Genomic DNA, 115,343 nt, shown 5'->3' with positions numbered 1-115,343 from the left:
CCTTGGCTTCCGTCGCCATGCCGAACTGGAAAATGATAACGGTGCACTGACGCTGTACACCTACAATCTGGATACTTACAACCACAAGCGGGCCTGGAACAATCCAGAGAACTGGGCCAATCCGGAAATGTGGGGCAAAGCATGGTGGTAGAAAGCGCAGAAGTGAGCAGTCCGTCTTCCCGAAAACTCAAACCCAGTACGATCCGGATCGGTACCCGTTACCGGGCCAACCGACTGAAAGGCCCTTACGACGCCATTGTAATCGGCTCCGGCATTGGCGGCCTGACAACGGCCGCTTGCCTGGCCAAGGCCGGCAAGAAGGTGCTGGTACTCGAACAGCATTACACCGCCGGCGGCTACACCCACAGCTACGCCCGCAACGGTTACGAATGGGACGTGGGTGTTCATTATATCGGCGATATGGGCTCACCCCATACCCTGGGCCGGCGACTGTTCGATTACATTACCGACGGCAAACTGGAATGGGCACCCATGGATGAGAATTACGACCGTTTCTTTCTGGGAGACAAGGTCGTCAATCTGCGTGCCGGCAAGGAGGGCCTTCGGCTCTCCTTGCTGGATGCCTTCCCGGATGAACAGGGAGCCATCGACCAGTATGTAAAACTGCTGGGGAAGGTAGCCGACGGCATGCAGTGGTATACGCTTTCCAAGCTCACGCCCGGACTTCTGAGCCCGCTCGTTCATAAAGGCCTGGATATGGCCTTACCGGATTACTTCAACAAGACCACCTGGGACGTTTTGAGCGAACTGACCGACAACCAGGAACTGATCGGTGCGATCACCGGCCAGTGGGGCGATTGCGGCGTCACACCGAAGCAATCCAGCTTTATGGTTCATGCGCTGATCGCCAAGCACTACCTTTACGGTGGCTTCTATCCGGTTGGCGGCGCGTCGGAGATCGCAAAAACCATCATCCCCGTCATCCAGCAGCCCGGTGGTGAGGTATTCACCTACGCCGATGTGACTGACATCCTGGTCGAGAAGGGCAAGGCAACCGGCGTGCGCATGGCCGACGGTGAGGAAATCCGGGCACCGATGGTCATCAGCAACGCCGGGGTGATCAACACCTTTGAAAAATTGCTGCCGGCCGAGGCCGCAGAAAAAATCGGCTACAAGCGCAAACGGCGACACATCATCCCCTCCATGCCCCATATCGGGCTCTACATCGGCCTGAAAGGCACTCCGGAAGCGCTCGGGCTACCACGCACCAATTTCTGGATCTATCCGAGCGCCGATCACGACAGCAACGTGCAACAGTTCCTGGATGATCCGGAAAACACCGAGTTTCCGGTGGTGTATATCTCCTTTCCGGCAGCCAAGGATCCGGACTACCAGAACCGCTGGCCTGGCACCTCCACCATAGAGATTGTCGCACCAACCACCTGGGAGATGTTCGAGCCCTGGCAGGACACTACCTGGGGCAAGCGCGGGGAAGACTATGAGGTCCTTAAGCAGAAAATTACCGACCAATTGCTGGAAGTGATGTACGAGAAACTCCCGCAGCTTCGGGGCAAAGTGGATTACGTGGAGACCTCCACGCCGCTGTCTACCGCCTGGTTCTGCCGCTATGGTCGGGGCGAGCTCTACGGTCTGGACCACAACCCTGAGCGCTTCGAACAGGACTGGCTGAAACCGAAAACCGACATTCCCGGGCTCTATCTCACCGGCCAGGACATCCTTACCTGCGGCGTGGTGGGCGCGATGATTGGTGGGCTGGTCAGCACCCTGGCCATCCAGGGCTGGCGCGGCGCCGGGTTGGCAAAACGTATTTTTGTGGGGTAACAGGCGTTGCCCAGGCCGATCTGTGCCGATTGCGGCATGCACCTGAATATCTGTGTCTGTGAAGCCTGTGCCCCGGTGCCGAACAGTACCCGGGTTTCGGTCCTTCAACACCCAACCGAGGTGGGTCACCCCAAGGGTACCGTGCGCATACTGGCCCAATGCCTCGCCAGAGTCGACGTTTTCCAGGGCGAGACGCCAGACGATTTTGACCAGGCCGGCTTCAATCCACACACAGAAGCCGGACATTCCGCGCTGCTGTTCCCCGGTCCCGGCAGCGACACGCTCGAATGCGCAAACCTCCATGACATCCATCACTGGATCATTCTGGACGGAACCTGGCGTAAGGCCGCAAAGATCCTGCATCAGAATCCTGCCCTGGCGGCGCTGCCCCGCTTCCATTTGGCGGAACCTCCGGCGTCTGCCTACGCCATCCGAAAGGCCCCGGGCAAGCAACACCTGGCCACAGCAGAGGCGGTTGCCTATCTGCTGAACGTGGTCGAGCCGGGCCTGGATACCCGGCCCATTTCCAGAGCCGTGCGCTCACTGGTGGACAAACAGCTCGCCCAGATCCCGGCCCGGCTGCACAAGCATTATCAATAAACCGATGCGGGTGAGACGAGCGGCCGATGCGGACGTAATCTCCGGAAACCTGAACAAAACCGAGAGCACCCCATGTCCGCGCAATTCGACTCTGCAGACCTCTCCCGCATTATCGAGATGGCCTGGGAAGATCGCACCCCCTTCGAGGCCATCGAAGCCCTCTATGGCCTTCAGGAGAAAGACGTCATCCGCCTGATGCGACGTGAGCTGAAGCCTTCAAGCTTCCGGCTCTGGCGCAAGCGGGTAACCGGACGCAGCACCAAACACCGCCAGTTGCGGCCCGAAGGGGTGAGTCGGGGCTATTGCCCGACCCAGTACAAGCATCGGTAAGCATCGCACCATTGGCATTGCAGGCATGGCTGCGCGATCATGAACACTCAGGTAACAAGCAAGGAACCTACGCAATGGCAGTGTTCAACCAGAAAGATGCCCGGGAACAACTCGATGCCGAGGCCAGCAAGGTACACCGGTCCGACCTTGAGACTCTGCTTGAACGGCAACGCGCGATCGAAGAAAAGGTGAAGGGTAGCGGCAAGCTGGCACGCTTCAGCGGCGACATCAAGCTGATGTTTTCCATGATCCGCGACTACTGGTACGGCAATTACCGGAGCGTACCCTGGAAGACAATCGCGGCAGTGGCAGGGGCACTCCTGTACGTGCTGAATCCGCTGGATGTCATTCCCGACCTTCTGTTCGGCTTCGGATTTATCGACGATGCCGGCGTCGTGGCCCTGTGTCTGAAACTGGTAGAATCCGATCTGCTCCGCTACGCTGCGTGGAAGGAACATCAGGAAGAATCTGAAAACCGGGTCAGTGCGAATTGATTAATTTCTGAACTGACGGTATTCTCCCGCCCCTGCTGTAGGAACACCTGAATCAAATCTGGAGTTGTCGTGGATTTAGCCACTCTCATCGGTCTTGCCGGCGCTATTCTGCTGATTGCATCCGCCGTTATTCTTGGTGTTTCACCTTCCGTATTTATCAACCCTGCTTCATTGCTGATTGTTGTGGGTGGCACCATGTTCGTGGTGTTGGCCAAGTTCAGCGTCGCCCAGTTTCTTGGCGCCTTCAAAGCGGCCGCTCGGGCCTTCAAGTTCAAGCTGCCCGAAACCCAGGCCAGCATTGAAGAGCTGGTGGATATCGCCAACGTGGCCCGCAAAGAGGGCGTTCTTGGGCTGGAGGATAGAGAGATCAGCAGCCCGTTCCTGGCCCAGGGTATACAGATGCTGGTGGACGGTCAGGACGGCAAGACCATCAAGGAGCTCCTGAACAAGGAGCGCCTGATGACCCTCGACCACAACCGTTCTGGCGCCAAGGTATTCACGGCCATGGCCGATGTGGCGCCGGCCATGGGCATGATCGGCACGCTGATTGGTCTGGTTCAGATGCTGTCGAACATGGAAGACCCGAAGTCCATCGGCCCTGCCATGGCGGTCGCACTGTTGACCACACTGTATGGCGCCATGATTGCCACCATGATCGCGACTCCGATTGCCGACAAGCTCTCCCTGCGGATGACCGAGGAAGCGCGCATGCAGTCGCTGTACATTGATGCCCTGGTGGCCATTCAGGAAGGCACCAATCCCCGGATCATCGAGCAGATGCTGTCGAGCTACCTGCCCCCCAAGGAACGCGAGAAAGCGGCAGCAGCTGAAGGCGCCTGACCATGGATGAATTGCCTGAAGAGGAAAAACCGGGGATTCCGGCGTGGGTAGTTACCTTCGCCGATCTCATGTCCCTGCTGATGTGCTTCTTCGTGTTGCTGCTGTCCTTCTCGGAGATTGATGCCCAGAAGTTCAAGCAGATCGCCGGTGAACTCTCCAAAGCCTTCGGCGTTCAGCGGGACGTGCCGGCCCTGGAAATACCCAAGGGTACCAGCCCCATTTTCGACAAGTTTTCTCCCGCACCGCCCGAGCCCACCGTGGTCAACGAGGTCAAACAGACCACCACAGAGGAAGCCCCCGAGCTGCAGACCCTGAAAAGCCCGACCGACATGGCCGTGGAGGCTGCCATGGAAGAGCAGCTGCAGGAAACCATGGACGAAATCCTCAAGGTGCTGGAGCCGGCGATCGCCGATGGGCGCATCAATGTGAGCGAGGATCAGCGGCGAATCGTGATCCGGGTGGAAGAAAAAGGTTCTTTTCCCTCAGGTTCGGCTCAGCTGACCTGGGAATTTGAGGGCCTGTTGCTGGACATGGCCGAGGTTATTGAGGGCATCCCCGGCGACCTGACCATTGAGGGGCACACCGACAACGTGCCTATCCGTACCGATCGCTTCTACAGCAACTGGGATCTGTCGGCTGCCCGGGCCGCTGCGGTGGCCAACGTGCTGGTCGCCCGGGACCAGGTTGAACCCACCCGGCTTTCCGTCACCGGACTGGCGGATACCGAACCCAGAGTTCCGAACAGCTCAGCAGAAAACCGGGCCAAGAACCGGCGCGTGGAAATCATCATCGATCTCTCCGGCCCGATGCAGGAACAGGAGGTTCGCCTCCGGGAACTGATCCAGTCCGAATCGGACGATGACCAGTCGGCACTCGGGATCGAATCCGACAGCTCGACATCAAACGAAATCAGCTGGTAAGCGCACTCTATTTTGGTGCGCCCGACACCAAAACGCACAATACTAGTGCACTTTGGCTCTAAAACACGTCTTTCACATCTTTCCAGAACCACCCAACTGCCCTTCCGCTCTTGAAACGCATTATTTTGGAACAGCTCTTGCTTTAGCTGCACCTCATCAATGCACAACTCAACGTAAAGCGGCCCGCTAGAGGCCGGACACACAACATCAGGAGCGAAAACCCGTGGACATCACGAGTGCAGTACACACCCTGACTGAAAGCGCCAACACGCTGTTCATCCTCATCGGCGCCATTATGGTGCTGGCCATGCATGCCGGCTTTGCTTTTCTGGAAGTAGGCACCGTTCGCCACAAGAACCAGGTCAACGCCCTGGTCAAGATCATGACCGACTTTGGCATCTCTGCCGTGGCGTATTTCTTCATCGGCTACTACATTGCCTACGGCAGCCATTTCATGAGCGGTGCCGCCGAGCTCACCGCCGCCAACGGCTATGATTTGGTGAAGTTTTTCTTCCTGATGACCTTCGCCGCAGCCATCCCCGCGATTGTCTCCGGTGGTATCGCTGAACGGGCAAAGTTCTATCCGATGCTGATTGCCTCGGGCCTGATTGTCGCCTTTATCTACCCCTTCTTTGAGGGGCTGATCTGGAACGGCAACTATGGCTTCCAGGGCTGGCTGGAGAACCAGTTTGGTGCGTCCTTTCACGACTTCGCCGGCTCCGTTGTAGTGCATGCAGTGGGCGGCTGGATCGCCCTGGCGGCCGTTCTGGTCCTCGGTGCACGAAATGGTCGCTACCGTAATGGCAAGGTGGTGGCTTTTGCCCCCTCCAACATTCCCTTCCTGGCCCTGGGCGCCTGGATCCTGACCGTCGGCTGGTTTGGCTTCAACGTCATGTCCGCCCAGACCCTGGACGGCATCAGCGGCCTGGTCGCCGTAAACAGCCTTATGGCGATGGTAGGCGGCATCCTGGTGTCCATGCTGCTGGGCCGCAAGGACCCGGGCTTTATCCACAACGGCCCACTGGCCGGGCTGGTGGCCGTGTGTGCCGGCTCAGACCTGATGCATCCTGTAGGCGCCCTGGTAACGGGCGGTGTCGCCGGCGCTATCTTCGTGTATCTGTTCGAGTGGGCCCAGGCCAAGATCGAGCGCCTGGACGATGTCCTGGGTGTCTGGCCCCTGCACGGTGTCTGTGGTGTCTGGGGCGCGATTGCCTGCGGCATCTTTGGCCAGGAGGCGCTTGGTGGTCTCGGCGGCGTCAGCCTGATGTCCCAGATCATCGGCTCGGTGGCCGGCGTGGTGGTGGCCTTTGTGGGCGGTCTGATTGTCTATGGGGTTATCAACGCCATTTCCGGACTGCGTCTGACCGAAGAAGAAGAGTTCAACGGGGCGGACCTGAGCATCCACCGGATCGGGGCAACCGCGGTCGAATAAGCACTGAGTGTTCAGTCGCCGTAGCCGGTCAATTCCATGTAGCCCTCGCCAGAGTGGCTGCCGGCGACGGTGACAGGGCTTTCCCAATAAGGGTAAAGCCCGTCATTCAGGTAGTTTCCAGGGGGAGCCGAAATTTCAAGGCTCACCCCATAATCCGGAACCTCCAGACGCCAAAGGCGGGGAAAGCCCCGGGCGTCTGGTTCCTCCGGGCGAATGCGAAGCTGACTGGGCTGAAGCGCTACGGGCTCGCCATCCTCCGGAATCCAGGTTCCGGAACGAAAACCTCCGCCTTCTTCCCGAAGCTGGAAAGCCATCAATTTGTCACCCGACTCCAGGTGCAGCGCAAACCAGTCCCAGCCCTGCTGGCCAGATTTGAGAAACTGACTGCTCCACTCCCGGTCGAACCAGCCCTTGCCCGCAACCTCAAGTGTCTCATTACCCAGCGTGACCGTACCCTCGATGTGCAGGTCCACCAGACTGAAATACATCGAACCCTCACCATCAGCGGATTTGGCACTGAAGCCGTTATCACCGTGCGCAACAGGCTTGCCATTGATCGAGAGGGACAAGTCGTAGGACCAGCCATCCGCCGCCAGCTGCAACCGCCATGACTCGCTTTCGGATGTTGCCTCAAGCTGCCAGTCGTCCAGCCAGACGGCCAGTGGCTGCGCCTGTGCGCCGGCATGGCCGACATCGCCCCGGGCCAGTTTCTCTGCAAAGTAGTGCCGGGCATCAAAGCTCACCGCGGCATGGGCCATCCAGGCCGCTTCCAGGGGCCAGTCGGCTGCCTCAGGAGGTTCAGCATCTGCCGGTCTGGGCGTAATGGCTTGGCGGAACTGGGTCCATTGCAGGCCCAACGGCTCACCTTCTTCAGTCCTCAAATTGGCGGTCAGATACCACCATTCGATCCGGTGTTGCGGGTGCGGGCCGAAATCATCGGGAAATATCAGGCGGTCGCCCGGCCCGGGCTGAAGGAAGGGCACTTCGGCGTCGTTTTCTGCGACACCCGCCAGTCCGGCGAACCCTGCTTCTTGTTGTGACTCCGAACAACCGGCCAGAGCCAAGATGAACAACATCAGTATCCAGCGTCTCATCGCTCACCTCCCGCCAGCGCGTTGGCGTTCACAGGGGCAACCGTCGGTGATTTCAACTGGCGCATCATCAGCAGGCCGATGCTGAGGCCAATCAGCAGACTCAACACCCCAAGCTCCAGCCAGAACCGGGGATAGACCGCCATGGGCAGGGACCAGCCAAACGCGATAGGATTAATGCGATGCACCAGAACCCACGTCAGCCAGATGCCAAGCGGCAGGGCCAGCAGGGTAATTGCAGCGGTCAACGTCACTGACAGCCGGATCAGTTGGGCCGACGCTTGTCGCACGGATAGTCCCCAGACGACCAAAAGCCGGAAATACCAGGCCCGGGTGGAGAAGAAGACCCAGCCCATCATCAACAGGGCAGTGGCCGCCAGTATCAGGGTCAGGGTAGTCATGGCCCGGGTCAGCAGGAAGGTCTGGTCAAAGATGGCCGTGGCGAGTTCTTCAATAGCCCGATTGTCCCGGACCGTCAGCTCATCCACCTGCCATACCCGCTTTAATCCACCGGTCACTTCCTCGATGTCGAGATTTCCGGGCGATACCGACAGGCTCTGGAAACCGGTTGCGAAGTCTTCAGGAAGCACCGAAGGATGAATCAGGATTTCGCCAGCGGGGCGACCGTAGTCCGGGTAGGTGGCCAGCACGGGAAACTCGAACGAACCGCTTCCGAGGGTTACCTCCAGGGACTGGCCGACCTGTACATTCTGCCTGCGCGCCAGCTGTTCATTCACCATCACGCCCTGGCCCTGCTGCAAGCGCTGCCAGGGCCGTGACGCTGACTCAAACAACTGCCAATCGGTCACCAAAGGGCCAACAGGGCCGATGGCAAAGACGTCCACCTCTGTGCCTGCCTCATCCCCGTTGCCCGGCAAAGTTGCACGGCCGCGAATCACCCGGTGCCACAGGCCAGACGCTGCGAGTTCCGGTTGCTCAGCGAGCCAGTCCACCGCGAGGGTCGCATCCGCTGATTCAGGGACTTCAATGTAATAATCCGCTTCCAGTCTCTGCGCGAGCCATCGATCAAATGTATTTTCAAAGGTCGTCACCAGAGCCTGAACCGCCAGAACCATGGCCATGGCGAACTGCAGAGCGACCAATGGCAGTGCCAGACGCCGCGCCAGCACTGATACCTCCCGATGGCGCCAGCGGGCCTGCAGATTCCGGTCGTGCCCGGACCGCCAATCCGCAAGCCAGGCAATCAGTCTCGGCGCAAGGATCCCGGCAGCCACAAACACCAGGGCCACGGCGATAAAAAGCCAGAGCAGATCCGTAACCCAGGCTGACAAGGCCAGGCCAGCGATAAGCACCAACACCACCAAAACGCCGGACCGGCGGCTACTTCCCGCAAACGCTCGGGCCCATGGACGGAGAAAATCGGCCAGGCAAGCCGCCAGAACCACCGCCAGCATGGTTGCAAGCGGGACCAGCCAGTTGCCACCCTGGCCCGCGTACAACGGCTGATCGAACAGCCCCTTGAGGGCCCGCCCGAATCCGCTACCCAACCCGGTCGCCAGCCAGCGCCCCAGCCAGATACCAGGCACAATACACAGCAGGGCCAACAACAGAACCTCCACGACCAGCAGCCGGTTGATTCGGGCTTGAGGGACGCCAAACCGGTGCAGCAAAGCGAAGCTGTCTCGACGTTGCGCCATCCCCAGTAGATACACGCTGCGAACCAGCAAGGCGGTAATCAGCAAAACCAGCACGCCCAGCGCGTCAAGATTCAGCAGAAAACTGTCGCCCAGCTCTCCGGTATCCGGGCCAACCCGAAACGGCGCCAATCGATACCCGCCAGGAAGTGCCCCGTCACTGTGGGCATCGGAGATCAGCAACGACAATCCACCTTCGTTCTTCCCGGCGAGTTCAGCCGTTTCACTGATATCAACAAAGGGACGACCATTCAGTTCACCCTGCCAGGGCGCCTCTTCGTTGTCGGGACTCTCAAAGCATCCGGCCGCCAACGGGTCGATACCCACCACCCGACCGCCTTGCGGCGAAGGCACTTCCCACCAGGGCATCACGCAGAGCCCTGCTCGGCGCAGCTCGACAAAATCTTCCACAGTCAGGGGCTTACCGTCCTGGCGGGCAATCTGCTGGCGTTCGGCCACCGCCGATTCGCTCTGATCAAGACTGGCCCGGGCCTGGCTGGTGAGATGGTGCACGCCCGTCCAGAGCATGGTGGCGAGCACAATCATGGCTGCCAGGGCCAGCAGCTGAAGCGGATGGCGGCGGTAATGACTGAACAGGGCGGCCAACAGGGTCATGGCGGGCTCAGGTTTGCGGCACGTGGCCAAGATCCAGATGCTGGCTGCAGCGGGCAGCCAGTTCCGGATCGTGGGTGGCGAGGATCAGTCCGCAGCCATGGCGGGCCTGCAATTCGAAAAGCTGCCCGATCACGGCCTCTGCCGTGTGCCGGTCCAGGCTGCCTGTGGGTTCGTCAGCAAGAATCAGGGCCGGCTTCATGGCAAACACCATGGCCAGTGCCGCGCGCTGGCGTTGTCCCCCAGACACCTGATCCGGGTATCGGTCGGCAAGCTCGCCGATCCCCAGGCGCTCGAGCCAGTCCTGACATCCATCCTCGGATTGGCCGGCAAGCCGGGCGCGAAAACGGACGTTGTCCAGCAAAGACAGGGCCGGCATCAGGTTGGCTTCCTGAAAGACTACCCCGATCTGCTGTCGGCGAAGCGTCCCCCAGCGACGTTCAGACTTGCTCTCGGCCTCCGTTGACCGGGCATCAAACGTCTCGCCAAGCACCTGAACCACCCCTGAATCCGGTTTCTCCAGACCACAGAGTATGTTCAGCAAGGTACTCTTGCCGGATCCGGATCGACCGGTCAGCGCCAGTGACTGACCCCGTTCCAGATCCAGAGAGAGGCCCCTGAGCACGGGCACCGGTTCATTACCGCTGCGGAATTGCTTGTTCAGGCCACGGGCCGAAAGCAGAGAGTCCACCATAGTTTCCTTGTCTGACGAGTTGAGGCGACGGCTTTGCCCGGGTCAATCAGAGCCAGGTGGTCAATCCGCCGCTCCGATAGGATCAGCATAGGTTCCGTGCCGGCGCGCACGCCACTCGCGGAACTGCTCCAGCCAGGACAGCAACGCCGGTATGACCAACAGGACCAGCAAAGTCGATAGCCCGAGGCCAAAGGCAATAGAGGTGGCCATGGGGATCAGGAACTGGGCCTGCAGGGACGTTTCGAACATCAACGGCAGCAGCCCGCCGATGGTGGTCAGGGAAGTCAACATAACCGCACGAACCCGCTGTACCGCGGCCTCGTTAAGCGCATCGGTGATTCCCAGACCCTTTTTCCGCTGCTGGTTGTAGAAAGCTACGAGGATGATGGCGTTATTGACCACAATCCCGGAAAGACCAAACAACCCGAAGAGGGAAAGAATGGTCAGTTGCAGCCCCATCAGCCAGTGCCCCAGCAACGCGCCCACGAGGGCGAACGGGATGATGGCCATAACGATCAGCGGCAGGCTCCAGGAGGCAAACACCCACGCAAGCACCACGTACATCAGCGCCAACCCGATAACCAGTCCGGTTTGCATGTCTCCCAGGGTCTCCCTCTGGTCGGCCGCACGGCCCTCGAAGCTGTAACGCACATTGTAGCGACTGGCGATATCCGGCAGTGCGTCTGCTTCAAGGCTGGTCAGAATCTGGTCGGTGGTGCTGACCCGGGTGTTCAGCCCAGAGGTGACTTCAACCGCCAACCGGCCCTCGGCGTGTCGCAGGGCCTGGAAGCCCTGACGGTGGTCCAGGTTCATGACCTGGGTCAGGGGTACAAAGCGACCGTCCGGCACCCGCACGGTGATACGGGAAAGCGTCGACAAGCGCTCCCGCTGATCCTTGGGCAGTTGCACGCGAACTTCGACTTCATCCCGGCCATCCTGGTAGATCTGGGCGATCCGGCCGTCGAAGGCAGCCCTTAGCTGGCGCCCGAGATCGGAGGTGGTCAATCCGAGTGCCTCGCCATAGGCGCTGACCTGGTAAAGCAGCTGTTCCCTGCCCCAGGGCATGTCATCCTCAACGTCCAGCACACCGGGCAGCGTCGAGAGCGCCTGCCCCAGTTCATCCGCGGCACGCTTCAGATTCTCCGCGTTGTCGCCGGTCAAACGCACATTCACATCCCGGCCCGGCGGCCCGGCCTGACGTTCGGAAATCGTCAGATTGTCCAGCCCGGCCGGTGTCTCCAGCCGGCTGCGCCACTCCGTGATGAATTCCGGGTTACGAACCGAGCGGCGGTCGGAGGGCACCAGTTCGATCATCATCGAACCCAGTTCATCGCCGCTACGGGAACTGCCCTCGGCACCCTGGGTTGCGCCCCGGGTGGTCACTGCATGCAAAATGAAATCACCGCCAAGCGCCTCTTCGGTCTCGTTGAGCGTTCGCTGCATCTGGGTCAGGAACTCCTCAACGGTGCCGCGATCCGTGCCGGCCACAAAGCTGGCATTGGCGTAGAAGACCGAAGGCTCCGGTGTTGGGAAAAAGTTGAATCCGAGCCGGCCACCGGCCAGCAGACCGACCGTTACGATCGCCAGGGCCACCGCGCTCGCCACGGTAGCGCCCCGGTGCTCCAGGCTATACCGTGAGAACCGGCGAAACCGGCCTTCCCGGAAACGGTCGAAACGCTGCTCGAAACCCCGCCGGAAGCGCTCCACGGGACCCGGTGCTTTTGGCTCGGGTTCTGTCTCTCCCGCTTTTTTCTTGCGTCTGGGCACGAAGGCATGACGCAAGTGCGCCGGCAATACGATGAAACACTCAAGCAGGGACGCGACCAGAACACATATCATCACCAGCGGAATATCGCCCAGGATATTGCCAATGACACCGCCCACCACGAGCAGGGGCATGAAGGCCGCAACCGTCGTGAGAGACGAGGCCAGCACGGGCCACACCATACGCTTGGCTGCCCCTTCCGAGGCGTAGATGGACTCCTCGCCCATGCGGGAGTGGGCGTCGGCATCCTCGCCCACCACAATGGCATCGTCGACGATCACCCCCAACGCCATGATCAGGGCGAACAGGGAAATCATGTTGATGGAACCCCCAATCAGCCAGAGAACCGCCATGGCCGCCAGGAACGCCGTCGGAATACCCACAGCCACCCACATGGCAACCCGACCGGGGAGAAACAGGTAAAGCAGGCACACCACCAGAACCAGGCCACCCAGCCCGTTGTTCACCAGCAGGGAAATACGATCGTCCAGAAGCTGCCAGGTCTCGTCGTACACCTCCAGCTTTACCGTTGGCGGCAGCACCGGCCGGGTATCGGCCAGCCAGGTTTCCAGTACCTGGGCCGCTGCCAGCGAATTGCCGTTCTCCGATCGCTGCAACTGCAGCTCAACCGCCGGCTTGCCGTCCTTCTCGAGGGTCACCTGGCTCTCGCGGGCTTCCTGCCGGATAATCGCCACATCGCCCAGATTGAGCTGGATCCGCTCACCACTGAGCACCGGAATGTTCTCGAACTCCTGGGGGCTTCGGCGCTGTTCCACGGCCCGCAGTTCCCGGGTGGCATCCTGCTGCGCCATCATGCCGGCAGGCAGGTCCCGGGAGATGGCGGCCACGCGCTCGGCAATCTGCTCCAGTGACAGCCCCAGTGCTTCCAGCCGCTCAACCGGCACATCAATGCTGATCTGCTGCTCCGGCAAGCCGCGGATCGAAACCCGGTCAATACCACGCTGGAGCAGTTCATCTTCAAAACGGTAGGCCATCTGCCGCAGCTCACTGCGGTCCACATCGCCGTACACAAGCAACCGGGCCACTGGCTCGTAGCGTTCAATGCGGGTTACCTGGGGTTCCTCCGCCTCCGCCGGGAAATTGGTGAATTCATCCACCTGCTGGCGTACGTCATCCAGGGCCTGGATCGGATTGGTGCCTTCTTCGAATTCGAGGGTTATGGAGGAAACCCCCTGGGCCGAGGTCGAGGTCATTTTTTTCAGGCCATCGACGCTGCGCAGGCGCTGCTCCAGAGGGTTGGTAATGCCCTGCTCCACGTCTTCGGCGGACGCACCACTCCAGACCACCCGGACACTGACCACGTCCAGGGCAAAGGTGGGGAAGAACTGGATGTTCATGCGAGTCAGAGCCAGCACACCACCGAGCAGCATCACCAGCATGACCAGGTTGGCAGCAACCCGGTGATGAACGAAAAAGCCGATGACGCCTTTTTTCCGCCTCATTGCGATGCCACTCCGGAATCTGCCACATCCACCTTGAGGCCGGTGACAGCGTTGGGCAGATGCGTCGTAATCAGTTGCGCGCCAGATACCAGGGCTTCACCGGATACCAGCAGACGGCGCTCACCATTGCTGCCCCGGGCCTCGCCAATACGTTCTATTCGGGCGCGCTGCATCCGGCCGTCTGAAGACACCAGGTAAACGCTGTCGGCGCCATAAAGAGCACTGAACGGAATCGACACGGTATTGCTCCGTGCCGCCCGTTCAAGCGTGACGGGCATTAAACCGCCCGGACGGATCCCACGGGGATCCCCCTGCAGTTCGAGAATGGCTTCGGTTCCGGACGGATCACTGGTTCCGGCAAAGCGGGCAAGCTGAAACCGGTGCTGATCTCCGGCACTGGTGGCAATCAGTGTTTCCCCCCGCTGCAGGGCATCCAGAAGTTCGTTCCGGAACATCTCCGGCACCCTGGCCCTGAGTTCCAGACCATCAACGGGGTACAGCGATAACAGAGGTTCATTACGACTGACCTGGTCACCTTCGGCCACCCGGATGTCGGTCACCATACCGTCAAAAGGCGCCGTCATCCGGGCCCGCTCGGCATCCCGTCGGGTGCTGAGCAGATTTGCCTCTGCCTGGGCGAGTTTCGCCTGAAGGCTCTGCAGCCGCGCCGGATGCTCTTCGATTGCCAGTTGCCTGGCATTTACCGTCAGCTCTGCTCTGGCCGCGGCGTCCGTGGCCGCTTCCAGCGCCTCGCGGGAAGCCAGGTTGCGATTCACCAACGACCGGGTACGCTCCAGCTGCCGCCGGGCGTTTTCCAGAATGGCCTGTTCGCTGGCCAGCGCCGTCTGATCATTCCGGTACCGGACCTGCTCCGACCGGATCTGGGCTTCAAGGTCTTTGACCTGTGCTTCGGCCTGGGCCAGCGCAGGCTGGATATCGGCATCGTCCAGTGCCACCAGAAGCTCGCCCTCCTTGACCCGCTGCCCCTCGGTCACGGGCCGCGTACCGATTCGACCGGCCAGGGTTGCTGTCACCGTCAGTTGCTCCGGGGCCAGTACTTCGCCATACAGGGGCAGCACCGGGGTATGCGTGCCCGGCTCAATTTCCTGAACCTGGACACGCCAACTGCGCTCGGTGGCACTGACCTCTGCAGGCTCCGGGCGGGTCATTTTGAGAATCATGAAACCGGCGATACCGACGGCGAGAATCAACAGGGGAATCAGTCTTTTGGACATTACTTGCAGGCCAGCTAAGGTAAATAAAGCCCATTGGGCTGTCGGGTTCAGACTACTATACAATCAGGGCTCGTTTTCGGATCGGACAAGCCGAATTCCTGCGTCAATTTTACGCAGTGTTTTTTCAGTCATGGCAACGGAGAGCATCATTGTTGGCAGCAGAACATCATGTCAATCTCCTCAACGCAACGCTCATTAACGGGCTGATCGTTGCCGTTGTGGTGCTGATCCATCACGAAGTGCTCCTGAATCTAAGCAGTCTTCTGTCGAGAATGCGCCAGAGTCACCGTTTCCGACTGATCGCTGCCGTCTTCGGCATTCTTGCCGCGCACACCCTCCAGGTGTGGATCTTTGCCAGTGCCTTCTATTTCATGCACCACGCCGAGGGCTGGGGCCATTTAACCGGTAATTTCAGCGGCAGCATCCTGGACTGCGCCTACTTTTCCTTCACCACCTTCACGACTCTTGGCTACGGCGATATCGAACCTTTCGGTATTCTGCGCTTTCTCACCGGCATAGAGGCGCTGGCCGGACTGGTTCTGATCACCTGGAGCGCCTCGTTCCTGTTCGTGGAAATGCAACGCTACTGGCCGACTCGTTGAGGAACCTCCACACCTTAGACTTTAGTAGAAGATGGGCGGCTATACTGCCGGATTTCTGATCTAATGGCCGGAGCTTGCAGCATGTGGAACCTCTTTATACATATCACTCCAGCGCGCCGGATGCCCAGACCGAACCCATGGAAAGCTATACGGAATCACAGAAGCACCTTGCCCGTCCGTACCGCAAGGCCGTGTTGAAAACGCTGCTGATTCTGACCGCCGTCAGTGGCCTGCTTTTCTTTACGCTTAACATGCAGAGAGGGAATTATCCCCTGGCCTTTGCCGAGATTGGCATGGCGTGCTACTCGGTTTTCATTTTCTGGGCAATCGGGAACACCAAACACCTGGAACGATGGATCCTGGCGTTTATCCTGCCCTTTTGCATCACCATGATGTTCGCGCTCACGTCTCCCCGGGCGACAACAACCGTATTCGCCTGGGTTCTGTTAATTCCCATCCTTTCTCACCTTCTGATGGGGCGGCGGCTGGGTCTTCTGGTATCCGCCGTGTTCATGGTTACGGCGGCAGTGATTTTCTTCTTCAAATTCCACGATGCGCCGGAGCTGATGCAGCCGCTTCCGATTGCCAACATGGGGCTGATGTCCCTGACCATTCTGGCCTTCTCCCATATTTACGAGATCACCCGGGAGCAATCCGAATCCCGCCTACTGAAAATGGCCCAGACCGATGCGCTGACGGGTCTCGCCAACCGGGCACGCCTGAGCGACGTTTTCGAGCAGGAGCGCAAGCGCAGCCTCCGCAACGGAACCCCGCTGTCCATGCTGGTGCTGGACCTGGACCACTTCAAACAGGTCAATGATCAACATGGTCACGAGGCGGGCGACCGGGCGCTCAGGCATGTTGCCGGCACACTGCGGGCATCGCTGAGAGCAACCGATCTTGCCACACGACTGGGCGGTGAAGAGTTCGCCATTCTGCTCACCAACACCACCGCAGACCAGGCTCATCGGGTGGCCGAAAAGATCCGGAATGAGATCGAGTCAAACCCCGTGTCCTATCAGGACCAAGCCATCAGGCTCACCATCAGCGGCGGCATTGCCCAGTTTGGTCCGGACGGCGCCGACCTTCGCAGCCTGATCGGCCGTGCCGACGAGTACCTCTATAACGCCAAGGACGCGGGGCGGAACCGGATCATCAGTTCCGACAGCGTCCTGGTGCCATGCCAGGCGTAAACACCCCGCGTCACACCCACTTGCAGCGCGCCAGGGTGTAATACAGCAGGGGCACCACCAGCACGGTCAGTAACGTGGACATGGCCAGACCGAACACCAGGGATATCGCCAGGCCGTTGAAAATCGGATCGTTCAGGATGAAGTAAGCCCCCACCATCGCCGAAATCGCCGTCAGGGCGATGGGCTTGATGCGCACCGCGCCGGCCAGGACCACCGCTTCGTCCAGTTCGACACCCTCCTCGATCAACTGCCGAATAAACACCACCAACAGGATGGAATTGCGCACGATGATGCCGGCCAGGGCAATCATGCCGATCATGCTGGTGGCGGTAAATTCCCGCCCCAGAAGGGCATGGCCGGGCATGATGCCGATCATCGTCAGGGGAATGGGCGCCATGATCACCAGCGGCAGAATATAGGAGCGGAACTGGGCCACCAGCAACACGAAGATCATGAACACGCCCACGCTGTAGGCGGCGCCCATATCCCGGAAGGTCTCGTAAGTAATCTGCCATTCACCGTCCCATTTCAGAGTGCCTTTTTCCGGCAACGGGGGCTGATCGATGAAATACTGCTCTGGCGCTCCCTCCTGCTGGTTCAGGCGCTCCACCATGGCAAACATGCCGTACAGCGGCGAATCGACCTCTCCTGCCATATCCGCCGTCACGTAGGTCACCGGCAGCAAATCCTTGTGGTAAATCGCGCCCATCCAGTCGGCCTCGCGAACGTCGGCAATACTCGCCAGCGGGACGAGGTTGCCATCACGACTTCGCACGTTCAGGGATAACAATACCGAGGGCTGGGCCTTGTCACCTTCGCTCAGAATCACACGAATTGGAACAGGGTACTTGGCATGGTCATCGTGCAGGAAGCTGACACTGGTACCGCCCAGGGCCGTCTGGAGGGCACCGACCACCTGGGCCTGGGACACGCCAAGCCTTGCCGCGCGGGCCCGATCCACAACCACTTCCCATTGTCGTGTGGGCGCTTCTAGCGTGGTATCGATATCCACCAGGCCATCCACCTCGCTCATGCCCTCGGCCACCTGGCGGGCCAGTTCCGCCCGGCGGGTTTCATCCACCGCGTAGATCTCCGCCACCACCGGTGACAACACCGGCGGACCGGGCGGCACCTCGACAATCTTGACGCTGGCGCCGTACTGCTTACCGATTTCGGTCAGCGGCCCCCGCAGGGACTGGGCAATGGCGTGGGACTGACGTTCCCGGCGCTCCTCATGAATAAGATTGACCTGGATATCGCCGTGGTAAGGGTCGCCACGCAGGTAGTATTGCCTGACCAGACCGTTGAAATTGATCGGCGACGCGGTGCCGGCGTAGGTCTGCCAGTTGGCCACCTCATCCACCGTTTCCAGATAGCTGCCCATTTCCATCAACACCCGCTGGGTCTGCTCCATGGGCGTGCGCTCGGGCATATCCACCACCACCTGCAACTCGGACTTGTTGTCGAACGGCAGCATCTTCAGGATCACCGCCTGGAACACCGGCAGCGAGGTGGAGGCCAGGGTCAGGCCCACCACACCCAGCGCCAGCAAACGGCGTCGCCAGGGATGATCACCCAGGAACGGCCCGAGCACTGTCCGGAAAATTCGCAGGGATACTGGACTGACACCATCGGCAGAGCTAGAAGCCTCCTCGGCTTCCGCCGCCTGCTCACCCTTCTTGTGCTTGAGCAACCGGAAGGCCAGCCAGGGCGCCACCACAAAGGCAACAATCTGGGACAGCACCATACCGGCCGAGGCGTTGATCGGAATCGGGCTCATGTAAGGGCCCATCAGGCCACTGACAAAGGCCATCGGAATCAGCGCCGCCATGATAGTGAGGCTGGCCATAATGGTGGGGGTGCCCACCTCGTCCACGGCAACGGGAATAATGTCCTTCACCGCCCGCCGGGTGTTTTGGATCCGCCGGTTGATGTTCTCGGTGATCACGATGCCGTCGTCCACCAGAATGCCGATGGAGAAGATCAGCGCAAACAGGGAGACGCGGTTCAGGGTGAAACCCCAGGCCCAGGAGAACACCAGGGTCAGAAGCAGGGTGATCAGCACCGCAATGCCGACAATCAGCGCCTGGCGCCAGCCCATGGCCGCCAGCACCAGCAACACAACGCAGAGGGTGGCGGAGATCAGATCGGTTATCAGTTTGCGGGCTTTCTGGGAAGCGGTCACACCATAGTCCCGGGTTACCAGAACCTCCACGGATTCCGGCAGGGCCCGGTTGCGCAGCTGCGCCAGACGCTCTTCAATGGCCGTGGTAACGTTGATGGCGTTCTCGCCCGGTTTCTTGGCGATGGCCAGGGTCACCGCCGGGTAAACCTCACCGGGCCGGCCGGCCTCGTGGGCCGGCCCGAATCCGGCCATCACGCTCTGGTCCACCACGGTGCCACCGCGGCTGACATCCGCCACATCTTCCAGGTACACCGCTGCGCCGTTGTACATACCCACCACCAGGCGCCGGACATCCTCCACGGTTTCCAGAAGCGTTCCGGCCTGGACAGGTATCGACAGGTTGTCCCGGGTAATCCGGGCCTCCTGGCTGCTGGTGTTGGCCGCCGCCAGGGCGTTACGGATATCGTCGATGGTGAGATTGAACCCCGCCAGCAACGCCGGATCGAACCGGATATCCACGCGATCCGGAATGCCACCGGTGGTATAGACATCCCGGGTACCGGGAACCCGTTTCAGGGCGACTTCCAGCATGTGCGCCAGGCGGGTCAGTTCCTCACCCGTATGGCCGTTGACCGGATCGTAGAGGGTCAGGGTCATCACCGGCACATCATCGATGCCCTTGGGCTTGATCACCGGCTGGGTCGCGCCCAGGTTTGGCGGCAGCCAGTCCTGGTTGGAGTACACCTGGTTGTACAGCCGCACCAGGGCTTCCTGCCGTGGAATACCCACCTCGAACTGCACCGTGATCACCGCCTGGCCCTGGCGGGATAACGAATAGACGTGTTCGACGCCTTTGATCTCACTCATCACCTGTTCGGCGGGCGTGGCAATCGCGCTTTCCACCTCCCGGGTACTGGCGCCGGGAAAGGCCACCATGATATCGGCCATGGTGACGTCAATCTGGGGCTCTTCTTCTTTGGGCGTAACCACCACGGCCAGGATGCCCAGAATAATTGCCAGAATGGCCAGCAGCGGTGTCAGATGGTTGTTCTGGAAAACCCGGGCGATGGCACCGGATGGACCAACGGGCGGCAGATCACGGCTCACGGGTTCGACTCCTCGCCCGTTCTTTCAAGCGGATTCAGGCGCTCGCTGCCCACCAGTACAGACGGGTTTGTGACTACCCGCTCGCCCTCGCTCAGGCCCGCAAGAATCTCCAGCCGGCCATTGTCTCGCGCCCCGGTGCGAACCTGCCTCAGCCTGGGCTGATCCTGATCATCGAGCACAAATACCGCCCTGAGTTCACTGCGTTGAATCAGGCTGCTGAACGGAACCCACAGGGCCTCCCGGGTGGCAACCGGCACGCTGACTTTCACCAGCATGCCGGGAAACAGGGAACCGTTGGGCTCACTCAGGCGCATGCGCAGGCGGAAAGTATGGGTTTGCGGATTCGCATAGGGATAGAAAGTCATTTCACCGGTTTCCAGCACCCGGCCGTCGGCCAGGGTAACCTGGGCCTGACGCTCCGTACGCGCCAGTTCGGCGTATTTCTGGGGCAGATCGACGACAACCCGAAGCTGTTCCAGAGACAAGCCACTGAGCAGCGGCTGGCCGGGATTGACCGCTTCGCCAACCTCAACGTGGCGTTCGGTCAGGATGCCGCCATAGGGCGCCACCACACGGGTATAGGAAAGCTGCTCCTGCGCCTCGGAAACGGCGGCACTGGCGCGCTCTACCCGGGCCCGGGCAGCGGCCAGGTTGTTGCGGGCCTGATCGAACTCCTGCCGGGATACCAGCCCCCGTTCGTGGACTGCCTCAATCCGGTTAAACCGCTGGCGTGCGTCCACCAGTGCTGCCTCGGCCTCTTCCAGCCCGGCTTGTGCCTGGCGCAAACGGGATCGCTGCTCACTGTCCTCCAGCTGGACAATCAGCTCACCGGCGGTCACGGAATCATCCACATCGAAGGGAAGGCTCTGGACAGTGCCACTGGTCTGGGCAGAGACGGTACTTTGCTGTACGGCCTCAATGACGCCATCGAGATGGATCGTTTCACGGAGAGTGACTCGTTCCACAACCTCGTAATCCGGTTGAGCCGTTGCCCACGCAGGCATGAGCGCCAACACAATCACATTGAAAAAGCGTCCCGCCGGATGCATACAGCCACCTTGTTTTGGTTATAAGCATATTCTTTAATTAAAAAGAAGTTTAACAGGCTGAGGCAGGGCTTACATTGAGCAGGAACAAAAAAGCCCCGGGTGGAGGAGTTGGATCCACCCGGGGCATCAATGTCACCCGCCAGCTATGAGAAACGGGTAACCGCCATACAAGGTCTTACCACCTGGCTGTCAGTGCGGCACGCAGGGTCCGGCCAGGCTCATTTACTCTTACGGCTTCGGGATTAAATGGATCAGTGTTGGCCCGACTGACGTGAGGTGCCCAGGTATTGTCGAACAGGTTATCCACGGCCCAGGTGACACTCAGATAGTCTGCAAGAGGGTGACTGCCGGACAGGTTCAGCACGCCATAACCCGGTGACGTGCCGGGATCCTGACCGGATTCCAGATCCACGCGATCCTGGCGGCGGGCCAGCACCCACTCCAGTTCAAGGGCATGGCCCATGCGCTGCCAGCCGAGGGTCTGAACAAACTGCACCGGCGGAATCTGCGGCAGCGGTTGGTTATCGTCGCGATTTTCACCCCGAACCGATGCCAGGCTGCTGTTGGTGTTCCAGGTGCCATTGCTCCACCCAAGCTGTGCTTCAACGCCCATCAGGCGCGCATCAATATTGCGGTAGACGCTGACCTGGTCAGCATTACGAGTACGCAGGACAAAATCATTCACCTGATCCACCCACACGGCCGGGCGCCAGTTCCAGCCGTTACTCCGGCCGGGCATCGCGAGTTCCAGCTTGCGGTGGGTCTCAGGGTCCAGTGCAGGGTTGCCCACCCAGCGCCTGGACGGGTCCATGTTGTTCCAGCTGGCAATGTAACGCTCCGTCACGCCCGGGCTGCGGACGCTGTGGCTGGCCGTAACCACCATCGACTGGACCGAAGAGAATCGCCAATCGCTGCTGACAAAACCGCTGAAATTATCATCGGCAACATCGGTGTTCGTGGTGCCGTAGATCGACTCGTAGGCGTCGGCCGCGGACATGGCCATCATGCCACTGCCGAACACATCATCGGCTGCCGCTGCAGACATTTCCACGCGGTCGTACCGCACGCCACCGCCAAGCTTCAATTCGGGAGTTACCCGGTAGAAGCGCTCGGCAAAGAGGCCGAAGCGGTCTCGATCCACGTCGGGCCAGAGTACGGAGGTGAGCACATCAAGATTGGCTCCGCCGAACCGTTCGGCGTACCAGTTATTGGTCTCAATATCGGCGCCAATGGCCCAGTCTGTTCGGGCATCCGGGCTCTGATCCAGGGTCAGGCGCAAGCCCCGGGTTTCGGTCTCGGAATCCGTCAGCATTTTCATCATGGATTCACGGAGACTGAAGTTATCCATGATGTGGTCGACATCCGCCTGCCAGGCCAGCAGGTTCCAGTTGCCGTTCGCCACCGGAGAACCAAGCTCCAGGCGCATGATGTCGGTATCGGTTTTCGGCGCATCCATGCCGGAGCCGGCGTATTTGACATCCCGCTCTTCCTGCCGGCTCACCAGACCCTTGATGAAGAAACCATTATCCGCCTTCCACGCCGCATCCAGGCGAGCCTCGGAGTTCTTGTAGGCGCTGCGGACCTCGTTGCCGTCGCCGTCCTCGTAATCGTCCGCCTCGTCGTATCCCCCTGCGAGGCGAAGCCAGGCACTGTCGCTACCCACTGCGACACTGCCATTGACCAGCTTGCCATTGCCGTTGTCTGTGCCACCCACGGTGAGATGACCCGTCGCGCCTGAACCGTCAAACACGGGCGCGACCGTGGTCGCAACCACCTGGCCGCCGGAAATAGGGCCCCAGCGCAGGGTCTGGTTACTGGTGCGCACTTCCAGCAAGGGCGCCAGCGCCGAACTCAGACGACTGGTGGGCGGGTCCATGCGATTCGGGCAGGCGCCTTCAACGCGAACGCCGTCCAGAAGCACATCCACCCGCTCCTGACTCTGGCCCCGGATAACCGGCTCCAGCCCGCGTCCACCCATTCGGGAAAGAGACACTGAGGGATTGGCAGACAAACGTTCGACCGGTTCTGGAGCCAACTGGCTCGACGCTTCTTCATTGCTTTGCCCTTCGGTCACCCGGATCACGGGTAGCTCGGGTGAAATCTCCTGGGCCATCACCCCGGCGGGCAGTGAAACCAATCCCGCAGCACACAATCCGATAAAACGCGCTCCAATTACCGTCGCCATACAACCTTGTCCTGACCAGCTCAGATAGTTGGCGCCAATCATAAAGGTCAGCCGGCGCTTGCGCCTGAGACCAAATGCCGCATCCCCTCGGAGGTATTACCGCGTATCCCGGCGTAAAAAGCGGCTAGAATGCCCGGTATGGAATGGCTGACCCACTCACAGACCGGATTTCAACAAACTGCCCGCTATCTGCTGGGCATGCGTTTGACTATTGTTGCGCTGCAGCTGATTTCGATCGCCGTGGCAGAAACCATGGTCACGCTGGCCCATCGTGCCGAAGCGGTTATCCTGCTAATGGCATACGGCGTTCTGGCAACCCTGGCCTGGCTCTGGTTTACCCGACGCCCGCCCCGCTCGACCCGGGTCGTCAGCCTGGTGCTCATCGTCGATCTGCTGATGATCGGAGCTTGGCTTTACCTGACGGGCGGCTACACCAATCCTCTGGTCTCCCTGCTGTTGTTGCCCATCGCCGTTGCCATTGTGCTGGTGCCAATGGGCCAGAGTATTGCCGTCACCGTTGCCGGGGTGGCGGTCTATACCTCACTGGTGATCTGGCATACGCCGGTGACCCATGAACATCACAGCGCCAACCTCGCCCAGTTGCACCTGGTAGGCATGTGGGTCACCTTCGCCACAACCGCCGCCATCCTGCTACTGGTTGTCGGCGCTCTCGCCCGACGTTTGCGCCAGCAACAGGCCCAGCTTGCGCAGATACGCGAGACACGGCTTCGGGATGAGCAGATCATCGCCCTGGGGCTTTCCGCCGCGGCCGTCGCCCATCGCCTGGGCACACCGCTGAACACCATGACGTTGTTGGTGGACGAAATGAAATCCGCCGTTCCGGGGGGTGCGCCAATGGCAGACGATCTTGCGCTGATGGAGAGTCAACTGGGTCTTTGCAGTGCCCACCTGCAACAATTGTCGAGGGCTGCCGTTGAGGCCAAGACCGCGCAACTGGAAACCCTGGCCGCCCGGGACTGGGTCGCACGCCTTCGGGAATCAGCCACTCTCCTCTGGCCGGGTGCCCCCATTCAATGGCGACAGCCGGTACCGGACTCCCCGGTTGCCGTGGACGCCACCCTCGATCAGGCCGTGCTCAATGTGTTGGCCAACGCGGTGACAGCCAGCCCGTCCTGGGTCGCCGTGTCCGCCCGGGAAAGTGCCGACGGCCTGATGGAACTGGTTGTCGAGGACCACGGCGACGGTCTGGAATCCACCCCGGAAGGTACGCTCGGGGAGAGGGTGGTCAGTTCAGAGAACGGGCTGGGAGTTGGCCTTTTCCTCTCCAACGCTACCATCCAGCGTCTTGGCGGTAACCTGAAAGCCCGCGGCAGCGCCGAAGGCACCACCGTCATCATTGAGCTGCCAATAGCGTCAGCGACCAACAGCCCATGGGGAGAACAGGCGTGAGCAAACAACAGGCTTGGCTACTGATTGATGACGACGACGCTTTTTTGCAAGTGCTTCAGCGTTCACTTGCCCGCCAGGGTATTGAGGCCCAGCTTGCCCACGGGCACCAGGAGGCAAAAAACGCTCTGCTGAACGGAACGTTTCACCGCTGCGTTCTGGATCTGAACCTGGCCGGTGAGAGCGGACTGCAACTGCTACCGGAATTGCTGGACCTGCATCCGGATCTCGAAATACTGGTGCTCACCGGTTACGGCAGTATCGCCACGGCGGTCGAGGCCATGCGCCGGGGCGCGGTGAACTATCTGTGCAAACCTGTAACGGTCAACCAGTTGCTGGCCGGATTCGAGCCGATCGATGCACCACCCGATCTCCGGGCGGAGCCGCCTTCAGTCGAGGAAATGGAGTGGGAGCATATCCAGCGGGTTCTCAACGAGAACGAGGGCAACGTCTCTGCCACGGCCCGGGCTCTGAACATGCACCGCCGCACCCTGCAACGCAAACTCCAGAAACACTCGCGCTGGCGCTGACCCATAGGTAATTGGCGCAAAACTGACATCTATCAACTCATCCAGACCATTTACCCATGGCTTTTCAGGTCTATTCCGGTAGCATGCCCTGACACTTACGACAGGTCTCACAGGGAGGGGAGTTCGTAAATTGACACACCGGAGCACACATTACTGACTCTCATGCCCAGATCCCCCACCACGATTGCACCGCCCGCAGACATCGACCCCAATCGCCTGGCAATGATTGCGTCGGTCACACCCAATTTTCTGGTGATGCTGGATGATGCCGGTCGCATTGAATGGGTAAACCCAAGTTTTGAGGAGCACACGGGGTATCAGCTTGAGGAGGTGCGCGGACGTCTGCCAAAGGAAGTGCTGTACGGGCCGGACACAGACCCTGACACCATCAAACGCATCAACCAGAAGCTGCACAAGGCCGAGGTCATTGAGGAAGACATCCTCCATTACACCCGGGCCGGCGAGCCTTACTGGGTGCATATCTATTGCGTTCCAATCGGTAACGAACAGGGCGTCGCACCCGGCTTTATCGCCATTCAGAACAATATCTCGGACCGGAAGCACGGCGAACGGGGCCTGCGCATCGCGGCCAGCGTGTTCGATCGCAGCCACGAAGCCATCCTGATCACCGACCAGTCCAATCGGATCCTGGATGTGAATCCCGCGTTTTCACGGATCACCGGCTACAGCCGGCAGGAAGTTCTGGGACTGAACCCGGCGATCCTCAGCTCTGGCCGCCACTCCGGTGAGTACTACCGCTCCATGTGGCGCACCATCGAGAAAACCGACCACTGGCGGGGCGAAATCTGGAACCGGCGGAAAAACGGTGAAGAGTATGTTGAACTGCTTTCCATCAGCCGTGTCCATCTGGAGGAACCGGGGCAGTATTACCACGTGGCAGCGTTCTCTGATATCACGGCGCTCAAGAACCATGCGCGTGAGCTGGACCGGGCAGCCAACTACGACGACCTGACCGGCCTGCCCAACCGCCAGTTGCTGGAAGAGCGCCTGCGCACGGCCCGTAATCACGCCGACCGGCAACATCGTACCGTGTCCGTGTGCTATCTGGACCTGGATGGCTTCAAGGCTATCAATGACAAATGGGGCCATCTGGCGGGCGACCAGGCCCTCAGAACCCTCGCCGAGCGACTGACCCGTGCTCTGAGGAGCGGCGACACCGTGGCTCGCATCGGTGGCGACGAATTCGTCCTCCTGCTGCAGGGCGACGACAACCACGATGCGGTGTACCAGCGGATCCTGGCCACTGTAGGCGACCCCGTCGCCGTGGGCGATCAAAACGTCACCCTCACCGCCAGTCTTGGCATCACCCGCTACCCGGAAGACGGATCAGAGGCGGAAGGCCTTATTCGTCACGCCGACCAGGCCATGTATTCCGCCAAGGAAAAAGGCCGCAACCAGTATCACTTTTTCGATCCCGGTCTGGATGAGCACCGCCGGAACCGACGCAACCAGTTGATGGAACTCACACGTGCTCTGGAAAACGAGGAGTTCGAACTGTTTTTCCAGCCCCAGATCCGCGTGACCGATTGCCAGCTGTTCGGTTTCGAGGCGCTGATCCGCTGGAATCATCCCCAGAAAGGGCTTGTCTCACCGGGCGAGTTTCTGCCGATTGTCGAGAACAGTCATCTGGAAGTACCACTGGGACAGTGGGTACTGAAAGAAGCGATTCACCAGATGAACACCTGGAAAGAGGCTGGCGAGGATCTGGCGGTCAGCATCAACATCAGCGCTCCACACCTGATGGACCGCTCCTTTGCCGACTATCTTGAGAGTTATCTGCAAAGCCATCCCGAGATAGCACCCGGCCAGATCACCCTAGAGGTTCTGGAATCAACCGCCCTGGAGGATACCCAACGGGCCAGCAATGTTCTGGCGCATTGCCAGAGCCTTGGCCTTCAGGTGGCGCTGGACGATTTTGGCACCGGCTTCTCATCGCTGACCTATTTGCGCACCCTGCCGGTGGACATCATCAAGATCGACCAGAGCTTTGTTCGGAATATGCTTGAGGATGCCAGCGACCACGCCATTGTGGAGAGCGTGATCTTCCTCGCCCAGCGGTTCGCCCACCCGGTTCTGGCCGAGGGCGTGGAAACCATGGAGCATGCCCGGGCACTGCGCCGGATGGGCTGCAATTTCGTTCAGGGTTACGGCATTGCCCGCCCCATGCCTTCCGGTGAAGTGCTGGACTGGACCCGTCACTGGCGGGCACAGGCAGAGTCCGGCAAGAGCGGTGACTTGCTCAATCCCGTTGTGGCCCGGGGCGAGGGGCGCCAAGGCGGATAACCCTAGCGATACCGTCTCTGATCCAGCGTGGTCAGCCGGTCGGGATGAAACACCATCAGGCCGGTTACAAAGGTGCCGTTCACAAACCCCTCAGGAATCGTGAACAGTGGCAGGTAACGGATGTACTCGTGTACGAGTTCATCAAACGTGTAGACGCCGCTGGTCCAGAGCATCAGGCACATGACCGTGCCGGCCGCCGCTACAGAAATACCCGCACCGAAGAACCCGCAGAAGAAGATGTAGGCGAAGAAGTTCCGGAAATCCCGTCGGCGCTCCCACAGCATGATGCCGTGGCTGACAATGGCAGGCACCATCACCGTGATCAGCCCGTTGGCGGCAAACATGATCAGCGGCTCGCGGCCGGTGATGACCGTGATCACCAGTGCCATAAGGCCCGCCAGCACTGCCAGGGCCCACCCCAGCATCAGCGTGATCACCGTGATACCAAAAACGTGTATGGCCAGGCCGGGTGAAATGCCGGCCCGCAACTGCCAGACAAAACCCAGCACCACGGCAGCACCGAAGAACGAGTGCTGGAGTGCGTTGTCCTTGCGAAAGGCCTGCCAGTCAATCGAGCGCAGCGCCCGGACCAGAATCACCAGAAAGAGCAGAAACGTAATGATCCACTGGCTGGTGGATAGCAGGTTTTCAGTCATGCCCATAGTGAACTTACCGCAGCAACAGGGTCGGGAATGACATCTTAGCGGCTCGCCCCACCCCCGGTGCAAGCGAGCCCAGATTGATCAGGCGACCTGTTTTTCGAGTTTGCCGAGGTCGGTCAGGCGCTGCCAGGCTTCATAAGTACTCAGGAAAACCTCGCCACCCAGGTGGGAAAGCAGTTCAGTCCCTTTCAACTTGTCCATTACCGGGCCTTTCACTTCCGCCAGATGCAATCTGACCCCTGCATCTTTCATACGCTCGTTGATGGCCTCCAGACTTTCGAGCGCAGAGGCATCCACCAGGTTCACTGCCGGACACACCAGCACCAGGTCCTTGAGCTCTGGCTCCCGGATCATCAGATCCATCACGGTTTCCTCGAGAAACCGGGCATTGGCAAAGTACAGGCTCTCATCTACACGGAGGAAGGTCACCTTCGGGCACAGTTCAACATCGTGGCGAAGCACATTGCGGAAATGCTCGGTGCCGGGCACACGGCCAACAACCGCACTGTGGGGCCGACTGGTTCGATACAGGAACAGCCCGATGGACAGCGCCACCCCGGCGATAATACCGGCCTCGACACTGTGCACCAGGGTCAGCACGATGGTTGCGAGCATGGCCCCAAAGTCGGTGCGGGAATAGCGCCAGGTTCGACCCAGAGCCGGAAGATCAATCAGTGTAGCCACCGCAACAATAATGGTGGCGGCGAGCGTCGCCTGGGGCAGATAGGCGATGGCCGGTGTCAGAAACAGCGTCGCCATGGCAATACCGACTGCGGCGTAGGCGCCAGCGGCCGGAGTCTCGGCCCCGGCATCAAAGTTGACGACGGAACGGGAGAAACCACCGGTAACCGGCATACCCCCGGAAAAGCCGGCGCCCAGGTTGGCAGTACCCAGGCCGATCAGCTCCTGGTCAGGATCGATGCGCTGGCGCCGTTTGGCCGCCAAAGTCTGGCCCACGGACACCGACTCCACGAAACCGACAACGCTGATCAGCAACGCGCTGACCGCCAGTTGCTGCCACAAGCCCATGTCCAGGCTCGGCATGGTGAACTCCGGGAGCCCCTGGGGTACATTCCCGACCAGTCGCACGCCCTGGCCATCAAGCTGGAATTGCCAAGCCACCAGGGTGGTCACCAGAACCGCCAGAATGGGCGCGGTTTTGGTCAGAATGTCGGCCATTCTCGGGGCCAGGCCCATCGCCATAAGAAGTGGCTTCAAGCGTTTGCGGGCCAGCACCAGAAACAACAGCGCCCCTGCGCCAACAGACAGGGTCGCCAGGTTGGTATCGCCAATGGACTGGAACAGTGACTGACCGATTTCCAACAGGTTATGGCCGGAGGCCTGAATTCCGAATATATGCTTCAACTGGCTGGCCGCAATCACAATTCCAGAGGCCGTGATAAAGCCGGAAATCACAGGATGACTCAGAAAATTGGCCAGGAACCCGAGCCGAAGCACCCCCATCAGCGTCAGCATCAACCCCGACATAACGGCCAGCAGAACGGCACCGGCCACGTATTCCGGAGTTCCTGCCTCGGCCAGCGGTGCCAAGGCCGCCGCCGTCATCAGCGAGGCCACGGCCACAGGCCCGACGGACAAGGTCCGACTGGTGCCGAAGACGGCGTAAATCACCAGGGGCAGGATACTGGCGTACAGCCCCACCTGGGCGGGCAACCCGGCCAGCAGAGCATAGGCCAGCGACTGGGGAATGAGCATGACGGTGACGATGATCGCGGCCACCAGGTCACTGGTGGCCTGATCACGGCCGTATGTTGGCGCCCAGTCCAGAATCGGCAGATAACGTTTAAGATTCATCAGGAATCTCAGAACAGGTTAACCGGTACTTTCAGGTAAACCTGGCCATTGTCCTCGGCCGGCGGCATGTGGCCTGCCCGCATGTTCACCTGAACGGACGGCAGAATCAGCCGCGGCATATCCAGGGTTGCATCCCGCTCGGTGCGCATTTTCACGAACTCTTCCTCGGAAACACCTTCGTGGACGTGAATGTTTGCTGCCCGCTGCTCCGCAACGGTGGTCATGTGCTGGTACTCATCGCGGCCGGGCGCCTTGTAATCGTGGCACAGGAAAATTCGGGTTTCCGCAGGCAGGGACAGCACCTTCTGGATGGACTGGTACAGGGTGCGGGCATCGCCACCGGGGAAATCGCAGCGAGCTGTGCCAAAGTCCGGCATGAACAGGGTGTCCCCGACGAAAGCCGCATCGCCAATCACATAAGTGAGACAGGCAGGGGTATGCCCCGGCGTATGCAGAACGCGTCCTTCCAGACCGCCAATAGCAAAAGTGTCGCCCTCTTTGAACAGCTTGTCGAACTGGCTTCCGTCGCGCTGGAATTCGGTACCGGCATTGAACGCCTTGCCGAAAATTTCCTGTACGTCGCGAATGTGCGCACCAATGCCGGTCTTGCCACCCAGCTTCTCATGCAGGTAGGGCGCGGCAGACAGGTGATCCGCGTGGACGTGGGTTTCCAGGATCCACTCGACCTTCAGATCGTTGCTGCGGATGTACTCGATAATTTCATCGGCAGAACGCACATCGGTTTTGCCCGCGGCGTAATCAAAATCCAGGACCGAATCGAGAATGGCGCAGGCCTGGCTGTCCGGGTCACGCACCACGTAACTGAACGTATTGGTGGGTTCATCAAAAAAATGCTGAACGATCGGGTTGCTCATGACAGTCACCTCTAGACAATCCAAATATCACTTTTAATCTAAGGATATACCATTTAGTAATATGAGGTGAAATGATCTTTTTTTATATGCGCAATGTTCCTGATACATCAACAAGACAGTCCCGCCCTGCCTGCTTGGCCAGATAAAGCCTGTGATCCGCCCCGGCAATGAGAGCGTCCGGCGAGGCTGGGCGGTCAACGAACTCCTCTATTCCGGCCACACCTGCGCTGACGGTCACCGGTATCTCATCGTCATCAAAGACAAAACGCTCCTCATGCACAGCTTCGAGAATTCGCTGGACGAGCTGTCGTACATCGCCGTGCTCTACAGCGCTGAAGACAACAATGAATTCTTCCCCGCCGAAGCGGGCAACCACATCCATGGAGCGTGTCTGGCTGATCAGAATGTCGGCAAACCGCTGCAAGATATAATCCCCGCCGAGGTGTCCGATGGAGTCGTTAATCTTTTTGAAGTGATCGATGTCGAAGATCGCCAGGGCGAAGCGCTCACCCCGGCGGTTGCTCCGGCCGAGCATTTCATCCAGCCTCGGCATCAGGTAACGGCGATTGTGCAGGCCGGTCAGCGGGTCCCGAATGGACTGGTTCAGCAGTTCTTCTTCCAGGCGGTTGCGCTCCAGGGCACCCGATAACAGGCCGGAAACAATAATCAACAGGTCGGCCTGGTCCAGACGCCAGGTTCTTCGGCGAAGGGAGTCAACGCCGAAAAAGCCCGTTACCCGTCCGCGTACCCGGATAGGCACGCAGAACATCGATGACACCCCCTGCTCCTGAAGCAGTGCCCGCTCGGGAGCAGCTTCCCGGGGCAGTCGGTCGACATCTTCAATAAACACCACCCGGCTGCCACTCACCATCCCCTCGATCTGTTCCTGCCACCAGTGAAAACTGTCGATCGACACCTCCTGCTGTGTGTCGATCAGAGCGGGCACACCGTCCCTGCACCACTCATGGGTATTGGTCATCACGGAATAGTCATCGGAAAAGCAGTACAGGTAGGCCCTGTCTACCTTGAAAAACGTTCCGATGGATCTCAGAAGTTCATCAATACACTGATCAATGGTGCCAAAGCCCAGATTGATGAATTCGGTGGAGAGACGGGCAATCAGTCGCTGGAACCCGGCCTGGAAGGAAAACTCCGCCTCACTTTCGCGCAGGCTCTGCTCCAGGTTCTTGTAGTGCTGGATGTTGTGGAATTGGCCGTACCAGAGCGTGCCGCCATCAGGCTGGCGCTCGGGCTCCGCATTAACCTCGAACCACTCGTAACCGCCATGCTCAAGCCTGAGTCGGGCCCGATAGCTCCAGGTATTCAACCTGTCTGCCGAGGCACGGATACTGGCCATAACGGCATCAACATCCTCCGGATGGATCATGGCGAAAATCGCATCCGCGTTATCACTCAGATCTGCGGGATCAATGCCAAAGAGCGACTGCACATGTTCGCTGATAAAAGGACAGCGGTGGGAATCTCCTTCCGAACTCACCCAATATACGAAGAGGACTCCAGGAACCCCTGAGGCCAGCTTCTGAAAAAAACGGGCAGACAAAGCAGTTTGCTGCCCGTTACCGGACCTTGACGCCATGGACAACACGTCCTCCTGACGGACGATTTTCACCCCTCTCCATTAAAGAGTGTAGCCCACGCTGACAGGAAGCAAACCCGTTCTGAAGAGGACGAATCAGAGCGAGTCCAGGCGGCTCCTGGCTTCTTCCCGCCGACCGGCATCGGCGACGTCTCGTCCGGCCCTGTCGGGTGCATCGAGGACTTTCTGCAGATAACTCCGGGCGCGTTCCGGCTCGCCCTGGTCCAGCAGGAAATCGCCAAAGAAGAAATTGGCATCCATGCCATCAGGATTGATGGCCAATGCTTTCTGCAGATACTGCCGGGCCTTATCATCATCACCAAAGCCCAGGGGCCAGCCAGGGACCTGGTAATAAAGGCTGCCAAGAGAGGTGTACGCCGAGCCATCCAGCGCGTCGGGATCAATCTCAAGGGCCGCTTCCAATGATTTACGGGCCTCCTTCACCAGCCCCAGGGCCCCCAGGCCACCTTTGGCGCCGGCGTAGGTGCTCAACACTATACCCTGCCAGATCAGAGGCTCTGCCCGGCCCGGATAATGGGCGACGAACTGTTCTGCCTCATCAGCCAAACCCTCAAAGGCTTTCTCTTTCTCGTCCGCCGGTACCTGATACTGAATCTCCGCCCAGCGATGCTGGATACCTGCCAGTTCGGTCTCCAGAGCCGCCGCCCAGAGTGGCTGGGCCGCCAGGCACAGAATCACCAATAGCACTCGTTTCATGACAACACTCCCGGATTCAGAAACCGCCGGATGACCGGCAATTGCTTCAGCATCGCCTTGTCGACAATTCTCGGCAGGATGCCGTTGATCACCACAAACAGCTTTTCCGGCCAGCCCAGGAAGCGCCGGCGATCGTCGTTTTCCATGGCGGCAAGAATCTGCGACGCCACCGCTTCAGGCGCGTCCATGGCATTGCCCAGTGCCCGGTTAAGCTCATTTACGGCTTCCGGATTCATATCCGTGGCGGTGGCGCGGGGTGCCACATAGACGACCTGGACCGGGGTATCGGCCAGCTCCCGGCGCAGTGCTTCAGTGAAGCCCCGCAGACCGAACTTGCTGGCGCAATAGGCGGTGTAACCCGGGAAACCGATGCTGCCGAAGGTGGAGCCCACGAACACCAGCGCACCCTGCCCTGCTCTTTCGAACCTTGGCGCAAAATGCCGGGCCACAATCATGGCTGACCGGAGATTGACGGCGATCTGTGCGTCGAGGTCACTGACGGCCATATTGCCCAGGCTGGCAAACCGGTTCTGCCCGGCACAGTGGATAACGCCATCAATGTCCGGATAGGCATCGCCAAGGCGGTCCAGCTGTTGGTCTAGGTCCGGCGCCGCCAGGTCCAGATGAGCAAGCGAGACGCCCTCACGATGCTCGAGCTTTTCCGGATGCCGGGAAGCAATGATCACCCGGGCACCGGCCCTGACCAGAGGTTCAACCAGTGCCTTGCCAATACCGCCGGTGCCACCCAGCAGCAGGAAAACGCGGTCATGCAGCCTCATGTTGTTGCTCCTTCCGGCTTTCGGGCAGGGGAATGCTGTGCAGCATGTCGCCATAAAGCCGATAGACCATGTGCGCAGCCTCAATGATGGCCTGCTGGTCTTCCGGATCGGTGATGTCGTTCATCAGGTTCCGGAAAAACTCGAAATGCTCCTGGTCCAGGGCTCCGTGAGAGTACAGATAGCTGAAGGCCTCATCCGGCAGCCCGAGCTGCTTCTGAATGGCCTCACCAAGCGGTGTCGCCAACTCAATCGACGTACCTTCAAGCACCTGAACCATGCCGAAGAACGCCGCCGGATTACCGCGGTTGATGCGGTCATAAAGGTAGGCAACCATCAGCTCGATGGAGGTATCCGGGCTGCCATGACGGATGGCTTCCTTGTCTTCTCCACAGGCCTCAAGATCGTTGAGAATCCACTCGTGGTGGCCGTACTCTTCCTCGATGTACTCCACTAGCGCCTTGCGCACAAATTCCAGACGCTCGGGCAGACGGCCGCCGCAGGCCATCATCAGAGGCACCGTGTGTTTGACGTGGTGATAGGCCTGGGTCAGGAACCAGGTATAGCCGGTCAGATCAAACCGACCCTCGCAGATGGCTGCAATAACGGGTGCGCCGGTTACGTGGGCGCGGGCTTGCGCGGTTTCGGACTGCAGTCGATCGAAAAATGCCATGAAAGATCCTCCTGGCGTGTTTGGAAAATCAGGGGTTGAGATGGAAAGATTCATGAAAACCGGAAACGCGCCGGCCAGCAGGCTCGGCAGGTCGTCCTGAATCTGCTGGCGTACAGGCCGTCCGTTTGCGGTCAGATAACCGTCGGCCTGACTCAGAGGCTGACGGCGGATATAGACACCGGAAAAACGGGCGTAGTCGGGCAAGGTGTCGTTCAGGGATTCCAGCTGGGAACGCAACGCGTCCGGTGAGCGGCCATCCTGCACCACCACGAGGGCGGAAGGACGAGGGTCACCATCGCCGAACACCACCGCCTGGCGCGCGCCGACTGCCTGGATCAGCTCACTTTCCAGCCACTCGGGGCTGATGTTGCGGCCGAAGCTGGTGATAAGAAGATTCTTCGCGCGACCACTGACCGAAAGGAAACCGTCGGCATCCCGGGCACCCAGATCACCGGTATCCAGCCATTCATCGCCTGCCGGTTCATCCCCCAGGTAGCCGAGATGGGTATTGCCCGCCACCAGAATGTGGCCCCGTTCGTCCACCAGTACCTGAACATGGGAGAGTGGTTTGCCTACCGACCCTTCGCGCTCGGTACCCGGCACGTTCAATGCCACCACGGAACTGCACTCGGAAAGCCCGTAACCCTCATAGAGGGGCAGGCCGGCACTGCGGCCACGGGCAAGCAGGTCAAAGGAAACCCGTCCGCCACCAACCGCCAGAAACCGGAACGAATCGCTTTTAAGATGCTTCTGTTCGGCGGCAGACACCAGCGCCATGGCCAGCTCTGGCACCAGGATCAGCGAATGTGGCCGGTGTCTGTTTATACCCTCCACCAGCCGCCCGAATTCCAGGCCACTGCTGCCGGTCATGCCCAGATCCTGCAAGGGAGCGACCATCACCGTGCTGCCCATCAGCAGGGGCAGGTAAACACCGGCAATGTTCTCCAGCAGTGTGGCCAGCGGCAGGATGCACAGGTGCCGCCCAAGCTCGACGCCTTCAAGGCGCTCCTGCAAAGCCAGCGTGGTGGCTGTCATCTGTGCCACCGACAGGCAAACGCCCTTGGGGTTGCCGGTGCTGCCAGAGGTGAAGGTGATCTTTGCAGTCTGCTCCGGCATCCAGGCCCCGGCAGCAGACACAGGCAGATGCTTTAACCAGACGCCATGGCCGATGTGTTCGCCGCCATCGATTTTGTCCGCAGACAGCAGGCAATCAAGGTCAGCACGTTCAGTCAGATGCTGAGTCTGTGTTCTGGAGAAAAAAACCGGCACCGGTACACACACCACATCGGCCAGCAGGCACGCCAGATCCGCAAGAATCCAGGCCACGGAATTGTCGCCACACAAACCGGCCCGGCGGACACCCAACCGTGTCAGCTGATCGGCCAGGGCAGCGGCCGCCTGCATCATCTGGGCATAGCTAAACGCTGAATCGGGCCCCTGAAGCGCGATGCCTGAGGGTTCCTTATCGGCCTGGCGTTGCAGAAGTTCAGGCAATGTGGCCATAGGAGCCTCCTGCCATCGCTTCGTTCCCGGCGGCTTCGGACTCAACGGGCTGAATCAGCCTGAGCAGACCCGCACTCCGGAGGGCGGACATACCATCGGCCACCCGGATAGCCATGACTACCGGATGATGATCGTAATAGCGCCCCCAGCCGGCGCCCCCGTCGGGCAACCGGTCAGGATCCGCCGTCGCCAGAACCTCAGTGGCAATACCCAGGCGGTGAAAACTGTTGCGCAGCTGATCCGTGCCGGTGCACACCACCCAGTCATAGCCGGCCCCATCCAGCCACACCGACAGCGAGGCAAACAGAAACCGGCTGACGCCGGCTTCAACGCCGGCCAGATGGGCAATCTCGGCAATCCGATGGCGTTCGACACCCGCAACCGGCATCACCAATTCCACCGGCACCGACAGATAGTCTTCCAGAAACAGTTTTTCCAGCGCGGCGTTTCGTACACCGACCGCTGCCAGAAGTGTGCCCTGGGCCGTGGTCAGGGCCAGAAGCGCAGGTATGCGCAAAGAAGGTTCAGCGCCATAGGCATGCAGGAAGCGGCGGCGAATAAAACCCGCAACTGTCTCGGCCATGGCCGTGTCAGGACGGATCTCGTTAAACCAGCGACCGGCACAACGGATGACCGGAACCACCTCCCCGGAATCCGGGGGACAACACGTGGACATCATCAGCGGGTCTGTCATAAAAGGCCTCCCTTTGGGTACGCCTTCCAGACTACAGCGCCAGCCTTAACCCAGGCTTAAGAGCCGCCAGAAGTTTTCTTAAGCTGGCCTTAAGATTTCTGTGCCAGAATGATCACCAAAGCGGTAACAGGACCTGCCATGCGGATATTGCTTGTAGAAGACGACCTTCACCTAGCCAATACCATGCTGGGGATGTTGCGTGACGGACAGAACACGGTGGACTGGCTCGACGACGGACAGCAGGCATTGGGCGCGCTCACCAGCGAACACTTTGATCTGGCGATCCTTGATCTGACCCTGCCCCGTGTAGATGGCCTGGACATTCTGAAGGCAGCACGGAAACAGGGTGTGCAAACGCCGGTAATCATCCTGACTGCAAGGGCCGGCCTGGATGAAAAGCTGACCGGTCTTGATGCCGGTGCCGATGACTACCTCACCAAGCCCTTCGCCATGGCGGAACTCAAGGCCCGAATCCGGGCGGTCACCCGTCGGGGCTCGTCCGTGCCGCAGAATGGTCTGACGGTGGGCCAGCTGGCTCTCAACCCTGATTCCGGGCAACTGACGTACGGCGACGAGACCACCACACTGCCCCGCAGTGAATTCCAGATTCTTCACTACCTGATGCGACACCCAGACCAGGTCGCCACGCGAAGACGGCTGGAGGAACAACTTTACGGCTGGGATCACGGCGCAGAAAGCAACGCCCTGGAGGTGCATATTCACCACCTGCGCCGCCGGGTTGGCAAGGAGACCATCCGGACCATACGCGGCGTGGGCTACCTGCTCGACAGCCAGGCTGCCGCCAGGGTGACCGAATGTCCCTGACCCGCACCCTGACGCTGCTGGTTACCTCCACCGTTCTGCTGATTGCGCTTGTTGCCGCAGCCTGGAGCTACATCGAAAGCAACCACGAGCTGGAGGAACTGTTTGACGCTGAACTGGCACAGAGCACGAGGATCGTCCAGGGCCTGGTGCAGCACCTGGCCGACACCCAGTCTGTAGAGCAGCTGCCCAAGACCCTGAGTGAAACCCTGGAGCTGCCCCGAGCCGACACGCCAGGAGTGGATTTCGAAGCCGACAATAATGAAATCCTGCCCGACGGCACCGGGCACAAGTACGAGAAGAAACTGGCGTTCGAGGTCTGGACCCCCGACCGCGAACCATTGCTGGATACCCTCAAAGCCGACGATACCGAAGGACTGACACCCGGCTATTCCTGGGCAGAATCCAGTGGCTTTCGCTGGCGAGTATTCACGCTTCAGGACCCGGCAACCGGCTTCTGGATCCGGACAGCACAGCGTGAGGATATTCGGGAGGAGCTCAGCGAGGAACTGGCCCTGGGGAACATCCTGCCCCTGTTGATCGCCCTTCCCCTGCTGCTGCTTGCCGCCAGCGCCGCTATCCAGTTCGGCTTCAGGCCGCTCCTGAAGCTTGAGCGCCCGATCCGCAACATGGCCCCGGAAAACATTCATCCCCTGGACGACCGCCAGGCACCGAAGGAAGTCGCGGGGCTGGTGCAGGCGGTGAATGGCCTGCTCAGACGCCTCAACCAGGCCCTGGAACGGGAACGGCGGTTCTCTGCCGATGCCGCCCATGAGCTGCGAACGCCACTGACGGCCCTGCGACTGAACCTGGAAAAAGTCTACGAGAAGGATCCGGAACAATACGGTGACCTGATCCAGTCCGTGGACCGCATGGTGCACCTCGTTGAACAGATGCTATTGCTCAACCGAGTCGACTCCGGTGCCGATTTCACCCCGGAATACCACAACCTGTCTGCCATCGTGGAACAGAGCATCGCCGATGTGGCACCTCTGGCCCTTAAAAAAGACATCGACCCGGTGCTTCAGGACGATGCCGGTCAGGCCCTGGTCTCCTGCCACAGCGCACTGATCAATACCCTCATGCGTTCCCTGCTGGCCAACGCCATCCAGTACAGCCCCGAACACACCACCATTGAGACACACCTGACGCCTTCCGGCGAGGGATACCACATCACCGTTTGCGACCAGGGCCCCGGCATTCCTGCCGAGGAGCGCGAACGGGCGCTCAGCCGCTTTGTCCGACTGGACCAGCGGCTCGGTGGCGGCGCCGGTCTCGGGCTGGCCATCGCCCGGCGCATCGCGGAACTTCATGGTGGCCAGCTCACCCTCGGCGACCGGCCAGATGGCAACTCCGGCCTGTGCGTCAGCATCTGGCTGCCGGCCCGTGCGGCTTCCCGTCGCAGGCAGACTTAAGGTTGGTTTAAGGTTTCAGGAGGATACTCCTGCCCAAGTGAACAGGGCCGCCAGACGGCCCGGTTGATATTCTGTTTTCGAGGATGTCTCTACATGGGTCAGGAAAGAACTCTGTCGCTGGTTATCCCGGCCAAGGATGAAGAAGCCAACATCGCTACCCTGCTAACCGAGGCCTATGGGGTAATGCGTGACTATCACGGCTTCGAGGTGGTGCTGGTGGATGATGGCAGCACCGACAGCACGTTGGACACAGCCGTGAGAACCGCCCGGGCCCTCGGTGGCCGCTTGTTGACCATTCGTCACGAGCGCAGCATCGGCCAGAGCGGTGCCCTGGCATCGGGTATCCGGCAGGCAAGGAGCAGGCTCATCGTTACCATGGATGGCGATGGCCAGAATGATCCGGCCGACATCCCCGCCATGCTGCAAAAAGCCAACACCCTGCGGAACCCGGATTTCTGTATTGCCGGCTATCGCAAGAATCGCAAGGACACCGCCTGGAAACGCTTCCAGTCCCGCCTTGCGAACCGCGTGCGGGATGCGCTGCTTCATGATGGCGTGCCCGATACCGGCTGCGGCCTGAAGCTGTTTCCACGGGAAACCTTCCTCAAACTGCCCTGGTTCGACCACGGCCACCGTTTCATCCCGGCGCTGGTACGGGGAATTGGCGGTGACATTGCCATCGTGGAGGTAAACCACCGCCCAAGGACCGCCGGGATTTCCAAATACAACGCGTGGAACCGGACCTGGGCCGGCATACTGGACCTGCTCGGTGTGCTCTGGTTGCTGCACCGCACCCGGGTTCCTGTCATCAGCAGTGCCGGTCAGGCCGAGCCACAGGCGTCGGTGGCGGAGCGCTCCTGACATGGTCAACGGCTCCCGCTGGCTGGCCTTCGCCGCCCTGGTTCTGCTTAGCTACCTGACCATCCATAACGAATGGCTCGACTTCATTGCCGACCAGAATGAAGTGGCGAACTATCTCCACAGCCATGGTGTAGGCGGATTGGTGGTGATTACTCTCACTGGGGCATTGTTTACCGGTCTTGGCGCTCCACGCCAGTTGCTCGCCTTCGTGCTGGGCTTTGCCCTGGGCGGGCTCAATGGAACACTGCTGTCGACCCTGGCCGCCGCCATTGGGGCCACCGGCTGCTTCATGACCGCCCGCTGGCTGCTGCGGACGCCGTTGAGCCGGCGGTTCAGCCACCGGATGCAGCAGTTTGATCGCCTGTTCCGGGAGCAGACCCTGCTGAAAGTTCTCATGGTCCGCTTGCTGCCCGTGGGCAGTAACCTGGTGACCAACCTTGTCGCCGGCTGCTCCGGGATCCGTTTCTCACCGTTTCTCTTTGGCAGCACACTGGGCTACCTGCCCCAGATGCTGGTGTTCGCCCTGGCCGGTGCCGGTATCGGCAATGCCAATGCCTATCAGCTTGCCGTCAGCATCGGCTTTTTCATTATTGCCTCGCTGATTGGTGCCTTTCTCTACCACAACCAGAGGGCCAGGACGCTGGCCGATTCCGTTTCCGACTCTCTCTGAGACCGACCCATGCCTGCATGCCCCTTCGTCCGCCACCTGCCGGACACCCTGTTCAATCTGTCCCGCAATCAACTCCTGCTGTTACTGCTCGCCATTGCTGCAGTCGTGTTTTTTACCGGGATCGGACTGCGCTCCCCCTGGCCTGCCGACGAACCGCGGTTTGCGGAAGTGGCCCGTGAAATGGTCGCCTCCGGGCAGTGGCTTATCCCCATGCGGGGTGGTGAGTTCTACCCGGACAAACCACCGGTGTTCATGTGGAGTATTGCCTTCTTTTACTGGCTGACCGGCAACCTGAAGATTGCATTCCTTCTGCCCAATGCGCTGTGTAGCCTGCTGACACTGGGACTGGTCTTTGATCTGGGCACCCGCCTGTGGAACCAGCGGACCGGTGCCATTGCCGTCATGTTGCTGATGCTTGCGCCCCAGTTCGTGATCCAGGCCCAGAAAGCCCAGATCGACGCCATGGTCGCCTGCTGGATTGCGGTTGCCTGCTACGGCCTGATCCGACACTTTTTCACCGGGCCTGCCTGGGGCTGGTACTTCGTTGGCTGGGCGTTTATGGGGCTCGGAATCATCACCAAAGGGGTTGGCTTCCTGCCGGCGCTGATGCTCATTCCGATCTTGATCATGAAGCTTCGCGATCGCGCACTGTTCCGTGGCACGCTCACGTGGCGCTGCGCACTGGGCCCGCTGGCCATGCTGGCAGTGGTTGCCGCCTGGCTGATTCCCATGGTGCTTTACGTTAACAATCTCGGCACCGAAGAGGCCCTGGCCTATCGGAACAATATCCTGTTCAAGCAGACCGGCGAACGCTATGCCGACTCATGGGGCCATATCCAGCCCTGGTACTATTACCTCACCAGCGTAATCCCCTCGCTGTGGTTTCCGCTTCCGCTGTTGCTGCTGGCCTTGATCCGGCCCCTGTCTGAAACCGCCCGGTACCGCCCGATTATTCCGGTGCTTCTGGGCTGGATTGCCCTGGTTATCGTGTTTTTCAGCCTCAGCCCCGGCAAGCGCGGTGTTTACCTGTTGCCCGCATTGCCCATGCTCGCGCTGATTCTCGCCCCGCTTCTCAGTGCCCAGAAGCCAGCACGCTGGTTTCCGCCCATCCTGACGGGTTTACAGTTCTTGCTCGGTGTTGCGTTGATGGCAGTTGGCATACTGGCCTGGACCGACCACCCCAGGCTGGTTGAAAAGGTGGCCGACTACAGCACCGACCCGGACAAACTGCACGAGGCGGGGACGTTCATCTTCGTCATAGGACTGGCGTGGCTGATCACCCTGTTCGGGTTCTGGCGCTCCCGTGCCATCGGGCGTCTGTTCCTGGCCATGATGATCACCTGGCTGCTGCTGGGCACCTGGGGCTATCGAATTCTTGAGCCACTTCGAACCCCCCGCAACGTTCTGGCCGCCGCAGAACAGCATATCCCGGCCGGCGGTCAGCTCGGTATGATCGACTTCCGGGAACAGTTCCTGCTGTTTTCAAAGCGCGATTTCACCCATTTCAGTTTCTTCACCGGTCGGGAACAGGAGAACCGCAATGCCTGGTTGTGGATGAAGGAAACACCGGATAGCTACCTGCTCGTGGCCGATCAAATTGAGCTGCCCTGCTTCACGAAAGACGGTGCCATTCCCGTGGGCACGGCTCACCGTGACAACTACCTTTTGCTTTCCGATGAACAAATGAAACCCGGCTGCACGCCGCCGGACAGGATCAAACGCTTTACCACGCCCCGCCCAGGCAGATGGCTCGATTAAAGCGGCAAAGTGACTGACACCTTGAGGCCTTTGCCGTCTGGGCCGGCGTCAAAATGGATGTCGCCGCCCATACCCCGGATCAGCGTGCGGGCGATGGCCAGACCGAGGCCAGCGCCACCGGTCTCACGGCTGCGCGAGTGTTCCAACCGGTAAAAGGGTTCGAAAACCCGTTCCCGTTCCACTTCAGGAATACCCGGCCCCTGATCAACAATCGTCACAACCGCTTCGGTGTCCGTTGTTGCCAGTGTTACTTCAGCCTGCTCGCCATAATTAACCGCGTTCTCAATCAAATTGCGCAGGGCACGTTTGACGGCCTCGGGCTGTCCCTGGAGAACACATCTCGGGCTTTCTTCGCAGTGAACCGCCAGGCCCATTTCCTGGAGATCGCCACATAGACTGTCCAGCAGGGTGGCCAGATCATAGCGGCGGTGCTGTTCGGTGGTGCTGCCCCGGATGAAGTCGAGGGTGGCCTCGGCCAGATGCTGCATCTCCCGGAGGGCATCCAGAAGGCGATCCCTGTCCTCGCCTTCCGGCAGCATTTCCACCCGCAGCCGCATGGAGGTGATGGGTGTCCTGAGGTCATGGGCCAGAGCCGCCAGCAGTCTTGCCCGGTCTTCCTGGGCGCGGCCAACCTGGTCCTGCATCTGGTTGAAGGCGCGGGTAACCTCACGAACATCCTCGGGCCCTTTTTCTGGAACCCGGACTTTCTCCCCCCGTCCGAATGCATGGGCGGCCCGGCTCAGCTCATTCATTGGCCTCAGAATTCGACGGACCGCCAGCAACAGGGTCAGCGTGAGCAGCACGGCGGTAATCCCGACGCTGGTGAGCGTGGCCTTTAGCCAGAGCCAGGAAGGCGCTGGTGGCCTCGCTTGGGCGTTGAACCACTGGCCAGAGGACATGGCCAGGGAAACCCCCAGGACTGGGGGGCATTCATGCCGTTCATCCCGATGTTCGTCATATTCATGGTGCTCATCATCCTCATCGTCATGCCGCTCACGTTTCCGGTGGTCATCGCGATCGGGCCGGCAGTCATCCTCGTCCGCCTCCATAGCCGTTCGAACCTGCTCAACGGGCAACCCCAGCTCCCCGGCCAGCCGGCGCGTCATGCCGGAGGCCTGGTCCTCGGTCAGATAGGGCTCAGGATCGATGGAAAGCCGCAGGGTCGGGCTGGAGAGTGCCCGCAGGATACGCTCCTGACGTTCCGGATCCGTGGTATCAGCCAAGGTGTAGCCATCAGAAACCCGTTGGAGGACGTGTTCCAGGCCCGCACTGCGCAGCGCACCCTGGCGTTCACCCGCCAGAATAACGATGGTGATAACCTGGGCCACCAGCAGCACCAGAATCAGCAACAGCGCCAGCTGCCCACCGGCGCGCCTTGGCCAGAGTCTCATTGCTCAGCCCCTTCGACCGGTGCGATCCACTGGTAGCCACCGCCCCAGATCGTCTTGATCAGCTTGGGGCTGCGGGCGTCCGGATCGATCTTTCGGCGCAGGCGGCTGACATGATTATCAATGCTTCGATCAAAGGCATCCGCCTCTCTGCCGAGGGTCAGATCCATCAGCTGATCGCGGGACAACACGCGGCCGGCGTGCTCCAGGAAGGCGAGCAACAGTTTATATTCGGCGGTACTCAGTGAAACTTCGACACCCTCGGGATCGATGAGCTGATGACGGTCCACATCCAGCGTCCAGCCTTCGAACGTCAGGCACTGCCCGGCCATGGGGCTGCGTTGCGGTGGTAGCGCTGTGGTCCGGCGCAGAACCGCTTTTATGCGCGCCAACAGCTCTCGGGGGTTGAAGGGTTTGGTGAGGTAATCGTCTGCGCCCATTTCCAGGCCGACGATGCGATCGGTTTCCTCGCTCATGGCAGTGAGCAGTATCACCGGCAATTCGGTGTGCTCGCGAAGGTAACGGCAGAGGGTGAGGCCATCGTCGCCGGGCATCATGATGTCCAGCACAACCAGATCGACGGACTGCTGTCGCAGCTGGCGCTTCATGGCATCGCCGCCATCCGCCAGCAGCACCCGCAGACCATGCTCCTGCAGATAGCGGCCGACCAGATCGCGAATGTCTCGATGGTCATCGACGACCAGAATGGTGGGAGAGTCGCTCACTCGTTACTCCGTTGGATTACCGTCTGCCCCGATTATAGGGGAGTCGAGTTTCCCAATGGGCGCGATCTTGTCAAAAACCGTCGCAAATCCCGGCCTTGCGACAAGTTGCGACAAACTCGATGGGTCACCGAGACAATTCTGCGACGTTTCCTTGGTGCAATAACTCCCGACCAACGATGACATTCCGTCATGGGTTTCACCAACCAGGGAGTTCGACCATGAAGAAAACGACCACCATTGCAGCTCTCTCCATCGCTGCACTGCTCAGCGCCACGCCACTACTTGCGTCTGCCGATGACGACTACGGGCGGGGTGACTGTGACGATCGTTACGAGAATCGCCACCACGGCAAAGCCATGGGTTCCGATCTCAAACAGTACAGCACCGAAGAAATGCGCATCATGGCCTATGGCCAGGCATTGAGACGCTTCGGCCCCGGCGTGGAAGTGTCCGTTGAGGAAACAACCGATGGCACCTACCGGGTTCAGCTGCGAGATGCCGAGCAGAATCTGATCCGGGAGCATGAGTTCAACCAGTACGGCGCCCCGGTTCGCGGCGGACACCGGAGCTGATCACCATCAGCAGGCGCGGGGCCCGGAGGGTGCCCCGCCATCATTTGATCAAGGAGAATCACGATGACATTGATGGACGCTGACGACCGCTATGGTGCCGTTTCCCGGGCTGTGCACTGGATCATGGCGGTTCTGCTGCTGGTCATGCTTGCCAGCGAAGTCTGGTTTGAGGCTTTGGAACATTCCCTCTCCGAGGCGTCGTTGATGGCCTGGCACCAGAGCCTGGGCCTGACCATCTTCGGGCTGGTGATCTTTCGCGGCCTGTGGCGCTGGCTTAACCGGGCACGTCTGTCACCACCGGCACACTGGGCAACCATGGCCAAACTGGGACACCTGGCGCTTTACGCCCTGATGATTCTGATGCCGCTGTCAGGCCTGGCGACGTCCCTCGGTGAAGGCGATCCGGTTACCTTTTTCGGCTGGACAGTCTTTGGCTACGGTCCGGAAACGGAATGGCTGGAAGAGAGCGGCGAAGACGTGCACGAATTACTGGCCAACGTGTTGTGGGTAATGATTGGCCTACACGTGGCGGCTGCCCTGGCGCACCAGTACCTGCTGGGCGACCGAATCATGAAGCGCATGGCCTGACAGCCCGTAATACACGAAAACCCTCCTGGCTCAAGCCACCGGCAGAGATTCGTCGCTGCCCCAGTCCGCCCAGGAACCATCGTATAGAGAGAGCTGGTCATACCCGGCCAGCTCCGCCGCCAGCAGAATGATGCAGGCGGTGATGCCGGAGCCGCAGGAAAACACCAGTTGATGCCCGTTTCCAGGCTGAAGATTCGGCGCAAGCTGGTTGAACGTTGTTTTCAGCTCACTGACCGGTTTGAACCGGTAACCATCCAGCACCTCGGTAAACGGCAGGTTGAGAGAGTTCGGTATACGGCCGCCGCGCACGCCCGGGCGGGGCTCCGGGGCCTGAGCCAGGAACCGCGCCCGGGATCTCGCATCAATTACCGAGACTTGCTCGTCGTCCAGGTGCTGATACACGAACGCGGAATCCCGAACCCGTTCACGATCCAGACGGCCCGACAAGGAGCCGGAAGAAGCCGCTTCTTGAACCGGAGCCGACACCGTTTCACGCCCCTCCGCCAGCCACAGAGGCAGGCCACCATCCAGCACGAAAACATTGTCCAGGCCCATCGACCGCAGAATCCACCAGGCCCGGGGCGCTGAGTAGATTCCCTGGTTGTCATAGAGCACCACCATGCTTTCGGGCGTTATCCCCAGTCTGCGCACTTCCTGCGTGAACTGGTCTTCGGTTGGAAACGCATGGAGCTGGGGCGATTCGGTATCGCAGAGCGTTCCTTCAAGGTCGATCTTGTAGCTCCCCGGTATCCACACCGGCTGGTCGTAAACGATCGGCTCCTTGCCAATCACCGTGGCCATACTCGCGTCGATCAACACCAAACGGTCGTTATCGAGGTTTTCCTGCAGCCAGTCGGTGGTTACAAGTGGGGACGTCATGGTGATGGCCTTGTTGGGAATGTAGTGACTATATAACCAGTAACTGAGGCGTGGATAAAGCCTCGCAATCTAGCCCGGCACAAACACCGGAAAGCCATCCAGTTCGGCAGATAGCAAACGCTGACCAAACAGGCTCTCAAGTGCAGAGGTTACCAGCATGTCGCGCGCCGGGCCCCAGCAGGCCTGGCCATCGGGGTACAGGAGGAGGATCTGGTCGCACCATCGGGCGGCCAGGTTCAGGTCGTGCAGGCACATGAAGATTGCCTTGCCCTCCGCCGCTTGTTGGCGAAGCAGCTTCATAACGGCGGTCTGGTGTTGTAAATCCAGGTGATTGGTCGGCTCGTCGAGGAGCCAGATTTCCGGGCTTTGGGTCATCAGGGTGGCAATGGCGACCCGTTGGCGTTCGCCGCCGGAGAGGGTGTTCACCAGGCGATCCTTCAGGTGGATGACGTCCAACGCTCCCAGCGCTTTTTCGGCAATCGCGAGATCCTCGCCACTCTCCATCTGCCAGGGGGATAACCAGGGGTGGCGGCCGATAAGGGCGGTCTCAAGGACCGTGGCCGGGAATCCATCCTGCCGGTCCTGGAACACCAGCCCCATCCGCTGCGAGACAATCTTGCGGCGGATGTCGTGTAGCGGGGTGTCGTCGAGCAGCAGTTGCCCGCTTCTGGGCTCCCGCAATCCTGCCAGGGTATGGAGCAAGGTGGTTTTACCCACGCCGTTGGGGCCAAGCACGCCCCAGACCTGCCCGGGCTCTATGGCCAGATTCAGGGGGGAGCCTGAGGCTCGCCCGGGAATATCGATGATCAGCGCTTCGGTGGCCAGGCGTGTCATCATCGGCTCCGATACAGCAGGTACAGGAAGGTTGGCACACCGATCAGCGCGGTGATCACGCCCACCGGCAACTGTTCCGGGGCGATGACCACCCGCGCCAGCGTGTCCGCCAGCACCAGAAGCGTGCCGCCGGCCAGTGCGCAGGCTGGCAGAATCAGCCGCTGGTCGTTGCCCAGCACCAGCCGCAACATGTGGGGCACCACCAGACCTACAAAGCCTACGGAACCGGCCATGGTGACGGCCGTGGCGGTCAAAAGGCTGGCCATCAGGTAAATCGACCATTCAAGAGGCCGTACCGAGACACCGAGGGCCGCCGCCTGCAGGGAACCCCGGGCCAACACGTTCAGGGCCCGGCCCAGCGGAAACACCATCAGGCACACGGCCACAAGAATAGTCAGTCCCGGCCAGGGCGTGGCTGCATTGGAAAGATCGCCCATCAGCCAGTACAGCATGCCCGGTAATCGACTGGCCGGGGTCATCGAGAGGATCAGTGTGATGATGGCGCCCCAGCCGGCGGCAACCACCACGCCGGTGAGCAACAGCCGCGAGGGCGTCCAGCTGCCACTGCCGTGGGCCAGACCAAACACCAGCAAGGTGGCCAGCATGGCACCGGCAAACGCGGAGCCGGACACCAGGAAACCGGCAGCGCCGGCCAGCATGGCCAATAACGCGCCCACGGCGGCACCGCCAGACAACCCGAGCACGTAAGGATCGGCCAGGGGATTTCGCAACAACACCTGCATCAAAGCCCCGGCTACGGCCAGCAAACCGCCTGTTGCAAAGGCACTCAGGGTGCGGGGCAGACGCAATTCAAGAATCAGCGTTTGCTGAAGTTCAGTGCCACTGCCGGTTATCACTCGCAAAGTGTCTTCAAAACCGATGGCGGTGCTGCCGATACTGACGGAAAGCAGAGCCGCCATAAACCCTGCCAGCAGCAGAACAAAAAGCGGTTTGTACGGGCTAGAGATTGGCACGGGCCTGCTCCAGGGTCTGGCACAGGTGCCTGGCGCCGTCTGCCATACGTAGCGTGGGGCGCGCCAGCAGATCGGGTGGTTCCAGGAAGAGGTTGCCTGAGGCTACCGCGGCAAGGCCCGGGAACTCTCGCCAGGCCTCAAGCCATTGCCTGTCATCCGACGAGCCGGCCGTGATAATGGCTTCGGGGTTGGCTTCGAGCACCGCCTCCCGGCTGATCCGGGGCACCAGCCGTGGCAGCTCGCCAAACACATTCACGCCGCCGCACAGGGTTATGGCTTTGCTGATCAGTTCTTCCCGGTTCACGGTCATCAGGGGCTGGTCCCATATCTGATAGAACACCCTGACCGGTCTGGCATCGGCATACCGGGCTTTCAGCCCGGCCATTTCTGCGCGAAACGCTTCGGCCCGATCATTCCCGAGATCCGGTGAGCCCGTGAGCAACGCCAGATCCGATACTGCCATCGCAATGTCGTCGAAGGTTCGCGGAGCAAGCCAGAGAACCGGAATACCAAGACCCGAAAGCCGTGCCAGCTGGCTGCGGGAATTGCCATCCACCCAGGCCACCACCAGATCCGGTGCCATCGAAACGATCGCTTCGAGGTCCAGACGATTGCTGTCACCCACCTGCGATAAGTTCTCCGCCTCTGGCGGGTAGTCGCTCCAGGCACTCGCCGCCACGACCTTTTCGCCGGCACCGGCGGAGAACAGCAGCTCCGTGGCGCCCGGTGACAGAGAAACAATACGCTGCGCTGGCTCGGCCAGGCATACCTTCTGGTTCAGTGCATCGCGTGCGCAGGGTCCCTCGGCCTGCGCCAACGAGGGCGCAAGCAGAGACAGTACACACAGTGCAGCGAGCCAGAGGTGCCTCATAGAGGGCGGAAGCCTCTCAGATCAATGAATTTACTGCTGGAAATCATAGCGCACCGAGGCCATGAAGGTTCGTCCGGCGGCCAGATAATCAAAGGGCGCGAAGGTCGCACTGTCATACCCGATGCTGGTGGCATAGCGACGATCCAGCACGTTATCAACCTTGAACGAGGCCGACCAGCCAGGCTGGAAGTTCCAGGCCGCTCTCAGGTCTACCGTGCCATAGCCCGGTAGCAGACTGGTATTTTCCGCATCATTGTAGCGGTCACTCTCAGCAATAAAGCTGGCGCCCACAGACCACTGTGAGAACAGGCGATCGATATCCAGACGCAGGTTCTTTTCCGCGCGGCGTGGTAAACGGGCGCCGGTATCGCGGTTCTCGGTATCCGCGTAGGTTACTGCTGCCGCCAGATTCCAGTCAGCCGTCTCGATACCGGAAGAAACCTCAACGCCACGGATTCTTGCCGTCTCGACGTTTTCCATGGTGCCCTCAAAGGTCACCGGGTCCGACACGTAGGTAATCAGGTCTTTCACGTCGTTCTGATAAAGCGCAATGTCCCAGTACCACTGGTCATATCGCCCGGAGAAACCGGCTTCGACCATCTGCCCCTCTTCCGCATCGAGCTCAGGATTACCGGTGTAGAACGGCACCGTCAGGTAAAGGTCATTAAAGGTGGGTGCCCGGAACGATGTCGCATAGCTGAGGCGAAAGCGATGGGCGCGGTCCAGCTGGTGACCAAAGGCCACACCGCCAGTCTCCTCTTTGCCATAGGCCTCGTTGTCATCCAGACGCAGACTGAGCATCAGATCGGTGGCATCAAAGTTCAAACGGCCCTGACCGAAAACCGCGCTGTTGGTCCGACTGTCCTCTGTGAAGTTGCTGGTGCCATCGACTTCGTCAAGCATGACCTCCGTACCCAGAACCAGCTCATGAACACCGGCCGTCAGGGTGTTTTCCCAGCGCGCGGAGCGAGACAGGGTGTCGAACGTGCTGGGATTGGCTCCGAAGGTATCCTGTTCGTCGCGGGCTTCCGAGAACTGGATCCGTGTGCGCCAGTAGTCACTGGCAACCGCTTCCAGATGCAGCCCCATGGCACGGATCAGGAAATCGGTATCACCGCCTTCAAACTCGGTATTACCTTCAGACTGGAACACCGTCAGCCCTGCGCCGCCGCCCTGGTCGAAGCTGTGGCTCAATTTGGCCAGGCCCCCAGCGTTCCGGAATCCTTTGTCTTCGCCGCCAGCACGCAAGTTCGTGCCATCGGTATCCGAATAAACGCCACCGGCCAGGAACGACGAACGGCCTTCCCGGCCAGCCATTCCGGCCGTTACCTCACGGGTTTCATGGGAACCGCCTTTCAGCTCGCCCCAACCCTGGCGCCCGGCCTCCGGTTCCAGGGTGAACGCCTGGATGACGCCACCGACCGCATCGGCACCATAGAGGGAGCTCTTCGCGCCCCGCACCAGCTCAACCCGCTCCATCAATTCGGGAGGCAAAAACTGCCAGGGTGGGATACCCGCGGAGGCAGAGCGCAGGCGGATACCATCGAGAAGCAGCACGGTACCCGAGCTGCCCGCGCCACGCAGGAATACGCTGGTAGTCTTGCCGTAGCTGCCGTCCGATACCACGTTGATCCCCGGCTGGGCGCGCAACAGGTCGCGGAATTCCGCGGGCTGTTGCCGATCAATATCCTCTTTCTCGATGACCGTCACTGAAGACAGGCTCTCGCCAACGGTCTTGGGGCCCAGTGTCGCGGTAACCACGATCGGATCCAGGGCATCGGATTCTGGAGAAGACTGGGCCGAAACGGCCAGAGGCAGGGCGGCCAGGGAAACGCCGGCCAACAAAACAGGGCATTGAATTCTGAACATAGAGCTTGCTCCGCACTCCGCGCGCACCCGCACGGAAATCTGGTTTTCGTTGCGGAACAGGGAGTAGGGGCAGGCGGTAGACTGGCAACAGAAAAGCGGAACCGGCATATCACCCACCCAGGTTGCCCACCGCAACATCGGGTGTTTTTCCAGGCCGGTCTCCGGGCTGGCAGGCGGAACCTGGGGTTCCCGGGCAATCACCTTCCCATGTCGTGGCGACACAGTGGCGCATAGATTGCCGTTGTCCTGCTTACCGTTGCGGGGGCAGCATCGGACTTGCACTGGCTGTGCCAGGCTCACCGATTTCCCGTTTCATCCGTCGCGCTTTGCGACGGACACCTGAAAAAAGTGTGGCAAGGCTAGCAACACCGGGGTAACCGGTCAATGAAATCCATCAAAGGTCGACATGGTCGCAGGCTTCTGCCACTGCTATATTCCTTGACTGACAATCACTTTTTCTTCGCCAGAACAGGGAGTTTTATGCAGGCCGAGCTGGTCGACATCCGCAATCACATGGCTCAATACCCGCCGTTCGACGAGATGACCGAGGAACTGCTCGACCGGGTGGTTGGCGACATAGAGGTTGTTTACTTCAAGGCCGGGAGCCAGATTCTGGAACTGGGTGATCCCAGCAGCTGGCTGTTCTACGTACGCAGTGGTGCAGTAGAGATCTATCGGCGCACCGGAGAACTCTACAACCGGATCAGCGAGGGTGAAGTCTTCGGCCAGTTTGGCCTGCTGATGAACCGGAAAGTTCGCTTTCCCGCCAAAGCCCTCGAAGACGTTCTGCTGTACAAGATTCCTTACGATACGTTCCAGTACCTCTGGGAAAACGACGACAACTTTGCCGATTTCGTTGAGATTGAGGACCGAAGCCGCCTGCGCTCCGCTGTATCCCGGCGGGAAAAATCCAACCAGCTCATGACCTCCAAGGTCACCCGGCTGATTTCCCGGGAGCCGGTGTCCGCCCCCCACACCGTCCGACTGCAGGAAGCAGCGCGGATTATGACCGAGCACGGCGTCTCGGCACTGCTGCTGATGGACGAGGAGGGCGACAAGCCCTTGCTCAAGGGCATCATCACCGACCGCGACCTGCGCACCCGGGCCCTCAGCGAGGCATTAGCCTCCGAAACGCCTATCAGCGAGATCATGTCGGAGGATCTGATCACCATCCGTTCGAACATATTCATCTTCGAGGCCATGCTCACCATGCTGCACAACAATGTGCACCACCTGCCGGTGATGGATGGTGATGAGGTTCGCGGCGTCATTGCGCTGTCTGACATCGTGAAGTACGAGAGCCAGAGCAGCCTTTACCTGGTCAGCAACATCTACCACCAGCAGGATGTGAAGGGCCTGAAGAAAATCAGTCTGGATGTGCGGGACAGCTTTGTACGCATGGTGAACGAAGACGCCAACTCCCACATGATTGGCAGTGCCATGGCCGGGATCGGGCGCAGCTTTACCCAGCGCCTGCTGGCCCTGGGCGAGGAGAAACTCGGGCCGCCACCCGTGCCCTATTGTTTTATGGCGCTGGGGTCCATGGCGCGGGACGAACAGCTGGTTGTTACCGACCAGGATAACGCCATGATTCTGGACGACAGCTTCGTGCCGGAAGAGCACGATGAGTACTTCCTGGCACTGGCGAAATTTGTCAGCGATGGCCTTGCGGAGTGCGGCTACACCTACTGCACCGGCGACATCATGGCCACCAACCAGAAATGGCGGCAGCCACTGCGGGTCTGGAAGGACTACTTCACCGACTGGATTGATAACCCCAAGGCCGAAGCCTTGTTAAACAGCAACATCTTCTTTGATCTGGACGGTATCTACGGGGAAACCGACTTTGCCGAACAACTGAAAACTCTGGTGGCCGAAAAGGCCAGCAACAGCCAGCGGTTCCTGGCAATGCTGGCCCGCAATGCCCTGAACCGCACGCCCCCGATCGGCTTTTTCCGGACTTTCGTGCTGGAAGAAGATGGCAAGCACCAGAAGACCTTCAACCTGAAACGTCGGGGTACGGCGCCCCTGTCAGACCTGATCCGGGTTCACGCCCTGGCCTGCGGCTCCCGCGCACAGAACTCGTTCGAGCGTCTGAAAGCCATCGGCAACACCAAGCTGCTGCTGGAGGACGATCTGGGCAACCTTCGGGACGCTCTGGAGTTCATCTCCATTGTGCGTATTCGGCACCAGGCCCTGGCCATCGAGGCGGACCGACAGCCGGACAACAACGTTCGGCCCGAGGACCTTTCACCGTTTGAGCGCAGCCACCTGAAAGACGCCTTCCAGGTGGTCAGCGGTGCCCAGAAGTTCCTGAAATTCCGGTATCACGCCACGGTGGCTCGTAATGTCTAGTGAGGAGCAGGCCGGGAATTCTGTTACACGCCTGCCATGGCCCGAGCAGTTCGAAGCCCTGGCTGAGCAAAGCAAGTCACCGATTCTGAAAGCCTTTTACGAAAGCGGATGTGTGTCGCCGGAGACGCCCATGTCCGACGTGCCTTTTGTCGCGCTCGATTTCGAGACGACCGGCCTGGACGCCAGTCAACATTCGATTGTCAGTATCGGCCTGGTGCCGTTCACCCTCGATGGCATCCAGTTGGGAAAGGCCCGCCACTGGATCGTGCGGCCCAAGCTTCCGTTGCACCAGACCTCAATCACGATTCACGGCATTACCCACAGTGATATCGACCAGGCACCCGATATGAAAGATATCCTGAAGGACCTGTTTGCCTGCCTGAACGGTCGTATTCCCGTGGTCCACTACCGCAACATCGAGAGATCGTTCTTTGACGTCGCACTGCAATGGCGACTGGGGGAAGGCATCCGGTTTCCGTTGATCGATACCATGGCTATCGAGGCGCATCTGCACCCGGACCGTAATCCGTCACGCTGGCAACGATTGCTGGGGAAAAAACCCGTGTCCATTCGACTGGCTGACAGCCGGCTGCGTTATGGGCTGCCCCATTATGCCGCCCATAACGCCCTGATTGATGCGGTTGCCACCGCCGAATTGCTGCAAGCACAGGTATTGCACCATTTCAGCCGGGAGACCCGCATCGGAGATCTCTGGCTATGATGCCGGTTTGACGTCGTCAATCCACTTGCCATAGCCGGCCTCTGCCATCTGCTCCAGCGGGATAAAGTCCATCGCCGCGGAGTTCATGCAGTAGCGCAGTCCAGTTGGCGCGGGGCCATCATTGAACACGTGTCCAAGATGGGAGTCCGCGTGAACGCTGCGGATTTCCGTGCGGGTCATGAAGAACGAATTGTCTTCACGTTCCACTACAGCATCAGGGGTGATTGGCCGGGTAAAGCTGGGCCAGCCGGTGCCGGATTTGTACTTGTCGCGGGATGAGAACAGGGGTTCGCCCGAGACAATATCCACGTAAAGCCCTGGCTTCTTGTTGTCCCAGTACTTGTTATTGAACGCAGGCTCGGTGCCGTCTTCCTGGGTAACCTCGTACTGCATATCGGTCAGGCGCTGTTTCAGCGCCTCCTGGCTCGGCTTTTCAAAGCTTTCCTGGTCAAAGCCACTGCCCATCTGGCCGGATTGTTTATTGCCGCTGTCACTGCCCACCAGGTTGTCACTGGCATCCACCGTGGCGTTCTCCTGGAAACGGGTGTAATCAAGCTCGTAGTCTTCGCCATACACCTTCTCGATAAACTGGTAGCGGCCAGAGTTGAAGGTGTAGAAGTTGTAGCGCACCGGGTTCTTGTCGTAGTAATCCTGGTGGTATTCCTCGGCCTCATAGAACTTCTCAAATGGCACGATTTCAATCACCACGGGCTTCTCGTAGACGCCGGAAGCCTCCAACTCTGCAACGGCTTCCTCGGCCAGGCGCTTCTGCGCGGCGTTATGGTAGAAAATAGCGGGCCGGTACTGCTGGCCTCGGTCCACGAACTGGCCCTGATTATCGGTCGGGTCCATCATCCGCCAGAGCGCTTGCAACAGCCCCTCGTAGGTCATTTCGTTCGGGTCGTAATAGACCTGTACCGCTTCGGTGTGGCCAGTCTGACCCGAGGCTACCTGCTTGTAGGAAGGATTTGCCTCTTCCCCGCCGGCATAGCCGGAGACAGCTTCCACCACGCCCGGCACCCGTTTTTCGTACCCGGCTTCGACACACCAGAAACAGCCACCAGCGAAAGTTGCCACCGCCAGGCCTGGCTGATCCGGTGCATACTTGCTCATCTGCGACTCCGACTTTTCGGCAACCGCGTTGGTGGTGAGCAACCCGGCGACAGAGACCAGCGCCAGTGCCGAAAATATACCCACAATTTTGCGTTTCATCAGACTTCTCCTTTACGTGATTCCATTCCTAAAGCGTAAGGTCGCGGATTCACGAAAACGTTCATCAGGTGTTACGAATTCATAACGTTGTGGATTTTTCGGCGGCCAGGGGGAGCCAGACCGTGAACACGGCCCCACCGGCGTTGCGAACAGAGAGTTTTCCCTGCTGCAGTGACACCATTCTCTGGGCGATGGCCAGGCCAAGACCGGCATGTCCTGTTCGGGAAGCACCAGTAGCCTGATAGAAAGGTTCGAAGATGTGTTCCAGGTCCTCATCATTGATGCCGGGTCCGGCGTCCGCGACAGTGATCGCGGCACCGCCCTCCCCTTCGACAACGCCCAGCGTAATCGCCGAGTTCTTTGGCGAATGGCTGATGGCGTTGCTGATCAGGTTATCCAACACTCGCTCGGTCATGGCAATGTCCGCCAGCACCTGGACCGGCGCCACGGAGACAATCGAGAGTTCAACACCCGCGCGCTCCGCCTCAGGCTGATGTTTCTGCACCACATCATGCAGGAGTTCGGCAACCACAAACGGTTCCGTCTTCGGCTGCTTTTCCCGGGCATCCAACGCCGCAAGCTCGAACAGTTCCTCCACCAGGCGACCGAGCCTGTGACTCTCGGCCAGGGCCACATCCAGGAACCGGGCACGCTCATCGGCGCCAAGCGTGCCCTGTTTCAGCCTCAAGGCTTCGATATAACCCTGAATGGACGCCAGGGGCGTTCGCAAATCATGGGAGACCTGGGCAACCAGTTGGCGGCGCTGGGCATCCTTGTGCTTCAGTAGATCCAGCTGGGCAACAATCCGCTGCGCCATCTGATCAAACCGGGCGGCCAGGTAATCAATGTCATCGCCCTTGCCAGCAACCGCAGACGTGCTCTCTGGAGACATTTCCCGCTCGAAGGATTCTACCCTTTCGGTCAACCGAGACAGCCGACGCGTCAGCAGCCGGAAAAACACCAGGCCGGCCAGCAAACCGACGAACAGGCTCACCGCCAGCGCGCCTGCGCCCATCTGCAGGAGGCGGTTACTGTGCACCATGCTCTCGGCCAGATCGTATTCCTCGCCCCGCAGAACCACATAGAGGTAGCCTGACAGGTTTTCAGCCGATGGAACGGGCGTTACCGAAAAGACCTTTCGCCGGTCGTGGCTGCGCGGGTCATCACCGGGAAGTGGATAGGCGTTAGGGTTTTCGATCAGGGTCCGGATTGGTTGCAGGGACACGCGGTTGCGCTTGATCTTGGCCGGATCCGCAGAGTAGGAGAGGATGTTGCCGTCGGTATCCAGCAGATAGATCTCGATGCTCGGATTGATCGTCATGTACAGCTCGAACAGCTGCTTCAGGGCGTCCCGATTGAGCTCGCCGTCGGTGACCAGGTTGCGGTCCGACACCAGATTACGGGCAAGATCCCGGTTCAGTTGCTGGTTCACCGCGGCCGAGTATTCCCGCACCGAAGACAGGCTCAGAAAGGTGAAGAGGCCTCCTACCACCAGCAACAACAGGAACAGACCAATCGCCAGCCGGGCATAGAGGGTTCTGAAGACAGACAGGGCCATGATCAATCCATGAACCGATAGCCAACGCCCCAGACCGTCTGGACATATCGGGGCTCGGCGGGGTCGGCTTCAATCTTGTTGCGAAGGCGGTTGATATGGGTGTTCACGGTGTGCTCGTAGCCCTCATGGTTGTAGCCCCAGACGGCATCAAGCAACTGGGCCCGGCTGAAAACCCGGCCCCGATGGGAGGCAAAGTGCCAGAGCAGGTCGAACTCGCGGGCGGTCAGGTCCACCTCCTTCTCATCGACAAAGACCCGCCGGCGAACCGGGTCGATTTTTAGCCCATCCACCTGAATCTCTTCAACTTCCTTGCTTGCGGACGAGCCCTGAGAGAGTGCGTCCACCCGTCGGAAAAGCGCTTTGATGCGGGCTGCCAGCTCCGCCACGCTGAAAGGTTTCGTCAGGTAATCGTCCGCGCCCATTTCCAGGCCCAGAACCCGATCCAGTTCCGTGCTTTTTGCCGTCAGCATCAGAACAGGCACATAGCCCGGGCAGGCACGAATCTCCCGGCACACGGCGAGACCATCCAGGCCGGGCAGCATCAAATCCAGGATCACCAGATCGATGCCACCCTCACGGAACCGCTCCAGACCGGTATCACCCCGGTCCATCAGAACCGCCTTCATACCCAGATCCGACACCTGCATACGCACCAGCTCACCGATGCCGGGATTGTCTTCGATAATCAGTACCGTTCGTGTCATCGTAAGGGGCTCACTGCCTTCCCTGTATCGTTCGTTGCGTTCAGAGCAGAGTGTAGGCGGAAAAGTTCACAAAACCATCACGACCTTTGGAAACCGCCCACATAGCCGGCTCCGGGTTTAGCCGTTAAAATGAATCCAAATTCGGGCATGAGGTTTCAGTGGCAGACAAAACCGTAACCAGGGCAACACCGGCCGAGGCGTTCAAGCGGGCACGTCGCATGTGGCTCAAGGGTGAACGCATTCACCTGGCGCCGCTGGCTGATGAGCTCGGAATTGGCCGGGCCACCCTGTTTCGCTGGGTAGGCAACAAGGATCTGCTAATCGGCGAGATTCTCTGGTCCCTCTATGAACCCCTCTGGCGCCAGGCCATGGCAGAAACCCCCGGCGTAGGCGTGGATTACATCGTCGGAGTGTACCGGCGCACTAATTCCACCATCCTCAACTTTGAACCCCTGCGTCGCTTCATCAACCAGGACCCGGAATACGCCCTCAAGATCCTCACCTCATCTCAGTCGATCCTGCACACGCGCACAGTGGAGACCAACACGCGCATGTTGAAAGACCAAGTTGCGGCCGGACATATTAAGCCGCCGATGAACATTTTCAGTTTGTCCTACTTCATGATCCGATTGGCGGAGTCCTGCCTGTACAGCGACATAATCGCCGGGCGGGAACCCAGGGAGGCAGAACTGGAGGATGCCTGCACGGCTGTGCGGATTCTACTGGGAGGAAAAGCATAGAGCGGATCACTCAGAACTCGCTCAGGTCCGGGGTGGGGTACCTTTTCTGGCGGGAAAAAAGTCTGAGCGCAGCGAGTTGTTTTTCCCAGAAGAAAAGGTACCCCACCTCGGGCCCAGCCCGCATCTCAGCAGGCCAGGCACTTAGCGTTTAAAGCTGAAGCGAGCGAACTTCCAGAAACTCCTCCAGACCCCACTTGCCGAATTCGCGGCCGATACCGGAGTGACCGAAGCCGCCGAACGGTGCCACCGGGTTGAACGCGCCACCATTGACGAATACCTGACCAGTGCGCAGCTTGCTGGCGATTTTCTTGGCCTTGGCGTCGTCTCCGGACCAGACTGCACCGGACAGCCCGTACTGGGTGCCGTTGGCAATTTTCACCGCTTCGGCTTCATCGTTGTAGGGAATAACGCACAGCACCGGCCCGAAGATTTCCTCCTGGGCGATGCGGCTGTCCGGCTTGACGTTACCAAAGACGGTCGCCTTGACGAAGTAACCTTTCTCGCATCCCTCGGGCGCTTCCGGGCCACCGGCGACCAGCTTGGCGCCCTCCTCGATACCCAGCTTGATGTAATCGATCACCTTGTCACGCTGCTGGGCAGAGGACAGCGGGCCCAAGCGGGTGGTTTCTTCCAGCGGATTACCCGGCGTCATTTTGGCCACAGCCGCGGCGGCCAGTTCGCAGGCCTCGTCGTGCTTGTCGGCCGGAACCAGCATGCGGGTGAGTGCGGTGCAGGTCTGACCGGAATTCAGCAGGCAGTTGTTGATGGTGCCTTTGACGGCTGCCGCGAGGTCCGCGTCCGGGAGGATCACAGAGGCCGATTTACCACCCATTTCCAGGGCATAACGCTTGAAGTCATCGGCAGCGGCATGGGCAATCAGGTTGCCGGTGCGTGTGGAACCAGTGAAGGACACCATGCGCACATCCGGGTGTTTGATCAGGGTATCGCCCGCGGTGTGGCCATAGCCGCACACCATGTTGAAGACGCCCTTGGGCAAGTCGGTGCCATCGAGGATCTCGGCGAGGATAAACGCCGTCTGGGGAGCGATCTCGGAAGGCTTGAGCACTACGGTGCAACCGGCGGCAATCGCCGGGACGATTTTCAGGATCACCTGGTGCAGCGGGTAGTTCCAGGGGGTAATGCAGCCAACCACACCCACCGGGGTGTACTGCACCTCGGAGTTGCCGGACTGTTCGGTAAACGGGTAGTCGGGCAGCAGTTTCAGGTAGCTCTTGGTCACTGCAGCCGGCATGCCGGCCTGGATCGGCGTGGCCAGTTTGATGGGCATGCCCACTTCCCGGCAGACGGTCTCGGCAATTTCCGGCGCGCGCTCTTTCAGGCCCGCGTGCAGCTGCTCCAGCACCTTGATCCGCTCGTCCAGGGAGCTTTCCGACCAGCTTTCGAAAGCGGCATCCGCGGCGGCAATGGCCTGTTCCATTTCATCCGCGCCAGCGGCGGGAACGCGAGCAATCACGTCGCCTGTGCCCGCTTCGTGAACGTCGATCATGTCACCGGCCCAGCTCACCCATTGGCCGTTGATGTAGTTCCTGTTCAGCTCGTTCATGCTTCCCCCTTCATTCAAATACGATAACGCCTCGGGCGTTCTTTCCTGCCACCATATCATCGAACGCCTGCACGGCGTCCTCTATGGGGTAGGTTCGGGTAACCAGTTCGTCCAGCTTGAGTTTACCAGCCTTGTAAAGACCCAGGATTCTGGGGAAATCGTGCTGTGGACGGGCCGAACCCAGCCAGCTGCCTTTCAGGGTGCGCTCATCGGCGGGCAGAGTGAGCGTGGTCAGCGAGGTCTTGTCCTTCGGATCTGCTACGCCCACCACCACGGCGGTACCACCACGGCCGAGACTCTTGTACGCCTGTTCCACCACTGGCCCGGCACCGACGCATTCGAAGGCGTAGTCGACGCCACCAGTCATTTTTTTCACGGCCTTGGCGGCGTCTTCCACCTCGTTGATATTCACGGTGTGGGTGGCGCCGAACTCTTTGGCCATCGCCAGCTTGGCGGGGTTGCTGTCTACCGCCACGATCATCTCGGCGCCAGCGGTCACGCAGCCCTGAATGGCGTTAAGGCCAACGCCGCCGATGCCAAACACAGCCGCCCGGGAACCAGGTTCCAGTTTTGCGGTGTTGAAAACAGCACCGACACCGGTCATCACGGCACAGCCTACCAGGGCGGCGTTCTGCATCGGCACGGTTTCATCCACTTTGACGCAGTTGTCCACGTGCATGGTGGCGAACTCCGCCATCACGCCGCAGGCGCCAAAGACGTTCAGGGGCTCGCCGTCCGCGCCTTTGGTTCGCACCGTCCCATCCGGCAGGTTGAACATGGCCTTGCGGGCGTTTTCGCAGAGAACCGGGCGGCCACGGGCACACTGGCTGCATTTGCCGCACATGGAGATGAAAGTGCTCACCACATGGTCGCCTTCCTTGAAGGCCGTGACGCCCTCACCGACTTCGACAACCACACCGGCGGCTTCGTGCCCTAATACCAGGGGAGGCGGGTAGGGAATCTTGCCCGTCGTGGCAGACAGATCGCTGTGGCAGACGCCGCAGGCCGCGATCTTGATGGTGATTTCATCCCGCTTGGGGCCTTCCACCGTAATCGTCTCCACCTGAACAGGCTGGCCCCATTCCCGGCAGACGACGGCTTTTGCTTGTCTGTCCATGTTTCTCCCCTTTAGGTGAACAAGGGGTCAGAAAATCGCTTTTTCTGGCCCCGATTTCATACAGGTCGGCTTCAAACCACTTCGAACAAGCCGGCAGCACCCTGACCGCCGCCGATGCACATGGTAATCACCACGTATTTCGCGCCCCGGCGCTTGCCTTCAATCAGCGCGTGGCCTGTTTGGCGGGCGCCGGTGACACCGAAGGGATGACCGATAGAGATCGAACCACCGTTTACGTTCAGCTTCTCCATGGGAATGCCCAGGCGGTCACGGCAGTAAATCACCTGGGACGCGAAGGCTTCGTTCAGCTCCCACAGATCGATGTCGTCCATGGTCAGACCGTTGCGCTCGAGCAGGCGCGGGATCGCATACACCGGGCCGATGCCCATCTCATCCGGCTCGCAGCCTGCAACAGCAAAGCCCCGGAAAATCCCCATGGGTTCGATGTTGTGCTTCTCGGCGTAGGTGCTGTTCATTACGGTGCATACCGAGGCGCCGTCCGACAGCTGGCTGGCATTGCCCGCCGTGATGAACTGCTCCGGGCCGCGCACCGGCTCCAGACCCGCCAAGCCCTCAAGCGTGGTGCTCGGGCGATTGCATTCGTCCCTGGTCAGGGTCACCTGCTTTTCACTGACCTCACCGGTTTCCTTGTCCTTCACCAGCATGGTGGCATCGAAAGGCACAATCTCATCGTCAAACTTGCCAGCCTGCTGGGCCGCCGCCGTGCGCTGCTGGGAAATCAGCGAATACTCATCCTGGGCTTCACGGCTGACGTTGTAGCGTTTGGCCACAATATCCGCCGTTTCGATCATGGAAAGGTACAGTTCCGGCTTGTTCTTCATCAGCCACTCGTTGGTAGCGTGGAAACTGTTAATCTTCTCGTTCTGCACCAGGGAAATGGATTCAACGCCACCAGCTACCATGGCCGGTACTTTTTCGGACACCACCCGCTGCGCCGCCAGGGCAATGGACTGCAAACCCGAGCTGCAGAACCGGTTGATGGAGAACCCGGCGGTGGTCACCGGTAGACCGGCGCGAATGGCCGCCAGACGGGCAATATTCCGGCCCTGGGCGCCTTCCTGGAAGGCTGCCCCCATGATCACATCTTCCACGATGGCCGGATCAATGCCCGCGCGTTCAACAGCGTGTTTGATAACGTGACCTGCCATATCCACGCTGTGAGTGTTGTTCAAAGAGCCCCGGTAGGATTTGGCAAGGCCGGTGCGGGCGGTGGAAACGATAACGGCTTCAGACATGATAATGCCCTCGATTTGAGAAATTGTAGTTGAGATCAGGCCAAGCACTCAGCTAAGCCGGTCTGGGGGCGGGGTGCCTTTTCCGCCGGGAAAAGATGTCTGAGCGAAGCGAGTTGCTTTTCCCAGAGGAAAAGGCACCCCGCCCCCAGACCAGCCCCTATGCCAGATGTTACAAGTCAGCAAATTTACGGCCGTCAGCAACCAGCTTCTCGAGCAGAGCCGCCGGCTCCCACTGCTCGCCACCAACGGTATCCTGGTACTTCTTCACCGCCGAAAGAATGGAGTCCAGACCTTCCTGATCGGCCCAGAACATGGGACCACCGCGATAGGCCGGGAAGCCGTAGCCGTAGATCCAGACGATGTCGATATCCAGCGGACGATCGGCAATGCCTTCCTCCAGGATCTTGGCGCCTTCGTTGATCATCACATACATGCAGCGCTCCAGGATTTCCTGGTCGGTGATCTCCCGCGGCGTGATTCCCTGCTCCTTGCGGAACTCCTCGATCAGCTGCTCCACCTCCGGATCCGGGATCGGCTTGCGGCTGCCTTCCTCATACTTGTATACACCTGCCTGGGTCTTCTGACCAAGACGGCCCTGTTCGGCGAGTTTGTCCATCCAACTTGCAGGAATGTTCTCGCCCGACTTGCGACGCTCTTCGCGAATGCGGTACCCAACATCAATCCCGGCCAGATCGGACATGGCGAACTGCCCCATGGGGAAGCCCAGATCCGTCAGCACCTTGTCGACCTGCTGCGGAGTGGCGCCCTCGTCCACCAGGGACATGGCCTCGGTGCCGCGCTTGTGGAGCATCCGGTTGCCGACAAAGCCGTAACAGTTGCCCACCATGACGCCCACTTTCTTGATCTTCTTGGCAACCGCCATCACCGTGGCTTTGACCTCATCGGAGGTCTTGCTGCCACGCACGTTCTCCAGCAGCTTCATCACGTTGGCCGGGCTGAAGAAGTGCATACCCACTACGTCTTCCGGGCGTTTGGTGGCGGACGCAATCTCGTCGATATCCAGGGTTGAGGTATTGGACGCCAGAATCGCACCCGGCTTGCACACCTCGTCGAGCTTGGCAAAGATTTCCTTCTTGATAGCCATGTTCTCGAACACCGCCTCGATCACCAGATCAACGTCCCGGAAATCGTCGTAGGTCAGGCTCGGGGTGATCAGCGCCATGCGCTGCTCCACCTGTTCCTGGGTCAGCTTGCCCTTCTTCGCGGAGTTCTCGTAGTTACGGCGGATAATCGCCAGGCCCTTGTCGAGAGCCTCCTGTTTTACCTCGACGATGGTGACCGGAATGCCCACGTTGACGAAGTTCATGGCGATACCGCCACCCATGGTGCCGGCACCAATAATGCCCACGCTCTTCACGTCACGAACCGGCGTATCCTTGGGCAGTCCCTTGACCTTGGAAACCTCACGCTCGCCGAAGAACGAGTGAATCAGACCGGCGCGTTGGGGTGATTCCATGCACTCCATGAACAATTCCCGCTCGCGCTTCATGCCTTCGTCAAACGGCAGGTTGAAGGCCGCTTCCACGGCATCAACGCACTTGAACGGTGAGAAAAGGCCTCGGGCCTTTTTCTTCAGTTCGTCACGGAACTGGTCAAAGACATCGCTGCCTTTGTCCGCCTCGATCTTGTCGGTGATATCGCGAACACGACGCACAGGCTTGCCCTCATCGACCACTTTCTGCGCATAGGCCATGCCGACAGCGCGAATATCGTCGCCATCTTCCACAGCATCAAGAATGCCGAGAGCCAGCGCGTCGTTGGCGCCGACAAATTCACCGGTGGTGATCATTTCCAGCGCTTTTTGGGCACCGGTCAGGCGCGGCAGCCGCTGGGTGCCGCCTGCACCGGGCAGCAGGCCCAGCTTCACTTCCGGCAGACCCACTTTGGCGCTGCTGACGGCAACCCGGTAGTGGCAACTCAATGCGGTTTCCAGACCACCGCCCAGTGCCGTGCCGTGGATCGCTGCAACCAGCGGCTTGTCGCTGTTTTCAAAGGTGTTGACGAGCGTCGGCAGGGTGGGCTCCTGCATGGGTTTGCCAAATTCGCGAATGTCGGCGCCGGCGATAAAGGTGCGCCCTTCGCAAACTAGCAGCAGTCCCTTGGCCTCGGTATCTTTCTGGCCCTGTTCCAGGGCTGCGAGCAGACCGGAACGAACAGCCTGGCCGAGGGCATTGACCGGCGGGTAGTTCACGGTAATAACGCCGATGTTGCCTTCCCGGTTATAGCTAACGACCTCAGACATGTTTTCTCCTCGCATTCTTTCTGAAATATGGTTTTAACTAGCGAAACATTCGTACGATTTAATAGAAGTTCGTTGGTGGTTTCAACCTACCATTAAACTACAGGCACAAAAAAACCGCAGGGGGTTCCTCTGCGGTTTTCTGCTGTTGAGTCCGTCGGAAGGCAGCGGGAAGGTTCTTCCGAAACACGCTGTGAATACTTCCCTGTACGCTCGGCTCCGCCATCCATGGCTCCGCACGGTTTCGGAAGAACCTTCCCACCGCCTTCCTTCTCTACTTAGCAGTTATTCTCAGACGCCCAAGGATTCTATATCGCCAGCCAACATCGCCAACTGGTGCGCTATAGAACCACGAAGCTTTTCAGCCGGTACCAGGTAAGAAGGTGCGGCACAGGTCAGGGCCATGATGGTGCCGTCCTGCAGGTGGATGGGCACGCCGGCGGAGTTGATGTTGCGGTCCCACTCGCCAATGGAAAGACAAAAGCCGTGCTCCTTGTAATCCTTCATGGCCTGGTCGAGGCCGGCCTTTTTCTCGGGCCAGTCGTCTCCGAATTTGGCAGCCATGGCGTCGTCGATGACCAGGCGGGCCTTGTCGCTGATGGCACAGTAGTAGGCGCGGCCGGCCGAGGTGGTGGCCATGGGGAGTTTCAGGCCGATGTCCATCCGCAGCAGTGAGGCCTCCGGTGGCAGGCGGTTTTCCACGTAGATCATGTGCAGCCGGTCCCGGCAGGTCAGCCCCACGGACATATTGGTCTGGCGGGCAAATTCGTCCATGTAGGGCTTGGCCAGTTGGCGAACCTTGAGGTTGGAGACATAGGCGTAACCCAGTGCCAGAACGCCGGAACTGAGCTGGTATTTCTCCAACTGGGTGTTGTAGCTGAGGTAGCCCAGTTTGGTGAGGGTGTAGGTCATCCTCGACACGGTTGGCTTGGGCAGCCCGGTGATGCGAGCGATGTCCTGGTTCCCCAGGATGACAGGCCCCTGGCTGAAGGCGCGGAGCACGTCCAGACCACGAGAAAGGGCCTCGACAAACTTGCGGTCTTTTTCCGGCTTCACGGGCTCACCGTCAGTGGATGCCACTTTCAGTTCGGGTGAGATCTGCTTTTTTCCTGCCATAATGGGACGTCCTCCAACCGCGTCGCCCGCTCCGGTAACCGGTGTATTAATATGGTGAATAGTTGCGAATCCATCATTTTAATCGCTGCAGAAATCAAGTACCAGAAACTCTTTTCAAAATTCGTACCAAATATGAAACACTTGGCACTTATGTTTCAAATCAGGAACCGCATGGCGGTATCTTATACCGTGTTTTTCAGATTTTGCCGTTTCTGAATTCTGCATTGCAAAACAAACTAGCAGCCATCAAACCCTGTGGCGACCCCCTGGAGGCAAAATGAAGATTCTTTTTGTGGCAGGCGACCCGAAACCCGAGCGCTGGACAGTGCCTATCAAGGAACTGCTGCCGGAAGCCGAGGTTTACGTCTGGGATCCTGAAGGGCCCGCCGTTGGCGCGGATTATGCCATCGTGTGGCAGCCACCCGAGGCCCTGTTCGAGCGGGAAACGCACCTGAAAGCCGTATTCAATCTGGGTGCCGGGATTGATGGGCTGCTCAAGGTTGCCAACCTGCCTGAAGCCCTAACGGTCGTGCGCCTGGAAGACGCAGGCATGTCGGTGCAAATGGCGGAGTACGTGCTGCACCAGCTGCTGGAAGCCAGTCGCGGGATGGAAACCTACCGGGAGCAGCAGCGCCAAAGTCTCTGGAAGATTCATCGCCCGATCAAACGCAGCGAGTGGCCAGTGGGTGTCATGGGGCTGGGCCATATCGGCAAGCGAGTGGCCCGCACTCTGGCCAACCTGGACTATCAGGTGAGTGGCTGGGCACGTGGGGAGCATAGCCTTGAAGGCGTGAATACTTTTGCCGGCCCGGACCAGCTTGGCGACTTCCTGAAAGCCACCCGGGTTCTGGTCAACACCCTCCCCCTGACCGACGAGACCCGTAACATCATCAACTATGATCTGCTGAGCCAGCTCCAGCCTGGCGCCGTGCTGATCAACGTTGGCCGGGGTGAACATCTGGTGGAAGAGGACCTGCTTCGGGCCCTGGACGAGGGCAAACTGCTTCGTGCCTCGCTCGATGTGTTCCGGAAGGAGCCACTGCCCGAAGGCCATCCATTCTGGCAGCGGAAAGAAATCACCATTACCCCACACATCTCAGCCCGAACCCTTCGGGATGCCACCCTTGAACAGATCACCGGCAAGATCCGGGATCACGCCGCCGGGCGCGCCATTTCGGGGATTGTGGATACCGACCGGGGTTACTGACCAGGTATCAGCCAGGCGACCAGCGCTGTCAGCACCAGGAGAGCCGGCAGCGCTATCAATGCAAACAAACCATTCCACCGAAACGCCACGACCCAGCGGGAGATCTGCCCGAACCGGGACAGCAGCATGACCGATGGACCAAAAGGCGACAGCATCATGGCCAGGGAGAAGCCAATCACCAGAGCCACGGCAACCGGCAGCAAATCCATCCCTTCCGCCACCAGCTGGGGCAACAAACCGGCCTGAACACTCAGGACCGTGATGGGGATGATTCCGACCATGGAGAACATGGGCAGCATCAGCATGCCAACCATCGCGACCAGGAAAACGCCGCCACCAGTGGCGACCAGACCGGCCAAAGCATCCGCCGGAATGACCGCAGACAGGGCAACACCGAGGATGGCGGACGCGGCGAAGATGGCCATTTCATTCTGCATGGCCCAAACCTGGCCGGCACCCTCCTTGAGAACCGGCATCAGCCCCCGTTCCTGCCAGAACATGTAGAGCAGCGTCACGGTCGGCACCGACAACATGGCCGCCACCGACACCTTGAAACCGGTTATGGCCACCAGGCCCGCCATCACCGTGAATACCAGCAGGATGAGAAACAGGAGGCGACCGGTACCGGGGAGCCAACCGTCAACAGCAACACGCTCGCTGCTGACCTTGCGGAACCGGCGCTGCTCCAGCACCCAGCCAATCAACACCATAACCAGCGCCGCGACCACACCGAAGGGTAACAGTTGCGACCAGCTCAGCTGCGGCAACTCCCGGGTAAGAATGGCCACGGCCACACTGGTGGGTGCTACCAGCGGCACCAGGGCAAAGCCCCTGAGGGCACTGATCAGAACACTGCGCAACCACTGCAGGCGGGATTCACCGAAGATACCACGCTCCCGGAGGGTGTCGGAAAGGCTTCCGCACAGCAGGTTCATCATGCCGAAACTCAAAACCGTGGCAACACCACAGCTGACCAGGGCGTACTTGGGATAGAGCAGCATGGGCCTTCCGCCCAGCAGAACATCGTGAATCCGGCGCAACACTTCGAACCGGCGCACCAGGCACTGCATCAGGCCCAGGCTGCCCAGAAACGCGGAATAGAACGCGGCGTCAGATGCCGCCTTCAACACCTGCCCGCTGTTCAGCGACCCGCGCCAGGCAAGCCCTCCCAGAATCAGAAGGGCGATAACCAGTAACATACGGGCGTACCCCTGCAGGCGCCCGGCCCCTGCCAGAAAGGCAGTAACGAACGCCACGCCCGCCACAGCACTGAGCTCGCGGCTATCGAGACAGATGGCCACCAGCTCTGTAACAACAGCCAGGGATACCAACCACTGCAGCATGCCGTTCAGCACAGAGGCACCTGGTCAGCCTTGAACACTGCTTGCATTTCCATAACACCCGGATTAGTCTTTCAGAATCAAATTACAAAACTATGTTCCGCTTAATGAAACACGGGTAACACAAAGATAGCACAGATTGGTCCCTCGCCCCTAGCGTCGGACTTTCGATATTCGCTTTCAGGAGAGTACACAATGGCTTCCGCACCCTGGAATGATTTGCTCGATTTCGACGGTCAACTGGACGAAACGGAGCGTCAGGTCCGAGACAGCATCCGCAGCTTCTGTGATGAGCAACTGATGCCCGGTATCACCGAGGCCAACCGGCACGAAAAGTTCGACCGCTCCATCTTCAACCAGATGGGGGAACTCGGCATGCTGGGCGCGACCCTGCCTGAAGAGTACGGTGGCCCGGGGCTGAACCATGTCTGCTACGGCCTGATCGCGCGGGAAGTGGAACGGGTGGATTCAGCCTACCGCTCGGCCCTGAGCGTTCAATCCTCTCTGGTCATGTATCCGATCTATTCCTACGGCAAGGAAGCGATGAAAAAGCGCATCCTGCCCAAGCTGGCTTCCGGCGAGTACGTCGGCTGTTTCGGCCTGACCGAGCCCAATCACGGGTCCGACCCCGGCGGCATGGAAACCCGGGCCAAGAAAGTGGACGGCGGCTACCTGCTGAGCGGTTCCAAAACCTGGATCACCAACTCCCCGATTGCCGATGTCTGCGTGGTCTGGGCCAAGCTGGACGGCAAGGTAAACGGGTTTGTGATCGAGCGTGAGGGCGCCAAGGGCCTCGACACCCCGAAGATTGAAGGCAAGTTTTCCCTGCGGGCCTCGGAAACCGGCTCCATCTTTATGGACGAGGTGTTCGTTCCGGAGGAGAACCACCTCGAGGTGGAAGGCCTGAAAGGCCCGTTCAGTTGCCTTAACAAGGCCCGTTTCGGCATTAGCTGGGGTTCACTGGGCGCGGCTGAATTCTGCTGGCACGCGGCCCGGAACTACACCCTGGAGCGGGTGCAGTTCGGCAAACCCCTGGCCGCCAACCAGCTGATACAGAAGAAGCTGGTAGATATGCAGACCGAAATCACCATTGGCCTGCAGGCCGCACTGCAACTGGGCCGCATGATGGATGCCGGCACCGTGACGCCGGATGCCATCTCGCTGCTCAAGCGCAACAACTGTGGCAAGGCGCTGGATATTGCCCGCGTTGCCCGCGACATGCATGGCGGCAACGGCATTTCCGACGAGTACCACGTGATTCGCCATGTGATGAACCTGGAAGCCGTGAACACCTATGAAGGCACTCACGATGTCCACGCGCTTATCCTGGGCCGTGGCCAGACCGGTATCGCAGCGTTCAGCTGATTCCTGCTCCAGCCGACTGACACGCAATAAAAAAGCCCCTCATCATGAGGGGCTTTTTTGGGTTCGGCAGACGTTGTTCCTTATTCGATATCCACCAGCACTTCGCCGGGAACAACCCGGTCTCCCTTCTTGATGGCGACGCTCTGCACGGCGCCAGAGATGGTAGCCTTCACCTCGGTTTCCATCTTCATGGCCTCGATGATCAGCACCGGGTCGCCAGCCTGAACCTCGTCGCCCTCCTTCACCAGCACATCCACGATGTTGCCCGGCATGCTCGTGGTCACGTGACCTTCCTTGGTGGCGGTCGCCCGGCCACCGCTGGAGCGGGCGCCCTCGCCATCTTCTCCCAATGACGCAAGGTGAATTTCCTCCGGCACGCCATCAACGGTCATGTAGAAACGACGCTCATTCTCTCCGGAGGGGTTGGCGCCGGTGACGTGGATATCGTAGCTCTCGCCATGAACCGTGATCTTGAATTTGCTGGAGACAGCACCGCCTGATGAACCGGTGGAGATCGGTTCCAGGGGTTCCGGCTGCAGCGTACCGTTCCGGCGTTGTTCAAGATACGCCTTGGCCTGATCCGGGAACATGGCGTAGGTAAGGACATCCTCCTCGCTGGTGGCCAGATCGCCCACCTGTTTGCGCAGCTCGTCCAGCTCCCGGGGAATCAGGTTGGCAGGGCGCTCTTCGATCAGCTCTTCCTTGCCCACGGCGCGCTGCTGGAGCGATTTGTCGACCGGCGCCGGCGCCTGGCCGTACCAGCCCTGGAGGTATTTCTTCACCTCGTTGGTGATGGACTCGTAGCGCTTGCCCGCCAGCACGTTGATCACCGCCTGGGTACCCACAATCTGGGAGGTGGGTGTGACCAGGGGCGGGTAACCGAGGTCCTTGCGTACCCGTGGAATTTCCTCGAAGACGTCCTGGATACGATCCAGCGCACCCTGTTCCTTCAGCTGGTTAGCCAGGTTGGACATCATTCCGCCAGGTACCTGGGACAGGAGCACCGAGGTATCAACACCGTTATAGGCGCTCTCGAACTGGTGGTATTTCTTGCGCACTTCCCGGAAGTGGCGTGTGGCCTTGTCCAGAAGCTCCAGGTTCAGGCCGGTTTCCAGGCCGGCATCGTGCAGTGCCGCCACCAGGGATTCCGTGGGCGGATGGCTGGTGCCGCCGGCAAAGGCCGACAGGGCGGTATCAATATGGTCAACGCCGGCTTCCATGGCCGCCCACTGGCACATGGGCGCCATGCCCGAAGTAGCGTGGGAGTGCAGGAATACCGGTAAATCCAGGGTCTGCTTCAGTTTTCCGACCAGCTCGGCGGTTACCGCCGGCGTCAGGAGCCCTGCCATGTCCTTGATCGCGATACTGTCCGCACCCATGTCGGCCATGGCCTTGGCCTGATCCAGATAGGCATCGGTGCTGTGCACCGGGCTGACGGTGTAGCAGATGGTGCCCTGGGCGTGCTTTCCGGCCTTCTTGACCGCCTTGATGCTGGTCTCCAGATTGCGCACATCGTTCAGGGCATCAAAAACGCGGAACACATCCATGCCATTTTCGGCGGCCTTGGCCACGAACGCCTCGACCACGTCGTCACCATAATGGCGATACCCAAGCAGGTTCTGGCCGCGCAGCAACATCTGCAGGCGGGTGTTGGGCAGGGCCTTTCTCAAAGTCCGCAGGCGCTCCCAGGGATCTTCCTTCAGAAAACGTACACAGGCGTCGAACGTGGCGCCGCCCCAGCACTCCAGGGACCAGTAACCAGCCTGGTCCAGCCACTCGCAGGCCGGGAGCATGTCTTCGGTACGCATGCGGGTGGCTATCAGAGACTGGTGGGCGTCCCTGAGAATAACGTCGGTAATATGAATCTTGCGCTTGGTCATTGGGATCTCTCCGATGTTCTTTTACAGGCCCGCCTGCGCCGCGATGGCTGCGGCAATGGCTGTGGCGATGGATTCCGGGCGGGTTTTGCTGCTGTACTCAAGCAACTGGGGGTTGCGTTCAACAAAGCCGGTATTGAAGTCGGCGGCCTGGAAATCCGGATGCTCGAGAATCTGTTTGTAATAAGGAATGGTGGTCTGGACGCCATAGATGCCCATATCCCCGAGGGCACGTCGGGAGCGGGCAATCAGCTCGTCCCAATCCATGGCCCAGACAATCAGCTTGGCGCACATGGAGTCGTAATAAGGAGGAATCTCGTAACCGGTGTACATATTGGCATCGGTACGCACGCCCGGGCCGCCGGCTGAATAGTAGCGGCTGATGCGGCCAAAACTCGGCAGAAAGCCGTTCTTCGGATCCTCGGCGTTGATACGGAACTGGGCCGCGAATCCCCGGTAGGAGATGTCTTCCTGCCTGAGGCCCAGCGGTTCTCCGGCCGCGATCCGGATCTGGGCCTTGATGATATCCACCCCGGTGATTTCCTCGGTGATGGTGTGTTCCACCTGCACCCGGGTGTTCATTTCCATGAAGTAGAAACTGCCGTCATGGTCCAGCAGGAACTCAACGGTGCCGGCATTCACATACCCGCACTGCTTCGCCACCCGCTTGGCCAGATCACCGATGTATTCGCGCTGGCTTTCCTCCAGTTGCGGCGACGGCGCCAGCTCAATCAGTTTCTGGTTGCGGCGCTGAATGGAGCAATCCCGCTCGTACAGGTGGACAACGTTGCCGTGGGTATCGGCCAGAATCTGTACCTCGATGTGACGGGGCTCGATGATGCATTTCTCGAGAAACACCTCGGCACTACCAAACGCTTTGGTGGCCTCGGAGATTACCCGCTCGTAGTTCTGCCGAAGCTCCTTTTCGTTGTCGCAGCGGCGGATACCCCGGCCGCCCCCGCCGGAGGTGGCCTTCAGCATCACCGGGTAGCCGATCTCCTCGGCCTGGGCTACGGCATCTTCCACATCTTCAAGATTGCCTTCCGATCCGGGAGTCACCGGCACGCCCGCAGCAACGGCGGTCTGGCGCGCCTGAGTCTTGTCACCCATGGATGAAATCGCGTTCGCAGAAGGCCCCACAAAGGTGATGCCCCGCTGCTCGCAGATAGCTGCAAGCTCGGCATTCTCGGACAGAAATCCGTAACCGGGATGCAGGGCATCGCAGCCGGTTTCCACTGCCATATTCACAATATGGTGGGGGTTCAGGTAACCCGACAGAGGGTCCTTGCTGATCTGATAGGCTTCGTCGGCTTTCTTGACGTGCAGGGAGTACTCGTCGGCCTCCGAATGAATGGCAACTGAGCGTATACCCAGTTCACTGCAGGCCCGGGCAATCCTGACCGCAATCTCTCCGCGATTGGCGATCAGCAGCTTCCGTATAGCCATGGAAAATCCTCCAGGTGATGGAAGTCGTTTAAGTCGAAAGGTTGTTGCTAAGGGCAGGAATGCCCTCTGGACTTGGGGGCTCAGGTAGCAGGTGGCGCCTGCGGCAAGACCGGAAAACTGGCGCAATGGACCAGTCCCGAGAAGCCTTTGATACCTGAAAGAATGCCGTTCTGGTGAAGACTGAAACCCTGTGAGTGGTTGCCATCAGAGAGCCCGCCCTCCAGACCTCCGTCGCTTGTGACATCCGACAATAGCGGGCACAAACCCGACTCACAGAACAGGGGAGCAGGGTTGGCGTCAGAGGCATAGGCAGGCAGTGAAATCAGGCCCAATGCCAGAATCATCAAGAGGCTTAGAACTCGCATCCGGCATTTTTGTTGGGCGTCCTGCATGGGCGTCCTTTGGTGTGACTAAAGTCGTAGAGAGTGTCACGTGATTACCGCATCGGTTCAATACGGTTTTCTGGGCCAGAAACATCGATTTTTTCGATGCTATTGCTGAAAACAACGTGTCTCCGGCGCCTCATTTGCGCCGGAGACATCAACCAGGTCAGAAGCCGCCTTTCACCACATGGACAATCTCATAGAACTTGGTTGCCCGGTGATCCAGGTCGATGGCGAGATCCAGTCGCTGCAACAGCTCCTCTGCACAAACCAGCCCGCGCAGAAAGGAACGTGAAGGCTGACGCCTGTCGTCATCCAGCACAAGCAGATACCCCTCATGGACTTCACGGAATGTGCTCACCAGATCTCCCACGGTTGCCGCGCGCAAATCCCGATAATGAATAGCCGGCAACTCACTTATCGGGCGCATGATATCCCGCACTCGAACGTCCTTCAGGGGGACGCCTTGTCGATTGGCGACACTCATGGCCTTCTCTCCATTCACATCCTCGATGGCCAGAATCCCCAGGCAATCGCCCGCCTGGTTTTCCACTACTTTAAAGGACGTGTCGGCGAGCCTCATCCACAGCCTCGCCTCGGACACGGACATATCGGAACTCAAGACGGACAATCTATGCTCAGCGAAATCCCTCAGCAGGTGAACGGCCGAATCGTCGCTTCCGATGTGGGACTGGGGTTTTGCGGTAGGCAGCGCGCCGGTCCGCGCCAGATCCTGAACTGGCAATGCGTTGAATACACTGTTCATGACAAACCTCGTGAATCTGAATTCAGGTTGGAGACCCCTGCGTCTGCAGGGACAAATCCGCAATGGTCAGAGTTAAACGAGACTGGGAGGGCCCTGAGGTAGCGCCGGATAGCTCAGCAGCCGGAACGGTGGCTGGATAAAGTCGAGGCTGGCCGAGTAGACGGCCCTTCTGTCCCCTGCAGGGAACAGAAGGGGCGAGGTGATCGAGAAAGATGCATCTGGCGACGAAGGGTCGCTTGTCCCATCCACTGAAATCAGCGTGGGGGCAAAGTGATCGTCCAGTTGGGGATCCAGTGCCGGATGCGACGTTCCATTGAGAAACACCACAAGCAGGCCTGTCACCAGCAATGCCAGCAGGCTGAACTTCAGGGTGCTTCTGTTAACGGAACAACTCGCCATAATTGGTGTCTGCGCTGATAGCGGAAAGGCACTTGCTCATACAAACATATAGCCTTTCAGGCCGGATGCAAGCTCAACTCCGGGTTAAAACTCCGCAATGTAATACGGGGTTCAGAGTGCATGGACAGCGAAAGACTTTTCGGTAAGCCCTGGATTTTACTTCCTCACCGAATACCATGTTTCGCCTAGCGGTACACACTTTTGCATTTATATTGACATGTACCGCTCTTATCTCCGAATATGTAGATATTCTGCCACGCGGTATATGTTTTCGCTTTGAAGCAAGAGAGGCTATTCATGAACTTGAATTACACTACCGAGGAGCTCGCCTTCCGTGATGAGGTCCGCGCGTTCCTGGATGAAAAGCTGCCGGGGGATATCTCCGCCAAGGTAAAAGGGTTCCGCCGGCTGTCCAAGGAGGACCACCAGCGCTGGCAGAAAATACTCAGCGAGCAGGGCTGGTACGCCACTCACTGGCCGGAAGAATACGGCGGTGTAAATTGGAGCCCGGTTCAGAAGCACATCTGGGATGAGGAATCCTCTCGTTATGGGGCGCCCCGTTCCGTGCCTTTCGGCGTCAACATGGTGGCGCCGGTGATTATCAAGTTTGGAACCGAAGAACAGAAGCAGAGGTACCTGCCAAGAATCCTCAGCGGCGAAGACTGGTGGTGTCAGGGCTACTCCGAGCCGGGCGCCGGTTCGGACCTGGCCTCACTCAAGACCCGGGCCGTGCGCGAGGGCGACCACTACATTGTGAATGGCCAGAAAACCTGGACCACCCTGGGCCAGCACGCCAACATGATTTTCTGCCTCGTTCGCACAAACACCGAAGTGAAGGCCCAGGAGGGCATCTCCTTCCTGCTGATCGACATGAACACCCCGGGCATTACCGTGCGCCCGATCATCACTCTGGACGGCGAGCACGAAGTCAACGAAGTGTTCTTCGAGGACGTGAAGGTTCCTGTAGAAAACCTGGTGGGCGAGGAAGACAAGGGCTGGACCTACGCCAAGTACCTGCTCACATACGAGCGAACCGGCCTGGCCGGCATTGGCATTTCCAAGGCTGCGCTGCAGCACCTGAAGGAGCTGGCAACCCGCAGGATCAAAAATGGTCGCCCGCTGATTGAGGATCCTTCATTCAGCCAGCGCATTGCCCAGGTTGAGATTGACCTGATGGCTGCGGGAATCAGCAACCTGCGGATCATCGCGTCCGTGGAGGGCGGCGGCATGCCGGGAGCGGAAAGCTCCATGCTGAAAGTCCGCGGCACCGAGATTCGCCAGACCATCAACGATCTGGCTCGCCGGGCCATTGGCCCTTACGCCATTCCCTTCGTGGAAGAGGAACTGAACCTGGATTACGAGGGCGACTTCCTGTCGGACGAAAACGCCGCGCCGGTTACTCCCCAGTACTTTAACAACCGCAAGCTGTCGATTTTCGGCGGGTCCAACGAGATCCAGAAGAACATCGTGTCGAAAATGATTCTCGGGCTTTAAGGAGGCGACCATGGATTTCCGACTGAATGAAGAGCAGCAGATGCTGCAGGACACCGTGGCCCGCCTGGTACGCGGTGAATACAGTTTTGAAAAGCGCCTTGAGTTCAGCGAATCGGAGCTGGGCTTCAGCGCCGATTTCTGGAAACAGCTGGGTGAGCTGGGCCTGACCGCCGTGCCCTTCCCGGAAGAGCTGGGGGGCTTTGGCGGAACCGGTGTTGAAGTACAGAGCGTGATGACCGAGTTGGGCCGCGGCCTTTGCGTTGAGCCCTATCTACAATCGGTGGTTCTGGGCGGCGGGCTGATCAGCCAGGCCGGCAACAGCGAACAACAGGAACGGTGGCTTGGCGGCATTGCCAGCGGTGAGCTTCGCGCTGCTGTTGGACTTCAGGAGGCCCAGAGCTTTTACAACCTGAACGATGTGGAAACCCGCGCCGAGAAGTCCGGTGACGGTTACCTGCTGAATGGTCGCAAGGCGGTCGTGATCGGCGGGCATTGTGCCGACGTGCTGGTGGTATCTGCCCGAACTTCCGGTGACAGCCGCGATGCCGATGGCATCAGCCTGTTCCTGATTCCGGCTGACGCCGAAGGCCTCGAGCGCCGGACTTATCCGACGATTGACGGTTCCAAAGGCTGTGACCTGTTCCTGAACAACGTTCAGCTGGGTCCCGAAGCCCTGCTCGGCGAGGAAGGCAAAGCTGCCGAAGTGATTGAATACCAGACCGGACGCGCCATTTCCGCCCTGTGCGGTGAAGCCGTAGGCGCCATGGAAGTGGCCTGTGACCTGACTCTGGAGTATCTCAAGCAGCGCAAGCAGTTCGGCGTGCCCATCGGCAAATTCCAGGTGCTTCAGCATCGGATGGTGGACATGATGTCCGAGCTGGAACAGGCCCGCTCCATGGCCATCCTGGCGGCTAGCGTCGCCGACGAGCCCCAGAGCGACGAACGCCGTCGAATCCTGGCCGCCGCCAAGAACGTGATCGGCCGCAGCGGCCAGTTCATCTCCGAACAGGGCGTCCAATCCCACGGCGGTATCGGCATGACCTGGGAGTACAACTTCGCCCACTACGCCAAGCGCCTGGTGATGATCAATCATCAGCTCGGCGATGACGATTTCCACCTGGAGGCTTACGCCACTCTTTTACAGGCAAGCTAGAATCCCCTCATCAGTGAGCCTGGGGCCTTGTCATTTTGAGGCCTTTTTGAGGGGTGGTCGCCAGACCACCCCTTTTTTAATCCGGAGGCGGACAACGGTTATCACCAGGGAGCGCTCATGAAAGAGATACATCTTACGGAACTGGCAGGTCTGGCGGGGCAACTGGAGAGCCACAGCCCCTGGCTCACCATCACCCAGGAGATGGTCGATGCCTTTGCCGATGTGACCGGTGATCACCAGTGGATTCACATTGATGTTGAGCGGGCCAGGCGCGAATCACCCTGGAAAAGCCCCATCGCCCATGGGTATCTCACGGTCTCGCTCATCTCGAAACTGAACCCCCAGGCAATACGAGTGATCGGGCCGTCCGCCACCATCAATTACGGATTGAACCGGCTGCGCTTCCCATCGGCGGTGAAAGTCGGCTCGGACATTCGTACCCGCGTGGAACTACTCTCTGTTGATCAGGTGGATGATCAGCGCCAGCTAGCCACCTACAAGACCACTATTGAGATCCGGGGTGAAGACAGGCCTGCCTGTGTGGCAGAGACTCTGATGATGTATGTTGCCTGACGGGCCCGGATCGGCGGGAGCCCGAACGAGGCTCGACTCTCCGCCTGTTCAGGCATTCTGCTTCCATTCCTCTTCCTGCAGGGCCCGCCACATCAGCTTGCCAGTAGGGGATTTCGGCAGTGCCTCCACAAACTCCACAATGGTCGGTATCTTGTAGGCCGCCATCTGCTCACGGCACCAGTTGATGATGTCTTCTGCCGAGGTTTTTCCCTCCGCCTCGGATGTCAGGACAATGCAGGCCTTGACCGTTTCACCCCGTTTCGGGTCTGGTGCAGAGATGATGCAGACTTCGTGGATGGCCGGGTGCCGGTACATCAGACCCTCCACCTCGGAGGGCCAGACCTTGAAACCGGACGCGTTGATCATGCGCTTGACCCGATCCACCATGAAGAAATAGCCGTCCTCGTCGTAGTAGCCGAGATCCCCGGTACGGAAGAAACGCTTGCCGTCGATCTCCACGAACGCGGCTTCGGTTTCCGCCGGCCGGTTCCAGTACCCGATGGTGACCTGCGGGCCAGACGATACAATTTCACCGGTTTCACCGGGGCCCTTTTCCTCCAGGGTATCCACATCGATGATCCGGCTGTCCACATCGAAAACAGGGATACCCAGGCACTGGGCCTTGGGTTGCTTCACCGGGTTAATGTGCGTGGCGGCCATGGTCTCGGACAAGCCATAGCCCTCGATATAATCGAGACCCGTCATGGTTTTCAGTTTTTCCGCCACCGCCGCCGGCATCGCGGCCCCTCCACCGCCGATGGTATTCAGGCTGCTGAGGTCGTACTGGCCGATGTCCGGATTCGACAGGAAGTCCACCGCCATGGTCACGATGTTGGTCCAGCCCGTGACCCGGTAGCGCTCGATCAGCCGGGCCGCCGTGGTGCGGTCCCAGCGTGTCATGATCACCGACGTCGAACCGCTGTAAATGGGACTGTTCATTGAGCCGGTCATGCCGGTTACATGAAAGAACGGGAGCGTGGACAGTTGCACCGTATCCGGTGTGCTCAGGTTCCAGAAGGCACGGTGCATCGCCGTTGCCATGACCGAGCGATGGGTATGCATACAGCCCTTGGGCGCACCGGTCGTACCCGAGCTGTAGGGGATGACGGCCAGATCGGCAGGTCCAGCCGTGTGGGCTGACGGCTCGTACCCGGCCGCCAGGGCAGCCTCCCAGGTCACCACACCCCGTACACCCCGGGACCAGACCGGGGCCGCAACTTCCGCCGGAAGATCGAGATCGGTATCCGGTTTGATGTAGCTGCTGTAGGAGGCCACCACAACCTGCTTCAGATCCGTTTCCGGCAACAGAGGAATGATGAAGTCCGCCAGCTCCTGGCCGGCCAGGCAGATTGAGGCTCCCGTGTCGGCAATAAAATGCTCGAGCTCGGCGGCACGGTTCATCGGATTGACCGGAATCACCACGGCGTCTGCCCTCAGGATGGCGTAGTAGGCGATCACGTACTGCGGCGAGTTCTGCATGTAGAGCAGCACCCGATCCCCCTTCCCGACGCCCTGTGACTGCAGGTAGCCCGCCATGGTTTCCACTTCCGACAGAAGACGTCGGTAGGTAAGGGGCGCATCGTAGAAGATGATCGCGTTATGGTCCGGGTAGCGGAGCGCAGATATTTCCAGGTTCCTGAAAACACTGGTTTCCGGCAGGGTCATGGTCTTGGGCAGTTCTCGGGGCCAGACCTTGAAATGGCGTGTGAACATGCGTGTTGCTCTCCAGGGTTCAGTCAGTCGGCCACAGGTGCAGCCAGCTATTATTCATTGGTGCTCGCTGGCAATCTGCCAGCCGATGTCCGCCAACAGGCTGGCCCGCCTGCCGACATTCAGCGCGTTGGCATTGGCGGCGTTACCGTCCAGCGCCCGCTTGTAGACCCCCTGCAGGATCGCAGCCAGCCGAAACAGGGAAAACGCCAGGAACACGTGCCAGTCATCAATACCGTCGCGCCCGGTCTGCGCGCAGTAGCGGGCGATCGTCGTCTGTTCATCGGGAATACCCAATGCCTCCAGATCCTCTCCCTGCAAACCGCGCATGCCTTCCATATCGGAGGGCAGATAGTACGGCAGGCAGAAGTAGGCCAGATCCGCCAGCGGATGGCCCAGCGTCGACAGCTCCCAATCGAGGATCCCGATCACCTCGGGCTTGTCCGGCGCCAGCATGAGGTTGCCGAACCGGTAGTCGCCGTGGGCGATGGCGGTTTCGTCCGCGGCCGGAATATTCTCCGGCAACCAGGCCATGAGCTTGTCCATGGCGGGCAGCTCGTCCGTCTTCGAAGCCAGATACTGCTTGCTCCACCGGGCTACCTGTCGTGCCACGTAACCTTCCGGACGGCCGTAATCTCCGAGGCCGATCGCGTTCACGTCCACCGAGTGCAGGGTCGCCAGCGTATCGACGGCCGAGCGGTGGGCCAGCAGGCGGTCCTCCCGGACCAGGTCAGGCAATGCCGAATGACTGATGATCCGGCCCTGCAGAAAGTCCATGACATAGAACGGTGTCCCGACAACGGCGCTGTCTTCGCACAGCACCCTCACCCTGGGAACCGGGACCCCGGTGTGGTCTGCCAAGGCCTTCATAACCCGGTATTCGCGCTCCACCATATGGGCCGAGGGAAGGGTTTTCCCGGGCGGCTTCTTGCGCAGGACGTATTGCCCGCCATCGGTATCCAGCAGGAACGTCGGGTTGGACTGTCCACCCTGGAACTGCCGAACGTCCAGTCGCTCACCCACCTCGGGCAGTTCTGCCTGAAGCCAGGCCAGCAGCCGCTCCTCGTCAAACCTGTGTGCCGGTAAAACGTCTACCAGCTCTGGTGCTGTTGTCATAGCGTCTCTATAGAGTCCGTTAACAAATGGTCTCGCCACCATCGGCAACGATGACCTGTCCGGTGATGTACGCACTCGCCCTGGTGGACAGGAACACGGCCAGGCCGGCGATATCGACCGGATCACCGATCCGGCGCAGCGGGGTCTTGTCCTCCGCCCGCTTCACCCGAACCGGATCTTCCCAGAGGGCCTTGGCGAAGTCGGTCTTGATCAGGCCCGGGGCGATGCTGTTAACGCGGATCCCTTTTGGCCCCCACTCCACCGCCAGGTTGCGGGCCAGGGCCGCCTCGGCGGCTTTCGACACCCCGTAGGTTCCGATGGTGGTGTTTCCCCGAAGGCCGGCAATGCTGGACAGCAGAACCACCGCCCCTTCACCCTTCTCCGCCATCTGGGGCAGGACCATGTTGGTGAGCCAGAAGGTGCCCTTCACGTTGGTGTCCATGATCTTGTCCCAGGCCTCATCGGTCATCTCCGCCGTGGTGCCGTAAACGGGGTTCGTGGCCGCGTTGCACACCAGCACGTCGATCGGGCCCCAGGCTTCGTTGGTCCGGTCGACCAGATTCTGCAAATCGTCTTTCCGGCCCACATGGCAGGGCACGGCCATGGCTTCGAAGCCCTGCGCTTTCAGTTCGGCAGCCACCTGCTCGCAGGCGTCCGCCTTGCGGCTGGAAATCACCACCCGGGCGCCAAGACGGGCCATTTCCTCGGCGATAGCGCGGCCAATGCCCTTGGTTGAGCCGGTAATGACAGCGACCTTGCCGGTCATATCAAACAACGAATTGGTCATGGTTCGATCCTCATGCCGGTGAATCAGCGGTACTGCCGGAGTTCCATCTTGGCCACGGAGTCCAAATGCACCTCATCCGGACCGTCCGCCAGCCGCAGCGTCCGTACCTTGGCCCAGGCTGACGCCAGGAAGGTGTCCTGGCTGACACCGGCACCGCCGTGAACCTGGATGGCCCGGTCGAGTACCTTCAGCGCCATACTCGGTGCGATCACCTTGATCATGGCAATCTCCTGGCGCGCCACCTTGTTGCCCACGGTGTCCATCATGTGCGCCGCCTTAAGAGTCATCAGGCGCGCCTGCTCGATTTCGATGCGGCTGCGGGCGATGTCCTTGCGGATGGAATCGAAACTCGACAGCGGCTTGCCGAAGGCCTCTCGCTCGCCGGCACGCCGACACATCAACTCCAGGGCCCGTTCGGCAACACCGATGGTGCGCATACAGTGATGGATCCGGCCCGGCCCGAGCCGGCCCTGTGCAATCTCAAAACCCCGGCCCTCGCCGAGCAGGATATTGCTGGCCGGTACCCGCACGTTGTCGTAGTGAATCTCGGCGTGGCCATGGGGCGCGTGGTCGTAGCCAAACACGGTCAGCGGTCGGATCATCTTCACACCCGGCGTATCCAGGGGCACCAGAATCATCGACTGCTGCTTGTGTTTCTCGGCGGTAGGGTCGGTTTTGCCCATGACAATGGCAATTTTCGATGTCGTAGTCATGGCGCCGGAGGACCACCACTTCCGGCCATTGATCACATACTCATCACCCTCGCGGCGGATTTCACAGGCGATGTTGGTAGCATCGGACGAAGCCACATCGGGCTCGGTCATCGAGAAGCAGGAACGGATTTCCCCGGCCAACAGCGGCTTGAGCCACTGTTCCTGCTGTTCGGCGTTGCCAAAGCGGGCAATGGTTTCCATGTTGCCGGTATCGGGTGCGGAACAGTTGAACACTTCCGGTGCCATCTCCGAGCGCCCCATGATTTCGCACAGGTGTGCGTATTCGTAATTACTCAGCCCGGCACCGTAGTCGCTCTCGGGAAGAAAGAGGTTCCAGAGGCCCTCGGCCTTTGCTTTCGCTTTCAGTTCTTCGATGATCGGAACCGGAGCCCAGCGGTTCTCGGCCTGCGCGATCTGCTCGTGATGCAGGTGCTCGTTGGGATAGATGTGCTCATCCATGAAGGCCCTGAGCTTCGATTGAAGCGCTTTCGCTTTATCAGACAGATCGAACATGTCCGCTTCCTCTTGTTGGTATTGGTTCTTCGGCCATCGAACTGCCAGGCCGGCCGTTAGATCGGAACACCCTCTGGCTTGTCGCTGCCAGAGCGGATACGAAAGGTGCCCTCGCCAATGGCCAGCAGGTTGCCTTTGTCGTCATGCACTTCGCCGGTGCTGTTGAAGATCCGGCGCCCCCCGGCGCGTTTTCTGCCGGTTACCCGAATCACTCCCTCGGAACACTGGCCGGTAAACGTGGTGGTAAGCGACAGGGTGACTGCCTTGCGCATCCGGCCAGGAAAGGGACAGTAGGTTCCGGCCTGTGCCATGGCTATGTCCAACAGCGACGTCAGCACACCACCATGGATAACGCCGCCAAGATTCAGATGCACGGGCCGAAGCTCAAGCTCGATGACCGCTTCATTTTCCTCCCAGGACGCCTGACGGTAGCCAAGCAGACTGTGAAAACCGGGCAGATCCTGCCCGTGGGTAATGTGGCGGCTTTCCTCATTCATCAGACATTCATTCCAGATGGGCCAGGCGGCTAATGTTGTCTTTGTAGTTCTGTTGTTTTTGTAATTTGTCACGCCTTACGGTTTTGAGTCAATATATTTGAAAGGTTGTTTCATCTAGCAAAACACAATAGAGAAAGATCGACGAAAAATGAAAAGTGCAACGAGTAGCGGGCGGAACTTTTTGGCTATCAAAGCCGCTTACAGCCTTCCATGATCAGGCGTCAGGCGCTGATGTCGCAGGTCCGCGACGGTGAAAACGGTTCTTTTGAGCTACTCTTCGACCACGCGCAGCTGCAAATCGGAACGACAAACATCCTATTGCAAAGCCCGAATGATGTGATAGATTCAGAGAATACAATTCACCCTGCAGTTGTGAGTTCTGCACAGTGAAACAAGGCAAAGCCACTACAACAATCAACGAGGCAAGCTCATGAAACTCTTTGCTACTGCTCGCAAGACTCTGACGGTGTATGCGTCAGCCTTTACCCTCGGTATTACCGCCGCGCTCTCGGCAGCACCCGCTGCGGCCCAGGACACCTTCACCTGGAAGGTTCAGTCCCACTGGCCCGGATCCAGCAGCTCCTACACTGACAGCCTTGGCCGCATCAAACGAGTGCTCGAAGAGCGCACCGATGGCCGCCTGAAACTGCAACTTTACGAGGCCGGCGCACTGTTCAAGGCCACGGACACCTTCAACGCGGTGAGTCGTGGCATCCTGGAAATGGGCACCATTTCCCCGGCCTATGCCCAGGACAAGGTCTCACTCGCGGGCATTGCCTCCGGTCTGCCGTTCGCGTTCCGTAATGTCTGGGAAGCCGCCTATTTCCACCAGAACCTGGGGTTCGAGCAGATGCTCCGTGACGAAGCCGCAGAGCACGGCGTTTACTGGGCGACCGACAAGGTCTACCCGACCGAAATGGTGGTCAAGGAACCCATTGAAAGCGTGGAAGACTTCAACAGCCTGAAGATCCGCTCCTCCGGCGCCCTGCAAACCTTCCTGACCGAGGCTGGCGCCGCGGCATCCTACATTCCCGGCAGTGAACTCTACTCGGCACTGGATTCCGGCATTGTCGACGGTGCCCACTGGGGTGCGGCCCAGGGCGCCTATAGCATGGGCCTGTATGAAGTGGCCAAACACCACGTTCAGCCTGCCCTGAACATTGCCGGCACCGACGTGATCATCGTCAGCCAGAAGGCTCTGGACAAGCTGCCGGAAGACATGCAGAAGATCGTCAAGGACGCCCTCAACGAACAGTTCTGGATCCGCACCAACGAATACCAGTACAAAGAGCGCATCACCCTGGCCAAGGCTATCGAAGAGCAGGGTGTGCAACTGAATGTTCTGCCGGACGAAGTCCAGGACAAACTGGTCGCCACCGCCCAGGCCATGTGGGATGAGGAAGGCAAGCGCAGCGAGAACGCCAAGAAGGCACTCGACATGCTGAAAGGTTACCTGGCCGACCTCGGCTATCTCTGATCGACCAGTGTTCTGACCAGGGCCGGGGTCTTCGACTCCGGCCTTTCTTTCCCCGAACCAAACCAGCATCCCGTGGGAGATTGCCGTGAGTGTGATGATCGCCGCATTCATGAGGGGGGTTACCCGTCTCAATGATTTTATCGGCCGGTGGGTGGCCCTCCTCATTTTCGCGATGTTCGTGTTCCTGCTTCTGGAAGTTGGCTTCCGTTATCTGCTCAACTCCCCCACGGTCTGGACCAACGAGCTGACCCAGATGCTTTTCGGCATCTACGCGGTGATGTCTGGCGGCTACATCATGGCCCATCGGGGCCACGTAAATGTGGATCTGTTGCATTCGCACCTGAAGCCCCGCAAGCGCGCGGCCCTGGACATCGTTACCTCCCTGGTCTTTTTCATTTTCACGCTTGCCCTGCTGTGGTTCGGGATCGACATGGCGCAGGAATCCATGTCCAGCTGGGAAACCTCCTATTCGGCGTGGAATCCCCCCATCTGGCCGGTGAAGCTGGCCATTCCCGTCGGCACCGCTCTGCTGGTTCTGCAGGGACTGGTCAAACTGCTTGAAGACATCGCCGTGGCCTTTAACCTGGATTACTACACGCCCGAAGAAGCCGAGTCTGAAGGAGATCAGCTGTGAGCATTGAAGCCCTGACTCTCCTGTTTTTCGGTTCGCTGCTGTTTTTCCTGCTGCTAGGCCTGCCGCTGGCATTTGTTCTCGGTGGCGTATCGGTGGTGTTCTTGTATTTCACCTGGGGCTTCGACTCTTTCTATATGGTGGCCTCGCAGATCTGGGGCACCATGGAAAGCTTCACCCTGGTTGCCATCCCTCTGTTCGTCTTCATGGCCATGATTCTGGAGCGTACCGGTGTCGCCCGGGATCTTTACCGGATGATGCATCTCTGGTGCGGTGGCCTTAGAGGCGGATTGGCTCTGGGCACTCTTGGGATCTGTGCGGTGTTTGCTGCCATGGTGGGCATCAGCGGTGCTGCAGTGGTGGCCATGGGCACCATCGCCCTGCCGTCGATGCTGGAACGGGGCTATGACAAAAACATGGCCCTGGGCGTGATCAATACCGGCGGTGGCTGGGGCATATTGATTCCGCCCAGTATCCTGATGATCCTGTACGCGCTGATCACCGGCGTTTCCGTCGGCCAGATGTTTGCTGCCGGCATTATGCCGGGCATTCTGCTGATGGTGCTGACCGCCATCTACATCCTTGTGCGTTGCCACCTGCAGCCGGACCTGGCGCCGGCGCTGCCCAAGGAAGAGCGAGGCACCTGGCCAGAGAAATTGCGGGCTCTGCGAGCCGTGCTGCTACCTATCGGCGTTGTCGTCATGGTTCTGGGCTCGATTATCGGCGGTATCACCACCCCGACCGAAGCCGCTGCCATGGGCGTTCTGGGCGCGCTCATCTCAGCGGCCGTCTACAAACAGTTCAAGTGGAGCATCCTGAAGGAGGCGGCTATCCGCACCTTCAAGCTCACCGGCATGATCATGTGGATCCTGTTTGCCGCCCATGCCTTCAGCGCAGCCTACCAGAGCATGGGCGCCCAGGAACTGATCGAAGGCCTGATGAACATGGTGCCCGGCGGGCCCTGGGGCATCATCATCGCCATGATGGTAATTGTGTTCCTGCTGGCCATGGTGCTGGACCCCGTGGGTATTATGCTGATCACCCTGCCGGTGTTCATGCCGATCGTGGAATCCCTCGGTTTCGATCCGATCTGGTTCGGCATCCTGTTCGTGATCAACATGGAAATCGGCTACATGACGCCACCCTTCGGCTTCAACCTGTTCTATCTCAAGGGCATCGTGCCGCCGTCGATCACCATGAAGGATATCTACAAGTCGATCATTCCCTTCGTGATTGTGGAAATCATCGGCATCATCCTGATCATGATCTTCCCGGAAATTGCCACCTGGCTGCCGGAGTTGTTGTTCTGAAGCTGACATAACAGCACAGTTGCCAGACAAAGCGGGTAAGCGCTAATCTCGTGGGACTTCCGGACAAAGGAACCGGAAGCCCACACAAGGAGAACAGCCATGCATAACCCGCAACGACAGCCGATGCTGGTGTTGAACAGCATTATCCTCACAGCCGTTTTTTTTCTGCTTCCACTACTCCCTACCGAAAGCCACGCCGACACCCTGTCCGACCAGAAAGTGGCTTCGTTTATCGAAAGCGTTCGGGCAGCACAAACACTGGCTCCGGAGTTTGAGGAGCTGGAGCGTCAGATGGACAACCAGAACGAGAGCACCATGCCGGATTTCTCCCGGATCGTGTCGGACTCCCTGGAGCAGATGAAAGGCCATGAAGCCTATGGCCGCCTGGAAGACGTGGTGCAGGATCACGGCTTCGACAGCCTGGAATCCTGGGGTGCCACGGGCGACCGTGTTTTCCAGGCCTGGATGGCCATCGAAATGGCAGAGCAGAATCCTGCAGCGAGACGAGAGATGGAGGCCGCGCTGGCCGAGATGGAAAACAGCCCGCACATGACGGCCGAACAGAAAGCCCAGATGCGCGCCATGATGGAGAGTGCGATGGGTGCCATGCAGAGCGCGAGCAATGCTCCGGCGGAAGATATCGAGGCGGTGCGCCCCCACGTGGAGGCACTCAGACAGTTAGGCGAAGAGTAAAAAGCTCCCCTGAAAACAAAAAGCCCGGCAAGTCACACTGCCGGGCTTTTTCATTGCCATGTTGCATTAAACCGTAAAGCTGATCCCTCGGGTCAGGACATCAGGTTGTAGACAAACACGATGGCAACGGCGAGGGGCGTGACAAACCGGATAAGGTTGTACCAGAGGGTAAAGGCGCCACCCTCCAGGGCCAGATCCGTTTTCAGAGACTCCTTCGCCACGAACCAGCCCACAAACACCGCCGTCAGCAGACCAGAGAGCGGCAGCAGCACGTTCGCGGTGAAGAAGTCCAGCAGGTCAAAGATGGTCTTGCCTTCAAAGCGCTCGAACATGGCCAGCGGGGCCACATCGGACCAGACGTTGAGCGACAGAATCGAGGCGATACCCAGCGCCCAGCAAAGCACCCCAACCAGAACGGCGCTGCCCGTGCGGGCCAGGCTGGTCTTTTCCTCAACCCACTCAACCACCGGCTCCAGCAGGGAAATACCGGAAGTCCAGGCGGCGAACAGCAGCAGAATGAAGAACAGGGTACCAAACAGACCACCCATCGGCATGTTTCCGAAGGCCAGCGGCAGGGTCTGGAAGATCAGCCCAGGGCCGGCACCGGCTTCCAGGCCATTGGCAAACACCACAGGGAAAATGGCCAGGCCGGCCAGGAGCGCGACGACGGTATCCATGATGGCCACGCTCACCGCGGTGCGACCGATGGAGACGTCCCGGCCCAGATAGGAACCGTAGGCCATCATGATGGCCATACCCAGGCTGAGGGTGAAGAAGGCGTGGCCAAGGGCAATCAACACCCCGTTGAAGGTCAGGGCGCCAAAATTTGGTGTGAACAGGAAGCTGACGGCCTCGCCAAAATGACCCGTCGTGGTGGCATAGCCAACGGCTAACAGAAGGAGAATAAACAGGGCCGGCATGAGGATGGTAACGGCCCGCTCAAGACCGCCTTTCAGCCCCTGGGAAACCACAAGGATCACCAGCGCCATAAAGACGGTGTGCCAGAGCAGCAACTGACCCGGGCTGGCCAGCAGGCCACCGAACAACTCACCAATGGAATCTGCGGTACCGCCGGTGAAGTCACCCATGGCGGCATGCCCCACGTAGGACGCAGCCCAGCCACCAATCACCGAATAAAAGGAGAGGATCACGAAGGCCGCAATCATCCCGATGATGGCCGAAATCCGCCAGCCCGGGGCGCTGAGATTGCGCTCGGCCACCAGACGCATACTGGTGATGGGGTTATGGCGGCCATTCCGGCCGATAAACACTTCCGCCATCATGATGGGAATACCGATTACGGCGATACACAGCAGGTAAACCAGTACAAAGGCGCCACCACCGTTTTCGCCGGTAACGTAGGGAAACTTCCAGATATTACCGAGACCAACGGCCGAACCGGTTGCCGCCAGAATAAACGCCAACCGGGAGGACCAGAGACCGCGGGTGGCCCCTGAACCGTTGCCCGAAACCGAGTTGGACTGAGTCATGTTGTGTTCCTGTGCTTTCAGCTGAGGAATGGCTTTAAAAAGGGCGAGCCACGGACTTGCCGCGGCAATTGGGGCGGGATTCTGCCAGCACTGACGCTGTGATGCCAGTGCTGGCGAGCTCCCGAGCCGGCTGGGTTCCGGCGTGGGGCAAGGAAGATAAAGCTAACTAGCCGTTTTTGCTGATAAACCTGCTAATCAGGTCTTTCAGGCCACGGGACATAGTGCTGAGCCGGTCACTGCTCTGCTTGGCAGAGTCGGCCTGGGCGTCACTGTGATCGGCCAACTCGGCAATGTTGGTGATCTGGCGATTGATCTCGTCCGACACCTGACTCTGCTCTTCAAAGGCCGCAGACATACTGATAAAGCTGTCGGAAATGGTCTCGATCGAGGTCACGATATCCTTCAGGGAGCTCTCCGCCTCCCGCACTTTCTCAAGCCCCTGACCTGCCACGGCTTCGCCGTCGCGGGTTGCCTGGACCGCGGAATCCACCTGCTGGCGGAAGTCGTCGATCACATTCTGGATCCGTACAGTGGATTCCCGGGTCCGACGGGCCAGGGAGCGCACTTCATCCGCGACCACCGCAAAACCGCGGCCCTGTTCACCGGCACGCGCCGCTTCGATAGCCGCGTTCAGTGCCAGAAGGTTGGTCTGCTCGGCAATCTCGGAAATCAGGTTGGCGGCCTCACCGATGCTGTTGGTGGACTCACCCAGCTTGCTGATTGTCGAACCAATGCCATTTACGCGGGTGACCAGCTCCTCAATAGCCACCAGTGCCTCGGCGCTCCGGTCGCTGCCCACACCCGCCAGGCGATTAGCCTCCTCGGCTTCACGGGCGTTGCTGGTTACCGACTCCGCCACTTCCTGGATCGAGGCGGTCATCTCATTGATGGCCGAAGCGGTCTGGTCAGTTTCAGCCCGCTGCCGGGCGATCGCCGCCGCCCCATCGCTGATATATCCGTGGGAAGCACGTGCCTGCTCGTAGAGCAGTTCTGCCTGATCATCAATCCGTGCCAGTGCAGTACGAACCCTGGCCTCCTCACTGACCAGCATCAGCGACACCTGTGAGAACAGCCCCCGCTCGTCACTGTAGGTGCGGGCGACAATGGGATCGCGGAAGGCATCGGGGCGAAGATCCAGTAGCCTGCGTAAACGGGCAGCCAGGGAACTGAACACCAGGCCAAATCCAAGGCCATGACCGATCACAATCAAACCCGCTGCCAGCCAGGGCTGGTTGAGCTGAAGCGCTCCCAGGCTCAAAACCAGAGAAACCAGGAATGGCCAGCCGGAGCGAAGCATGGACAAGGCACGGTTGCTGAACGATGAGGTCATCTTTCCGGCAGAGATCTTGGCATACAGCCGCTCGGCACGGGCAATCTGATCGCGGGTGGGCTCGACCCGCACGGATTCGTAGCCCACCATCTGGCCGTTCTCACGGATCGGCGTAACGTAAGCGCTGACCCAGTAGTGGTCACCACTCTTTGCCCGGTTCTTGACCACACCCATCCAGGCCTTGCCGGCCTTGAGGTAATCCCACATGTCCTTGAACACAGCCTGGGGCATGTCAGGATGACGGATGATGTTGTGGGCCTGACCGATCAGCTCCTCCCTTGAGAAACCGCTGATTTCCTCAAACTCGTCATTGCAGTAGGTGATAACGCCCTTCAAATCCGTGGTGCTGATCAACCGCCCGCCTTTTCGCATCTTGATTTCACGCTGGGTTACCGGGAGATTCTTACGCATAAACGGACCTTCTGACTCGAAGCTGACCAAGGAAAATGAAACAGGCGCAAAAGAGTAGCCCCTGATGAACACCATTGATATTCATCAAAAGTTACCCTGCGTATGGGAGTTTAACGGCAGAGGGTGACGGAACCTTAGTGCGTGCAGTTACTTATGTCGAAACAGCCAGCCGTGCCCGGGGATGGAAACGGGCGTTTACCCACAGGGAGAAGACGATAACCCCGCCACCGACCGCCAGCCTCAGCAGGTCGGCATCACGGTTCCAGATCAGCAGATTGACCACCAGGCCCGCAGGCACCAGGGCATTGTTCATGATTGCCAGAGTACCGGCATCCACCACGCAGGCACCGCGGTTCCAGAGGAAAAGACCGAGGCCCGAGGCAGCAAGCCCCAGCCACGCCAGGATGCCCCACTGCACCGGGGTGGTGGGCAGTTTCTCGGCGTTACCGAAAATGAGGAAGGATGGCAGCGCAATGATCAGGGCGCCGAAGAAAAAATAGCCGAAGGTGCGGTAAGCAGGCATGCCGGTAGGGTAATGCTGCATGACATGCTTGTATCCCACCTGGCCGGCGGCAAACGTAAAATTCGCCACCTGCAGCAACAGGAAGCCAGTGATAAAGTCCTCACTGAGCCCATCGTAGCGTATGATACCCGCGCCAACAGTTGCGATGGCCGCCGCGAGGAGCGCCACCGGTGAAAACCGGCGAAACAGCGCGTCATCCAGCAGGGTCACATACAGCGGGGTGAAAATCGTGAACAGCAGCACTTCCGGAACAGTCAGGTAGCTGAAAGACCGGTAAAGACACAGGTAGGTAATACCGAACTGCAACATGCCGGTTACCAGGATGCCCAGCTTCTGTCCCGGAGCCACGCCACGCCAGCGGGTGAACGGCAAAAACACCAGAGCACCGAGCAGAACACGGCTGAGCACCGCAAAATCGCTGTCTACCTGGCCGGCCAGAAATTCGCCGATCAGACTGAAAGAAAACGCCCACAGAACGGTAACAAAAACCAGAAGTCCCATCGCCACTGCCATCTGTTGTGATCGAGGCGCGTACTTTAACGGTTTTGGGAGAAACTTGCAGTGCAGAAGCACCGGATAGCACCCAATGGATGAAATCCACCAGCCATTACCGGAACCCAGGCAGCCTCTGGTGGCCCGAACCCTCACCGAGTGGCGAACCCTCGCCATTCTGGGCGGGCCGATCCTGATTGCGCAGGTCGCCCAGATGGCCAACGGCGTGATCGATACCATCATGGCCGGCCACGCCAGTGCCGAGGACCTGGCTGCGGTGGGTATTGGCAGTAGCCTGTGGATGCCCCTGTTCCTGTTTTTCATGGGCATGCTGGGAGCCCTGCAACCCATCATTTCCGGCTACAACGGCGCCGGGGAGGTTGGGAAAATCATGCCCGCCACCTGGCAGGGGCTGTATCTTGCCGCCGCCGGATCCGTGATCATGATCGGGCTGCTGACCCATGTGCATCCGGTACTGGCGCTTCTGAACCTGGAGGCCAACACCGCACGCATTACCCAGGGCTACCTCAATGCCTTCGCCTGGGGTATTCCTGCCCTGCTGTTACTGACAGCACTTCGGGGCCTGACCGATGGCCTCGGGCACACCCGCGTGATCATGGCCTTCTCCGTGCTCAGCACACTGATCAACCTGCCGATGAACTACATCTTCATCTACGGCAAGCTGGGGCTGCCAGCAATGGGCGGGATTGGCTGCGGATGGGCCACTTCCATTTCCAACGGCGTCGCGGCAGTAGCCTTGCTGGTGTATCTGAACCGCAGCCGGGTGTACCGCCAGTTCCACCTGATTGCCGATTGGGTCAAGCCGGATCTGGCAGGCATGCGCTATATCCTCGGCGTCGGCGTGCCCATCGGCTTTACCATTTTCGTTGAGGCCAGTCTGTTCTCGGTGATCGCCCTGTTTCTGGCTCCCCTTGGCCCGGTGGTGGTAGCCGGCCATCAGATAGCGCTGAATGTGGTGTCTTTGCTGTTCATGCTGCCATTGAGCATAGGCATGGCATTGACGCTGCGAGTCAGCTTCCTGATGGGTGCACGGGCGCCTGCCACTGCAAGGCTGATCTCCCGCAGTTCCCTGATTCTCGCCGCCGCCACGGCGCTGGTTTTTGCAATACTGCTGTTTGTGTTTTCACGGGAAATCGCAGCACTCTACACCAGTGATTCAGAGGTTCAGGCGGTGACCGTGAGGCTTCTGATGTTCGCTGCCCTGTTCCAGATTGCCGATGTTATCCAGGTAACCTGCATCAGTGCATTGCGTGGCTACAAGGACACCCGTATTCCGATGTTCATCATGCTGTTTTCATTCTGGGGTGTAGGCCTGCCACTGGGATATCTGCTGACGTTCACAGACTGGTTGGTGCCGGCCATGGGCGCTGCCGGTTTCTGGGTGGGCCTGACTGGTGGACTGGCATCTGCCAGCATTCTGTTGGGCTGGAGACTGTTCCTGTATGCGCCTGATAACAGTCAGACGGCATCGGCTGCCGGTTCCGGCGCCTCATGAAGATCCGCAAATACGATCCGGTCCCGACCGGTTTCCTTGGCTTCATACAGTGCTGCATCAGCCCGGGCCAGCCAGCTGTCGACGCCCTCGCCATGGCGCAGCAGCGCCACGCCAAACGACGCGGTGACGGCCCCACCGGGGTGTTTCATATACTTGCGCAGCACCTGCTGCAAGTTATTCATTACCGCCTTGAGGCCAATACCATCCACCCCCGGCAAAAGCAGCACAAACTCCTCGCCGCCGTACCGGAACAACTGGTCTGATTTGCGCGTGTTCTGTTTCAGCAGGGCCACCAGATCAGTCAGCACGTCATCGCCGACACCATGCCCATGCTCATCGTTGATTCTCTTGAAATGATCGATATCCAGCAGAACCAGGGCATAGGGCAGCCCGGTGCGCTCGGCATTCGCTGCAGCCAGATCCAGTTCCTGATCCATGGAGCGCCGGTTCTTGATACCGGTAAGCGGATCAATCGTTGCCAGATGCTCCAGACGCTCCCGCTGATCATGATTCCTGTGAGCAAACACATAGGCACAGGCGCTGACCACAAACGCCGTTGAGGCAAAGGACCACATCTGGACATCAGAGCGGAAGGCACCGCCATGAATCATGAGTACGACGACGGAAGCGACGTTCAAAAACACCGCGATACGAGGGTTGGCGAGAAAGAAAGTAGTTACAAGACAGGGATAAAGCCAAAAAAGCCCGGGTTCGCCCACCACGGCACCAACCGTTACCGCGCCGCTGCAGGCAATAACCGCAAGCACCAGGCCGCTTCGACGGGTATCCCCACTGGCCCACGCGTATATCAGCGTGATAAGAATGCCGACAAGAATTGCCGTGTCGACAGAACCCGCAAGGGTATTGCCCTGCATAAAGCGCATGGCAGCGAAAGGCGTAATGCCCAAAATCGCGCTAGCGCCCAACAAAGTAATGATCGACAACCTGAAATCGGTCTTAAGGCGATGAAGCATTCAGCGTTAATTTCCATAAAAAAAACTATTCTGTATCCCAGAATAGCGCAATCAATTTGAATGATCGTTACGAAGCAACGATTCTTTACACATTGTCCTTCAAAAAAGACAAAGTGTGAACGCATGCTCATTTTTTTGCATCAGAAAACAGTAGCAGCCGTAAAATCAGGTAAAACCATACCGCCCCATGCTCACAGAATTGCGGCTTCAGTGGAGGGCCATGGGCATTCGGGGTTACACTTGCAAAGCTACATAACTAACCTGTACCCGAGACACCTGTTTTGACCGAACTTGTTCGAATCGCTCCCGGCGCGCTGACCATCGGCCGCCCCCTGCCCTGGGATGTCTATGACACCGACGGGAATATCCTGTTGCGCCAGGGCTACGTGATTCAGACCAACTCCCAGCTGGAACAGTTGTTCGAACGGGGCCGGTTCAAACCCCGCAAGATAGAGCGTCCCCAGGAAGAGGTCTTCGAGGATACACGGGATCGCAACCCGTTTGCCGATTACCCGGATCTGCTGCATTCCCTTGAAGCAACCCTGAACGCCATCACCGAATCCGACCCCTCGGCACAGAAACGCCTGCTGGGCCTGGCCCGGATGATTGAGCGCACCTGCACCGAGTCACCCGACGCAACCCTGGCGCTGGTTCATCTTTACTCGATCGGTCCGGTCATTCACGAGCAAATCCTGTTCTACGCCATTTTGTGCCAGTTCATCGGCCGTCAGTTCGGTCTTGAGGAGAGCCGGGTTGCCGTACTGACTGCCGCGGCCCTGACGGCCAATCTTGCACTGGTGCCCATTGCCGACAAGCTGAATGCGTCCAATACGGTCCTCAACGACGAGCAACGGAGCGTTATTCGCAAGCACCCGCAACGCAGCATCCAGGCCCTCAGGGCCGCAGGCATCGACAACAAGCTACTGCTCACCATCATCGCCCAACACCACGAACAGGCTGATGGCAGCGGCTATCCAAAAGGCCTCAGTGGTACCGAAATACGGCCAGAAGCGGAAATTCTGGCACTGGCAGAGCGCTACGTGGCCATGATCACCAAACGGGCCTACCGGCAGCGCATGAACGTGGCCAACGCCCGCAAGTTGATTGCCAATCTTGCAGACGGCAAGTATCGCCCGGCCATACCCAAGGCCCTGCTGCAGGTTCTGGGCGAGTTCCCGCCCGGCATTCTGGTTCGGCTGGAAAACAACGAAGTGGGCGTGGTCACCCGCCGGCCAGTGCGGGCCCGGGGGCCATTCGTTAAAGCCATTTTCGGCCCTCGCGGCAACCGTTATTCCGGCACTTTCGAGCGGGATACCAGCGAGCCTGACTTTGGTATCCAGGCTCTCGAGGAGCCCGAAATCATGCCCTCCATGGACTTCAGCCTGGTCTGGGGCTTCCGCTCCTGACCTGCTTCATCCTCCGATAGAGCCTGCTCAAAGACCCAGTGCTTCGGCATGATGATCCAGGTGATCATCAATAAACGAGGCAATGAAGAAATAGCTGTGGTCATAGCCCCGATGCATGCGCAGGTTGATGTGATGGTGGAACTTCTCACAGGTATCTGCCAGAACATCCGGGTTCAATTGACTGTCCAGGAACTCATCCGCCGTGCCCTGATCCACCAGTAGCGGCAATCGTTCGCGGGCGGTCGGGATCAGCAGGGTGGCGTCCCACTCTTCCCAGCTGCGCGGATCATCCCCCAGATAGCCTCTGAAAGCTTTCTGGCCCCAGGGACATTCGGTGGGATTGGCAATGGGCGCAAAGGCAGACACCGAAGCATATCGACCGGGGTTTTTCAGGGCACAGATCAAGGCACCATGGCCGCCCATGGAATGGCCGCTGATTGAACGTTTGTCCGTAACCGGCAACTCGTTCTCGATCAACTGCGGCAATTCCTTCACCACATAGTCATACATCCGGTAATGGGGTGCCCAGGGTTGCTCGGTGGCGTTGATGTAGAAACCGGCTCCGGAGCCAAAATCGTAACTGTCGTCCTCGCCCGGCAGGTTTACCCCACGGGGGCTGGTGTCCGGGCACACAATCGCCATGCCGAGCTGTGCAGCCCGTTTCTGGGCACCCGCCTTTTGCATGAAATTCTGGTCGGTGCAGGTCAGCCCTGATAGCCAGTAGAGAACCGGCACCTTCTTCGGGTTGGAGCCCACAGCCACGGGCGGCAGGTACACCGCAAACTCCATGTCGCATTCGAGGGTAGCGGAAGTATGCCGGTAGCGGCGGTGCTCGCCTTCGAAACAGACGTTCGTGGATAGGAGTTCCATAGTGTCCTCAATTCAGAAAATAGGTGTGTTTCAGTCCAGGGCACTGGCGTGCTTTGGCGGCTCGAGACCGAAACCGGTGCGCGCCAGCTCGGCCAGGATAGCAGTACGGGTGACAATACCAATCAGTTTGCCGTGATCCACAACAGGGTACACCTTTGGCTTGCCCGCACCGAGGTTCTGGGCAAGATCCACTACGGCCATCTCTGCCGAAATCGTCACCGGTTTCCGGAACATGACGTCGTCAACAAGTGGATCGCCCTCACGGTGATAGCCGCTGACCAGCAGGGCATGGATACAGTCCTGCTCGGAGATGAATCCGATAACATGGCGCTGGTCATCAACAACCGGAAGGCCGGTTACGTGATTGTGGAGCAGCGTCTTCACCACCTTGGTGAGCTGCGTGCCACAGCGGACCGGCTCGATGTGGTTCCACATGACATCTGACACTTTCAGTGAACGCATGGGCAGATTCCCTCCCCTTGTTGGATAGTCGCCATTGCTATGAGCATAGGCAATCACACCCGAATCCACCAATTTTCCCGGGCCGTCGGTTTACACGGAAAGATATCTGACTAAACTCAACCGGTTATACCCAACCCGGGTCAAAAATCCATACCAATCCATGGCATACAGAGGGAGATCCCATGGAAGCTATTTCTGAATTTGTAGGACAGATAAACGGACTGGTCTGGGGCCCACCCATGCTGGTTCTGATACTGGGCGTCGGGCTGTTCCTCAGTCTCGGCCTCAAGTTGATGCCGGTGCTGAAGCTGGGCGCCGGCTTCCGGCTGATGTGGAAAGGTCGTACTGCCGCCGGAGCCGAATCCGAGGGTGAAATCCCGCCGTTCCAGGCGTTGATGACAGCCCTTTCTGCCACTGTGGGCACCGGCAACATTGCCGGTGTTGCAACCGCGGTGTTCCTCGGCGGCCCCGGGGCCCTCTTCTGGATGTGGCTCACGGCCCTGGTGGGCATGGCCACCAAGTACTCCGAAGCAGTGCTGGCTGTGCGCTACCGGGAGGTGGACGAGCGCGGTGATCACGTTGGTGGCCCCATGTACTACATCCGCAACGGGCTGGGCCGCAAGTGGGCCTGGCTTGGTGTCCTGTTCGCCGTATTTGCCGCCATTGCCGGCTTCGGCATCGGCAACACGGTTCAGGCCAATTCGGTGGCGGATGTCATGGAAACCAACTTCGGACTGCCACACTGGCTGACTGGCCTGGTGCTCATGGTCCTGGTGGGCATGGTCCTGATTGGTGGCATCCGCAGGATCGGCCATGTTGCCAGTGCCCTGGTGCCGTTGATGGCGGTTTCCTATCTGATTGCCGGGCTGGTGGTGCTGGCGATTAACGCCGCCGACATTCCCGCCGCCTTTTCCCTGGTGATCAAGCACGCCTTTAGCCCCATCGCCGCCGAGGGTGGATTTGCCGGTGCAGCCGTGTGGGCCGCAATCCGTTTCGGTGTGGCGCGAGGCATCTTTTCCAATGAAGCGGGCCTCGGCTCCGCGCCCATTGCCCACGCCGCGGCGCAAACCCGTAACCCGATCAACCAGGGTATGGTGGCCATGCTTGGCACCTTCATTGACACCATTATTATCTGCACCATCACCGGCCTGGTGATTATTACCTCCGGCACCTGGACCTCCGGGGAATCCGGCGCTGCCCTGACATCCATGGCGTTTCAGGAGGCGCTACCCGGCGTTGGCAACTATCTTGTAGCTATCGCCCTGGCAGTTTTTGCCTTTACAACCATTCTTGGCTGGTCGTTCTACGGCGAACGCTGTATCGAGTTCCTGTTCGGCGTAAAGGCGATTGTGCCTTACCGCGTTGCATGGATTCTGGCCATCCCCGTTGGCGCCACCCTCAACCTGGGCTTCGTCTGGCTGGTGGCAGACACCCTGAATGCCATGATGGCGCTGCCAAACCTGATCGCCCTGCTGATGCTGAGCCCGGTCGTGTTCAAGCTTACCCGGGAGCACTTTGAAAAAGAGAAGGCATTGGGGGTTTGAGCCCCTTGTAATTGCCTCATATGGCACCAAGGTTTGACGTATACAGGCAGAATACAACCCGGCAGCTTTCTTGCCGATATAACAAACGAAATTGTCACTACCATGATCGAAGGAGAGTACACATGACTTTACGTCTCGGAGATACCGCACCCGATTTTGAGCAGGACTCCAGTGAAGGGAAGATTTCGTTTTACGACTGGCTGGGAGACAGCTGGGGCGTGCTGTTTTCACACCCGGCGGATTTTACCCCGGTCTGCACCACGGAACTGGGCCTGACCGCCAAGCTGAAGGATGAGTTCGCCAAGCGCGGTGTGAAGGCCATCGCCCTGAGTGTCGATCCCGTTGACTCCCACCACGAGTGGATCAAGGACATCAACGAAACCCAGGGTTGCTCGGTGAACTTCCCGATCATCGCGGACCATGATCGCAAAGTGTCGCAGCTGTACGACATGATCCACCCCAATGCCGACAGCAGCCTCACGGTGCGTTCGCTGTTCGTGATTGATCCGAACAAGAAAGTGCGCCTGATGATTACCTACCCGGCCAGCACCGGTCGTAACTTCAACGAAGTTCTGCGGGTGATCGATTCGCTGCAGCTGACCGACGAACACAAGGTCGCCACACCGGGCAACTGGGAGCGTGGCGGCGACGTGGTTATCGTCCCGTCCCTGCAGGACGAGGAAGAAATCAAGCAACGCTTCCCGAAGGGCTACAAGGCGGTGAAATCCTACCTGCGGATGACACCGGACCCGAAAGCCAACTGGAGCGGTGACTGATCACCAATTTCCAGTGCAAACAAAAAGGCCGGGCAGCTGACGCTGTCCGGCCTTTTTTGTGGAACTGGGGTCAGATGAATGCTTTCACCCGGCCCCGATACCTCAGTAATCAGAATGCCGGAACAACGGCACCCTCATACTTCTCCATGATGAAGTCGCGAACCGCATCAGACTTCAGGGCCTCGGCCAGCTTCTGCATGGCTTCGCTGTCCTTGTTGTCCGGACGGGCTACCAGGATGTTCACATAGGGGGACTCGGAGCCCTCAATCACCAGCGCATCTTCAGACGGGTTCAGACCGGCTTCCAGCGCATAGTTGGTGTTAATCAGCGCCAGATCCACCTGATTCAGGATGCGGGGCAGGGTGGCAGCTTCCAGCTCCTTGAAGTCCAGATCTTTCGGGTTCTCGGCAATGTCACGGGGAGTCGCTGTGATCTTGCTTTCATCCTTCAGGGTAATCACGCCGGCCTTCTGCAGGAGCAGCAGTGCACGGCCACCGTTGGTGGGGTCGTTCGGAATGGCAACCACGGCACCTTCCTCCAGCTCGTCCAGGGAATCAATCTTGCTGGAGTAAGCGCCAAACGGCTCAACATGAACGCCGGTCACGGTCACTAGGTTGGTGCCACGGCCTTCGTTGAATTCATCCAGGTACGGCTGGTGCTGGAAGAAGTTCGCATCCATTCGCTTCTGGTCAACCTGGATGTTTGGCTGGATGTAATCGGTAAAAACTTTCACATCCAACTCCACGCCCTGCTCAGCCAACTGTGGCTTCACGAATTCCAGGATTTCTGCGTGGGGAACCGGTGTGGCTGCTACAGAGAGTTCTTCCGCAGCAACGGCACCTGAGAAAGTAGCTGCGGCAGCCAGTGCCACAAATGTTTTCTTCAGATTCATAAATCGATACTCCTGTTATCAGTTAAAAAAACGTTATGGCTTACCTGAAAAGCCCGGGCCGCTGGCGGGGAAGCCCTTCGGAAAACGTGGAGCGCCAAGGATGGCGCGACCGAGCCCTACAGGGACGTATTTACGGGCGTTTTTTCGAAGGGCTTCCCAGCCAGCGGCTTGCACCAAGGCATGCCTATTTGCGGCTGAAATACAGAACCAGACGGTCGCCGACCATCTGCAGCACCTGTACGAAAATAACCAGTAGGGCGACTGTAATAACCATTACGTCGGTCTGGAATCGTTGATAGCCGAAGCGGATGGCCAGGTCACCAAGACCACCGCCACCAATAACGCCGGACATGGCCGCGTAGGAAACCAGAGTGATCGCGGTAACGGTGATACCCGCGATGATGCCTGGCAGAGCTTCCGGTAACAGTGCACCAAAGATGATCTGTTTAACGCTGGCACCCATCGCCTGTGTGGCCTCGATGATGCCGCGGTCCACTTCCCGCAGAGAGGTTTCGACCAGTCTCGCAAAGAACGGTGCACCGCCAGCCACCAGCGGCGGAATCGCTCCGGCTACGCCCAGGGACGTGCCGATCAGCATTACGGTGAAGGGAATCATAACGATCAGCAGGATGATGAACGGCACGGAACGGAGTACGTTCACCACGAACGACAGCACCGCATAGGCCACCGGCTGTTCCAGCAGCTGGCGTTTGCCGAACAGGAACAGCAGGACACCGATGGGCAGGCCGATCAGGACGCTGAACAGCAGGGACATGCCCACCATCACCAGGGTATCCCAGCTGGCCCAGCCGATTTCGGTCCAGTCTACATTGCTTAACAGGGCTTCCATCAGCGCAGTACCTCCACGTGAACGTCGGCAGCTTTCAGCGCCTCCATGGCCACCTCGAGATCACCGCCCACCAGTGACAGGGTCAGCTGGCCGTAGGGGGTGTCCTTAATGTGGTCGATACGGCCGGAAAGGATGCTGAAATCCACGCCAGACTCCCGGGCGACGCTGCCCAGCAGCGGCTTGTAGGTGGATTCGCCCTTGAAGGTCAGGCGCAAGATGCGGCCGTCGGCCTTGCTGAGGTCTTCCTGAAGCTCCTCCCGGTCGATGCTTTCGCTCTCGAACACGAAGTCGCGGGTGGTCGGGTGCTTCGGGTGCAGGAACACCTCGCTGACCGGCCCCATTTCCACCACTTCACCGGCGTCCATCACCGCCACCCGGTCGCAGACGCGGCGCACCACGTCCATTTCGTGGGTGATCAGGACGATGGTCAGTCCCAGTTCCCGGTTGATATCCGCCAGCAGCTTCAGCACCGACTGGGTGGTTTGCGGGTCGAGGGCGCTGGTGGCTTCGTCGCAGAGCAGGATGGTGGGCCGGCACGCCAGGGCACGGGCAATGCCCACTCGCTGTTTCTGGCCACCGGAGAGCTGCGACGGATATTTGTTGGCATGGTCGGTGAGGCTGACCCGGGCCAACAGTTCTTCAACGCGGTCGCGGATCTCGGCTTTCGAGTAAATGCCCGCCAGCTTCATGGGGAAGGCGATGTTGTCCGCCACGGTCTTGGACGACAGCAGGTTGAAGTGCTGGAAGATCATGCCCACTTTGCGGCGAAAGGCGCGAAGTTCGGCAGCGTCGTAGTCGGTGATGTTCTCGTCGTCGATCAGAATCCGGCCGCCGGTGGGCGGTTCCAGCAGGTTGATCAGACGCACCAGCGTCGATTTACCGGCGCCGGAATGGCCAACAATGCCGAACACCTCGCCGGTTTGAATGGTCATATTGGTGGGATGCAGCGCGGGGATCGCCCGGCCGCCTACCTGATACGACTTCTGTACCTGGTCAAATACAATCACGGTCAGCGCCTTGTGGGTGCAGCGTTAAAACCGGCGATTATAGCCCAAACGGTCGGCAAACCCGAATTCCGGAATGATTCTCAGTGTGGGTAGATATCCTTACACAAACGGTTACCTGACACCGCGCAGCCTGGTGAACTAAACTTGGAAAACAAAAGAACCTCACATTTCCCCGGAGCTCTTCCAGAGACGCGCTGCCCAGAGACTCTCCAACGTGACCAACGAAAAACAACCAACGCCCTCAAGGATGAACTCTACCCAGGCATGGGTTACCTACCTCAGCAAAGTCGAGTTGCCGGTACTGGCCAATACGCTTCGGCGAATCAATGAGCTGACCGACAGCAAGAACAGCACGGTTAATGAGCTTGCCAACGTCATTCTCAACGATGCCCAGCTCACCTCCCAGGTGCTACGGCTGTCCAATACCGTGTTCTATAACCAGACCCGGACCCAGGTCAGCACGGTAAGCCGCGCGATCACCCTGATCGGCTTTGACGCGGTGAAATCCATGGCCATCTCCTCACTGATCGTCGATGCCCTGCTGAAACGCAACGACCGCCCCCACCTGTTGCGCTGCCTGGCCCGGGCGATCCACGCCGCGGTTCAGGCCCGGTGCCTGATGCCCAGACGCAACGAAACTGCGCTTGAGGAAGTATTTATCGGGGCATTGTTGATGAACATTGGCGAGCTGGCGTTCTGGTCCTGCGAGACCGACCAGGCTACAGAACTGGAGGAACGCCTGCGCCTTGATGAGCCACCGGTTGAGGCGCAGAAGGCCGTGCTGCACTCAACCTTTACGGAAATCACCCGGGGGCTTGTGGATGCCTGGTCCCTGGGGCCCTTTATCAAGGATGTTGTCTCGCCGGGGCAGGCCAATTCCACGGCCTCAAGCCTGGTGCGGAATTCCGTGGAGATGGCCCGGTTGTCCGAACAGGGCTGGAGCGGCCCGGACATGGACAAGGTATTGGAGCGTCTGGGCAAGGACATCGGTGAGAGCCCGGCCGTGGTCCGCGATCAACTCAAGGTGAACGCCTCGGAAGCCACCCGGGTGGCCGTTTCTCTCGGCATCCCTCAGGTCACCGCCATGATGCCTGGCGCCGACGGCAAATCAGGCGACGCCGGAGCACAGGCTCCGGACATGGATCCGGAACTTCAGTTGGAAATCCTGCGTGAACTGAGCCAGTGCCTGGCGGAGAAACCGGACATCAACGAAGTCTGTCAGCTGGTCATCGAAGGAATACACCGGGCAATTGGTATGCAGCGGGTCGCCCTGTTAATGAGTGACCGCACTGGCAACGAACTGGTGCCCCGGAAACTCGGCGGTCGCGGCACGGAGGAATGGCGCCAGCACTTTGTGATTCGGAAGGACGGCACCGGACCATTGGGTTCGCTTCTGCCCCATGCACACTGCAGCATCTTCGAGCCCAAACCGAACGCCGAGGGAGTGCCCTACGATCGCTGGCTCGGCAAAGTGCCGGCCTTGATCGGCCCGATCAAGGCCAATGGACGCCTTATCGGTCTGTTTTACGCCGACAATGCAGCCGGGACCTACACGCCCTCGAAAGAGCAGCTGTCAGCATTCGGCCACTTTATTCAAAACGCGCAGCTGTGCCTGACCCTGATGTCCACCCACTGACAGCCGGAGCCACTGGTTCCGGCTGTCAGTTCTTCTTCAGTGCAGGGCCCGCATCTGGCGCGGGTAAAGTGCGGCGCTGACTTCCGGCTCTTCCAGCAGGTCGGCCAGCTCGCGATCTACGTTAGTCTCTTCGCCTTCTTCCGGCAACGGCTCGAACAGGGTGCTCAGCCAGGAGGCTACGGAGGGTGCTTCGTCCCGTTTGTAATCGGTGGACAGCGCCTTGATCCGGCGGAAGCCGATGATACGCTGATGTTTGGGATCCCGAATCTGTTCAAAACCCCGCCAGTAGACGTGATCCCTGGTGTGCAGCTGCACGAACAGGGTGTCGATGGGGCCGTCTGAATCGTCGGCACCCTCGGCTTCTTCCTCAATGGCTTCCTGGGCCGCTTCGGCTTCCACTTCGGGTTTCTTGTGACGGATGGTGGTCCAGGCCGGGTACAGCACGGCCACGGCATCCGCTTCAACATGCTCGCGGGCGGCGCGGAGGATCAACCCCCAGCGGGCCTTGTCGGCATCGGTTTCAAGGGAATTGATGGGCAAGTCATAGCTTTGTTCGCTGGACAGGACGATGGCCATCATGGGGGCGTCTAACTCCCCCATGGCCTCGGCCTGTGCTACTGATACCAGTTCGTCGATTGCCATCGGTTGGTTCATAATACGCTCGCCTCCTCGATGCCATCAGGGTCGTTCAGGAAGAAGGGGTCTTCCTGACTAACAGCATAGCCTGTTCCGGCTACAAAGATAAACGTGGAGTTTCCCCAGCCGGATCACAACCCCGGATACCTCAGAACGCGTCCTCAAGCCTTTCGTAGTTGCTGAACCAGGGATTGGCCTCTTCCAGTTGGCCCGCCAGCTGAAGCAGGGTCGCTTCGGCGCCGTGGGGACCGCCAAACTGGACCCCGACCGGTAAACCTTCGGCAGTCCAGTGCATCGGTACCGACATGGCAGGTGTCCCGGTCAGGTTTGCCAACTGGGTAAACGGCGTCCGGGCCAGGCTTTCCAGGGCCATCTGATCCACCTGGCCAGTACGATGAACCAGTTTGCCGGCCTTCAATTTCAGCATCAGGCGGGCAGCGAACTTGAGGTGGGCCGGCGTTTCCAGTTCGCCGATGGCGGCCGGCAACTGCCCGGTGGTCGGGCTGAGGTAGAGATCGTAACTCCCGAAAAATGCACCCAGCGCCCTGGCAAACTCGTTCCACTGCTGGCGCCGCCGGACATAGTCGGACAGCGGCATCGTCTCACCAAGCATGCCGATCAGCCGGGTATCCAGCTCGAAATCGCTGTCGGTGGCGCCGAACTGCTCTTTCGCCTTCGCCATCAGCGCCGACACTTCACCGAAATACAGGCCGAGGTAGCAGCGGGCCAGGGCCATGCCGTCGAATTCCGGCGCAGCATACTCAACCCTGTGACCCAGATTCTCGAGAACCCGGGCCGTTTCCTCCACGGCTGCAACGCACTCCGGTGCTACCTCCGTATTGTAGGGTGAAGACGTGAACACGCCGATTCTTAGCTCGCCCGGAGACCGCTGCATGAGCTCGGAGTAGGCCGCAGACGGCCCGGGAATCTCGAACGGGTCGCCCGGAGCCGGCCCACTGAGCACATCCAGCATCGCCGCACTGTCTCTCACCGTCCGGCTGACCACATGGTCGGTAGACGCACCGGTCCAGGCTTCACCCATAAAGGGACCCGAGGAAATGCGTCCCCGGGACGGCTTGAGGCCAAACAGGCCATTGTAGGCTGCGGGAATGCGGATGGAGCCGCCGCCATCGTTGGCGCCGGCCATGGGTACAATGCCGGCCGCCACGGCCACGCCGGAGCCGCCACTTGAGCCACCCGGGGTCAGCTCCGTGTTCCAGGGGTTGCGGGTTGGCCCCCAGAGCTCAGACTCGGTCACCGCTTTCAGACCAAACTCCGGCGTGGCGGTTCGCCCCAGGAAAACCAGCCCACCGTCCCGTGCCCGGCGGACAAATTCCGAATCCTGGGGCGCAATATTCTTTATCAGCCCCCGGCTGCCGTAGGTACACGGGTGACCCGACTGCTCCTGGGCGAGGTCCTTGAGCAGCAGGGGCACGCCGGCAAAAACCGCCTGCTCGGGGAAGTGCTGTGCTGGCGCCTCGGAGAACTGCGGATAGCAGATCGCATTAAGTGTGCTGTTCACGCGGGTTGCCCGCTCAACCGCTGCCTCGCATACTTCCCTTGAAGTGACCTCACCCCGACGGACAAGATCAGCGAGTGCGGTAGCATCGTAACGAAGATATTCAGATTGCTTCATGGCAGGTTCCCTTTGTTATTCTGTTTTGAGGAAGGTCACGGGTATATCGTCTATGGTCAGAATTCTCAAGAGCTTACGCCAGCTTGCCGTGATTTTCATCCTGGCAGCGCCGGTTGCCGTTGCCGCCCAGGACCCGCCGCCAGCGGCCAGTGAAGACAGCGACTGGACCCGCGTGGTCCGGTCCTCGCCCTACTGGGTCAGCCAGGGGGTATTTGAAAACATCCTCACGATCCGGCGCTGGGTATTAAAAGAATCCGGCTATTGCGCCAGTGCCCAGCGCCACGTCCTCTACGATATGCGGGGGCGCTTTCTGGCCTGGATCAGTGATGGCGAAGACCGCGAGGCCACCCAGCGCCTGCTGAACACCACCCGAAAATCACTGTATGAGAATGGCAAGGTGGAAGACTGGGTTGCCGGCGAGACCGGCCAGACCGGCTATCCGTTCGCCCTTTCCTGCGACCAACCCCATGTGAACGTCGACGAGGCCGTTGCGCGGTATCTTGGCACCCTGCCGGCGGACCGGATCTGGGGCGCCTGGGACGACCTCAATTTTGCCGACAGCAGTGCTCCGGAAAGCCTTCATGATGCACTGATCTACGTGTACGAGCACCGCAGCAGTCAGAACCGCCTGACTCTGCCACAAGCCTTGCCCCGCTACCTGGCGGGCCAGATCCTGATTGAGAGTGGCGCACAGGCAAGAGCCCATTCCCGGGCAAACGCCAGGGGCATCCTGCAGCTGTCACCTGCGGCTCTGTCCGACTGCCAGATTGCCCCCAACAATTTCTGGCATCGGCTGGCACAGATCGACTGCGCCCTGCGGCTGATGAACCAGAATGCCCGCAATCTGGCTCCGGTTTTCGAGCAACGGTTTGGTCATCTGCCAGAAGCCAAGAGGGACCGTCTGTTCACCCTTCTATTGGTTCAGGCGTATCATGGCGGCGCCGGACGGGTTCAGGCGTTGTTGGACGATCCAGTGCTGTCGCAACCAGCAGAGTATTTTGCCGCCAACCATGAACGCTTTACCGCCGGCGATATTGCCTTCGGCCTGATTTTTCACAATCTGGGGCGGGACCGCCTCGGTCTTGCGTCGCTCTACTATGTGGCCGACGTTCAACTGGCAACCGAGGCCCTGTGTCGCACGGCCAAACTGAAATCAACGGAATTCTGCGAATGGAAGTACTCCACCAACTGATACCCGAAAGCCTGAGCCTTCCAGTCGCCGTTTTCCTGCTAGCCAGTTCCACCATCACCTCGATGATCACTGCCAGTCTCGGCGCGGGTGGCGGGGTTCTGCTGCTGGTACTTATGGCCAGCTGGATGCCGCCCGCCGCCATTATTCCGGTTCACGGCATGATCCAGCTGGGCTCCAATGTTGGTCGGGCAGCACTGACCTGGCGACACGTGGACTGGCGAGTCATTGCCGCTTTCCTGCCCGGCGTCATGGTAGGCGCGGCCCTGGGCGCCTGGTTGCTGGTGAATCTTCCGGCCCATATCTGGCAGCTGACCATCGCCCTGTTCGTTCTCTACCTTTGCTGGGGGCCGGCTCTGCCAAAAGGCGCGTTCGGGGCTCCGGGCGTGTTTGTGGCGTCGGCCTTGACCAGTTTTGTCAGCCTGTTCGTGGGCGCCACCGGGCCTCTGGTCGCTGCGTTCATCAAGCAGATCCATAACGACAGATTCAAAACGGTGGCCACCTTCGCCACGGCCATGACGCTGCAGCACGCCCCCAAGGCGCTCGTATTCGGAGCCGCCGGATTCATCTTCTTCGAATGGCTGCCATTCATAATTGCCATGATCATCTGCGGCTTTGCCGGCACCTGGCTCGGACTCCATGTACTGAAGTCCCTGAGCAACCATAAGTTCACACTGATCTTTAATCTCGTGCTGACCGCGCTGGCCATTCGTCTGCTGTGGCAGGCCATTGTCTCAGCCGGCTGGTGGTGACGGGACGACGACAACCGTATTGCGCCCCCGGGATTTGGCGATGTAGCTACCCTCATCGGCCCGTGCCATGACCTCTCTCGGGCCGCTATCTTCCGGTGTCAGTTCCGTGAGGCCAATGCTCGTGGTGACACCGAAGGACCGGCCGTCATGTTCGATCCGAAGCGCTTCAACATCGGCGCGAATCCGTTCCGCCAGTGCCTGGGCCCTGGCCATGCCACAAGCCGGTAGAATAATACCGAACTCATCCCCACCCAGTCTGGCCACGGTATCGGACTGGCGAACCGATTCCTTGAACAGTTCGGCGAGCCGTTTAAGCAGATCATCGCCGAGCAGGTGGCCGCCCTCATCATTGACCGGTTTGAAGTAGTCCAGGTCAATGAGCATCAACACCGAACGTGCTTCCTGGCGCCCGGCCTCGCCCAGGCAACGGACCAGCGACGCATTGAACGCGCGCCGATTCAGCAAATGGGTCAGGCTGTCGTGGGTCGCCTCCCAGGACAGCCGTTCTTCCTGACGACGGCGATCGCTGTCGTCCCTCAGCACGAAAACCAGACGCTCATCCTCTCGCCCCTGGCGAATGTGCAGCATGGTGAGGTCTATGGGGAAGGGAACGCCCAATGAGTTCCGCAAGGTGACGTAAAGGCTGTCCAGGTCATCCCCGGACAGGAACTCCTGTGCCGTCAGTTCCCGCTCTTCCGTCTCGATGGTAACCAACTGGAAGAAGTTTCTAAGCACGCACTCGCCCTCAATGCCCAGCAGGCGGCAGGCAGCATCGTTGGCAAACCGGATAACCCCCTCGACATCGACCATCAGGACGCCTTCCTGAAGAACGCGGAGTATGGTTTCCGCGCGCTGCTGCTCGGTCTTGAGTGCCTCTTCCACTTCCAGCTCATGGGATATATCGCGAACGACCGTGATGGTGCCGAGAGCCTTTTCAGGCGTCTGGATTGCCGCCGTCATCACATCGGCCCAGATCACCCGATCCGGAGCCGCCAGTCTCAACCGGCCCCGGAAAACGCTCTGGCTCCTGATCGCATTCTTCCAACCGGCAATCGCCTCCTGCCGGTCGGCACTGTCCACACGATCGGCCAGGTAACTGTATGTGAGATCTTCCGCCGGTTTGCCGACGATCGCCTCGAAAGCCGGGTTGGCAAACTCGATACGGCCCAGGACGTCGGTCTGGACAATACCGATGGGCGCACTCTGGGTAAGGGAACGGAAAAATGCCTCTCTTTCTGCCAGAGACACCAGAACTTCATCACGCTCATCGGTCACCGTGTTAAAGATCTCGGCAACCTGGCGGATTTCCTTACCCCCGGCGACATCCACCGGATCGGAACGCATACCCAGGTGGCGCTCACGGATCTGGATGCCCAATGTCTTAAGCGGCGCCATCAGCCGCCGGAAACGCCACAGTGCCACGGGCGCAATCAAGAGGATGACCAGCAGCAGGATCCAAACGAAGGCATCCACCGTGCGTGTAATTGGTGCAAGGGCTTCCCGGGCAGGCCAGGAGGCGGAAACAAACCAGGGCACCTGGGTCAGCTGCTGCACCGACATGATGGTCTTTTCACCATTACTGTTGCGGGTCTCCAAGGTGCCCTCGAACCCCTCCATCGCATCCCGGAGTACAGGATTCGCGACCCGCACCGGCGCCATGGGCTGGTGGTCCCGCTGGTCAACCACCACAAAACCACTGCGGGTTGCCACACCGAGATAGCCGGTCGTTCCTATACGGATGTTAATGAACTGATCCAGAAAATTGTTGCCATCCAGCGCGATGGCACCACCAATCACACCAATGAAACGCTGGCGGTGGTCGAAAATCGGCGCAGCCACCATGATGGCCGGCTTTTCCTGATAGTGAGAGATGTAAGGCTCGCTGATCACCGGGGTGAGCGTGGAGGAAATCCGCTGAAAATACTCCCGGTTACTGACATCCAGTCCCGCCTGCCGGTAATCTTCGGGATTCTCGGCTATGACCAGACCGTTTTCATCGATCAGGTAAACCGCATCGAACAGATGCTCCAGGGCTGTTTGGCGGCGGATCAGGATCCGGGCCCTGGTGTTGAGAACATCACCGGACATGGTGAGATTCTGGGCTACGTGGTTGAGTGCCTCCAGTCGCAGGGCCAGCTTGTCGTCCAGCTCCCCCGCAATAAGCGTGGCAATCGTTTCCACCTGGTTACGGGCCTGCTGCTCCAGCTCGGAGCGGCTCAGCAGGAAACCGGCAACGGTTACCAGCAGGGCCGTCAGGATGATCGCAACAACCACCAGGGCCACTGCCCGATTCGCCAGGCTACCCAACCATCTCCTGATCATCATGACTTCCAGGCCCCGCAGCGGGTTAGACAACCGGTAATGATCTGACCTCCGTTTTTTCTTTCTTTTTGCAACTCTTACATTTAACTCAATTCTAACAGAGGGCTTTGTGAAGTCAGGTTACACGCTTGCAAATTCAATGATAATCGTTATTATTTAGTTCCATTTTTGCACATTGAGAACTCTTCGCATGACGGACCTAACTCTGCCCCTGAATGCCGGCCCGATCACCCAACTTATTGATATGGGTGGCCCTGTCATGATTGTTCTGGTGGTGCTTGCCGTCATTGGCTTCGTTACCTTCGTGTATCTGATGCTTCTCGGGGCCCTCTATGCACCGCGTTTGTCTGGCCGGCTTAAACAAACCGTAATGAACTGGCAGAAGGATCCGGCGTCAGTCCGACCGTCCGAGGTTCGACATCAGGCTGGACGATGGGGGCAGATGAATCCGCTGCAGCGGCTTGTCACCGATACGATTGAGGCCATTCAGAACGGCCAGGATGATCGCCAGATTCGGGAAACCGCCGCGCGGGATGCGCAACATTCTCTCGAGCCGTTCGAGGCACCCCTCAAGATTATTGAAGTCATCGCAGCCCTGGCGCCACTGCTCGGTCTGCTGGGAACCGTGCTCGGCATGATGGAAGCTTTCAGCGCCATGGCGGCTACCGAAGGCCGGGCCAACGCCACTCAACTCAGTGGCGGCATCTATGAGGCGCTGACCACCACGGCGGCGGGCCTGGTTGTCGCCATACCCTTTGCCGCCCTGGCTGCCTGGATCGAGTTCCGTCTGCGCCGCATCCACAAGACCATCAACAGCACCCTGGTTTCAGTTCTGCATATCGTGCCGGAGCAGACTCTGGAGGCCGCAGACACGTCGTACCAGTCTCCGGCGCAACAGCTTGATACAGAGACAACCAGCGAGGAGCCTGATCGCTATTCAACCGTCCGGGGTCAGCGATTCGCCCATGCAACTGGTTGAACCGAGACCAAGTCGTCCGATTCCGATCCGGATTACGCCTCTGATTGATGTGGTGTTCATACTTCTGGTGTTCTTTATGCTGACCACCCGGCTACTGCCCGTGGATTACCTGGAGCTGGCCAACAACACCTCGAACCGCAGCCCGATCACTGGCGAGCCGCTGCCCGAGCTGACAGTGACTGCCAATGGCAAGGTGCAGTGGCAGGGACAGGCCATGGCCCTCGACCAGCTCATGACCGAGCTGGGCAACGCCGGTATTACCGAAGTAAACCTCGCAACAACCGGCGACACACCGCTGGGAGCCTTCACCCGGGTGCTCAGCAGCCTGGTTGACCAGGGTATCGACAGCCACTGGAAGCGGACGAACGCAACAACACCATGAGCGATCTGGTTCCACCTCCGTTTACCTCCGGCAAAACCTTGATGGAACGTGTGGAAGATGCACTTCTGCCGTTGATCAACCTTGTGTTTCTGCTGCTCATGTTTTTCATTGTTGCCGGCCAACTGACCGATGACCCACTTCCGGAATTACCTGCCACGCAGCAGGCGGAGGACCGGCAGTCGCCCCACGCAGACATGATTGTCAGTGCCGAGGGCGAGTGGAAAGTGAACGGCGAGCTACTCGACAGGGACTCCCTGGTTGCCAGACTGCCAAAACCTGGCGAAGAGCAGCCCCTGAAAATCGCCGCTGCAGAACGAATCACCATGGCGGACCTGGAGACACTGTTCCGGTTGCTTGAGGAAGCCGGATACAAGGATATTCTGTTGTTGACGGAGCCTGGCCAATGATGCCGCAACAACCGCCCTTCCGGTGGGCACTCTTGCTGCTGGCATTCATGATCACTCTTGTCGCCCTGGTGTTCGCGTCTCCCGAAAAGACGGTGGAGCTCAACACTTTGGGCGAATCCGCGGTCAATACGGCGCCCGCTATTCGCATAAAGCTGGCCGGTGAAACCGCGCCGAAACCCGAGGCTGCGCCAAAGGCAGAACCCGAACCCCAACCGGAACCCAAACCAGTACCAGAACCAGAACCAGAACCAAAACCAGAGCTGGAGCCAGAGCCAGAGCCAGAACCTGAACCTGAACCTGAACCTGAACCTGAGCCGAAACCTGAGCCAGCGCCGGAACCTCAGCCGGTAGCGGAACCCACGCCCGAGCCAGAGACCGCCGAAGCGCAAGCACCGAGCGGTGAGCCGGCAGAAACCGCAACGGAGCAACAATCGCAGGCGACCGTTCCATTGCAGAACGCTGGCGTCAAATCAGAAGTGGACAATTACCTGTCCAGGCTCAGCCGCCACCTTGCCCGGTATTATGAATATCCCCGACGGGCAAGGCGCCTGGGTCAGGAAGGCACTCCTGTCATAGTGTTCGAATTCCAGAGGGATGGCTCGCTGATCGCCCACAGCCTGAGAACCAGCTCCGGACACCAGCTTCTGGACGAGTCGGCACTGGCCATGCTGGAGCAGGCAGCACCCCTGCCTGAGGTACCCGACGAGATTGCCGGACAAAAATTCCGCTACGCCTTGCCAGTGCGCTTCAGCCTTCGCTGAGCCTCGCCATGGCTGCGCCAGGTTGCAGCAGCCTTAACCATTCACGCACCGATCGGGTGCGTCGGATCAGCAATCGCGTCTTCACCCGCTTCGCGCGACATCCCTCTCAGAACGTTACCCTTTTGATTTACATCCGTTTTCCCCGGCAGACCGCCAAGCTGGCACAGTCTCTGCACCCACTCGGTTAGCGGAACCAATGTCGGTTCTGCTCACAGCGACAGATTCATTCAGACGACGGCGTCTACTCGCACCTGCAAATTGCAGGCACCGGGTACCGCCGTTTTTTTTGGCCGCTTGAAAAGTCCGGCCATCCGAGAGAAGTCAGGGGAAACATTATGTCTTACATCGTGCCTTCGGAGTTCGTCACCAAAATGGTCGACGCCGGCGAATCCAAGATCTACATGTCAACGCGGGACACACTGATTCGGGCCTTTATGGCGGGCGCCATTCTGGCGCTGGCTGCCGCGTTTGCCATTACCGTAGCGGTCGAGACCGGCGTGTTCCTGATCGGCGCCATCCTGTTCCCGATCGGCTTTTGCATGCTTTACCTGATGGGCTTCGACCTGCTGACCGGCGTGTTCATGCTCACGCCCCTTGCATTGCTTGATAAACGCCCCGGAGTGACCCCGGCAGCCATACTGCGCAACTGGGGTTGGGTATTCCTTGGCAACCTGGGCGGCGCACTGACCGTCGCCTTCATGATGGCGTTTATCTTCACCTACGGTTTCAATACCGATCCCGGTGCCGTTGGCGCGAAGATCGCCAGTGTTGGTGAAGCGCGCACGCTTGGCTACGCGGAGTTCGGTGCTGCCGGCTGGGCCACCATTTTCATTCGCGGCATGCTGTGCAACTGGATGGTCTCCATGGGCGTGGTTGGCGCCATGATTTCCACCAGCGTCAGTGGCAAGGTACTGGCTATGTGGATGCCCATCATGCTGTTCTTCTTCATGGGTTTCGAGCACTCCATCGTGAACATGTTCCTGTTCCCGTCTGCCATCATCATGGGCGGCGAGTTCTCGGTGATGGACTACCTGTGGTGGAACGAGATTCCCACCGTTCTCGGTAACCTGGTTGGCGGCCTCGCCTTTACCGGCCTGACCCTCTACACCACCCATGTGCGCACCGCGCCCAAGCGCAAGGTTGCGGAAACCTACAACGACGCTGCCCTGGCCCGTACCAACTGAGTCTGGGCGTCCTGCAACTCCGGCTGCCGCACCCGCCGGAGTTGCGTTTTCCTTGATCGAGGAAATGCCGTTTCCCAATGACCAGCTCCCTTTCCGTTTCCGCCGGCCAGTACTCCGACGCTGGCGTCAAACCAGTCAACCAGGACTTCCACGGTTTACTGGTGCCAAAGGGCCACCAGCTGATCACCAAAGGCATCGCCGTTGCCATCGCCGACGGCATCAGCTCCAGCAATGTCAGCCAGATTGCCAGCGAGTCCGCCGTCGCGGGTTTCCTCAGCGACTACTTTTCCACTCCGGAAAGCTGGTCGGTGAAACAGTCCGCCCAACGGGTGCTGCTCGCAACCAATGCCTGGCTTCATGCCCAGACCCGGCAAAGCCAATACCGCTATGACCGCGACCGAGGCTATGTCTGTACCCTGAGCGTGATGGTGCTCAGGTCCGCCACCGCACATCTGTTTCATATCGGCGACACCCGCATCTACCGGGTTCACCACGACCAACTTGAACAGCTCAGCACCGATCACCGGCTCTGGCTCTCCCCGGAAGAGAGCTGCCTGACCCGGGCCATGGGCATTGGCCATCAACTGGATATCGATTATCGAAGCCTGCCGATCCAGCCCGGCGATACCTTTTTGCTGGCGACCGACGGCATCCATGAGCACCTGGATGAGCGAACCATGGCCGGTATCATCCGGGAATCTGGCGATGATCTGGACGCTGCCGCCCGCCGGTTGGCAGCCCAGGCCCTCGAACGGGGCAGTGATGACAACCTGACCGCCCAGATCATCCGGGTGAACTCGGTTCCCGCGGTTCCGGAAAGCAGCGAGCTGTTTCACCAGCTGGCCCAGCTGCCCTTTGCGCCGGAACTTCAGCCGGGCCAACATCTGGACGGTTACCGGATTCTGAGACAGATTCACGCCAGCAGCCGCAGCCATGTCTACCTGGCGGTGGATGAGGAAACCGATACCCGGGTGGTGCTGAAGATGCCCTCACTGGAACAGAGACACGATCCGGTCTACCTGGAACAGTTTTCCACCGAGCAGTGGATTGCCAGGCGAATCAGCAGCGCTCATGTCGCAAGACCGTTCCAGTCCAGCCAACGACCCAGCTTTCTCTACCAGGCCACAGAGTTCGTGGAAGGCTGTACCTTGCGGCAATGGATGCTGGACAACCCGGCTCCGACACTTGATACCGTGCGTGATCTCGTTGAGCAGATTGGTAAAGGCTTGAGGGCATTCCACCGGCTTGAAATGGTGCACCAGGACCTGAAGCCGGAAAACGTGCTGGTGGATCCCCATGGCACTGTCACGCTGATTGATTTCGGTGCCACCCGGGTCGCCGGCCTTGAGGACTCTGAGATCGGCGAACAGGCGGTTCCTCGGGGGGCCGCCCTTTACAGTGCCCCTGAGACCTTTCTCGGCGAGCCCGGCAGCTGGCTATCAGACCAGTTCTCCCTGGGCGTGATTACCTACCAGTTGCTCACCGGCCAGCTTCCCTATGGCGCGGAAGTACCGAAAATCCATAGCCGGAACCAGCTTCGCGGGCTGAACTACCGGCCCGCGAGACACTTACGTGAGAATCTTCCCGCCTGGGTCGACGATACAATTGAAAAAGCGGTTCACCCTCAGGCCCACAGACGTTACCCGGCGCTCTCGGAATACCTGTACAACCTGCGACACCCATCCGTCGACTGGCACAAGCGTCATCGGCCGCCGTTAATGGAGCGCAATCCCGTGGCCTTCTGGCAGGGTGTATCCGCGTTATTGCTCCTGGCGTTGCTGGCAGCCCTCGGCCTGGGCTGAAGCGGGTATTGCCCGAGCAAGTTTTTGCCCCACCAGCAATCCTTCGCCCGGCGTTCGGGCGCGCGGTTGCCTGGCCCGCCGGGGACA

At 59.6% G+C, this 115,343-nt stretch carries 99 protein-coding genes and 1 riboswitch (1 of these 100 cut by a window edge); of the genes, 45 read left to right on the top strand and 54 right to left on the bottom strand.

From position 1 onward, the window contains the following. From GJU83_RS10595 to GJU83_RS10560, 8 genes are all read left to right on the top strand, one after another. Positions 1-151, top strand: partial view of a DUF6231 family protein gene (locus GJU83_RS10595; RefSeq protein ID WP_153634293.1) — the final stretch only. It extends 350 nt beyond the left edge of the window; only the last 151 of its 501 coding nucleotides appear in the window; the start codon falls outside the window, past its left edge; it ends in the stop codon at positions 149-151. After that, a complete protein-coding gene (locus GJU83_RS10590) occupies positions 142-1,803 on the top strand; it encodes a phytoene desaturase family protein (protein ID WP_153634292.1) in 1,662 nt (553 codons plus the stop codon). The genes GJU83_RS10595 and GJU83_RS10590 overlap by 10 nt, the downstream gene beginning before the upstream one ends. Before the next feature lie 6 nt (positions 1,804-1,809). Continuing rightward, positions 1,810-2,403, top strand: coding sequence for a tRNA-uridine aminocarboxypropyltransferase (locus tag GJU83_RS10585; protein ID WP_227514451.1), 594 nt, complete (start codon positions 1,810-1,812; stop codon positions 2,401-2,403). A gap of 72 nt (positions 2,404-2,475) precedes the next feature. Further along, entirely contained in the window at positions 2,476-2,733 is a 258-nt protein-coding gene (locus GJU83_RS10580; RefSeq protein WP_069182651.1) for a TIGR03643 family protein, read from the top strand. Positions 2,734-2,807: 74 nt separating this feature from the next. After that, positions 2,808-3,227 (top strand): YkvA family protein, encoded by a 420-nt coding sequence (locus tag GJU83_RS10575; protein WP_069182650.1) that lies wholly within the window; start codon positions 2,808-2,810, stop codon positions 3,225-3,227. Between the two features lie 69 nt (positions 3,228-3,296). After that, positions 3,297-4,067: a flagellar motor protein PomA gene (pomA, locus tag GJU83_RS10570; RefSeq protein WP_069182649.1), complete on the top strand. Its 771-nt coding sequence runs from the start codon at positions 3,297-3,299 to the stop codon at positions 4,065-4,067. Between the two features lie 2 nt (positions 4,068-4,069). Beyond that, positions 4,070-4,987, top strand: a complete 918-nt coding sequence (locus tag GJU83_RS10565) for a flagellar motor protein MotB (RefSeq protein ID WP_069182648.1) — start codon at positions 4,070-4,072, stop codon at positions 4,985-4,987. Positions 4,988-5,210: 223 nt separating this feature from the next. Next, a complete protein-coding gene (locus GJU83_RS10560) occupies positions 5,211-6,419 on the top strand; it encodes an ammonium transporter (RefSeq protein ID WP_069182647.1) in 1,209 nt (402 codons plus the stop codon). Between the two features lie 11 nt (positions 6,420-6,430). Here the strand turns inward: GJU83_RS10560 and GJU83_RS10555 are convergent, their stop codons facing one another. Genes GJU83_RS10555 through GJU83_RS10535 form a run of 5 tightly spaced genes read right to left on the bottom strand, consistent with a single transcriptional unit; the run spans position 6,431 to position 14,934 of the window. Further along, a complete protein-coding gene (locus tag GJU83_RS10555; RefSeq protein ID WP_153634291.1) occupies positions 6,431-7,513 on the bottom strand; it encodes a lipocalin-like domain-containing protein in 1,083 nt (360 codons plus the stop codon). After that, entirely contained in the window at positions 7,510-9,780 is a 2,271-nt protein-coding gene (locus GJU83_RS10550; RefSeq protein ID WP_153634290.1) for an FtsX-like permease family protein, read from the bottom strand. Before GJU83_RS10550 ends, GJU83_RS10555 begins: the two co-directional genes overlap by 4 nt. A gap of 7 nt (positions 9,781-9,787) precedes the next feature. Continuing rightward, positions 9,788-10,471, bottom strand: coding sequence for an ABC transporter ATP-binding protein (locus GJU83_RS10545; protein WP_153634289.1), 684 nt, complete (start codon positions 10,469-10,471; stop codon positions 9,788-9,790). Between the two features lie 60 nt (positions 10,472-10,531). After that, positions 10,532-13,699, bottom strand: a complete 3,168-nt coding sequence (locus GJU83_RS10540) for an efflux RND transporter permease subunit (RefSeq protein ID WP_153634288.1) — start codon at positions 13,697-13,699, stop codon at positions 10,532-10,534. Continuing rightward, a complete protein-coding gene (locus GJU83_RS10535; RefSeq protein ID WP_153634287.1) occupies positions 13,696-14,934 on the bottom strand; it encodes an efflux RND transporter periplasmic adaptor subunit in 1,239 nt (412 codons plus the stop codon). The genes GJU83_RS10540 and GJU83_RS10535 overlap by 4 nt, the downstream gene beginning before the upstream one ends. A gap of 152 nt (positions 14,935-15,086) precedes the next feature. Here GJU83_RS10535 and GJU83_RS10530 point away from each other — a divergent pair, with 152 nt between their 5' ends. Both GJU83_RS10530 and GJU83_RS10525 read left to right on the top strand, forming a co-directional pair. Then, a complete protein-coding gene (locus tag GJU83_RS10530) occupies positions 15,087-15,536 on the top strand; it encodes a potassium channel family protein (RefSeq protein WP_136630730.1) in 450 nt (149 codons plus the stop codon). Between the two features lie 83 nt (positions 15,537-15,619). Next, the gene (locus tag GJU83_RS10525; RefSeq protein WP_228715172.1) at positions 15,620-16,729 is read left to right on the top strand and encodes a GGDEF domain-containing protein; all 1,110 of its coding nucleotides are present in this window, start codon (positions 15,620-15,622) and stop codon (positions 16,727-16,729) included. 10 nt (positions 16,730-16,739) lie between these two features. On the opposite strand, the gene GJU83_RS10520 is transcribed toward GJU83_RS10525, so the two are convergent. The 3 genes from GJU83_RS10520 to GJU83_RS10510 form a co-directional block, all read right to left on the bottom strand. Continuing rightward, complete coding sequence (locus tag GJU83_RS10520) at positions 16,740-19,961, bottom strand: efflux RND transporter permease subunit (protein ID WP_153634286.1); 3,222 nt, start codon at positions 19,959-19,961, stop codon at positions 16,740-16,742. After that, the gene (locus GJU83_RS10515) at positions 19,958-21,010 is read right to left on the bottom strand and encodes an efflux RND transporter periplasmic adaptor subunit (protein WP_153634285.1); all 1,053 of its coding nucleotides are present in this window, start codon (positions 21,008-21,010) and stop codon (positions 19,958-19,960) included. Before GJU83_RS10515 ends, GJU83_RS10520 begins: the two co-directional genes overlap by 4 nt. Before the next feature lie 175 nt (positions 21,011-21,185). Further along, positions 21,186-23,195: a TonB-dependent receptor domain-containing protein gene (locus tag GJU83_RS10510; RefSeq protein ID WP_228715171.1), complete on the bottom strand. Its 2,010-nt coding sequence runs from the start codon at positions 23,193-23,195 to the stop codon at positions 21,186-21,188. A 138-nt stretch (positions 23,196-23,333) separates the two neighbouring features. Between GJU83_RS10510 and GJU83_RS10505 the strand changes: the two genes are divergently transcribed. The 3 genes from GJU83_RS10505 (at position 23,334) to GJU83_RS10495 (ending at position 27,436) form a co-directional block, all read left to right on the top strand. Then, positions 23,334-24,605 (top strand): sensor histidine kinase, encoded by a 1,272-nt coding sequence (locus tag GJU83_RS10505; RefSeq protein ID WP_069182638.1) that lies wholly within the window; start codon positions 23,334-23,336, stop codon positions 24,603-24,605. Then, positions 24,602-25,132, top strand: coding sequence for a response regulator transcription factor (locus GJU83_RS10500; protein WP_069182637.1), 531 nt, complete (start codon positions 24,602-24,604; stop codon positions 25,130-25,132). The genes GJU83_RS10505 and GJU83_RS10500 overlap by 4 nt, the downstream gene beginning before the upstream one ends. Positions 25,133-25,294: 162 nt before the next feature. After that, positions 25,295-27,436: a GGDEF and EAL domain-containing protein gene (locus tag GJU83_RS10495; RefSeq protein WP_153634284.1), complete on the top strand. Its 2,142-nt coding sequence runs from the start codon at positions 25,295-25,297 to the stop codon at positions 27,434-27,436. Positions 27,437-27,438: 2 nt separating this feature from the next. On the opposite strand, the gene GJU83_RS10490 is transcribed toward GJU83_RS10495, so the two are convergent. The 8 genes from GJU83_RS10490 to GJU83_RS10455 all read right to left on the bottom strand — a co-directional run bounded on the left by GJU83_RS10490 (position 27,439) and on the right by GJU83_RS10455 (position 36,748). Continuing rightward, positions 27,439-28,098, bottom strand: a complete 660-nt coding sequence (locus GJU83_RS10490; protein WP_153634283.1) for an energy-coupling factor ABC transporter permease — start codon at positions 28,096-28,098, stop codon at positions 27,439-27,441. Positions 28,099-28,179: 81 nt separating this feature from the next. Then, the gene (locus GJU83_RS10485) at positions 28,180-29,913 is read right to left on the bottom strand and encodes a SulP family inorganic anion transporter (RefSeq protein WP_069182634.1); all 1,734 of its coding nucleotides are present in this window, start codon (positions 29,911-29,913) and stop codon (positions 28,180-28,182) included. Between the two features lie 8 nt (positions 29,914-29,921). Further along, positions 29,922-30,788, bottom strand: a complete 867-nt coding sequence (locus GJU83_RS10480) for an MBL fold metallo-hydrolase (RefSeq protein ID WP_069182633.1) — start codon at positions 30,786-30,788, stop codon at positions 29,922-29,924. 82 nt (positions 30,789-30,870) lie between these two features. Next, positions 30,871-32,385, bottom strand: a complete 1,515-nt coding sequence (locus GJU83_RS10475) for a diguanylate cyclase (protein WP_153634282.1) — start codon at positions 32,383-32,385, stop codon at positions 30,871-30,873. A gap of 96 nt (positions 32,386-32,481) precedes the next feature. Then, positions 32,482-33,102 carry a tetratricopeptide repeat protein gene (locus GJU83_RS10470; protein ID WP_136630670.1) on the bottom strand — a complete coding sequence of 207 codons (621 nt, stop codon included), beginning with the start codon at positions 33,100-33,102 and terminating at the stop codon, positions 32,482-32,484. Continuing rightward, complete coding sequence (locus GJU83_RS10465; RefSeq protein ID WP_153634281.1) at positions 33,099-33,881, bottom strand: SDR family oxidoreductase; 783 nt, start codon at positions 33,879-33,881, stop codon at positions 33,099-33,101. The genes GJU83_RS10470 and GJU83_RS10465 overlap by 4 nt, the downstream gene beginning before the upstream one ends. Next, entirely contained in the window at positions 33,868-36,054 is a 2,187-nt protein-coding gene (locus tag GJU83_RS10460) for an AMP-binding protein (protein WP_153634280.1), read from the bottom strand. Before GJU83_RS10460 ends, GJU83_RS10465 begins: the two co-directional genes overlap by 14 nt. Continuing rightward, a complete protein-coding gene (locus GJU83_RS10455; RefSeq protein ID WP_174805024.1) occupies positions 36,038-36,748 on the bottom strand; it encodes a thermostable hemolysin in 711 nt (236 codons plus the stop codon). The genes GJU83_RS10460 and GJU83_RS10455 overlap by 17 nt, the downstream gene beginning before the upstream one ends. Positions 36,749-36,886: 138 nt before the next feature. On the opposite strand from GJU83_RS10455, the gene GJU83_RS10450 reads away from it, so the two are divergent. The 5 genes from GJU83_RS10450 (at position 36,887) to GJU83_RS10430 (ending at position 42,274) form a co-directional block, all read left to right on the top strand. Further along, positions 36,887-37,573, top strand: coding sequence for a response regulator (locus GJU83_RS10450; RefSeq protein WP_153634279.1), 687 nt, complete (start codon positions 36,887-36,889; stop codon positions 37,571-37,573). Continuing rightward, positions 37,564-38,985 (top strand): ATP-binding protein, encoded by a 1,422-nt coding sequence (locus GJU83_RS10445; RefSeq protein WP_153634278.1) that lies wholly within the window; start codon positions 37,564-37,566, stop codon positions 38,983-38,985. The genes GJU83_RS10450 and GJU83_RS10445 overlap by 10 nt, the downstream gene beginning before the upstream one ends. Positions 38,986-39,078: 93 nt before the next feature. Continuing rightward, positions 39,079-39,846, top strand: a complete 768-nt coding sequence (locus GJU83_RS10440) for a glycosyltransferase family 2 protein (protein WP_153634277.1) — start codon at positions 39,079-39,081, stop codon at positions 39,844-39,846. A 1-nt stretch (position 39,847) separates the two neighbouring features. Continuing rightward, complete coding sequence (locus GJU83_RS10435; protein ID WP_153634276.1) at positions 39,848-40,516, top strand: TVP38/TMEM64 family protein; 669 nt, start codon at positions 39,848-39,850, stop codon at positions 40,514-40,516. Between the two features lie 9 nt (positions 40,517-40,525). Next, positions 40,526-42,274 (top strand): ArnT family glycosyltransferase, encoded by a 1,749-nt coding sequence (locus GJU83_RS10430; RefSeq protein ID WP_153634275.1) that lies wholly within the window; start codon positions 40,526-40,528, stop codon positions 42,272-42,274. On the opposite strand, the gene GJU83_RS10425 is transcribed toward GJU83_RS10430, so the two are convergent. Both GJU83_RS10425 and GJU83_RS10420 read right to left on the bottom strand, forming a co-directional pair. Further along, entirely contained in the window at positions 42,271-43,665 is a 1,395-nt protein-coding gene (locus GJU83_RS10425) for a sensor histidine kinase (protein ID WP_153634274.1), read from the bottom strand. The two genes, GJU83_RS10430 and GJU83_RS10425, sit on opposite strands and share 4 nt — an antisense overlap. Continuing rightward, a complete protein-coding gene (locus GJU83_RS10420; protein WP_153634273.1) occupies positions 43,662-44,387 on the bottom strand; it encodes a response regulator in 726 nt (241 codons plus the stop codon). The genes GJU83_RS10425 and GJU83_RS10420 overlap by 4 nt, the downstream gene beginning before the upstream one ends. A 218-nt stretch (positions 44,388-44,605) precedes the next feature. Here GJU83_RS10420 and GJU83_RS10415 point away from each other — a divergent pair, with 218 nt between their 5' ends. After that, positions 44,606-44,959, top strand: a complete 354-nt coding sequence (locus GJU83_RS10415) for a hypothetical protein (RefSeq protein ID WP_069182618.1) — start codon at positions 44,606-44,608, stop codon at positions 44,957-44,959. 63 nt (positions 44,960-45,022) lie between these two features. Continuing rightward, the gene (locus GJU83_RS10410) at positions 45,023-45,547 is read left to right on the top strand and encodes a cytochrome b (protein ID WP_153634272.1); all 525 of its coding nucleotides are present in this window, start codon (positions 45,023-45,025) and stop codon (positions 45,545-45,547) included. 30 nt (positions 45,548-45,577) lie between these two features. Here the strand turns inward: GJU83_RS10410 and GJU83_RS10405 are convergent, their stop codons facing one another. The 5 genes from GJU83_RS10405 to GJU83_RS10385 all read right to left on the bottom strand — a co-directional run bounded on the left by GJU83_RS10405 (position 45,578) and on the right by GJU83_RS10385 (position 50,974). Continuing rightward, the gene (locus GJU83_RS10405; protein WP_153634271.1) at positions 45,578-46,426 is read right to left on the bottom strand and encodes a sulfurtransferase; all 849 of its coding nucleotides are present in this window, start codon (positions 46,424-46,426) and stop codon (positions 45,578-45,580) included. Between the two features lie 69 nt (positions 46,427-46,495). Next, entirely contained in the window at positions 46,496-47,260 is a 765-nt protein-coding gene (locus GJU83_RS10400) for an ABC transporter ATP-binding protein (RefSeq protein WP_153634270.1), read from the bottom strand. After that, on the bottom strand, positions 47,260-48,234 hold the full coding sequence (locus GJU83_RS10395) for a FecCD family ABC transporter permease (RefSeq protein ID WP_153634269.1): 975 nt from the start codon (positions 48,232-48,234) through the stop codon (positions 47,260-47,262). The genes GJU83_RS10400 and GJU83_RS10395 overlap by 1 nt, the downstream gene beginning before the upstream one ends. Further along, positions 48,221-49,105, bottom strand: a complete 885-nt coding sequence (locus tag GJU83_RS10390; RefSeq protein ID WP_153634268.1) for a cobalamin-binding protein — start codon at positions 49,103-49,105, stop codon at positions 48,221-48,223. Before GJU83_RS10390 ends, GJU83_RS10395 begins: the two co-directional genes overlap by 14 nt. A 30-nt stretch (positions 49,106-49,135) precedes the next feature. Next, positions 49,136-50,974 carry a TonB-dependent receptor plug domain-containing protein gene (locus GJU83_RS10385; protein ID WP_153634267.1) on the bottom strand — a complete coding sequence of 613 codons (1,839 nt, stop codon included), beginning with the start codon at positions 50,972-50,974 and terminating at the stop codon, positions 49,136-49,138. A gap of 135 nt (positions 50,975-51,109) precedes the next feature. After that, positions 51,110-51,332, bottom strand: a riboswitch (cobalamin riboswitch). Between the two features lie 122 nt (positions 51,333-51,454). Here GJU83_RS10385 and GJU83_RS10380 point away from each other — a divergent pair. Both GJU83_RS10380 and GJU83_RS10375 read left to right on the top strand, forming a co-directional pair. Further along, a complete protein-coding gene (locus tag GJU83_RS10380; RefSeq protein ID WP_153634266.1) occupies positions 51,455-53,329 on the top strand; it encodes a putative nucleotidyltransferase substrate binding domain-containing protein in 1,875 nt (624 codons plus the stop codon). Then, positions 53,322-54,050 carry a 3'-5' exonuclease gene (locus tag GJU83_RS10375; protein WP_153634265.1) on the top strand — a complete coding sequence of 243 codons (729 nt, stop codon included), beginning with the start codon at positions 53,322-53,324 and terminating at the stop codon, positions 54,048-54,050. The genes GJU83_RS10380 and GJU83_RS10375 overlap by 8 nt, the downstream gene beginning before the upstream one ends. On the opposite strand, the gene msrB is transcribed toward GJU83_RS10375, so the two are convergent. The 3 genes from msrB to GJU83_RS10360 all read right to left on the bottom strand — a co-directional run bounded on the left by msrB (position 54,045) and on the right by GJU83_RS10360 (position 57,524). Beyond that, positions 54,045-55,262, bottom strand: coding sequence for a peptide-methionine (R)-S-oxide reductase MsrB (msrB, locus tag GJU83_RS10370; RefSeq protein ID WP_153634264.1), 1,218 nt, complete (start codon positions 55,260-55,262; stop codon positions 54,045-54,047). The two genes, GJU83_RS10375 and msrB, sit on opposite strands and share 6 nt — an antisense overlap. A gap of 79 nt (positions 55,263-55,341) precedes the next feature. After that, on the bottom strand, positions 55,342-56,820 hold the full coding sequence (locus GJU83_RS10365; protein WP_153634263.1) for a sensor histidine kinase: 1,479 nt from the start codon (positions 56,818-56,820) through the stop codon (positions 55,342-55,344). A gap of 2 nt (positions 56,821-56,822) precedes the next feature. Further along, on the bottom strand, positions 56,823-57,524 hold the full coding sequence (locus tag GJU83_RS10360; RefSeq protein WP_136630651.1) for a response regulator transcription factor: 702 nt from the start codon (positions 57,522-57,524) through the stop codon (positions 56,823-56,825). 158 nt (positions 57,525-57,682) lie between these two features. Here GJU83_RS10360 and GJU83_RS10355 point away from each other — a divergent pair, with 158 nt between their 5' ends. Further along, positions 57,683-58,264 (top strand): QsdR family transcriptional regulator, encoded by a 582-nt coding sequence (locus GJU83_RS10355; RefSeq protein WP_069182607.1) that lies wholly within the window; start codon positions 57,683-57,685, stop codon positions 58,262-58,264. Positions 58,265-58,412: 148 nt separating this feature from the next. Here the strand turns inward: GJU83_RS10355 and GJU83_RS10350 are convergent, their stop codons facing one another. The 5 genes from GJU83_RS10350 to GJU83_RS10330 all read right to left on the bottom strand — a co-directional run bounded on the left by GJU83_RS10350 (position 58,413) and on the right by GJU83_RS10330 (position 65,577). Further along, on the bottom strand, positions 58,413-59,828 hold the full coding sequence (locus GJU83_RS10350; RefSeq protein WP_153634262.1) for an aldehyde dehydrogenase family protein: 1,416 nt from the start codon (positions 59,826-59,828) through the stop codon (positions 58,413-58,415). Positions 59,829-59,838: 10 nt separating this feature from the next. Then, a complete protein-coding gene (locus GJU83_RS10345; RefSeq protein WP_153634261.1) occupies positions 59,839-60,945 on the bottom strand; it encodes a zinc-binding dehydrogenase in 1,107 nt (368 codons plus the stop codon). A gap of 71 nt (positions 60,946-61,016) precedes the next feature. Next, a complete protein-coding gene (locus GJU83_RS10340; RefSeq protein WP_153634260.1) occupies positions 61,017-62,201 on the bottom strand; it encodes an acetyl-CoA C-acyltransferase in 1,185 nt (394 codons plus the stop codon). A 169-nt stretch (positions 62,202-62,370) separates the two neighbouring features. Further along, the gene (locus GJU83_RS10335) at positions 62,371-64,464 is read right to left on the bottom strand and encodes a 3-hydroxyacyl-CoA dehydrogenase NAD-binding domain-containing protein (protein ID WP_153634259.1); all 2,094 of its coding nucleotides are present in this window, start codon (positions 64,462-64,464) and stop codon (positions 62,371-62,373) included. Positions 64,465-64,752: 288 nt separating this feature from the next. Next, positions 64,753-65,577 carry an IclR family transcriptional regulator gene (locus tag GJU83_RS10330; RefSeq protein WP_014579059.1) on the bottom strand — a complete coding sequence of 275 codons (825 nt, stop codon included), beginning with the start codon at positions 65,575-65,577 and terminating at the stop codon, positions 64,753-64,755. Positions 65,578-65,854: 277 nt separating this feature from the next. Here GJU83_RS10330 and GJU83_RS10325 point away from each other — a divergent pair, with 277 nt between their 5' ends. Next, complete coding sequence (locus tag GJU83_RS10325) at positions 65,855-66,784, top strand: 2-hydroxyacid dehydrogenase (RefSeq protein ID WP_153634258.1); 930 nt, start codon at positions 65,855-65,857, stop codon at positions 66,782-66,784. Here GJU83_RS10325 and GJU83_RS10320 read toward each other — a convergent pair. Further along, positions 66,778-68,136 (bottom strand): hypothetical protein, encoded by a 1,359-nt coding sequence (locus tag GJU83_RS10320; RefSeq protein ID WP_153634440.1) that lies wholly within the window; start codon positions 68,134-68,136, stop codon positions 66,778-66,780. The two genes, GJU83_RS10325 and GJU83_RS10320, sit on opposite strands and share 7 nt — an antisense overlap. Before the next feature lie 183 nt (positions 68,137-68,319). Between GJU83_RS10320 and GJU83_RS10315 the strand changes: the two genes are divergently transcribed. Continuing rightward, positions 68,320-69,489: an acyl-CoA dehydrogenase gene (locus tag GJU83_RS10315; RefSeq protein WP_069182602.1), complete on the top strand. Its 1,170-nt coding sequence runs from the start codon at positions 68,320-68,322 to the stop codon at positions 69,487-69,489. Positions 69,490-69,569: 80 nt separating this feature from the next. Here the strand turns inward: GJU83_RS10315 and oadA are convergent, their stop codons facing one another. The 5 genes from oadA to GJU83_RS10290 form a co-directional block, all read right to left on the bottom strand. After that, positions 69,570-71,369, bottom strand: a complete 1,800-nt coding sequence (gene oadA / locus GJU83_RS10310) for a sodium-extruding oxaloacetate decarboxylase subunit alpha (RefSeq protein ID WP_153634257.1) — start codon at positions 71,367-71,369, stop codon at positions 69,570-69,572. A 21-nt stretch (positions 71,370-71,390) separates the two neighbouring features. Beyond that, on the bottom strand, positions 71,391-72,812 hold the full coding sequence (locus tag GJU83_RS10305) for an acetyl-CoA carboxylase biotin carboxylase subunit (protein ID WP_069182600.1): 1,422 nt from the start codon (positions 72,810-72,812) through the stop codon (positions 71,391-71,393). A gap of 80 nt (positions 72,813-72,892) precedes the next feature. Next, a complete protein-coding gene (locus tag GJU83_RS10300; RefSeq protein ID WP_153634256.1) occupies positions 72,893-73,204 on the bottom strand; it encodes a hypothetical protein in 312 nt (103 codons plus the stop codon). Positions 73,205-73,361: 157 nt separating this feature from the next. Next, positions 73,362-73,961 carry a CBS domain-containing protein gene (locus GJU83_RS10295; RefSeq protein WP_153634255.1) on the bottom strand — a complete coding sequence of 200 codons (600 nt, stop codon included), beginning with the start codon at positions 73,959-73,961 and terminating at the stop codon, positions 73,362-73,364. A gap of 72 nt (positions 73,962-74,033) precedes the next feature. Beyond that, the gene (locus GJU83_RS10290; protein ID WP_153634254.1) at positions 74,034-74,360 is read right to left on the bottom strand and encodes a hypothetical protein; all 327 of its coding nucleotides are present in this window, start codon (positions 74,358-74,360) and stop codon (positions 74,034-74,036) included. A 297-nt stretch (positions 74,361-74,657) separates the two neighbouring features. Here GJU83_RS10290 and GJU83_RS10285 point away from each other — a divergent pair, with 297 nt between their 5' ends. The 3 genes from GJU83_RS10285 (at position 74,658) to GJU83_RS10275 (ending at position 77,580) form a co-directional block, all read left to right on the top strand. Then, on the top strand, positions 74,658-75,854 hold the full coding sequence (locus GJU83_RS10285) for an acyl-CoA dehydrogenase family protein (protein WP_153634253.1): 1,197 nt from the start codon (positions 74,658-74,660) through the stop codon (positions 75,852-75,854). Positions 75,855-75,864: 10 nt separating this feature from the next. Continuing rightward, entirely contained in the window at positions 75,865-77,007 is a 1,143-nt protein-coding gene (locus GJU83_RS10280) for an acyl-CoA dehydrogenase family protein (protein ID WP_153634252.1), read from the top strand. 117 nt (positions 77,008-77,124) lie between these two features. Then, positions 77,125-77,580, top strand: coding sequence for a MaoC family dehydratase (locus tag GJU83_RS10275; protein ID WP_153634251.1), 456 nt, complete (start codon positions 77,125-77,127; stop codon positions 77,578-77,580). Between the two features lie 48 nt (positions 77,581-77,628). Here GJU83_RS10275 and GJU83_RS10270 read toward each other — a convergent pair whose 3' ends face one another. Genes GJU83_RS10270 through GJU83_RS10250 form a run of 5 tightly spaced genes read right to left on the bottom strand, consistent with a single transcriptional unit; the run spans position 77,629 to position 82,916 of the window. Then, a complete protein-coding gene (locus tag GJU83_RS10270) occupies positions 77,629-79,293 on the bottom strand; it encodes a long-chain fatty acid--CoA ligase (protein ID WP_069182593.1) in 1,665 nt (554 codons plus the stop codon). Positions 79,294-79,347: 54 nt separating this feature from the next. Then, positions 79,348-80,406: a phosphotransferase gene (locus tag GJU83_RS10265; protein WP_153634250.1), complete on the bottom strand. Its 1,059-nt coding sequence runs from the start codon at positions 80,404-80,406 to the stop codon at positions 79,348-79,350. A 19-nt stretch (positions 80,407-80,425) separates the two neighbouring features. Then, entirely contained in the window at positions 80,426-81,193 is a 768-nt protein-coding gene (locus GJU83_RS10260) for an SDR family NAD(P)-dependent oxidoreductase (RefSeq protein WP_136631206.1), read from the bottom strand. Positions 81,194-81,216: 23 nt separating this feature from the next. Beyond that, entirely contained in the window at positions 81,217-82,419 is a 1,203-nt protein-coding gene (locus GJU83_RS10255) for an acyl-CoA dehydrogenase family protein (protein WP_136631205.1), read from the bottom strand. A 56-nt stretch (positions 82,420-82,475) separates the two neighbouring features. Continuing rightward, a complete protein-coding gene (locus tag GJU83_RS10250) occupies positions 82,476-82,916 on the bottom strand; it encodes a PaaI family thioesterase (protein ID WP_153634249.1) in 441 nt (146 codons plus the stop codon). Between the two features lie 430 nt (positions 82,917-83,346). Here GJU83_RS10250 and dctP point away from each other — a divergent pair, with 430 nt between their 5' ends. From dctP to GJU83_RS10230, 4 genes are all read left to right on the top strand, one after another. Continuing rightward, positions 83,347-84,393: a TRAP transporter substrate-binding protein DctP gene (gene dctP / locus GJU83_RS10245; RefSeq protein WP_069182587.1), complete on the top strand. Its 1,047-nt coding sequence runs from the start codon at positions 83,347-83,349 to the stop codon at positions 84,391-84,393. Between the two features lie 94 nt (positions 84,394-84,487). After that, on the top strand, positions 84,488-85,027 hold the full coding sequence (locus tag GJU83_RS10240; protein ID WP_153634439.1) for a TRAP transporter small permease subunit: 540 nt from the start codon (positions 84,488-84,490) through the stop codon (positions 85,025-85,027). After that, on the top strand, positions 85,024-86,334 hold the full coding sequence (locus GJU83_RS10235; protein WP_153634248.1) for a TRAP transporter large permease: 1,311 nt from the start codon (positions 85,024-85,026) through the stop codon (positions 86,332-86,334). The genes GJU83_RS10240 and GJU83_RS10235 overlap by 4 nt, the downstream gene beginning before the upstream one ends. A 99-nt stretch (positions 86,335-86,433) precedes the next feature. Further along, positions 86,434-87,027: a hypothetical protein gene (locus tag GJU83_RS10230; RefSeq protein ID WP_069182585.1), complete on the top strand. Its 594-nt coding sequence runs from the start codon at positions 86,434-86,436 to the stop codon at positions 87,025-87,027. Positions 87,028-87,119: 92 nt separating this feature from the next. Here GJU83_RS10230 and GJU83_RS10225 read toward each other — a convergent pair whose 3' ends face one another. The 3 genes from GJU83_RS10225 to GJU83_RS10215 all read right to left on the bottom strand — a co-directional run bounded on the left by GJU83_RS10225 (position 87,120) and on the right by GJU83_RS10215 (position 91,282). Then, positions 87,120-88,517 carry a sodium-dependent transporter gene (locus GJU83_RS10225; protein ID WP_153634247.1) on the bottom strand — a complete coding sequence of 466 codons (1,398 nt, stop codon included), beginning with the start codon at positions 88,515-88,517 and terminating at the stop codon, positions 87,120-87,122. Positions 88,518-88,683: 166 nt separating this feature from the next. Further along, positions 88,684-90,258, bottom strand: a complete 1,575-nt coding sequence (locus GJU83_RS10220) for a methyl-accepting chemotaxis protein (protein ID WP_153634246.1) — start codon at positions 90,256-90,258, stop codon at positions 88,684-88,686. Positions 90,259-90,409: 151 nt separating this feature from the next. After that, a complete protein-coding gene (locus GJU83_RS10215; RefSeq protein WP_153634245.1) occupies positions 90,410-91,282 on the bottom strand; it encodes a carboxylate/amino acid/amine transporter in 873 nt (290 codons plus the stop codon). An 85-nt stretch (positions 91,283-91,367) separates the two neighbouring features. Here GJU83_RS10215 and GJU83_RS10210 point away from each other — a divergent pair, with 85 nt between their 5' ends. Beyond that, complete coding sequence (locus tag GJU83_RS10210) at positions 91,368-92,789, top strand: MATE family efflux transporter (protein WP_153634244.1); 1,422 nt, start codon at positions 91,368-91,370, stop codon at positions 92,787-92,789. Here the strand turns inward: GJU83_RS10210 and GJU83_RS10205 are convergent. Then, positions 92,753-93,763, bottom strand: a complete 1,011-nt coding sequence (locus GJU83_RS10205; protein WP_153634243.1) for a GGDEF domain-containing protein — start codon at positions 93,761-93,763, stop codon at positions 92,753-92,755. The two genes, GJU83_RS10210 and GJU83_RS10205, sit on opposite strands and share 37 nt — an antisense overlap. A 281-nt stretch (positions 93,764-94,044) precedes the next feature. Between GJU83_RS10205 and GJU83_RS10200 the strand changes: the two genes are divergently transcribed. Continuing rightward, a complete protein-coding gene (locus GJU83_RS10200; RefSeq protein WP_069182580.1) occupies positions 94,045-95,169 on the top strand; it encodes an HD-GYP domain-containing protein in 1,125 nt (374 codons plus the stop codon). A gap of 27 nt (positions 95,170-95,196) precedes the next feature. Here the strand turns inward: GJU83_RS10200 and fghA are convergent, their stop codons facing one another. Further along, positions 95,197-96,039, bottom strand: a complete 843-nt coding sequence (gene fghA / locus GJU83_RS10195) for an S-formylglutathione hydrolase (protein ID WP_153634242.1) — start codon at positions 96,037-96,039, stop codon at positions 95,197-95,199. Between the two features lie 30 nt (positions 96,040-96,069). Continuing rightward, entirely contained in the window at positions 96,070-96,501 is a 432-nt protein-coding gene (locus GJU83_RS10190) for a CBS domain-containing protein (protein WP_008176998.1), read from the bottom strand. A 182-nt stretch (positions 96,502-96,683) separates the two neighbouring features. Here GJU83_RS10190 and GJU83_RS10185 point away from each other — a divergent pair, with 182 nt between their 5' ends. Both GJU83_RS10185 and GJU83_RS10180 read left to right on the top strand, forming a co-directional pair. Then, positions 96,684-98,045 (top strand): alanine/glycine:cation symporter family protein, encoded by a 1,362-nt coding sequence (locus GJU83_RS10185; RefSeq protein WP_064229278.1) that lies wholly within the window; start codon positions 96,684-96,686, stop codon positions 98,043-98,045. Positions 98,046-98,167: 122 nt separating this feature from the next. Continuing rightward, on the top strand, positions 98,168-98,821 hold the full coding sequence (locus GJU83_RS10180; protein WP_069182577.1) for a peroxiredoxin: 654 nt from the start codon (positions 98,168-98,170) through the stop codon (positions 98,819-98,821). A 109-nt stretch (positions 98,822-98,930) separates the two neighbouring features. Here the strand turns inward: GJU83_RS10180 and GJU83_RS10175 are convergent, their stop codons facing one another. The 3 genes from GJU83_RS10175 to GJU83_RS10165 form a co-directional block, all read right to left on the bottom strand. Continuing rightward, entirely contained in the window at positions 98,931-99,713 is a 783-nt protein-coding gene (locus tag GJU83_RS10175; RefSeq protein WP_153634241.1) for a MetQ/NlpA family ABC transporter substrate-binding protein, read from the bottom strand. A gap of 184 nt (positions 99,714-99,897) precedes the next feature. Then, complete coding sequence (locus tag GJU83_RS10170; RefSeq protein WP_104320885.1) at positions 99,898-100,563, bottom strand: methionine ABC transporter permease; 666 nt, start codon at positions 100,561-100,563, stop codon at positions 99,898-99,900. After that, positions 100,563-101,570: a methionine ABC transporter ATP-binding protein gene (locus GJU83_RS10165; RefSeq protein ID WP_153634240.1), complete on the bottom strand. Its 1,008-nt coding sequence runs from the start codon at positions 101,568-101,570 to the stop codon at positions 100,563-100,565. Before GJU83_RS10165 ends, GJU83_RS10170 begins: the two co-directional genes overlap by 1 nt. Positions 101,571-101,784: 214 nt before the next feature. On the opposite strand from GJU83_RS10165, the gene GJU83_RS10160 reads away from it, so the two are divergent. Further along, positions 101,785-103,206, top strand: coding sequence for an HDOD domain-containing protein (locus GJU83_RS10160; protein ID WP_153634239.1), 1,422 nt, complete (start codon positions 101,785-101,787; stop codon positions 103,204-103,206). A 36-nt stretch (positions 103,207-103,242) separates the two neighbouring features. On the opposite strand, the gene GJU83_RS10155 is transcribed toward GJU83_RS10160, so the two are convergent. Then, complete coding sequence (locus tag GJU83_RS10155) at positions 103,243-103,860, bottom strand: hypothetical protein (protein WP_153634238.1); 618 nt, start codon at positions 103,858-103,860, stop codon at positions 103,243-103,245. A gap of 130 nt (positions 103,861-103,990) precedes the next feature. Further along, positions 103,991-105,478: an amidase gene (locus tag GJU83_RS10150; protein ID WP_153634237.1), complete on the bottom strand. Its 1,488-nt coding sequence runs from the start codon at positions 105,476-105,478 to the stop codon at positions 103,991-103,993. Between the two features lie 52 nt (positions 105,479-105,530). Between GJU83_RS10150 and GJU83_RS10145 the strand changes: the two genes are divergently transcribed. Beyond that, positions 105,531-106,670 (top strand): lysozyme family protein, encoded by a 1,140-nt coding sequence (locus GJU83_RS10145; RefSeq protein ID WP_153634236.1) that lies wholly within the window; start codon positions 105,531-105,533, stop codon positions 106,668-106,670. Further along, positions 106,649-107,419, top strand: coding sequence for a sulfite exporter TauE/SafE family protein (locus tag GJU83_RS10140; RefSeq protein ID WP_153634235.1), 771 nt, complete (start codon positions 106,649-106,651; stop codon positions 107,417-107,419). Before GJU83_RS10145 ends, GJU83_RS10140 begins: the two co-directional genes overlap by 22 nt. Here the strand turns inward: GJU83_RS10140 and GJU83_RS10135 are convergent. Continuing rightward, on the bottom strand, positions 107,402-109,744 hold the full coding sequence (locus tag GJU83_RS10135) for a sensor domain-containing diguanylate cyclase (RefSeq protein WP_153634234.1): 2,343 nt from the start codon (positions 109,742-109,744) through the stop codon (positions 107,402-107,404). The genes GJU83_RS10140 and GJU83_RS10135 overlap by 18 nt on opposite strands. Before the next feature lie 187 nt (positions 109,745-109,931). Between GJU83_RS10135 and GJU83_RS10130 the strand changes: the two genes are divergently transcribed. The 6 genes from GJU83_RS10130 to GJU83_RS10105 all read left to right on the top strand — a co-directional run bounded on the left by GJU83_RS10130 (position 109,932) and on the right by GJU83_RS10105 (position 115,256). Beyond that, positions 109,932-110,720 (top strand): MotA/TolQ/ExbB proton channel family protein, encoded by a 789-nt coding sequence (locus GJU83_RS10130; protein WP_153634233.1) that lies wholly within the window; start codon positions 109,932-109,934, stop codon positions 110,718-110,720. Next, on the top strand, positions 110,707-111,102 hold the full coding sequence (locus GJU83_RS10125; protein ID WP_008176970.1) for an ExbD/TolR family protein: 396 nt from the start codon (positions 110,707-110,709) through the stop codon (positions 111,100-111,102). The genes GJU83_RS10130 and GJU83_RS10125 overlap by 14 nt, the downstream gene beginning before the upstream one ends. Next, positions 111,099-111,509 (top strand): ExbD/TolR family protein, encoded by a 411-nt coding sequence (locus GJU83_RS10120; RefSeq protein ID WP_136630411.1) that lies wholly within the window; start codon positions 111,099-111,101, stop codon positions 111,507-111,509. Before GJU83_RS10125 ends, GJU83_RS10120 begins: the two co-directional genes overlap by 4 nt. After that, positions 111,506-112,270 carry an energy transducer TonB gene (locus tag GJU83_RS10115; RefSeq protein WP_153634232.1) on the top strand — a complete coding sequence of 255 codons (765 nt, stop codon included), beginning with the start codon at positions 111,506-111,508 and terminating at the stop codon, positions 112,268-112,270. The genes GJU83_RS10120 and GJU83_RS10115 overlap by 4 nt, the downstream gene beginning before the upstream one ends. Before the next feature lie 335 nt (positions 112,271-112,605). Continuing rightward, a complete protein-coding gene (locus GJU83_RS10110) occupies positions 112,606-113,454 on the top strand; it encodes a formate/nitrite transporter family protein (RefSeq protein WP_008176963.1) in 849 nt (282 codons plus the stop codon). Between the two features lie 77 nt (positions 113,455-113,531). After that, positions 113,532-115,256, top strand: a complete 1,725-nt coding sequence (locus tag GJU83_RS10105) for a bifunctional protein-serine/threonine kinase/phosphatase (protein WP_153634231.1) — start codon at positions 113,532-113,534, stop codon at positions 115,254-115,256. Positions 115,257-115,343 lie beyond the last annotated feature (87 nt).

The sequence above is a fragment of the Marinobacter salsuginis genome, assembly GCF_009617755.1.
In the GTDB taxonomy this organism is placed as follows: domain Bacteria; phylum Pseudomonadota; class Gammaproteobacteria; order Pseudomonadales; family Oleiphilaceae; genus Marinobacter; species Marinobacter salsuginis.
This window is presented reverse-complemented; position numbering and strand designations above follow the sequence as displayed.

Excerpts from the sequence above, each read along its gene's own strand:
- GJU83_RS10590 (WP_153634292.1), top strand. The coding sequence starts at position 142 with ATGGTGGTAGAAAGCGCAGAAGTGAGCAGTCCGTCTTCCCGAAAACTC.
- GJU83_RS10580 (WP_069182651.1), top strand. The coding sequence starts at position 2,476 with ATGTCCGCGCAATTCGACTCTGCAGACCTCTCCCGCATTATCGAGATG.
- GJU83_RS10575 (WP_069182650.1), top strand. The coding sequence starts at position 2,808 with ATGGCAGTGTTCAACCAGAAAGATGCCCGGGAACAACTCGATGCCGAG.
- GJU83_RS10565 (WP_069182648.1), top strand. The coding sequence starts at position 4,070 with ATGGATGAATTGCCTGAAGAGGAAAAACCGGGGATTCCGGCGTGGGTA.
- GJU83_RS10555 (WP_153634291.1), bottom strand. The coding sequence starts at position 7,513 with ATGAGACGCTGGATACTGATGTTGTTCATCTTGGCTCTGGCCGGTTGT.
- GJU83_RS10550 (WP_153634290.1), bottom strand. The coding sequence starts at position 9,780 with ATGACCCTGTTGGCCGCCCTGTTCAGTCATTACCGCCGCCATCCGCTT.
- GJU83_RS10545 (WP_153634289.1), bottom strand. The coding sequence starts at position 10,471 with ATGGTGGACTCTCTGCTTTCGGCCCGTGGCCTGAACAAGCAATTCCGC.
- GJU83_RS10540 (WP_153634288.1), bottom strand. The coding sequence starts at position 13,699 with ATGAGGCGGAAAAAAGGCGTCATCGGCTTTTTCGTTCATCACCGGGTT.
- GJU83_RS10535 (WP_153634287.1), bottom strand. The coding sequence starts at position 14,934 with ATGTCCAAAAGACTGATTCCCCTGTTGATTCTCGCCGTCGGTATCGCC.
- GJU83_RS10515 (WP_153634285.1), bottom strand. The coding sequence starts at position 21,010 with ATGCATCCGGCGGGACGCTTTTTCAATGTGATTGTGTTGGCGCTCATG.
- GJU83_RS10510 (WP_228715171.1), bottom strand. The coding sequence starts at position 23,195 with ATGGCGACGGTAATTGGAGCGCGTTTTATCGGATTGTGTGCTGCGGGA.
- GJU83_RS10505 (WP_069182638.1), top strand. The coding sequence starts at position 23,334 with ATGGAATGGCTGACCCACTCACAGACCGGATTTCAACAAACTGCCCGC.
- GJU83_RS10495 (WP_153634284.1), top strand. The coding sequence starts at position 25,295 with ATGCCCAGATCCCCCACCACGATTGCACCGCCCGCAGACATCGACCCC.
- GJU83_RS10490 (WP_153634283.1), bottom strand. The coding sequence starts at position 28,098 with ATGGGCATGACTGAAAACCTGCTATCCACCAGCCAGTGGATCATTACG.
- GJU83_RS10485 (WP_069182634.1), bottom strand. The coding sequence starts at position 29,913 with ATGAATCTTAAACGTTATCTGCCGATTCTGGACTGGGCGCCAACATAC.
- GJU83_RS10480 (WP_069182633.1), bottom strand. The coding sequence starts at position 30,788 with ATGAGCAACCCGATCGTTCAGCATTTTTTTGATGAACCCACCAATACG.
- GJU83_RS10475 (WP_153634282.1), bottom strand. The coding sequence starts at position 32,385 with ATGGCGTCAAGGTCCGGTAACGGGCAGCAAACTGCTTTGTCTGCCCGT.
- GJU83_RS10470 (WP_136630670.1), bottom strand. The coding sequence starts at position 33,102 with ATGAAACGAGTGCTATTGGTGATTCTGTGCCTGGCGGCCCAGCCACTC.
- GJU83_RS10465 (WP_153634281.1), bottom strand. The coding sequence starts at position 33,881 with ATGAGGCTGCATGACCGCGTTTTCCTGCTGCTGGGTGGCACCGGCGGT.
- GJU83_RS10460 (WP_153634280.1), bottom strand. The coding sequence starts at position 36,054 with ATGGCCACATTGCCTGAACTTCTGCAACGCCAGGCCGATAAGGAACCC.
- GJU83_RS10455 (WP_174805024.1), bottom strand. The coding sequence starts at position 36,748 with ATGACAGACCCGCTGATGATGTCCACGTGTTGTCCCCCGGATTCCGGG.
- GJU83_RS10450 (WP_153634279.1), top strand. The coding sequence starts at position 36,887 with ATGCGGATATTGCTTGTAGAAGACGACCTTCACCTAGCCAATACCATG.
- GJU83_RS10445 (WP_153634278.1), top strand. The coding sequence starts at position 37,564 with ATGTCCCTGACCCGCACCCTGACGCTGCTGGTTACCTCCACCGTTCTG.
- GJU83_RS10440 (WP_153634277.1), top strand. The coding sequence starts at position 39,079 with ATGGGTCAGGAAAGAACTCTGTCGCTGGTTATCCCGGCCAAGGATGAA.
- GJU83_RS10435 (WP_153634276.1), top strand. The coding sequence starts at position 39,848 with ATGGTCAACGGCTCCCGCTGGCTGGCCTTCGCCGCCCTGGTTCTGCTT.
- GJU83_RS10430 (WP_153634275.1), top strand. The coding sequence starts at position 40,526 with ATGCCTGCATGCCCCTTCGTCCGCCACCTGCCGGACACCCTGTTCAAT.
- GJU83_RS10425 (WP_153634274.1), bottom strand. The coding sequence starts at position 43,665 with ATGAGACTCTGGCCAAGGCGCGCCGGTGGGCAGCTGGCGCTGTTGCTG.
- GJU83_RS10415 (WP_069182618.1), top strand. The coding sequence starts at position 44,606 with ATGAAGAAAACGACCACCATTGCAGCTCTCTCCATCGCTGCACTGCTC.
- GJU83_RS10410 (WP_153634272.1), top strand. The coding sequence starts at position 45,023 with ATGACATTGATGGACGCTGACGACCGCTATGGTGCCGTTTCCCGGGCT.
- GJU83_RS10405 (WP_153634271.1), bottom strand. The coding sequence starts at position 46,426 with ATGACGTCCCCACTTGTAACCACCGACTGGCTGCAGGAAAACCTCGAT.
- GJU83_RS10400 (WP_153634270.1), bottom strand. The coding sequence starts at position 47,260 with ATGACACGCCTGGCCACCGAAGCGCTGATCATCGATATTCCCGGGCGA.
- GJU83_RS10390 (WP_153634268.1), bottom strand. The coding sequence starts at position 49,105 with ATGAGGCACCTCTGGCTCGCTGCACTGTGTGTACTGTCTCTGCTTGCG.
- GJU83_RS10385 (WP_153634267.1), bottom strand. The coding sequence starts at position 50,974 with ATGTTCAGAATTCAATGCCCTGTTTTGTTGGCCGGCGTTTCCCTGGCC.
- GJU83_RS10380 (WP_153634266.1), top strand. The coding sequence starts at position 51,455 with ATGCAGGCCGAGCTGGTCGACATCCGCAATCACATGGCTCAATACCCG.
- GJU83_RS10375 (WP_153634265.1), top strand. The coding sequence starts at position 53,322 with ATGTCTAGTGAGGAGCAGGCCGGGAATTCTGTTACACGCCTGCCATGG.
- msrB (WP_153634264.1), bottom strand. The coding sequence starts at position 55,262 with ATGAAACGCAAAATTGTGGGTATATTTTCGGCACTGGCGCTGGTCTCT.
- GJU83_RS10365 (WP_153634263.1), bottom strand. The coding sequence starts at position 56,820 with ATGGCCCTGTCTGTCTTCAGAACCCTCTATGCCCGGCTGGCGATTGGT.
- GJU83_RS10360 (WP_136630651.1), bottom strand. The coding sequence starts at position 57,524 with ATGACACGAACGGTACTGATTATCGAAGACAATCCCGGCATCGGTGAG.
- GJU83_RS10350 (WP_153634262.1), bottom strand. The coding sequence starts at position 59,828 with ATGAACGAGCTGAACAGGAACTACATCAACGGCCAATGGGTGAGCTGG.
- GJU83_RS10345 (WP_153634261.1), bottom strand. The coding sequence starts at position 60,945 with ATGGACAGACAAGCAAAAGCCGTCGTCTGCCGGGAATGGGGCCAGCCT.
- GJU83_RS10340 (WP_153634260.1), bottom strand. The coding sequence starts at position 62,201 with ATGTCTGAAGCCGTTATCGTTTCCACCGCCCGCACCGGCCTTGCCAAA.
- GJU83_RS10335 (WP_153634259.1), bottom strand. The coding sequence starts at position 64,464 with ATGTCTGAGGTCGTTAGCTATAACCGGGAAGGCAACATCGGCGTTATT.
- GJU83_RS10330 (WP_014579059.1), bottom strand. The coding sequence starts at position 65,577 with ATGGCAGGAAAAAAGCAGATCTCACCCGAACTGAAAGTGGCATCCACT.
- GJU83_RS10325 (WP_153634258.1), top strand. The coding sequence starts at position 65,855 with ATGAAGATTCTTTTTGTGGCAGGCGACCCGAAACCCGAGCGCTGGACA.
- GJU83_RS10315 (WP_069182602.1), top strand. The coding sequence starts at position 68,320 with ATGGCTTCCGCACCCTGGAATGATTTGCTCGATTTCGACGGTCAACTG.
- oadA (WP_153634257.1), bottom strand. The coding sequence starts at position 71,369 with ATGACCAAGCGCAAGATTCATATTACCGACGTTATTCTCAGGGACGCC.
- GJU83_RS10305 (WP_069182600.1), bottom strand. The coding sequence starts at position 72,812 with ATGGCTATACGGAAGCTGCTGATCGCCAATCGCGGAGAGATTGCGGTC.
- GJU83_RS10300 (WP_153634256.1), bottom strand. The coding sequence starts at position 73,204 with ATGCAGGACGCCCAACAAAAATGCCGGATGCGAGTTCTAAGCCTCTTG.
- GJU83_RS10295 (WP_153634255.1), bottom strand. The coding sequence starts at position 73,961 with ATGAACAGTGTATTCAACGCATTGCCAGTTCAGGATCTGGCGCGGACC.
- GJU83_RS10290 (WP_153634254.1), bottom strand. The coding sequence starts at position 74,360 with ATGGCGAGTTGTTCCGTTAACAGAAGCACCCTGAAGTTCAGCCTGCTG.
- GJU83_RS10285 (WP_153634253.1), top strand. The coding sequence starts at position 74,658 with ATGAACTTGAATTACACTACCGAGGAGCTCGCCTTCCGTGATGAGGTC.
- GJU83_RS10280 (WP_153634252.1), top strand. The coding sequence starts at position 75,865 with ATGGATTTCCGACTGAATGAAGAGCAGCAGATGCTGCAGGACACCGTG.
- GJU83_RS10275 (WP_153634251.1), top strand. The coding sequence starts at position 77,125 with ATGAAAGAGATACATCTTACGGAACTGGCAGGTCTGGCGGGGCAACTG.
- GJU83_RS10270 (WP_069182593.1), bottom strand. The coding sequence starts at position 79,293 with ATGTTCACACGCCATTTCAAGGTCTGGCCCCGAGAACTGCCCAAGACC.
- GJU83_RS10265 (WP_153634250.1), bottom strand. The coding sequence starts at position 80,406 with ATGACAACAGCACCAGAGCTGGTAGACGTTTTACCGGCACACAGGTTT.
- GJU83_RS10260 (WP_136631206.1), bottom strand. The coding sequence starts at position 81,193 with ATGACCAATTCGTTGTTTGATATGACCGGCAAGGTCGCTGTCATTACC.
- GJU83_RS10255 (WP_136631205.1), bottom strand. The coding sequence starts at position 82,419 with ATGTTCGATCTGTCTGATAAAGCGAAAGCGCTTCAATCGAAGCTCAGG.
- GJU83_RS10250 (WP_153634249.1), bottom strand. The coding sequence starts at position 82,916 with ATGAATGAGGAAAGCCGCCACATTACCCACGGGCAGGATCTGCCCGGT.
- dctP (WP_069182587.1), top strand. The coding sequence starts at position 83,347 with ATGAAACTCTTTGCTACTGCTCGCAAGACTCTGACGGTGTATGCGTCA.
- GJU83_RS10240 (WP_153634439.1), top strand. The coding sequence starts at position 84,488 with ATGATCGCCGCATTCATGAGGGGGGTTACCCGTCTCAATGATTTTATC.
- GJU83_RS10230 (WP_069182585.1), top strand. The coding sequence starts at position 86,434 with ATGCATAACCCGCAACGACAGCCGATGCTGGTGTTGAACAGCATTATC.
- GJU83_RS10225 (WP_153634247.1), bottom strand. The coding sequence starts at position 88,517 with ATGACTCAGTCCAACTCGGTTTCGGGCAACGGTTCAGGGGCCACCCGC.
- GJU83_RS10220 (WP_153634246.1), bottom strand. The coding sequence starts at position 90,258 with ATGCGTAAGAATCTCCCGGTAACCCAGCGTGAAATCAAGATGCGAAAA.
- GJU83_RS10215 (WP_153634245.1), bottom strand. The coding sequence starts at position 91,282 with ATGGGACTTCTGGTTTTTGTTACCGTTCTGTGGGCGTTTTCTTTCAGT.
- GJU83_RS10210 (WP_153634244.1), top strand. The coding sequence starts at position 91,368 with ATGGATGAAATCCACCAGCCATTACCGGAACCCAGGCAGCCTCTGGTG.
- GJU83_RS10205 (WP_153634243.1), bottom strand. The coding sequence starts at position 93,763 with ATGCTTCATCGCCTTAAGACCGATTTCAGGTTGTCGATCATTACTTTG.
- fghA (WP_153634242.1), bottom strand. The coding sequence starts at position 96,039 with ATGGAACTCCTATCCACGAACGTCTGTTTCGAAGGCGAGCACCGCCGC.
- GJU83_RS10190 (WP_008176998.1), bottom strand. The coding sequence starts at position 96,501 with ATGCGTTCACTGAAAGTGTCAGATGTCATGTGGAACCACATCGAGCCG.
- GJU83_RS10185 (WP_064229278.1), top strand. The coding sequence starts at position 96,684 with ATGGAAGCTATTTCTGAATTTGTAGGACAGATAAACGGACTGGTCTGG.
- GJU83_RS10180 (WP_069182577.1), top strand. The coding sequence starts at position 98,168 with ATGACTTTACGTCTCGGAGATACCGCACCCGATTTTGAGCAGGACTCC.
- GJU83_RS10175 (WP_153634241.1), bottom strand. The coding sequence starts at position 99,713 with ATGAATCTGAAGAAAACATTTGTGGCACTGGCTGCCGCAGCTACTTTC.
- GJU83_RS10170 (WP_104320885.1), bottom strand. The coding sequence starts at position 100,563 with ATGGAAGCCCTGTTAAGCAATGTAGACTGGACCGAAATCGGCTGGGCC.
- GJU83_RS10155 (WP_153634238.1), bottom strand. The coding sequence starts at position 103,860 with ATGAACCAACCGATGGCAATCGACGAACTGGTATCAGTAGCACAGGCC.
- GJU83_RS10150 (WP_153634237.1), bottom strand. The coding sequence starts at position 105,478 with ATGAAGCAATCTGAATATCTTCGTTACGATGCTACCGCACTCGCTGAT.
- GJU83_RS10145 (WP_153634236.1), top strand. The coding sequence starts at position 105,531 with ATGGTCAGAATTCTCAAGAGCTTACGCCAGCTTGCCGTGATTTTCATC.
- GJU83_RS10140 (WP_153634235.1), top strand. The coding sequence starts at position 106,649 with ATGGAAGTACTCCACCAACTGATACCCGAAAGCCTGAGCCTTCCAGTC.
- GJU83_RS10135 (WP_153634234.1), bottom strand. The coding sequence starts at position 109,744 with ATGATGATCAGGAGATGGTTGGGTAGCCTGGCGAATCGGGCAGTGGCC.
- GJU83_RS10130 (WP_153634233.1), top strand. The coding sequence starts at position 109,932 with ATGACGGACCTAACTCTGCCCCTGAATGCCGGCCCGATCACCCAACTT.
- GJU83_RS10125 (WP_008176970.1), top strand. The coding sequence starts at position 110,707 with ATGCAACTGGTTGAACCGAGACCAAGTCGTCCGATTCCGATCCGGATT.
- GJU83_RS10120 (WP_136630411.1), top strand. The coding sequence starts at position 111,099 with ATGAGCGATCTGGTTCCACCTCCGTTTACCTCCGGCAAAACCTTGATG.
- GJU83_RS10115 (WP_153634232.1), top strand. The coding sequence starts at position 111,506 with ATGATGCCGCAACAACCGCCCTTCCGGTGGGCACTCTTGCTGCTGGCA.
- GJU83_RS10110 (WP_008176963.1), top strand. The coding sequence starts at position 112,606 with ATGTCTTACATCGTGCCTTCGGAGTTCGTCACCAAAATGGTCGACGCC.
- GJU83_RS10105 (WP_153634231.1), top strand. The coding sequence starts at position 113,532 with ATGACCAGCTCCCTTTCCGTTTCCGCCGGCCAGTACTCCGACGCTGGC.